The sequence below is a fragment of the Flavobacterium sp. GW823-FHT06G12 genome (assembly GCF_058794775.1).
Genome location: NZ_JBXAHE010000005.1, coordinates 230,686 through 346,028, shown reverse-complemented (window position 1 = coordinate 346,028; position 115,343 = coordinate 230,686). Strand labels below are relative to the sequence as shown.

The following is a 115,343-nucleotide window of genomic DNA, read 5'->3' as shown; positions in this document are numbered from 1 at the left end:
ATTCGTTGAATCTTCTGATGCTAAAATTACAGCGCTTGCTCCAGCTTTTTCTAAAGTAATTTCGAAAATAGGAAGACTCAAAATGGCTCTTAAATGTAATTCAAATTCGTTGAAGTTCTGTGTTCCAGCTAAAGTTACCATTCCGGTATCGTGCGGACGAGGGGAAAGTTCAGAGAAATAAACACCTTCATTCGTTAAGAAAAACTCTACACCAAAAAGTCCAGCACCGCCAAGTGCCTCGGTAATTTTTTCGGCCATATCCTGAGCTTCGTACAAATCTTTTTCTGAAACTAAAGCGGGTTGCCAGCTTTCCTGATAATCACCACGTTCTTGTCTGTGGCCAATTGGAGCGCAGAATAATGTCGGATTGTTATTTTGAGTAATCGTTAAAAGCGTAATTTCTGAATGGAAATCTACAAATGCTTCAACAATTACTTCGATAACATCGCCACGCGAACCTGCAACGGCATATTGCCATGCTTTTTCGATATCACTTTCTGTTTTGATTGTAGATTGTCCTTTTCCTGAAGATGACATTAAAGGTTTTACCACGCATGGAATTCCAACTTCCTGAACGGCTTTTTGCAGTTCTTCTGCTGAAGTTGCGTATTGGTATTTTGCTGTTCTTAGTCCGAGTTCTTTTGCTGCTAAATCACGAATGGCTTTACGATTCATGGTAAAGTTTGCCGCTTTCGCTGAAGGAACAACGGTGATTCCTTGTTTTTCGTAATCGTAAAAACGTTCGGTGCGAATGGCTTCTATTTCGGGAACGATAAAATCTGGCTGGTGTTTGGCTACGATTCGGTCAAGTGCATCGCCGTCGAGCATATTGATGACTTCAAAGCCGTGTGCGACTTGCATGGCTGGTGCGTTTTCGTAACTGTCAACTGCAATTATGGTTTGTCCGATTCGTTGTGCGGCAATGACAAATTCTTTGCCTAACTCGCCTGAACCTAGGAGTAGTATTTTCATTTTGGAGTAGTGTATTGTTTGAGTAGTAAAAGTAGGGAAAAAGCTTTTTTTAACCGCAAAGTTCGCAAAGAATTACGCAAAGAGCGCTAAGTTTTTGTTTTTAAGTTAAATGAGAAATCTCCACAAGTAGCTCTACAAAGATTGGCTTATTGGAACGGAGTTACTTGCGAAGATTTCTCCTTCGTCGAAATGACAATGTTGAGAAAATAGCAGGATAAAAAAAAGGTTCGCAAAGATTATTTTCAAATCTTTGCGAACCTTGCGTATACCTTTGCGCTCTTTGCGGTTAAATAATCCTAATGAAAATGATCTTCTTCAATTTCAAATTCAGCATCTTTTTCCCAGATTTCCATTTCGCAGGGTTTGCAGTTGAATTTTAGTTTGTATTCTAATTCTCCCTGTTTTAAAACCAATGGTTCTTTTACCTTAACACCAACAATGTCTTTTTGGTGTATCGGACATTTTTTTAATTCGTATTTGATGCAATATTTTGTTGTCATTACACGAGATTTTCCTGGATCCCATTGTAATTCGAATGCTTTTTCGATTTCGGTAACACCGTGGCGTTCGTAGAATTTACGTGCTGTTTTGTTCGAAACGTTGTACATGAAATCCAATTTAGTTTCAGGATATGGATGTGACGTTTTTACTAATTGGTGTTCTTCACGAACGTAATTTGCCAAACGAATTTCTGATAATTGTTCGAAAACATTTCTTCTCATTTCGTTGATTTTTGAAATAGGAAGGAACCAGTTTTGTGAAAACATAATGTTAATTTCGTCAGCATTGTAAGGTGTGAAACCTGTTTTTGCCAATTGAACTTTTATATTCTCTTCGATTGATTCGCCAGTTTTCGTTTGTTCTTTCGGATGCTCTAATTTTACCGTACTTACGTTTCCATCTTCGTCGGTTGCAATTAATTCAAAACCGTTTTCGTTTTCGGTAAGCAATAAAGTAGTTCCAATTTTACGGATGGCACTGTCTTCTCTCTCCACAATTTTGATGAAAGCAGCGTCGTTATTTCTATAGATGAAAGTTCCGTCTTTGATTTCTTTTAAAACGTTTGGATAAACTTTTCCGTTTTCGGCTTTGTTTACGTAGATTCCATCGGCTTCGTTATTTTCGTTGATGAAGCAAAGTCCGTCACCGTTGTTTAGTAATTCACCGTTTTCGATTTCGTAAGCATCTCCAATTGTTCGGATCAATTTACCAATATATTGTCCTTTTGATTTTGGACTTTCCCAAGAACCAATTGAGCTGTGTCTTTCGTTTACGAAATAATCGGTATAACCACGGTTGAAAGTCCTGCTTAAAGTTGAATCAAAAGTATACGTACATTTTCCAGAAGAAGCTTTGATGTATTTATCACTTCCTTCAAGATAACTGTCTAATTTTTGACGCAAATAAGATACGTTGTTTTTAACATAAGCAACGTCTTTTAATCTTCCTTCGATTTTGAAAGAAACGATTCCAGCCTCAATCAAATTCGGAATTTGATCTGAAACATCTAAATCTTTAATAGAAAGCAAGTGGCTGTTTCTGATTAAAGTATCTCCGTTTCCGTCGATTAAGTTATAAGGTAAACGGCAGTTTTGCGCGCAAGAACCACGGTTTGCACTTCTTTCTCCGTTAGCCACACTCATATAGCAGTTTCCGCTGAAAGAAACACATAATGCTCCAGTTACGAAAAACTCTAATTCAACATCAGCGTGGTCGTATATTGTTTTAATTTGATGCAGATTTAATTCACGTGCTAAAACCACGCGCTTAATTCCAGCATCTTTTAAGAATTTAATTTTATCTGCGTCACGATTATTAGCTTGTGTACTGGCGTGAAGTACTATAGGAGGCAAGTCCATTTCCATAATCGCCATGTCCTGAATGATCAATGCATCGACACCAATATCGTATAATTCCCAAATCATAGCGCGACAAGTTTCTAATTCGTTGTCGTATAAAATGGTATTCATTACTACAAAAACCTGGACATTAAATAAATGTGCATATTTTACTAAAGCAGCAACATCTTCAATAGAGTTGTTGGCATTAGAACGTGCACCAAATTGAGGTGCACCAATATATACAGCATCGGCACCGCTGTTAATAGCTGCCATTCCGCCAATTAAATCTCTAGCAGGAGCTAATATTTCGATTTTCTTCTTCATTTCTAAAACTTTAGACTTTTGTGGTATTCACGAAAAAAAGTGTGCAAAGGTCTAATAAATTATTCGAGTTTGCTAGCGATGAAGCGATTTTTTTGAAATTGTTAACTTAATATGGAATGATGATGGTTAAGTTTCTGTTTATTGGTGAAATTTATCAAATTCCTTTCTTTCTTTGTTGGAGAAATAAAATTTAGCTCTAGTCTGTTTTACTACTATATCGAAATCTCGTTGTATTGAAAAACTGGTTTCAAAAACTGTTGCCATCAAAGTTTCTAATCCAAATAATATTCCTGCAATTACATAAATAATTATTAGCAGTTTTCGTTTTAATTTTAATTCAGTTATGAATTTGCTTATCAAAAATAAAATTGCAAACACAGAAACAAAATAAAAAAGGAAATCAATTAGAAATTCCATTACGAAATATTGTTCCGCTAAGGAAGTGTAAAATGCTGGAGATTTGTAAATTAATGGAAATCCATACATAATACAATCAGATCCATCGACAACATCTACAATCCACCATTTTGTCAATAGTATGAATATAATAATTGTTAAGGGAAAAGCTAGTTTTAGAATTGCTTTCAAATTTATGTCATTCATTTCCTTAATGAGTTTCTTATTTCTGGTTAGATTAATCTAATGGAAAAGTATATCCAACAGCGAATATTCCAGTTGATTGTTTTGCTGCCGGATGAAAGTAGCCGGAAATACCTATTTCAAGACTGTTTTTTCTTCCTATCGCTAATCCAATACTAAATGGAATATGCATTAAAATAGTGCTTTTATTAAAATTAACGTTTGGTGTAAAGGTTTCGAATTTACCTATCGAGGTTCCGATTCCACCTTCGATAAATGGTGCTACCCACGGAATTGGAGCGCAAAAACGAACTTTTCCTCCCATTAAAAAAGCGTTAGTTGTTACTTTGTATTGAGGTTGATTTTGTATGTTTTGATCTTTATCAACAGATTCAAAAATGGCACCAGCGTAAGGTCTTACACTAAACCATGATTTTATTCCTAAAACATATTCTGCTTGGAGATAAAGTCCGCCTCCCATAACATCTACTTCTTCCTGACTTCCATAATTTTCGATATAATAAGAACTGCTTGATCCAAAACCTATTGAGGCTTTAATAAAATTACCCGTAGTTTGAGCTTTTAAATAAGATGAAAATAATACTGTAAAAACAATAGCATTAAAATAGCGTAGAGTTAAAGTCATAGATTTTTTTGATTTCTTAAATAGTGCTCAAATGTAAGAATTATTCCTTTGTTTTAATAAAAAAAACCGCCCAATACGAAGACTGAGCAGTTTTCAAAAAAAAAGCATGAATCGATCGACTAATTTGCTCTCATTTTAATTTGTGATAAAGTATTTTGAATACTATTTAATTGCTTAGAAACAATGTAAATTTGATCGTGTTCCAAATGATTTTCTTCGAGTGCCATTTTGTATTTTTTAATGGCAGCTTCTTCACCAGTAATACAAGCATTTATGATAGATTCTGTATCACCGCCAGTAAATGCTGATTTTATATCTATCCAAGTACGATGCAAGACTCCAAGCGGTCCTCCGCCAGAAGTATCTGTTGATTTTCCTAGTTTATTGATTTGGTTTTGCAATTCTACAATAAACAAGGCTCTTTCGCGCGCATATTCCAAGAAATCGGTTTTCATGGCTGGATTTTCTACATGTTCTGCTGCATCTGTATATCCTAGTTTTCCATCTTCAAGAATTGAAATTAATCCTTCCAAAGTTTTAACGGTTTCCTGTGTGGTTTCATCTGTATGTATCATGACATATAATTTTTGAAATTAATATGTTACAAAGTTTGTAATTATAACATGCTTTCTTTTACAGGATTACAATCGAGGTTTTATAATATTGTAGAATGGGAATTATGAAATTTCACATTTATTTCTTCAGCAGATTTTGCGGATATAAGGAGATTTTTTCTTTCGAAGCAGATTTTTTCTCGTATTACGGTTTGCGTGAGGGATAGGAGCGATATCCTTTTGTGGCGGGGTTCGCCATAAAAGATATAGCGGATAGCCCGGCCGTAGGACACGCCCATAAAAAAAAAACAGCTTAAAGTATAAAAGTGATGAAACTTTTGAACCTTAAGCCGTTTTTATAAAAACTTAGAATATTGTTATGCAGTCAAAGCTTCTTTGATTCTGCGTAATGCTTCTTTTAAGATATCGTTGCTTGTTGCGTAAGAAAAACGAATACAGTTTGGATTTCCGAAAGCGTCACCAGTTACAGTTGCAACGTTAGCTTCTGCTAAAAGATACATCGAAACGTCGTTTGCATCTTTAATTTCGTGTCCTTTTAATGTTTTTCCGAAGAAAGAAGAAACGTCTGGGAATACGTAGAATGCACCTTCTGGAACGTTGATTTTTACTCCTGGAATTTCTTTTAATAATCCAACCACTAAATCTCTACGACCGTGGAAAGCCTCAACCATATGGTTTAATACGCTTGGATCAGCATCTACTGCAGTGATTGTAGCGCGTTGAGCCACAGAATTTGCACCAGAAGTTACTTGTCCTTGAATTTTTGTACACGCTTTTGCGATGAATTCTGGCGCTCCAATATAACCAATTCTGTATCCTGTCATTGCGAATGCTTTTGCAACTCCGTTTACAGTGATTGTTTTTTCTAACATTCCTGGAATAGATCCGATGCTGCAGAAAGTTCCTGAGAAATTGATGTGCTCATAAATTTCATCTGAAACTACATAAATATTTGGGTGTTTTTCTAGAACTTTTGCTAAAGCTGTTAATTCTTCTCTGCTGTAAACAGATCCAGATGGATTGCATGGAGAAGAAAACCACATCATTTTTGTTTTTGGTGTGATTGCAGCTTCTAATTGTTCTGGTGTCATTTTGAAATCTGTTTCTACAGAAGTCGGAACTTCAACTGGAACTCCACCAGAAAGTTTTACAATTTCGAAATAAGAAACCCAGTAAGGTGCTGGTAAAATAACCTCGTCACCATCGTTTAACATTACTTGTGCAATATTGTATAAAGATTGTTTTGCTCCTGTAGAAACTACGATTTGAGTTGATTTGTACTCTAAATCATTATCTCTTTTGAATTTTCTGCAAATTGCTTCTCTTAGTTCAAGATAACCTTCTACTGGAGAATATGTGCTGTAATTTTCGTCTACTGCTTTTTTTACTGCTTCTTTAATGAAGTCTGGTGTATTGAAATCAGGCTCACCTAAACTTAAACTGATAATGTCTTTTCCTTGTGCTTTTAATTCACGTGCTAAAGCAGCCATTGCTAATGTTTGCGAAGTCGCTAAGTTGTTGATTCTGTCCGAAAGAATATGATTCATTATAAAATTTTTGAATGTCCTTAATTTGCTGCGCCTATTAAGGAAGGTTAATTATTAATAGATTTTTTTTAGTTGCTAAACCGCTAATTTTGGTTTCATTCCCAAATCGCGTAAATGCTTAAAGTGAGCAATAACAGCACTTCGCATTGTTTTGTATTCATAATATGGTAAATCACATTCTTTTGCTGTTTCTTTTACAATTTTTGCAATTTTACCGTAATGAATATGACTGATATTTGGAAAAATATGATGTTCTATTTGATGGTTTAATCCTCCAGTATACCAATTTACAATTGCATTTTTAGGCGCAAAATTAGTTGTTGTGTATAATTGGTGAACCGCCCAAGTATTATCCATCTCTCCTAATTCATTAGGAGTTGGATTTGTAGTATGATCCACAACGTGTGCCAATTGAAATACCACGCTCAGGATTAATCCTGCGGTGTAATGCATTGCGAAAAATCCAAGAAGCACTTTCCACCATGTGATCCCGATTAAGATTGGTAAAACAATCCATATCGAAACATAAATCATTTTGGTGATGATTAAAGTGGTCCAAAGAATCTTCGGGCTTTTTGGCTCGCCATAAGATAATTTTCTTTTTAAGTAGTTTCTCATTTGCTTAAAATCGGTAGTTAATGCCCAATTAAATGTCAATAAACCGTATAAGAAAACAGAGTAATAATGTTGAAAACGATGAAAGCGATGCCATTCTGCATGTTCTGTAAAACGAATAATCCTTCCTGCATCTAGATCCTCATCGTGACCAGGGATATTAGTATAAGTATGATGAAGAACATTGTGTTGTACTTGCCAGTTATAAACATTTCCGGCCAAAACATAAATTGTTCCGCCCATAAATTTATTAATCCAGCTTTTTGTAGAATAAGAACCATGATTACCATCATGCATGACATTCATTCCAACACCAGCCATTCCAATACCCATTACGATTGATAAAAGCAACATTACCCAAAAAGGCATGTTAAGCGTAAGGATTAAAAAGTACGGGGTTAAAAAAACAGCAAATAGAATAACAGCTTTTAAATGTAACTGCCAGTTTCCGGTTTTTTTTATATTATTTTCTTTAAAGTAATTGTTAACGCGAGAGTTAAGCGTTCTAAAGAACTTTAAATTGTCTTGCCGTGCAAAAGTTGGAGCAGTGTTATTCATAATTGTTTTAAATAGATTTCAAAGGTAATTATTATAAATTCTCAATTTGCAAAATTGAGTTAAATATTTCAATCGTAAAGTAGTACTTTTGTTAAAAATTTAGAGCAATGGATGAGATATTGAAATATTTTCCAAATTTGACCGATCTTCAAATCGAACAATTTCAAAAATTAGACTTTTTATACCACGATTGGAATGAAAAAATCAATGTTATTTCGCGTAAAGACATTGATTCATTATATACAAAACACATTTTGCACTCATTAGGAATTGCAAAAGTTATGAAGTTCGAGCCAGGAGCAACTGTTCTTGACGTTGGAACAGGAGGAGGTTTTCCGGGCATTCCGTTAGCGATTCTTTTTCCTGAAACGCGTTTTTATTTGATTGATGTTATCGCAAAAAAAATAAAAGTAGTTCAAGGCGTTGTAGATGCATTAGAGTTGAAGAACGTAAAAGCAGAACAAAAACGTGCTGAATTAGTAAAAGGCGATTTCGATTTTATCGTTAGTCGAGCTGTGACCAATATGCCCGATTTTGTTTCATGGATAAAAGATAAAATTAAAAAACAGCACAAGCATATTTTAAAAAATGGAATCCTGTATTTAAAAGGTGGTGACTTAACAGAAGAATTAAAAGATTTTCCAAATGCTACTTTATATGATTTGGCAACAATATTTGAGGATGAATTTTTTGAAACCAAAAAAGTGGTGCATCTTCCTTTAAAATTTAAGCCTTAAATAAAAAGAACCCGATTAGTATTTTCTAATCGGGTTCTTTTTCAATTAAAAATTAGGAAGCTTTCTTTGAAAAATTAAGAAAGGTATTTGCCTTTGGATCTAAATTGTCAATAAAATTGTGAATTGCATTTTCTGATGCTTCAACGCTATATTGAAATTCCGGGTCAAAGAAAAATTCTCTCGAAATTAAAGGTTCATGTGAAGAATCATAAATAGCTTCATCACTTTCGTCCAATTTATCATTTTTATACGGATTAGGATGAGAATGAGTCAACTTGATAATAGTTTGTTCAAACCAATTGTTGAAATTCTTTCTTTTAGGTGTAATATGATATGCTAGCAGAACCAGTCCAACAAGGTCATTTTGTAAAAAGAATGAACCTTTTCTGTATCTAGCATCAATTATTCTAACATTCATTAGAGCAATCCAAAGTGCTCCATCTACCGAACCATTTGCTGGTATTTCAAATTCGGTATCAAATAATAAAGGATTTGTCTGCTCAAGATTATTAATAGAGCACCAAAGTGCCTCAATACGTTTTTGTGTGTCGTGCGTAGCTTGACTATAACCCGTAAAGCGCCAGTAAATCCACTCTAATAGTGCTGCTGTTAGCCCCATAGAACCTTTATGATTAATCTGCATTAAAGTCTTTTCAAGTTCTTCATTTCCTTCGACGCAATCTAAAAGTTTATTTATTTTCTTTTTTGTCCATTTATAATTAATTGGGTGGCCTATACTTTTTGATTCCATAATAACTTTTGGAACATTGTTTAAATTTCTCATGCTTATATAGTTTGTTTTATAATATCTCTTAATGTTGTTTAATATTGAAACAAATTTATGAGGATAAGTTTTTTTTGAACGGAACAATAAGCTTTAAAAGTATCAAAATAAGGTATTTGTGTTTTTAAAGTGTTGATTTATAATTAAATAAGAAAAGTATTACAAATAATATTTACGGGAAAAACTTGAAAAATTATCACTTATTATAATAGACATTTTGTCGATTTTTTTGCTACAAAAGCAAAAGCGGGAATTTCATTTGAAATTCCCGCTTTTTATAATATAAACTCTAAAAACAGATTATCCTAAGAAAGGGTATCTGTAATCTTCTGGAGTTACAAAAGTTTCTTTGATAGTTCTTGGAGAAGCCCAACGCAATAAGTTCAATGCAGAACCTGCTTTATCATTAGTTCCAGAAGCTCTTGCTCCGCCAAATGGTTGCATTCCTACAACAGCTCCAGTTGGTTTGTCGTTAATGTAGAAGTTACCTGCAGCGTTTTGTAATTTAGTTGTAGCAACTTCAATAGCATAACGATCTTGGCTAAATACGGCTCCTGTTAAAGCGTACTCAGAAGTAGTGTCAACTAATTCAAGAGTTTCTTCCCATTTAGCATCTTCGTAAACGTAGATTGTGATAACTGGTCCAAATAACTCAGTTTCCATTGTAGTATATTTTGGGTTTGTGGTTACAATAACCGTTGGTTCAATAAAGTATCCAACAGATTTATCATAATTTCCTCCAACGATAATTTCAGCGTCAGCATCTTTTTTAGCTTGGTCAATATAGCTAGCTAATTTATCAAAAGAACCTTCGTGAATAACTGCTGTAATGAAGTTTCCGAAATCTTCTGGAGATCCCATTTTCATAGATTTTACATCAGCTATTAATTGCTCTTTTACAGCTGGCCATAAACTTTGTGGAATATAAGCTCTAGAAGCTGCAGAACATTTTTGTCCTTGGAATTCAAATGCTCCACGAGTAATTCCTGTAGCTACTTGTTTTACGTTTGCGCTTGGGTGAGCAATGATAAAATCTTTACCTCCAGTTTCACCAACGATTCTTGGATACGTTTTGTAATTGTTAATGTTTGCACCAATTTTAGACCAAATATCTTTAAATACGTGAGTTGATCCTGTAAAGTGAACACCAGCAAAATCACGGCTAGCCAAAACAGTATCTGTAATCATTAAAGCATCTCCGAAAACTACGTTGATAACGCCGTCTGGAACTCCAGCTTCTTTGAAAACATCAACGATAACTTTTGCTGAAAATACTTGGCTATCACTTGGTTTCCAAACTACAACGTTACCCATCATAGCTGCGCTTGCAGGAAGGTTTGCAGCGATAGCAGTAAAGTTGAATGGGGTAATAGCGTAAACAAATCCTTCTAAAGGTCTGTATTCTAAACGATTCCAAACAGTAGAGTCTGATTTTGGTTGATCGTTGTAAATTTGAGTCATGAACTCAACATTGTAACGTAAGAAGTCGATTAACTCGCAAGAAGAATCGATTTCTGCTTGGTGAATATTTTTAGACTGACCAATCATTGTAGCGGCGTTAATGCGAGCTCTGTATGGTCCAGCGATAAGTTCAGCAGCTTTTAAGAAAATAGCAGCACGTTGTTCCCATGCCATGTTTGCCCATTTTTTTCTTGCTTCAAGTGCGTTTGCAATTGCTTTTTCAATATGTTGTTTTTCAGCTAAATGGTATTTTCCAACAACATGTTTGTGGTCGTGTGGAGCTGTAATGTTTCTTGTGTTTCCAGTTCTAATTTCTTCGCTTCCAATATATAAAGGAACGTCAATTTGAGAATTCCACATTGTGGTATAAGCAGCCTGAACAGCAGCTTTTTCTGGTGAGTTTGGTGCGTAGCTTTTTACAGGCTCGTTTACCGCTTTTGGTACATGAAAAAATCCTTTAAGCATGTTATTTAAAATTTGTGAATTAGACAATTTAAAGTCAGACGATTTGTTTTGTTACGAATAATCTAACGCTGCACAAAAGTACAAAGGATAAATTAATAAATTGACAATTTTATGATTAAGATAACGATAAATGCTATAGATGTAAACTATATCTTAATTTAATGCAAAAGGAGCACACATTCTAAAAGTCGGAACAATTACTTTGAATGTTTTTGTTGTAGTAAAATTGATCATGTTAAAATGACCTTTCATTGCGCCGTAAGGAGACGATAATAAACAGCCAGAACTGTATGTATGGTTTTCGCCAGGTTTTAGAACTGGTTTTTTACCAATTACACCTTCACCGTCTACCACTTCCAAATCATTTAAAGAATCAAAAATTTCCCAGTGGCGAGAAGTTAATTGTACAGAATCTTTACTATGATTTTCGATGGTAACTACGTAGCTAAAAGCAAAATGAATCTTGTAGTTCTTGAAGTATGTACCTTCAAAACTAGTCAAAACAGATATTTTTATGCCTCGTGTAATTTGAGAAACCATACTAACGCCGTATATATGTGAGTGTTATAGTGGCAAAGCTACGAAAAAAAATCGTTTAACCTAAAACCTTAACATTGTTTTAATTGACTATATTGATAGAGTTTGCATTTCCTTTTCCAATTACACGCTGATAACGATCTGTTGCTTCTTTGTAATAAACCAAGATGGTGTACTCGTTTTCAGTCTGATAAAAGTTTCCGTCAATGGCATTTTCAAAATCAATAACCCCTTTTTTGTCTGCAACGGTATATTGAAAATTAGTAAAACCCTGCTTAATCATAATGGCTTTTTCAAAAACTGCTTTATCAGTATTGTAATCCATTTTGTATTCTGGAGAAAGGCTGTAATTATTGAACATTCCTGTAATATAAATATCTTTATTCATTCTAAAAGCAGGAGCAGAAAGCGTAAAATAAACCCAAGCATAATCAGCTTCAATATCGTTGTTAGATCCATTAATGTTCTTTACTACAAAGTTTCCGTTTACATCTTCATAATTAGTATAAATCTGATTTCCTCTTGCGGCATTGGTGTATAAAAATGAATTATAGATATCATTGTTCGAGCCTATTTTAGCAACATTATTACTGGCTGCGCGAATGTCTTTATTTTCAAAATATAAAAACTCATTTCCTCCCCAAAATTGAGTTTCTTTGTCATATTTGTAAATAAGCTGATTGCCAATGGTGTATTGAGGAACAATGTTTTTTATCTCAGTTTGAAAGTTTCCATTTTGCAATAAAAGCACTTTTACATTCTGCAATGGAGTCTGAAAAGCAATATCATTTGATAAAATTGTAAATTCTAGATTCTGCTTGTAATCAATATTACTCAGATTACGGCTTCTTTTTACTTGTACTCCAACGGTACAATGATTTTCATATAAAATAAATTTTCTTGAGAAAACGAGTTCCCGATCTTCATTTAAAATCCGAAGCATATAATTTCCCGAAAGACGTATTTGTTGTGTAAACTGATTCGGAAAAGTAAGCCTGTAATGAGTATATACTTGAAGTGTATTAAACGAATTAGAAAAGTCTGTAATTCTCTGATTATCCATACCAACAACGTAGTCTGTTTTTGGAATAGCTGTTGGAATCCAATTGTAATCGCAATGAATGATTTCAAAATAATAATTGGCTTCATTGCCAAACAAATCATCAAATTGAAATGAAAATCCAGAACCCAATTCGAAAATTGGCGTAACATTACTTCCATTTTGAATAAAAGAAACCGTTTTAATATTATAAGGAGGATCAATTTCTTTTTCTTGAGCTTTCGCTAAAGTGAAAATAAAAAGGAAAATAAAGCTTGTATATAAAAATTTTGGCATCGTATTTTGTTGTAAGATTTGTAAATATAACAATTTTATACAACGAAAAAGATGCCAATCTGTTGGGTTTAACAATTACGAGCCTAAAATGTATTCTAAGTTACCTTCAATCTCATCATTGATGTAACTTTCTTCCAAAAGAGAATCTGATAATAGCTTTTTATTTTCTTGAAGTTTGATGATTTTTTCCTCAACTGTGTTTTTCGAAATAAATCGAACAACGTTAACTTTATTCATTTGTCCAATTCTATGCGCACGTCCAACGCCTTGTTTTTCTGCGAAAGGATTCCACCAAGGATCCAAGAATAAAACGTAAGAAGCTTTCGTAATATTTAAACCAACTCCACCTGCTTTTAATGAAATAAAGAACAATAACGGATTTTCTTTTTCCTGAAACATCTTCACCTGTTGTTCTCTTTTATCTGCCGGAGTTTCACCAGTAATTTCGCAGAATTCAACTTTGTTTTGCTTACACCAATCGGTATAAAAATTCAAATTGGTAACAAACGAACTGAAAATGATTACCTTTTGTTTTGCTTTTACCAAGTTTTCTAGATAATTAGTAACAGCAATAAATTTTCCAGAATCAATTTCAGAATCTGCATCAACCATTTTTGGGTGATTACTTAACTGACGCAATTTCATCAACGTATTAATAATGCTGATTTTATCAGGAGATCCATCTGTTTTGAGTAAGAAATTACGAGCTTTAGATTTTTCTTTTTCGTATAATTTTTCCTGTTCAGGATCCATGTCGCAGTAATAAATCTGCTCTGTTAATTCTGGTAAATCTTTTAAAACCTGTTCTTTGGTTCGTCTTAAAATATAAGGTTGGATGAGGTTTTTTAATTCTGCTAAAACTTCTTCATTCTGTTTTTTCTCAATCGGATTTTTGAAATTTTCCATGAAGAAGGCATAAGTTCCCAAAATATCAGGATTGATAAACTGCATTTGTGACCATAAATCGTCGAGCGAATTTTCGATCGGTGTTCCACTTAAAGCAATTTTGTGTCCCGTACTGATTTTATTTATAGCTTTAAAAATCTTAGAATTTTTGTTTTTGATATATTGGCTTTCGTCCAAAATCAGATAACGGAAATCATACTTTTCTAAAATTGAAATATCACGATGAATAATGCTGTAACTTGTAAAAATCAAGTCGGTCGAATTGATTCTGCTTGCTAAAGATTTTCTATCGTTACCAACATATTGCATTTTCGAAAAGTGAGGCGTGAATTTTCCAGCTTCATTAAACCAGTTAAAAACCAAAGAAGAAGGAAGAACAATTAGAGCTTTTAATGGTTCTCTTTCTACAGTTGTTTCGTTCGAAAACAAATCAAAATTGGTGGTTTTGGTTGTAAAACCTAATTGCTCTTGTACTGAAACCAAAACAGATAAAGTCTGCAATGTTTTTCCTAGTCCCATATCGTCGGCTAAACAAGCTCCCATGTTAGAATTGAAGTGCCCTAACAACCATTTTACGCCCTCAATTTGATAAGGTCGTAGAGTTGCTTTTATCAAGTCTGAAGCAGTAAATTCGGCCTGATGAATTTGATCTAAATCATTGTCAATTTCTGAAATTCCGTCTAAAGCTGTAAAATTGCTTTTGCGTAACAAAAGAACTCCATTTTCTGTTTTAGCCAATTTCGCCAAAGAACCATATTTGCTAAACCATTCTAACGGAATCAAAAAGTAGTTTCCGTCAGGTAATGCAAAAAGTCTTTCTTTGCTTTTTATATTCGGAATTATTTCGCTGAAATTGATTTTATAATTTCCAACGGTAATAATTATTTTAATATCAAACCAATCTCCAGTTGTTTCTTTAGAAGCAGAAATACTGTGGTTTTCAGTGATAATTTCTTTGCTTTCCAGTTTTAAGTTTTCAATGTTAAAGCCTAGATCTTTCAGTTTTTCTTTATTGTCAATTATCAATTGAATGTTGATATAAGGATCTGAATTTTCAGCATCAGAATTTAAACCAAATAATTCATTTTTGATTTTTTCTAAACCAACTTCGAATAGTTTTTCTGCATATGAATTTTCATCAGCGCTTCGTTTAAACTGAATGATTCGAGGTTCATTGGCAACGCTGAAATCTACAAATGAATGTGTTTTTTTAGTTTTGCTTCCATCAAAAATATATCCGTTATAATCAAAATAAAGATTGAGATAATAACAGTTTTTAAAGAAATCAAAAACAGGCTGAATCGTACAAGAAGCGATTTGGTCACGAAGTTCAATTTCAAAACCATTGGCATCAATGTCAATTTTTTTAGCTATTTCGGGAATGAAATTCTTAAAATAATCATCAACCAATTTTGAAGGAATCTCGATTGATTTTTTCTTTAAAAATGGAGTCAGTTTTTTACCGTTTAGCTCTTTTAATTGTCCTAGTTTTTTATTGACAATCAACCAGCCAGGTTCATCAGAAAGAATATCTACTTTATTGTCCATTGGCAAAAATGTAGTCTCGTTTTCTTTTAAAGAAAGGGTATAAGTGATTCCTTCTGAATGTTTATCGAACTGAATTTGAGGTTCAAAATCTAATGGATCGATGCTGACTCTTGAACGATAAAAATCTTTTTCGGGTCCTAAATCAATAGACAGCGGATATTGCTCTTGAACAATTAAACTGTAAAACGGACTTAAATTAATTTTTAAATGCTGGCGAATAGCAAAATCAATTTTAGAATCTTTCTGCAAATCGGCAATTGTTTTAGCTGATTTTACTTTTGCGCTAAATTTTTTAAATACAAATTCAGGTTTTAAAGATTCGCAAATAGTAAGAATCTTTTTTGAATTGTGATCTAAAGTTTCATAATCAATACCAAAACTCTCCAGCACGCCTTTGGTAGCTTTTTTGTCAAGATATTTGATTTCGCTTGTATTTTCGACAATATACGCTGTTGGGATATAGGCGTTCAGATTTTTTTCAAAACTGATGTCAAAACAGAACTGAAAGGATTTTGTAGGTTCCAAGGTTTAGGGATTTGGTTAGGCTTGTATTTTAAGATTGGGCAAAAAAAGAAAGAGTTTTCAAAATATCAATAATTTGAAAACTCTTTTTAATGAACTTATATCACTTGTTTGATGAAAAATTAGTTTTCCTGTTTAAAGCAAAGCGGAATAATTTCGCCCTTTGCTAAACAGTATTTTTCAACCAATTCTGGTGCAATTTTATTGGTATAATCTTCTTCGATAACAATAAAACCAATGCTTCTTAATTTGTCAAAATAATCGCGTCCGTAAACACGCACGTGATCGTATTGTCCGAAGATTTTAGCACGTTCTTTTTGATCTGTAATAGAATCATCTGCAAATGTAACTTCACGAGATAAATCTTGAGGAATCTGCAAAATTGCCATTCCGCCAGGCTTTAAAACTCTGAATAATTCCTGCATTGCTTTTGTGTCATCAGGAATATGTTCTAAAACGTGATTGCATAAAATAACATCATATTCATTGTCTTTGAAAGGTAAATTGCAGATATCTGCTTTTACATCTGCCAAAGGAGAAAGTAAATCGGTTGTTGTATAATCAAGGTTTTTTTGCTTACGGAATCTTTTATAAAAAGCTTGTTCTGGGGCAAAATGCAATACTTTTTTTGGCGCTGTAAAAAAATCAGTCTGATCGTTCAAATACAACCAAAGTAAACGATGTCTTTCTAAAGAAAGTGTACTTGGCGAAAGTACATTGTTACGTTGTTTTCCGTATCCGTAAGGCAAAAACGATTTAAAGCTTTTTCCGTCAATTGGATCTGTAAATTTATCTCCTTTTAAAGAGAAAGCTAAAATTGGACGCGCCACATAACTCAAACGAATTAATATTGGACGCGGGATTGTATTTAAAACTAATTTAAAAAGTTTTTTCACAGTTAAATAAATTTGAACACGAATTTCACAAATTGACACAAATTATTGTTGTGGTGAAATTTCACGAACTTTGATTTGGGTTATAATATTATTCTTTTGTACTTAAGGCTGTCTTCTCCAAAATTGACTAATAAACCAAGTTTGTTTTTTGATGCAGCCAAATAATTTAATGTTTGTTTTATCTCACTTGTTGTTAATGATGTAATTGCTTTAAGTTCTAAAATAATTTCATCAAAAATCACAAAATCTGCAAAATAGTAACTCGGTAATATAATGTCTTTATAAGTGATATTATATCTTAATTCTCGATTATAAGGAATTTCATTTCGTTTAAATTCATATTCTAAGGCATCACCATAAACCTTTTCACTATGTCCTTTTCCTAGAATTTTATGGACTTCCATACAAATCCCAATAATTTTATAGGATTCTTCTTTTAAATACAAATCACTAATTCTTCATTCTTTCATTTCAGTGAAATTTCGACAAAATATATTTCGTGTTAATTCGTGAAATTTGTGTTATAATACCAAAGGAACTTGTCTGAATTCGTCTTCTTCGTTGCTTTCGATTCCTAAAGCTTTGTAGATGTATTGGAAAGTAGATAATAATTCAGGTTTTCCGTCAACCAAAGCTACATCGTGCTCAAAATGCGCACTAGGTTTTCCGTCAGCAGTCAAGATTGTCCAGCCGTCTTTTAGTTGTTTAATGTTTCTAGTCCCCATGTTAATCATTGGTTCGATTGCTACGACCATTCCTTCAACAAAAAGCTTTCCTCTTCCTCGTTTTCCGTAATTTGGCATTTCTGGTTCTTCGTGCATTTTTTGTCCGACACCATGTCCGACCAATTCACGAACTACTCCGTAACCGTGAGCTTCAGTATATTTTTGAATCGCATTTCCAACATCTTCTACACGATTTCCAGCTTTAAATTCTCTAATTCCAACGTAAAGAGATTCTTTAGTAACGCGTAAAAGTTTTTTAACTTCTGGCGCAACTTCTCCAATTTCGAAACTGTACGCATGATCTCCGTGGTAACCATTTTTGAAAGCGCCACAATCAACCGAAATAACATCACCACTTTTTAGAGGAATATTATTAGGAATACCGTGAACAACTTGAGCGTTTGGGCTCATGCAAAGTGAATTTGGGAAATCGTACAATCCAAGGAAACTTGGAACTGCACCGTGATCACGAATAAATTCTTCGGCTAATTTGTCAAGATATAATGTGGTTACTCCCTCTTTAATTTCAGAAGCAATCATTCCTAATGTTTTTGATACGATTAAAGCACTTTCGCGCATTAATTCGATTTCTTCTCTAGTTTTCTGGATAATCATATTTTTCCCATTTTCAGTTGGCAAAAATACAATTTTTATCTCATTTTTTGCGCAAAATTTTTAGCCACGAATTTCGCGAATTTGCACAAACGATTTAGTCAAAGATTTTACGGTAAAACCAATTGGTGAAAATTGGAGGAATTCGTGGCAAAACTAATATCTCCAAAAAAAAGCAGTAAATTAGTAGTACAAACGCTTATAATTATGGAAACTATTATAGATCGAGATATTGCCAAAGTAAAAGCTCTTAAGAAAATGAAGAGAAATGCTTTGGGACTTTTGGGTATTGCAGTGCTGTTGTTTTTAATTGCTATTTATTTTAAAATTCCGATGCTGCAGGCTTTTAGCGAAGCGGCTATGGTGGGCGGAATTGCCGATTGGTTTGCTGTTGTGGCATTATTTCGACATCCGATGGGAATTCCGATTTGGCATACTGCAATTATTCCTACCAAGAAAAATGAAATAGGGGAGAATCTTGGGAATTTCGTTTCTGAGGAATTTCTGGATCGAGAAAAAATGGAAATTAAATTGGATGAATTTAATTTTGCGGTGAAAGCTTCAGATTGGATTTCGCACGAAGAAAATGCTAATAAAATAGCAAATGTTGTTACAGTTAATGTTATTCCTGGAATCTTACGAACGATTAAAGATGAAGATGTAAAAAGATTTATTCAGGTTCAATTTAAGGAAAAAATAGAAGGAATTAATTTCGGAAATTGGGTTGCTGTTGCTTTAGAACCTTTGCAAAAAGGAGAATTGAAAAATCAGATGCTGACGAATCTTCTCGAAGTTATGAGCACTGAATTGACTAATAATAAAGATTTAATTAGACAAAAAGTAAAAGCTTCGACTCCGCTTCTAAGTTTTGGATTGGCAGATAAAAGCATTACCGAAGGTGTTTTTAATGGCTTACAAGATTTTTTAAATGAAGCCAAAAAGCCAGAAAGCGCAGTTCGTTTAAAGATTGATGAATACATTTTTAATTTCTTAGAAAAGGTAAAGAATTCAGAAGAAATGAGAATTAAAATTAATGATATCATTTTGGGTTTTGTCGGAAAGAAAGAAGTTCAAGATTACATCAACGGAATTTGGGACGAAATTAAATTATCTATCACAAATGATTTGAGCAAAGGCGACGATTCTTCTATTAAAAATAGCATCGCAGGATTAATTCAGACTTTTGGAAATGGAATTAAAGAAGATGCAATAATGATTGATAAGATCAATAATTTCATTAAAAATGATTTATTATCAATTCTTTTAAATAACAAAAAAGTGATTGGGGATTTAATTTCTTCAACTGTAAAAAGTTGGGACGGAAAAGAAGTTTCTGAAAAACTAGAATTAGAAATAGGAAAAGATCTTCAATATATCAGGATCAATGGAACTTTAGTTGGTGGTGTTATTGGGCTTATTATTTATGGTGTGGAACAATTGTATCATTTGTTTTTATAATGTGACACTCTTAAATTTTGTTATTTCGACGAAGGAAAAATCTCTACAAGTAGCCCACAACGATAAGCCAATCTTTGTAGAGTTTCTCGCAAAGATTTCTCCTTCGTCGAAATGACAAAATAGAGATCAAAAAAAAGAGGCAAATTTTAAAAATTTGCCTCTTTTGTATAAAGAAAAATATTTTCTACAATAATGAATGACAAGTCATAGCATTTGGTTGTTGAACTCCCATTAATTCTAAAATTGTAGGAGCAATATCACCTAAAACACCATCTTGAATACTTTTAAGTTGTTTGTCAACTAAAATAATCGGCACTGGGTTTGTTGTGTGAGCTGTATTTGGAGATCCGTCAGGATTGATCATTGTTTCGCAGTTTCCGTGATCTGCAATTACAATTGTAGTGTAATCATTAGCAAGAGCAGCATCGATAACTTTTTTCGCGCAAGCGTCAACCGCTTCACAAGCTTTAATTGCAGCTTCCATAATTCCAGTATGGCCAACCATGTCACCATTTGCGAAGTTTAAACAAACGAAATCAACTTCACCTTTGTTCAATTCTGGAACAAGAGCATCAGCCAGTTCGTAAGCGCTCATTTCTGGTTTTAAATCGTAAGTTGCTACTTTTGGAGAGTTTCTTAATATTCTAGATTCGCCTTCAAAAGGAGTTTCTCTTCCTCCAGAGAAGAAGAAAGTTACGTGAGGATATTTCTCTGTTTCAGCAATTCTGATTTGTTTTTTACCAGCTTTTTCTAAAACCTCACCAAGAGTTTCGGTAATATTATCTTTATTGTAAACTACTTTTACGTTTTGGTACGTTTCGTCGTAGTTTGTCAATGTTACATAATATAAGTTTAGCTTGTGCATGTTTTGCTCGTGGAAATCTTGCTGAGAAAGTGCTTCAGTAAGTTCGCGACCTCTATCTGTTCTGAAGTTAAAGAAGATTACAACATCACCTTCAACTATTGTAGCAAGAGGCTTTTCGTTTTCATCAACAATAACAACAGGCTCGATAAATTCGTCCGTTACGTCTTTTGCGTAACTATCAAGAACACTAGCAACAGGATTTTTAGAAGGAGTTCCAACTCCATTAACCACAAGATCGTAAGCTAATTTTACACGCTCCCAACGTTTGTCGCGATCCATTGCATAGTAACGTCCAATGATAGAAGCAATTTTTACAGGAGTATCTTTAATATAATCTTCTAAATCGTGAATGTATTTTCCTCCAGATTTAGGATCAACATCGCGGCCGTCTGTAAAAGCGTGAATGTAAACTTGATCCAAACCATACTCTTGAGAAGCATCGATTAATCCGCGAAGGTGTGAAGTATGTGAGTGAACACCACCATCCGAAACTAATCCTAAAAAGTGTACTTTCTTATTGTTGTCTTTAGCGTAAGTAAAAGCATCAATCAAAACTTGCTCTTTTGCTAATGTTTTATGCTCTACAGCTAAATTTATTTTGGCTAAATCTTGGTATACAATTCTTCCTGCACCCAGATTCATGTGTCCAACTTCGCTATTTCCCATTTGTCCTTCTGGCAAACCAACATTTAATCCGTCAGTTCTAAGTTGTGCACTTGGGTAGTTTTTATAAAGACTGTTTATAAAAGGAACATTTGCATTGTCTATTGCAGATACTTTAGGGTCAGGAGATTTTCCCCAACCGTCTAAAATCATAAGGATAACTTTTTTGTTCATTACTTTTTGTTTTCTACAAAGATAAGTCATTTCTAAAAATAGGTAAGAAACGATTGTTACATTTATATTTAATAAAATGAAGCTCGATAAAAAATATTAATTTAATCGCAGAAGCCTTTATTTTTTAAAATTAATTCACCCTAAGCTCTTTTTCTGACTTTATTTTTGACGGCGTTGTAGTCAATAAAATATTTTACACTAATAGAAAAAATATGTTTTAGAGCATCATTATTTAATAATCCTGCAACATTATGTCTGTAGTCTTTATCAATAACTCGTTCAAAATTAGCTGCATTATTTCGGTACAAAGCAGAAAGCTGGCTACCTGGGGCAAACCACCAAGAATAAGATAAATCGGCATTCCAAGAATAAAAACTTGAATTTTTATTGTTGGTATACTGCGGATAGGGATTAAGATCTCCATTTGAATCTAAAATTAGAATGTCTTTATTATCGGCATAAGACCAATATTGACGGACAGCTAAATTTATTGTCATGGCACTGTTTACAGCATATTTGCCTCCTAAAGTATTAGAATAAGTGATAACATTTCTATTTGCAAAAATAATATCGTTTGGAGTTGTTGCATTATTGTCGCTATCAATTTGATCGATATAACCTTTATTGTTGTTTTTTCTAATATAACTAAAGAAGTAGTTTAGCAAAAGCTTATCGCTGAAACGATATCTCGGACCAATATCAAAACCATATGTAAGACGATCAGATTGGTCAAATATATTAAAAGTGCCATTTAAATCTATTGCAAACTTATGATTGTAATTGGTAGAAATGCTTCCCCAAGTGTCTATTCTTCTCGGAATTGCTACATATCTGTTCGCGGCACGCGGTTCATAATAATCGTAAGTTTCTAACGGATAAAAAGTAATGCCGGTTCCGTAATAGTTGTTTTTTACAGTTGTAAGGTTTAAATTGGCATTGACGCTATTATCCTGTAGTTTTCCAGATTCTTTATTGAATTCGGTATACATGTTATAATTAATCCTAAAAGTATTAAAACGTTTCGTCGGATTTAGGATTCTATAATTGGCATTTCCGTAAAAATTATAATAATTAGTGTAGAAATTAATACCCAAATCATTGGGATCGTAATCTTTTGTAACAAAATCTGAGCCTATGCTATATCTGTAGTTTCCGCTCGTTTCGGCCAAACCAATTGTAGAATAAACCCCGTTTTTGTCTTGAATATCGTTTATCATACTGTATTTAACATTTCCATACAAGCTATAGGTATTTGCTTTGGTGTTTAAGTCCCAAGCTAAACCAGTGACATTTGCATCTCTAACGTGGCCATTTCGAGTTACATTGGTATTGATAAAAGTAACCGACGAGTTTTTTCTAAAACGTTGGTCCAAGACCAATACATTATAATTCGTAAGCGGTTCAACGATTACTTGTCTTGTTTCGCCACTTTCTGTATTTTTTATAGTAGCAAAAGTTTTTTCCGTCACTGCATTTAGAACTCCAATTCCGAGTCCGTCTTTTGTTCTTCCCGATAATTTTAAGGCGTTCACCAAATTTACAGCAGCTGGCAATTCTGTAATTTCTTCATTTTCATTTAGCGAAGGATCAATTGATGGTGCGCCTCCAATTCTTCGTGAATAAAATATATTCCCTTTGCTAAATAAGTCCGTTCCTTCTGTAAAAAAGGCTCTATTTTCGTTAAACTGCTGTTCAAAAGGGCCAAGATTTAAAATCTGATCGTCATATTTTGTCTGTCCAAAATCTGGAATTAAAATAGCATCAACAGTAAAAGCATCTGTTATACCGTATTTAATATCCATTCCCCCTTTAATTGTTCCGTATGTTTTTTGTCCGTCAGAAGCATTCAAATAATAAGAAGCATAAGGCATAAAAAACAAACGAGTAGGAGGTTTTATGTTTTCAATTCCTTCTAAAGTTCCAGCTTGCTGCGTAAAAGTACCAATCTTTCTATCGACAAAATTCCAAGTGTATTTATAGCGATCGCGTTTGATTTCTCTAAAGAAATTAATTCCCCAAATTTGTTTGTTTTCTCCAGAAAAGCGTAGAGCTGAATACGGAATTTTCATTTCAACAATCCAACCGTTTTCTGTCAAAGAAGCTTTACTGATCCAAACAGCATCCCAAGAATAATCTTCCCCATTTGCATCGGTCATAATGCAATCACCTTGAACATCGGCTGCAGAAACATAAAACATAAAATCCTGTTGTCCGTCATTAAAACCATTTATAAAGACGCCAAAAAGATCTGCTGTTCCAAAATTATCACGCTGCGAGATTTCTTTTAGAATCTTAGATGGTTCGTTGTCATACATCATTGCGCCAACATAAATTGCATCATTATTATAAATGACTTTAACTTCGGTACGTTTCTCGTACGGAATAGCTTTACCATTGTCTGGTTCCAGCATGATAAAATCTGTGGCAATTGGTGCATTTTCCCAAGCGGGTTCGTCTAGTTTTCCATCAATAGAAATAGTATGAGAAGTTACTTGCGCCTGAATTGATTTTTTCTGGCCATAACTCAACATAGAGCATAATAGAAAAGTGAGGAAAATAATCTTTTTCATTGAATTTTTTGATGCGAAATAAATGGCAAATGTATTTTTTATAGAAGCAATAGACTAAATTTTATTCTATTTGTTACAGTTTATATTTCAAGATTTTCATTTTTGTTCATATTTTTTTAAGAAAACGGGTTAAAATGTTATGAATTTAACTATAAGATAAAATCTTACAGAAATAGTGTTTTTTATGTTAATAATGTTAAAGTTTAAGTAAAAAAGGCCTGAAAATCAGGCTTATATTTTGCAAGGTGTGATTTTTTTATATTTTTGCGATACCCAAATTTTTGTTTAACCTAAAGAAATTCAATGATTTACAAAATTTATCCGTTATTTGTGTTTTTGCTATTGTCTTTTGGAAAAGATTCAAAAAACACAGCCGATCTTAAAAAAAATGCCACTGTAAAGACGATTGCTAAAGTCGAAAAAGTTACAGTAGATTCTAAAATCGAGAGCGTTTATAACTCGCTAAATTCAAACAATTTTAAAATGCCTGAATTTAAAACTTTCACAGAAGCTTTAAAAGGATTTTATTTATTGAAAGAAAGAGGAGTGATCAAGAAAAATATCTTAACACTAATTGATTTTAGTTTGTCATCAAACACTAAACGTTTGTGGGTGATCGATTTAACTAGTAATACAATTTTGTTTAATTCTCTTGTAGCTCACGGAAGAAATACTGGAGAAGAATTTGCTTCAGCATTTTCAAATCTTAATTCATCATTTAAAAGCAGTTTAGGCTTTTATGCGACTGGCGAAATTTATCAAGGAAAACATGGTGCTTCTTTGCGTTTAGATGGTTTAGAAAATGGCGTAAATGACAACGCTCGCGAAAGAGGTGTTGTAATGCACGGCGCAGACTATGTGTCTGAATCTTTCATCAGAGATCATAAAAGATTAGGTAGAAGCCAAGGCTGTCCTGCAGTTCCAGTTGAATTGACAAATGAAATTATTCAGTTAATAAAAGACAAATCGTGTTTATATATTTATCATCCATCAAGAAGTTTCGAGATGGAAGAGAGGCTAATTTCTTAATTTCGCATATAAATCCGAATCTAAATCATAAATATCAGCTCTGAAAATGAGCTGATTTTTTTTGCTCCATGCTGTCCAATACCATTGGTACAAAGCATACTTTTTGGTAATCTTAAAACTCATGGTTGTTTTACTTGCAATAATGGTGTCAATTCTGTCTTGAGGCCAATTTCCGTCAACATCTAATATATGTTGAGCCAATTCCAGCGGATTTTCAACGCGAACACATCCCGAACTCATAGAACGATTATTGCGTCCAAAAATACCTCGGTGATTCGTATCGTGCAGATAAACACTGTGATGGTTTGGAAACAAAATTTTCATTAATCCCAATGAATTATCATAACCAGGACTTTGTACATAACGATAATTGTTGGGTTTGTTTTCATTCCAAGCCATTGGAGAAACTACTTTTCCAGAAGTATCATAAATCGTAATATTTTTATTAGCCAAATAATTGCGATTTCTTTTCATTGCTGGAACAACATCTTCTTTTAGAATTGTTGGAGGAACGGTCCAAGTCGGGTTGAAAACAACTGTTTTTAGGTAAGAAGTAATAATTGGTGTTCTTCTTTTGCTAGTTCCAACTACAACATTTCTAACCAAAGTTGTATCATTACTTTCAACAACATTTAAGCTGTAATCAGGAATGTTTATAATAAAATAGTTTTCAGCTAATTCTGATGTATACCATCTCCAGCGCTCCAAATTAGCAATTATCTGTTTTTTTCTATCCTCCTTAGAATGGTTTAAAGCGCGAATAGTTCCAACTCCAATAACTCCATCTGAAGCTAAACCGTGCCTTTCTTGAAATCTTTTTACAGATTCGAATGTTTTTTTGTCGTAAATCTTTGTAAGACTATCTTTTCCGGACATGTCGTTCCAGTACAAAAGCCTTTTTTTAATATTAACTAAAGCGGGATTTGTATCGTTTAAAACGATTTTATCGACAGATTCAATAGTTTTTACATTGTCATCTGGAAAAGTATTTATGATTTCAAGTGCTTTTAGTAACTCTTTGTAAATTTGAGTTTTAGGTTGAATGTTCTCAACAATGCTGTCTAGTTTGTTTTTGTTGAATCCTTTAATTAATACAGAATTCACATCAAACTCCTTTTCATCTAAATCCCAGTTGGTGTATATTTTTTTTGGGTCTAACTTTCCTTTATATAAATGATTTAAATATTTTTCAAAATTATAAGTCAGCAAAACATCATAAGAAGCCAAGTCTTTATCGCTGAGTGAAGCAATTTTACTCTCGAATTTTTTAAGTTGAGATATTTTGTAGTCCTCTGGCTCTAAGCCCAATTTATCTGATTCTTCTAATTGTGATAAAACAAAAGTTCTCTTTTTAAGATTTCCCCATATCGTATGATTTTCAGACCCAATATAAAATTGTTTTAAAGTTTCGCTTTTATAAGTGCCAATTATTGCAGTATCAATTTCAACTTTTCTTTCATCAGTAAGTATAATTGCTGGTACCGTTTTTTTTATAATAGGTGTAAGTTTTGGGCTTTCTTTTTTGCAGCCCACAAAAAGACATATTACTACTAAAGAGTAAAATTTTTTCATTTTATAATTTTTTAAACATCAAATAATGTTCGCCGACATCTTTAATATCAAATGCTTCACCTTGGGGCTGGTAATTCATTTTTTGATAAAAGCCTACAGCGGCTGTTCTGGCGTTAAACCAAATCAAGTCGACTTTGTTTTCATTGCAGTAGGTTTCGCAATGCCTTACCAAAGCTTCTCCAAATCCTTTTTTCTGATGAGTGTCTAAAACAGCCATTCCACGAATCTGCGCTTGATTTTGTGCGGCAAATATAGTGTTGATTTTTTCAAATAACGAAATAATTCCTATTAAATCTTCATCATCAAATAAACCAAAATGATGAGTAGTCTCTAAATCATCTCCTTCAAACATGCAACTTTCGATAGGTTTTCCTTTTCTTAAAACAGGTTGGCGAACAGCATAAGTCTCTTTTGATGGAATTTCTTTAATTGTGATCATAATTTTTTTAAAAATATTGTATTTATAACTTTTTAATTTTAAATCAGTTATAAAAAAATGTTGTTTTTCATTAATTTTTTTTGCTCAAAAGCTTGTTTTGAACTGAACTTTCTTTCTATATTTGCACAACCAATGCGAAAGTAGCTCAGTTGGTAGAGCTCCAGCCTTCCAAGCTGGTTGTCGCGAGTTCGAGCCTCGTCTTTCGCTCTAAAAGTAAATACGTTTTACTTATGTGAAAATAAATTTTTTGATTTTTATTTTGTTTTAAAAATTAATTTTTTTAAGTTTGCACCCTATTAATGCGAAAGTAGCTCAGTTGGTAGAGCTCCAGCCTTCCAAGCTGGTTGTCGCGAGTTCGAGCCTCGTCTTTCGCTCTTCAAAAGCCTCAAACATTGTTTGAGGCTTTTTTGTTTTCTATTCTTTTTAAAACCATATAAGTGATTTAAGTTGAAGTAAGTTTTTGAATTTAGCTTCTAAATGAACTTATATGACTTATATGGTTTTAAAATTATTTCAGATTGCTTAAGTCGCTTTCTGTTTCTAACTCTGTCGGAATTTCGTTTTGTCTGAATAAACGAGCGGACAAATCTCCTTTTAAAGTGATTTTTTCGCCTTTAACTTCTAACCAGCTTCCTTCTCTTAAGCCCAAGACTGGAATAGAATTGAATGCATGAAACTCTTTAATTCTGGTTTCGCGAGTTTCCCCCATGTGTTTAGATTGTAAATCGGCATCTAAATAATGCGGATTTAAGTTGAATGGAATTAATCCTAGAGTTTGAAAGCTTGGCGGATAAATAATAGGCATGTCGTTTGTGGTTTGCATCGACAAACCGCAAATATTGCTTCCTGCACTAGATCCAAGATAAGGAGTTCCGTTTTTTACAGTTTCAGAGAGTAACTGCATAATATTGTTTTTGTAAAGTTGAGTAACTAGTAAAAAAGTGTTGCCTCCGCCTGTAAAAATTCCTTCTGCATTTTTGACCGCGTCTTGCGGATTTTCAAATTCGTGAATTCCTTTAACATCAATGTTGATTGTTGCAAAAGCTTCAGCTGCTTTTTTTGTGTATTCGTCATGCGAAATTCCACTAGGGCGCGCATACGGAATAAATAAGATTGTTTTGCAGTTTTTAAAATGTGTTTTTAGCGTAGGCAAAATATATTCTAAGTAGTTGCCTCCGTGCAAGGTAGAAGTGCTTGCAATAATAATGCTTTTCATGGTTTTTAAACTCAAATTTTGTTTGTTAAAGATATTAAAAACTCTGTTTTTGTTTAAGTTTTTAATGGTTTAATTAACATATTTTTACCAAGTTCTTAATATTAAATTTGGAAGGACATGAGATATTTTTACCGTTTTAAGAATATTTCTAATTTATTTTATTTTGTTTCAAAAAATTACTTGTTTTTTAATTGTCGTGGCGAGCCAAGCTTGTTGGTCTCAAAGTCAGGATCGTTCTGTTTTTAATGGTAAAGTAGTTTCGAATACCTCTGATTTAGAGGGTATTTATGTAATTAATGCGCAAACAGAAGAAACAGTAATGACAAATTCATCTGGATCTTTTTCTATTTCGGCAAAAGAAAATGATGTTCTGGTTTTTTCTTCGATAAGCTTTAAAGAAAAAAGAGTTTTGCTGAAACAAGAGGATTTTTCAAACCTTAATTTTACGGTTAGCCTTAGTATGGTAATGTATCAATTGCAAGAAGTTGTTGTGAGACGATATGACAATATTAATGCTGAAAGTTTAGGGATAATTCCTATGGGGCAAAAGAAATATACTGCAGCAGAGCGCAAATTGCAGACCGCAACGGCATTAAATCCGACAGCAAATAGCGATTCAACGGCTGAAGGTTCTCTTATGGCTGGAGGTTCTATTTCTGCAGATCCGTTATTAAATTTTTTCTCAGGAAGAACTGCTATGCTTAAAAAAGAAGTTGCGGTTGAGAAAAAGGAATTTTTCATGAGACTTTTGGAGAATATGTTTAGTCTGGACCATTTTATTGATCGATTAAAAATTCCAGCAGACTATGTGAAAGGTTTTGAATATTATGCTATTGAGAATGATAAGTTTACTGTGATTTTGAATTCTAAAAATAAAACTTCTACAGAGTTTCTTTTAGGAGAATTGGCTGTAAAGTATAAAGAAATGATTGCTGGTGAGGGTAAGTAGGTTTATATCGATTATTGTTTTTTTTGTTTTTGTTCAGATTGGTTTTGGGCAAAATAATGGTGCTAAACTTTTGGTAGGAAAGGTACAGGAGCAGTCGACTCCGGTTGAAGGGGTAAATATTATAAATAACGCGACACAAGCAGCTACGATTTCAGATTTTGATGGTAATTTCTCGATTGCAGTGCGCGAAGGAGATGTTTTGGTTTTTTCCGCTGTAAATTTAGAGCCTGTTAAACGTCGAATATCTGCAGAAGATTTGACTGTTAGTTCTTTAGTTGTAAAAATGACTGCTAAAGAAGTTGAATTAAAAGAAGTAGTAGTTAATGAAAATGCTAACATAACGGCTGAAAATTTAGGGATTATTCCCTACGGGCAAAAAAAATATACGCCTGCCGAGCGAAAAGTTTATACCGCCACTTCAACTTCGATCGATAAGCTTTTGAACAAGATTTCGGGACGAACTGCAATGCTAAAAAAAGAGGTCAATGTAGAGAAAAAAGAAATGCTTTTTAGAAAGTTAGAATATCTTTTTGATGAGAATTATTACACAGATCGATTGAAAATTCCGGTAGATGATATTAAAGGATTTCAATTATTTTGTGTCGATGATACTGAATTTGCTGTATCTTTGAATACTAAAAACAAAACAATGAGTATGTTTTTAATCACAGATCTAGCAAGAAAATATCTAACAATTCTCGAAAATGAAAAATAAATTAGGAGTACTCGTTGTCTGCTTATTTTGTCAATTTGTATTAGGACAAAACGGTTTTAGGAAACCATTACACGGTCAGGTTATAAATGATTTTTTAGCCATAGAAAGTGGTTATGTAATGAATATCAATGCAAATGTTAGGACATTTATTGGTGCTGGCGGTTTGTTTGATATTGCTGCACAGCCAAAAGATACTTTACTATTCTCTGGCCTCACATTTCAATCAAAAAAAATAGTTTTAACTGAAAAAGATTGTGCTGAGATTCTTTTGAAAGTAAAATTAGATTTGGTTAACAATCAGCTTAAAGAAGTTGTTGTTCATAAAGAATTAAAAGTAAAAGCGTTACAAGGTGGTTCGCAGAAGTATGTAGATATGCAGTTTGAGGACGATAATCAGTCTACAGCGAAAAATAATGCAATGATGTCGGATCAGACTATAAAATATGGAACTGATTTTGTTCGAATTTTTAAAGATGTCAAAAAACTTTTGAGTAAAAAAGACGAAGTAAAAGACGAAGAAGTTACAGATATTGCTTTTGTAGAATATGCTAAAGACAATTTTAAAAAAGACTTTTATATTAAGACGCTTAATTTGAAAGACGATGAAATTGAACTTTTCTTAATGTACTGCTCAAACGATCCTCGTTCTAAACAATTAGTAGATCCAGATCAGAAGTTTCAATTAATGGACTTTATGATTAATAAGAATAAAGATTTTAAGAAAGCTGAGGCTACTCAAAAATGAAAAAAAAGTTAATTTTCCCTTTGCTGGGGCTTTTGTTTATGTTGTCTTCTGCATTTGCTTTTCATAAATTTTATGTAGGTGTTTTTCAAGTAAATTATGCGGCAGAAAAGAAGATGCTGCAAATTACTTCCCGCATTTTTATTGATGATTTGAATAATGCAATGGAGAAAAAGTATCACAAAAAGACGTTTGTTGGTACAAGTAAAGAGACTCCAGCAGATGTTGAATTATTAAAAAAATATTTATCAGAACACTTTTTAATTAAAGTAAACGGGCAATCAAAAGTGATAACTTTTTTATCTAAAGAAGTTGAAGCTGACGATGTTTTGGTGTGTTATTCTAGAATTAAGGATATAGATAAGTTTAAAACACTTGAAATTTCAAATACGATTTTGGTAGATTGGAATTCAGAACAGCAAAACATTACACATATTTCAGCATTTGATACCAAAAGAAGTGTTCTTTTTACAGAATCTTCAAGGAAAGAATTGTTAAAATATTAATGTATTGGTAAAATTAATGTTTTAATTACTATTTTCACAGCCTAAAGAAATTACCATTAAATTTTTATGAAAAAACTTTCATTATTATTACTTTTTCCTGCAATGTTAGTGGCGCAGGAGAAAGCAACAACCACACCTGCTAAACAAGAAGGTAAGTACGATACCAACAAGTTTAGCCAAATGTACGATTTGCTGGCAACTCCAAACATGTTTCGTACCGCTTCTGGAGCTCCAGGACCAGCTTATTACCAACAGCAAGCAGATTACAAAATTGATGTTGAATTAGATGATAAAAATTCAAAATTAAGCGGGTCTGAAACAATTACCTACACTAATAATTCGCCAGATAGTCTGGAGTATTTGTGGGTGCAATTAGATCAAAATCAAGCAAGAGCAAATACGCAAAGCACATTGGCAGAAAGCGATAAAATCAGTCAGGTTTTGGCACTTGATGGCTTTTCTTCTAAATATTTGAAAAAAGATTTAGAGCGCGGTTTTAATATCGAGCAAGTTAAAGATGTTAAAGGAAATCCGATGTCTTATACGATCAATGAAACGATGATGCGTATTAATTTGACTTCGCCTTTAAAACCTGGTGAGAAAATTTCTTTCTCAATCAAATGGTGGTACAATATCAACAATTATAGAAAAGAAGGCGGTCGTTCAGGATACGAACTATTTGAGAAAGACGGTAATAAATTATATGTAATTGCACAATTCTATCCAAGAATGGCAGTTTACAATGATGTTGAAGGATGGCAAAATATGCAATTCTGGGGAAGTGGAGAGTTTGCGCTTCCTTTTGGAAACTTTGATGTAAATATTACAGTGCCTGCAGATCACGTAATCGATGCAACTGGTGAATTAATGAACAGAAGCGAAGTATTTACAGCTGAACAAGTAAAAAGATACGAGCAAGCACAAAAATCATTTGACAAACCTGTTGTTATTGTAACACAGGCAGAAGCAGAAGCGGCTGAAAAAGGTTTCTCTGACAAGAAAAAAACTTGGAAATTCAGTGCTAAAAATGTTCGTGATTTCGGAATTGCTTCTTCTAGAAAATTCATTTACGATGCAATGGCTGTAAAATTGAATAATAAAGTGGTAATGGCAGAGTCTGTTTATCCAAAAGAAGCAAATCCGCTTTGGGGAGAAACTTCAACAATGACTGTTGCGCATACTTTAAAAAGCTATTCTGCGCATACTTTTGATTATCCTTATCCAAAAGCAGTTTCTGTTTCTGCAGAAGATCAAGGAATGGAATATCCGATGATTTGCTGGAATTTTGGTCGTCCAGACGAAAATGGAGTGACTAGCAAAGAGGTGAAAAACGGAATGATTGGTGTTGTTATTCACGAAGTAGGGCATAATTTTTTCCCAATGATCGTAAATTCAGATGAGCGTCAATGGACTTGGATGGATGAAGGTTTGAACTCATTTTTAGAGTATTTAGCAGAACAAGAATTAGATCCAACTTTCCCTTCAAGAAGAGGACCAGCCAAAAATATTGTTCCTTACATGAGTGGTGATCAAAAGTTTTTGGAGCCAATTATGTCAAACTCTGAAACAATTCACCAATTTGGAAATAATGCTTACGGAAAACCAGCTACAGGTCTTAATATTTTAAGAGAAGTAGTTATGGGAAGAGAATTATTCGATCATGCATTCAAAACGTATGCAAACAGATGGAAATTTAAGCACCCAACTCCAGAAGATTTCTTTAGAACAATGGAAGATGCTTCTGCAGTAGATTTAGATTGGTTCTGGAGAGGATGGTTCTACTCAACAGATTTTGTAGATATCGGAATTAAAGATGTAAAACAATATTATGTTTCTGATACTCCGACTACAGATATTAAAGATGTAAAAGTAAGAAAAGGACGTTTTGGATTCGAAAAAGGACCATTTGTTTACTTGGTTGCCGGAGATAATGCAGAAGTAAATAGCTCTAAGAAAAAAGCTTTAAAAATAGAAGATTTCAAGCCTTTGGCAGATTACGTAGATCAGACTTTTACTGCTGAAGAAAAAGCTTCTATTAAATCTCCAAAATATTTCTACGAAGTAGAATTTAATAAACCAGGCGGAATGATTATGCCTATTTTGGTTGAGATTACTTATGAAGATGGTTCTAAAGATAATTACAAATATCCAGCGCAAATCTGGAGAAAAAGTAATGATACAGCTAAGAAGGTTTACGCTACTACAAAAGCAATTAAGAGTATTCAAATTGACCCACAATTGCTAACAGCAGATATTGATGTAACCAATAACTCTTGGCCAAAAGTAGAAACAAAGTCGAAATTTGACTAAATAAATAAAGATTAGAATGAAAAGTTCATCAGGTTTAAAAGCTTGATGAACTTTTTTCTTTTCAGGAAATGCATTTTAAAGGACTTTTTAAGTTAATTTTAAAACACTAACCTGAAAAGTTTAATATCTTTGCGACAACAAAAATAAAAGTTATGTTTGGTATAGGAGGAGGAGAACTAGTTTTCATACTGTTTATAGTGCTAATGCTTTTTGGTTCTGATAAAGTGCCAGAAATTGCACGTACAATGGGGAAAGCAATGGCTCAATTAAAAAATGCAACTAATGATATTAAAAGTGAAATTCAGAAAGGGGCAGAGGCAAATGGTCTTGATGCGAAATCTTTGAATGATCTTACAGGAAATATCAATGCAGAAATTAATAATGCAAAATCTAATTTACTTGGAGATACAGGAAACCTTTTAGGAGATACTGCAACTGAAATAGAAAAAGTAAAAGAAGATATTGATAACCTTTCTGGACCTATTAAACGCCAAATGTAATGCTTGAAAAAATACAGGAATTAGATAAAGAACTTTTAATCTTTCTTAATGGATTAGGCTCTGAAACATTCGACAAATTATGGCTTATTATAACCAATCAGTTGTATTGGACGCCATTTTTCTTATTTCTATTCTATCTTATTTATAAAAAAATAGGAGGAAAACAAACCCTGTATTTATTGCTTTTCATTGCTATTCTGATTGCTTTTACAGATCAGACTTGTAATTTATTCAAACATACTTTCCAGCGTTTGCGACCATGTAATGATCCTGAAGTAAATACGATTATTCGTGTTGTTCAAGTTAGACAATCATATAGCTTTTTCTCAGGACATGCAGCTAACACGATGGCGGTTGCGACTTTTTTATATTTAATTTTAAAACGTTACTTTAAATATTTAGGATTCTTATTTCTGTGGCCTTTAATCTTTGCTTACAGCCGAATTTATTTAGGTTTACATTATCCAGGTGATATTCTTACTGGATATTTCTTTGGGGCACTCTTCGGATTTTTACTTTATTTAGTTTATAGAAAACTGAAACCACAGTATTTTCCAGGATAGATTTTTTTTAAGGTGCTAAGGTTCTGAGATACTAAGATACTAAGGTTTATATATTAATTGCCTCCAGCTTTAGCTGGAGGTTTTTTTATCTAGAGCCTTTTTTTAGCATTAAAAGAAAAAAACTTAGAGTCTCAGAATCTTAGAACCTTAGCACCTTTAAAAAAAACTAATTCAGAATTGTTTTTTCACTCCATTCCAAACCATTTGGAAGTTGTTGTTTGCTGAATTCAATATGAATGACTCTTCTGCGTTCGTTGTTAGTGGTTTTGTTCGATGCATGAAATAATAAGGGTTTCATGATCATAATACCACCTTTTTCGACCTCGCAAATTGTTTCTTTTTCTTTTTCGAAATCAAGCTTTTTAATTCTTAAAATTCCTTTTGAATGAGAGTTATTAATAACCTTTAAAGCGCCATTGTCTTTAGTGGTTTTGTCAATATGAATTCTTATGGTAAAATTATTTTCTAATATTTCTGTAGGTGGTTGCACTGCAAATTGATTTTGTTTTACAGTCCAATTTTCAAAATTTTCCGCTTCAATTTTTTGATCAACAGAAATGGTTAAATCCTGATGATAAGCAACAAACCAATTCGATTTTTCTGGTTTGTCAAAATAGATTGATTTTGTTATAAAAAAGTCTTTACCAAAATTAGATTCGATAATTTCTTTTAGATTTTTATTAAAAATAAAATCTAAAGTTTCAGGTATTTCCTTGTGAAATTGTCTTATTGCAAATAAATCTTGAGACTTTCTAAAAGTAGCATTTTCTTGATTATTTGTAGTTTTGCTTTCAATCAATGAAATTAGATTTTCAATTTCATTTTCTGTAAAAACATTATTTATGATTGAAAAACCTTCAGAGTTTATTTCTGCGTTACAATTCATCTTTAATAAATATATTATCGAGTTTAAAACCTTAGTGTCTTAGCACCTCAGAACCTTAGAGGCTCAAAAAATTACAATATTCTCGAAACCGTCAATCCATCGCGAATTGGTAATAAAACCGTCTCTACTCTCGGATCATCTTTCAAAAGTTGATTGTATTCTAAAAGTACTTTTGTGCTAACATCATTTGGATGAACTGGTTCCAGAATTTTTCCGCTCCACAAAACATTATCCGATAAAATAATACCGCCTTTATTCATTTTTGGAACAATCATTTCCCAATAGTTCAAGTAGTTTTCTTTGTCAGCATCTATAAAAACCAAATCAAATTTTAGGTCTAAATCTGGAATAATGTTTACGGCTTCACCTAAATGTTGAAAAATTTGTTTTCCCCAAGGAGACATATCAAAATATTTTCGCTGAAAATCAATCAATTCTTCTTTGATATCAATTGTATGTAATTGACCATTTTCTTGCATTCCTTCGCATAAGCATAAAGCGGCATAACCGGTATAAGTACCAATTTCGAGAATATTTACAGGACGAATCAATTTAGAAAGCATGCTTAAAACACGGCCTTGAAAATGACCGCTCAGCATTCTTGGCAAAAGTATTTTTTGATAGGTTTCTTTATTTAGTTTCGCCAGTAATTCTGGTTCTTTTTCAGAATGCTGTTCGATGTAATCTTCTAGTTCTTGAGATATAAAATGCATGTTGTAGTATCTTGTAATTTGAAGACAAAAATACAAAAATATCTGCTTGCGATTGGGCATAAAAAAACCATTCGTTTTGCGAATGGTTTCTGTTAGGATTTAGATGAAGTTTATTTTTTCAAAGCCGCATCTACATCTTTAGCTGTTTTTACAGTTCCGTCTTTTGCAGCTTTTGCAGCATTTTCTACTTTTTCAGCTCCTTTTTTAGTAGCGTCTTTTACATCGGTTGCTGTTTTCTTAGCGGCATTTTCAACATCATTTGCTGCTTTTTTAGTCGCATCTTTTACGTCTTGAGCTGCAGTTTCTGTCGCATCTTTTGCTTTAGTAGCGGCATTTTCGGCTTTGCTTACTGCACTATCTTTTACTTCTTTGATATCTGTTGTTAGAGAATCAACTTTGTTGCCAAGAGTTAATTCGTCTTCTGCAGGTTTGTTTTCTTTTTTCTCGCATGATTGAACAGCGAATGCTAATAAAGCAATTACAGCTAAAGTCAAAATTTGTTTTTTCATAATTTCAATTTTTTTAGGTTGATAAAACTTAAAGGTTAAATGGCTGAAAAATAAAATTACAAATTTTAAAATGATTGAGCTCTTTGTAAGATTATTTTTTCTTTTGAGAGCAAAACAATTCTTGTGCCAAATTTTGATTTTTGTGCGCTTGCTGTTTAATTTTTTTTTGCGAAAAATTAGTTTTTGTATAGACTGAAATTAATAATAATATCATCTTTAACTTTAATTAATCCCGCCATTTTTACGGGAGCTTCTAATTCAATATCAGAGAATTTTAAACTCAAAGTTCCTTGAATTTTGTCGTCGTTATTGTATAATATGAAATCTTTGTATTTTAATGTTTTGTCGGTAATATAAAAGTTTAGTTTGCATTTGTAATTTTTTCCACAAGGTTTTATATCACTAATGGAAACAGTACTATTCGGGAATTTCTTAACCTTTACAGTTCCTTGTAAATCTTTAGTCATTACTTTATTGCCGCAATCAAAATTCGACATTTTAATGTCAGTATTAAAAGTGTTTTTTTTGATTGAATTTACAAAGACTGTATCTTTTATAGCAAAGGTATTAGAGCAATTGTATTTGCCGACAGTTGATAAACCTGTGATTTCTATCTTTATTTTATTTATTACCACAGCCGTATCTTCTGGAAAAAAAGTGGGTTTAGCACTTCCTAATAAAAAGAACATTGCTAAACCCATAATTAATATTGAAAATCTTGTTTTCATTTTTTTTATATTAGAACGCAATGGTTGCTTCGAATACTAAACCTTCAAATTTACCACCATAAAAGTTGTTTAGATTTCCAGTAGCAGGATCTCCTGTAAATTGTGAGTAATCTTTATATTTTTGATTAACGTAGTTTAATTTAGCTAAAATGTTTTTAGTCATAAACCAACCAGCGCTTGCTTCAAATTTATCTACGGTAACCTTTTTAGCGTCAGCATTAGATAATTTTCCAGATACGGTATTGTATTTTCCTCCGATATAGAATTGTTCAGTTCCTCCAAATCTGTAAATAAGCTCTGAAGCATATTGATTAGCTGTACGTTTGTCGTCAGTACCCGCTTTATCACCTCCTGAAGCCAATTCGATTGTTCCGAAGAATTCAAGTCCTTTATATTTTACAAAAGGGTTAATCATGTATGTCGTAGCCCAATTTTTGAAATTAGGATTGAATGTTGCCTCTGGAGTAGATGTCTTACTAAAACTAGTAGCAACATCAGTTGTAGTTGTAGTAACAACACCGTTAGCATCGGTTTTAGTAATGGTATTTTTATAAGGATTATTATTCAATATGCCCCAATAACCAAATCCTGATCTGTTAGCAGAATATATGTTTGCGTTACCAAGATTGGCATTATGATAAAGAGAACCAGTTAATCTTACTCTTAAATCTTCATTAAGTTGTTTGTCATAACCTAATTTAGCTAAGATTGAAGGACTATGCGTTGTATTAGTGTTTGGTCCGCTAGTATAAAAAACTTCTTCATTACTTTGATTTAAATTACCATTTGTAACACCTAACATGCTTACCAATCCGTCTCTGTTGTAGTAAACCTCCATACCCATTTCTGTAGTGAAAGAATACATGATGTTGTTTCCAACAAATGCATTTCGGATTGTATTACCATTATCAGAACCTCTGAAGTGAGCATCACCAAAATTGTTCTCCATTTGTCCAATTTTAATTGTAGCATATTTCATGAAATCAGCTAGGAAATCTTTTTTGATGAAGTCTAATTTGTCAATTTGTAAGTATCCACCTTTTACATAAGAATCATTATGGTGTCTTGAAGCTAAATAAATATCTAAATTTACTCTTACCCCGTCAAACAATTGAGCACCAATATACATGTCAGCAGCAGGAAGCGTAAAATTGTTTTCAGTATTCATTAAGCGATATCCTGAAATTGTTCTAGTGGTAGTTCCGTTAGGAGTAGTAGTCGTAGTGGTAATGTTAGCAGGTTGATCGTTGAATGAATTTGTTGCTTGAAAATCCATGTTGAAAGCACCACCAAGATCAATACTAAGACCTTTAAATTCTCTAGTATCTTTTTGTACGTCAAAAACATTGATACCATCTTTTCCTCTAGAGATTTGGTTTTGCATGTTTCCAAAACTAACTTGTGCCTGAACAGCAAATGTGCTGATCAATGTAACGAATAGAATATAAATTTTCTTCATGGCGTTTATAAATTAAAGTTTAAATTAAATTTTATAGTCAGGTCTTGACCTGTTTTTATTGTCCCAAGCATTGCTGTCGGTGATTTCATTCCGAAATCTGTAAAGGTGATTTTGTTGCTTCCTTGAAGATTTAATCCATTTGCGGTAACAGTAGTTTTTACAGTAGTTTTGTAAGCTTTGCTAACTCCAGCAATGGTATAAGTTCCGGTTAATTCCCAAGTTGTTTCATTTACTTTTTCAGCAGATTTAAGAACATATTTAATGTTTTTGTTTTTGTCTGTTTTTAAAGTCTCATAAGCCACTTTATCCATACTTTTTTTCTCACTTTTTACGCTTTCGGCTAAAAGAGTTACAGTCAAAGCTTCAATGTCGGTTAGTTTTCCGTTGGCAATGTTTAATGATGTCGTTCCAGTTCCAGAAGTTGATTTCATTTCCCAGTCGTGAAGCGTAGAAGTACCCGCAACAGAAAAAGTTGACTTGCTGTCTAAAGCATATGATTTTTGTGCTGTTGCAAAAGAGCTGATTCCTAAAAATGCTGTTACAACGGCGAAAAGTTTTAATGTACTTGTTTTCATTTTTGTCATGTTTATATTATAAAAAATAAGTTAATAGTCGGCCAGTTTCTATTTAGTACTAAGAATGTTGTTTTTAACTTGTATCAAAGATCCTTCTATAAATCAGCTTTATACATGATAAAAATCATTGTTAAAATTTTATTAAATAGGTATTTAATAACTACAACGTTTTCATTTTCTATAGAATTGATCAGTTAAGCAAAAAGAGAAGCTTGATTTTATTGAATTGCTATTTTTTAACATTTAATTCGAAGAGATAAAATGTTAAAAAAGAACGTTTTTTAACATCAAGATTTAGCTTAAAATGATATTGAAGATTACAGTTAGATCTTTTCCTGCTTTTACAACTCCCAAGGCAGCTTTTGGAGGTGTCATTTCAAAATCGCCAAAAGTAATTTGATTAGAACCTTGCAAAATGATGCTCCCTTTATTAGTAGTTACTTTTACCTGAGTTTTATATTCTTTACTCACTCCAGCAATAGTGTAAATTCCTGTTAGATTCCAAGTGTTGTCATCTATTTTTTCTGCAGATTTTAATACGTATTCAATATATTTATGTGTTTCAGTATCCATGGCCTCATAAGCTACTTTGTCCATGCTGGCTTTATAGCTTTTTAGGCTTTCAGCCAATAAGGAAACACTTAAACTATTTATGCTGGCAAGTTTAGAATCTTTAATAATTAAGTTAGCGCTTCCTGTTCCTTCTGTAGATTTCATTACCCAGTCGTGTACTGTAGAGGTTCCCGCTACTTCAAAAGTTGAGTTTGCAGCTATGCTATAATTTTTTTGAGCATTTGCCTCTAATGCCATTGTTGTAAAAATAATTGTCAGTAAAAATGATTGAATTGTTTTCATGTTGATAAAGTATAGGTTAATCATTCAAATCAGGAAGTTTTAAGATTCAATTAGTGGTTAAAGAATCAAAAGCTATCCTTATTTCTTAGACCAAAATTATCGCGCGCGCGAAGAACATGAAATGATAAAAATCATGGCTAAACTTTTATTAAATTATTATAGTAAAGAGTGCAAAGGCTTATTAATGTTATGGTTATGCCCATTCTAAGGAAATGAAGTTTTGTGTAAATATTTGTTTTTTAGTTTGTTGCGTGTTTTGGTTGAGAATGGCGATATTGGTTTTCTTGTTTTATTTTTTGAAAAGAAATCAAGAAAAAAAGGAGGTAAAATGCTTTAAGTTTTAGAAAACACTGGAAATAAATTAACTTTGCAGCATGCAAATGGAGAAAAAAGACATAAGAGCCTTATCAAAAGAACAGCTTCGCGATTTTTTTGTTGAAAATGGAGATAAAGCTTTCAGAGGAAATCAGGTTTACGAGTGGTTATGGAGTAAAGGCGCTCACAGTTTTGAAGACATGACAAACGTAGCAAAAGCTACAAGGTCTATGCTTGAAAATAATTTTGTAATCAATCATATTAAGGTTGACACAATGCAAAAAAGTAGCGACGGAACAGTAAAAAATGCCGTTAGACTTCATGATGGACTTGTAGTAGAGTCTGTTTTAATTCCGACTGAAACCAGAACTACTGCTTGTGTTTCTAGTCAGGTTGGCTGTAGTTTAGATTGCAATTTCTGTGCAACTGCAAGATTAAAGAGAATGCGAAATCTAGAGCCAGGCGAAATTTACGATCAAGTGCTAGCAATCGACAAAGAAAGCCGTTTGTATTACAATCATCCACTTTCGAATATTGTTTTTATGGGAATGGGAGAGCCTTTAATGAATTACAACAATGTCATTAAAGCAATCGACATGATTACTTCTGAAGAAGGTTTAGGAATGTCTCCAAAACGAATCATGGTTTCGACTTCAGGAATTCCTAAAATGATTAAAAAAATGGCAGATGATGACGTGAAGTTTAAACTAGCAGTTTCTCTACACTCAGCGATAGACGAAACTCGTGCACGCATTATGCCTTTTAGTAAAAACTTTCCTTTAAAAGATCTACGAGAAGCATTAGAATATTGGTACAGAAAAACTAAAAGCAAAATTTCTTACGAATATGTGGTTTGGAAAGGAATCAACGACGATAAAGCTTCAGTTGAAGCTTTGGTTAAGTTTTGTAAATATGTACCGTGTAAAGTCAATTTAATTGAATATAATCCAATTGATGATGGTGAATTCCAACAAGCTTCAGAAGAATCGATTATGGCTTATATAAAAGCATTGGAAAATATTGGAGTAGTTGTAAAAGTGAGAAGAAGCCGAGGAAAAGACATCGACGCCGCTTGTGGACAATTAGCAAATAAAGAAGCAGAATAATATTTGCTGAAAAATATTCCGTTAGGAATATCTCGTTGGTAGAAAAAAAATATTCATAATGATAATTAGTCCCATAAGGATATTTGATCGGTTTTAAACGATAAAAAAAAAGCATTAAAAACGAGAAAACAATTCTTGTTCTTAATGCTTTTCTACTGGACAAAAAGGATGTTTATTTTTTCAAATCTACTTCTTCAGTAACTCCGTCTTTTGTTACTTTTGCAAGCGTATCACACTCTCCGCTACCATAATCTATAGTTGCCGTAGCACCATTTTTAGTTATAGAAACAATTCCTTTTACTGCAAAAGATTTTCTGCAAGACGCATCAAACTCTAATGGAGTTGTAATTTCTGCCGAGAAAGTATCTCCGTTAGGGAAAGTTGTAGTGCCACTTCCGGTAATCATAAAGACATTATCATCCCAATCAAACCATGTGTCATAACCAGAAGTCATTTCTTTTGTTAAAGTTCCTTTTCTAGAATAAACTTTTCCATCATCAAAAGTAATAGTTAAATCTATAGAAGCAGTAGAAACTGGGTGAGGTGTTACCAACAAATTAGTCTCTTTAATGGTTCTGACAATACTTTTGTTTCCCTGAATTTTTTTACCATTATGATAAAATCCTTCAAAAGTATAGCTGATTGTTTGTGTAGAAGAAGTAAAATCGTTTGCAAAAGAAACAACCATTTTACCTTTTACTGTATTTCCGTTATTTAAAGTACAGCCTTCAACACCAAAATCTACTGTTTTTGTCCAAGTATTATTGGTCAAAACGGTAGTAATTGTAGCACAGCTAGGAAGATAATTTTTTATAGGTCCGCTTGGTTTTGAATTTACATTGAGCTGAGAACTAAATTGATCTTCGGCAATATTAGTAACATCCTCTACAGAGGCATCGATTTTAGAGTTGGTTATAATCTCATCGTTGGTAATCGCCGCTGTCGATCCCGATCCGTCATTTGTTTTTTCATCAGAATTACAGCTGACGAAAAAAGACATAGTAATACAAGTACTAATTAATAAAAGCTTTGTTTTCATAAAATAATAATTTTGGGTTCTTTTAAGTTAATGAATTCAAATCAGTATTAGTTAGAGCTATTTTTGGAGTTTTTTTTCAGGTTAAGGCATAAATTATTTAAATCCTAACCTAAAATACACAACGTATTTTTATTTAAAATAGTATATTTGGAGTCTAAATGAATATTACATCTCAAATAAAGCAGCCCATTTTTAACGAGATGGAACTTTTCGAAAAAAAGTTCCATGAGTCGATGACTTCTAAGGTTGCCTTACTAAACAGAATCACTTATTATATCGTAAACCGTAAAGGAAAACAAATGCGTCCAATGTTTGTTTTTCTGACTGCAAAAATGGTTTCAGGCGGTACTGTAAACGAAAGAACCTATCGAGGAGCGTCAGTAATTGAGCTTATTCACACCGCTACTTTAGTACACGATGATGTTGTTGACGATAGTAATCGCCGTCGCGGATTTTTCTCAATCAATGCACTTTGGAAAAACAAAATTGCCGTTTTGGTTGGAGATTATTTATTGTCTAAGGGTTTATTGCTTTCTATTGATAATGGCGATTTCGATTTGTTAAGAATCATTTCTGTAGCCGTTCGCGAAATGAGCGAAGGAGAATTGCTTCAAATCGAAAAAGCACGTCGACTTGATATTACCGAAGATGTTTACTACGAAATCATCAGAAAGAAAACCGCAACGCTTATTGCCGCTTGTTGTGCGCTTGGCGCTAAAGCCGTAATTGAAGATGATGTACAGGTAGAAAATATGCGTAAATTCGGTGAACTGATCGGAATGGCATTTCAAATCAAAGACGATTTATTTGATTACAGCGAAGAAGCTATCGGAAAACCAACTGGAATAGATATTAAAGAGCAAAAAATGACTTTGCCTTTAATTCACGTTTTAAATACTTGTACTCCACAAGAAAAAAAGTGGCTGATAAACTCCATCAAAAACCACAACAAAGACAAAAAACGCGTAAAAGAAGTGATTGCTTTTGTAAAAGATAATAATGGTTTGGCTTACGCCGAAAACAAAATGGTCGAATTCCAGCAAGAAGCACTTGCATTACTTCAAAACTTTGACGATTCTGAGTATAAAGATGCGCTGACTTTGATGGTGAATTATGTTATTGAGAGAAAGAAATAACTTTTTAATTGAAAAATTGTCAATTAAAAATTGACTTTAAATATAAGATAAACAAAAACCTCTTTTAAAAATTTTAAAAGAGGTTTTTGTTTATAATGAAGCAAATTTTACTCTGCTGTTTCAATTTCTGTTTCGGATTCTGGTTTTTTCTTAAATTCATTGATAACGCCAAATAATGCCATCAAGCTAAATATTCCCCAGCCAATAGCCCAATATAAACTACTATTGGAGGAGTTTTTTTCTTTTTCCTTTGCTAATTCTGATTTTGGATTTGCAAGGTTAAAATCTGGGTCACCTTTAAGATAGTAAACAGTCAATTTGTTTGATTTTGGAAGGTCAACATCAAAAGTATGTTCTCCTTCATAAGTGTTCCCATTCAAATCAAAATGATACCTAAATTTGTAAGTCTTCATTGGTATGCCAGCAATTTTAATCGTAGTCTCTTTATATTCATCATATAATTCCGCTTGGATTGTTGAATTGTCGAAAAGCATTTTTTCATAATTAGAGATTGCTTTGTTGTCTCCGCCTTTAATGTATTCAGTAGAGCAGTTTTTACAGCAAAAAACGGCAATAAAAAGAACTAGAATTGAGTAAAATTTGTCTTTCATTTAATTGGTTTTAGGTTTGTTTTTGGTAAATTTTTCGAAAGTAAATATAATAGATTTAATACGTAAATGAGTATTAATTAGAAAAACTTGCTTTAATAACGTTAAGGAAATTCTCAATGCATTTAAGAATGCTTAGAGATTAGTATGTCTTATATGAGAAGTTTACTTAAGTTTACATTAATAAGAGCCAATAAGCCAATCTCGTTTTTGGAATTTATTTTTTTGAAAATTTTTCATACTTCATGCAACCATTTCAAATCGACAATCGTCTATGCTAATAGAAGTCTATTTCTAAAACCAAAACCAAAAGCTTATTAATGAAAATTATACCATTGCATCAAGAAGAAACCAAAATCATAAAGCTGGCTGTCGAGAACAATCGTCAGGCACAGCAGCAGATTTATGGTAAATATTCTTCTAAAATGTTAAGTGTGTGCCGTCAATATATAAAAGACATTCAATTGGCAGAAGATGTAATGATAACGGCTTTCATGAAAGTGTTTGCAAATTTGAAAAACTTTGAACACAAAGGAAGTTTTGAAGGTTGGATCCGCCGAATTATGGTTAACGAATGCATTTCCTACTTAAGAGTTCAGAAAAAAGTAAAATTTGCCGAAGATGAGTTTTTTGTAGAAGAAAGCTTTAATGAAATTGACAGTCATTTTACTGTAGAACAGATTCAGTATTTAATTGATGCTTTGCCAGACGGGTATAAAATGGTTTTCAATTTATATGCAATTGAAGGTTACAAACACAATGAAATTGCCAAGATGTTAGGAATTAATGAAGGAACATCAAAATCGCAATTATCGCACGCTAGAAAAATGCTGCAAACACAAATTACTATTTTAAAAAAACAAGATAATGGAACCGAATAATTTTGAAAAGGATTTCCGTGAAAAGCTAAATCAACGCGAAATAGAACCAAGCAATAAAGCTTGGGATCGATTGGATGCGATGTTGAGTGTGACAGAAGAAAAGAAACCTAAGAAAAGCAAAAAATGGCTTTATATCGCGGCAAGTTTTGTAGGGTTTTTATTGGTCGGCACAATCTATTTTAATCGTTCCGAAACTGTAGAAATTAAAAAGACTACACCAATAGTTTTAGAACAAAAAATAAATAAAGACACTTTAAATGTAGTAGGAGTAAATAAAGATGAGGTTATAAATATTAACAACCATAATCCGAAACGAATAATGAAACATGTTCAAGCTGTTGTTGAAATTCATAATCAAAACAAGAATTCAGAACAACTTGCAAGTAAAGTAGAGTCTTCAATTAAGGATGATTTAAAAGGAGATAGTGCAACAGTTAATTCTTTTGAAAATAAGAATCACCAATCTGAAAATAAAAGCAAATACATTTCGGCAGAACAATTATTGGCAGAAGTTAATGGTAAGGTCGAAACAAAAACTACTGACGAAATAATTAGAAAAAACAGAAAAGCGGTTACAGTAAATCCTAACGATTTGCTTTTAAATGCCGAAACAGAATTAAATCAATCTTATAGAGAGTCTGCGCTAGATAAATTTAATAAAAATTTGAAAGCTGTAAAAAGTGCTATAGCAAATAGAAATTACGAAGAATAAATAAAGAATCATCAATCATCAATCAAAAAACGAAAATCATGCAAAAAATTATATTAATTACAATGATGATAGTTGCTTTGGCAACTAAATTATCAGCACAAGAGAGTGGCAGTTATAAAAAGGTTTTAGACTGGACTTATTGGCAACATGACCCTGTAAAATATGAAATGAATTTTGAGAAAAATCCGGAATCTACCGATCAAAATATCTTTACAATAAAATCAGTTCAAAGTAAAATTAAAGGTTTTGGGAGTCTTACGAAGACAATAAAATCTAATTTATATCAGGATAAAACGCTTAAAATGACTGCTTATGTAAAGACAGAAAATGTAAATTCATGGGCTGGACTTTGGATGCGTGTCGATTATTATTCAGCTCGCGTACTTGCTTTTGATAATATGCAGAACAGACCTATAAAAGGTTCAACTAATTGGACAAAATATGAAGTTGTTTTATTTGTGCCAAAGGATGCAACATCAATTTCTTATGGAGTTTTATTAGACGGAACTGGCCAAATTTGGTTTAAAGATGTAAAACTTGAAGTGGTAGAAAATACTGTTCCAGAAACTGGAGAAAATAAAGGACGAGATCCTAAAGAAATTTCATTTGAAGTAAGGGCAAAAGCAATTGCTGATCAAATTACAAAAATAACAGATGATGAAAAGAAAGCTTTAAAAATAGAAGTAGATTCATTAGATAATCAAGTCTCAAAAGGAATAATTTCTAAAGAAAAAGGAGAAGAACTTAAATTAAATAGAGCAAAAGTTCGTGCCGCTGCTATTGAAACAAATGTTGCTATCGAAGAAAATAAATTAAGCCAATTAGTTCAAGATAGAGTTGATGGTAAAATTGAGACAGAAAATACAAATAAAAACAAAGGGGCAAAAATTGTAATTGGAGATTGTAATGATTGTGATAAAGAGGATCAAACAATCATTAATCTTACTTCTATGAAAGTGTACCATGGTCAAAAAGATGTTGATAAACGCCAATCAAAAAGAACTACTACTCAATTCGTTTTTGCTTTTGGAGTAAATAATTTAGTGACAGATGGTCAAGTTGCGCATTCAGATTTTAAATATTTGCCGTCTCACTTTTATGAATGGGGGATAACTGGGAACACAAGAATTTTAAAAGACGATAATTTGTTGCATTTTAAATACGGAATGTCTCTGATGTATAATAATCTGCGAGCGACAGATGATCGTTATTTTGAAAAAAATGGAGCACAAACCGATTTAGTGACAAGCCCTGTACATTTAGACGAATCCCGATTTAGAAATGTATATGTAATGGTACCATTGCATTTGGAGTTTGATTTTACTAAGAAAGAAGTTCGAGATGGAGTTAATTATTTTAAATCTCATAAAAGTGCTAGAATTGGTATAGGAGGTTATGCAGGATTTAGAGTGAAATCAAAACAAATTTTATGTTTTGATGATGAGGTTGGAAATGATGTAAAGCAAAAAACAAAGGGTAATTTCAACGTAAATGATTTTAATTATGGGTTAAGTACATACGTTGGTTACAAATCAGCAAGTTTGTATTTGAAATACGATTTACAGCCTTTATTTGAAAAAAATAATGTTGATCAAAATAATATTTCGTTAGGATTACGCTTCGATTTCAATTAAGAATAAAATTAAGTTTAGTTAGTGAAAAAGCATCTCGATAGAGATGCTTTTTTTGGTTTAAAATGATTAAAATTCTAACAAGATTTGCGTATTTTTGCAAGCTCTCAACTTTTAAAATTTAATACACTTTGATTTCACAAAGCACCATTGACTCTGTTTTTGAAACTGCTCGAGTAGAGGAGGTTATCGGCGATTTTGTCAATTTAAAACGCGCAGGAAGTAATTTCAAAGGTTTGAGTCCGTTCTCCGATGAGCGTTCGCCTTCGTTCATGGTTTCGCCAGCAAAAGGAATCTGGAAAGATTTTAGTACAGGAAAAGGCGGGAACTCTGTTAAATTTTTAATGGAACACTCGCAGTTTACTTATCCAGAAGCCATTCGATATTTAGCTAAAAAATACAATATCGAAATTGAAGAAACAGAACAGACAGAAGCAGAAAAAGCAAATACAGATCTTCGTGAAAGTATGTACTTGGTTTCTGAATTTGCAGCTAAATATTTTCAGGATGTTTTGATTAATTCTGAAGAAGGAAAAGCAATTGGTTTATCTTATTTTAAAGAAAGAGGATTTACCAATGAAACTATTAAAAAATTCAATTTAGGATATTCTCCAGAAACTTGGGATGCTTTGACGAAAGAAGCCCTTGGGAAAGGTTATAAATTAGAATTTTTAGAAAGTACAGGTTTAACAATTCCAAGAGAAGACCGTCCGTTTGATCGATTTAAAGGACGCGTAATGTTTCCGATTCAAAGTATGTCGGGACGTGTTTTAGGTTTTGGAGGACGTATTTTAACCAATGATAAAAAAGCTGCAAAATACCTGAATTCACCAGAAAGCGACATTTACCATAAAAGTAAAGTACTTTACGGAATTTATCATGCCAAACAATCTATAGCCAAACAGAACAATTGTTATTTGGTTGAAGGTTATACCGATGTGATTCAGTTTAGTCAAGCAGGAATAGAGAATGTTGTAGCTTCATCTGGAACGGCATTAACACCAGATCAAATTCGTTTGATAAATCGTCTGACGCGAAATATCACCGTTCTTTTTGATGGAGATGCTGCCGGTTTGCGCGCTTCTATTCGAGGAATCGATTTAATTCTAGAAGAAGGAATGAACGTAAGAGTTTGTTCTTTTCCTGATGGAGAAGATCCAGATAGTTTCGCTCGTAAAAATTCTCATGATGATTTAGTCGCCTATTTAGAAAATAATAGTAAAGACTTTATACAGTTTAAGGCTTCGATCTTAATGGGTGAAGCTAAAAACGATCCAATTAAAAAAGCAGATCTAATTCGTGATATGGTTGCAAGTATTTCTAAAATACCAGACCGTATTCAGCGAGAAGTATATATTCAGGAATGTGCTCGAATTATGGATATTTCTGAGCAGGTTCTGACGAGTACTTTGGCGCAGCTAATTCAGAAAGATATTGCTGAAGCGAATAAAAAGCAGAAACAGGAACAAAAACCTTTTGCGGTAGTGAGAAATCAGCCTGCACAAACAGGAACGTTTTCAGGAGGAGATCCAGAAGATCCAAGAACTGGACCGCCAGAAGGTTACGATTATCCTGGAGATCCAGGGTTTTATCCTTCACAACAAACTCAAAAAGTAGATATCTTATATGAATTTGAAAGAAAAGTCATTGAGGTTCTGCTTTTATACGGAAGTATAGTAGAAGATTTTGAAGATGTTTTCTTGAAAGCAGATGAAGAAGGAAATGTAAAAGAGGTTTCTGAAAAAAGGCAGTATAAAGTATACCAAAAAATATATTTAAGCCTTCAGGAAGATGAGATAGAATTGTCGAATGTTTTATTTAAAAATATTTACACTAATATTATTGATTTTTATAATCAGAATGAGAAATTTAGTTTAGATAAATATTTGATGCATTTGGAACCTGAATTTGCTCAGGAAGTAACCAATATTTTAATGGAAGACGAAAGGTTGACCATTCATAATTGGGAAGGACAGAATATTTTTCCGAAACAAAAAAGTGAAACGATTGAACAAAATGTTTCTGAGACCATATTTGCTATGCGATGGTATTTGGTGTCTGCAATTATAGCAGAATTAAAGAATTCTCTTTTAACCAATCCGCAAGAAGACAATTCAGAAACTTTGAGTATGGTTATTGACTATTCTAAATTGTTGAATAGCTTTTCGAAGAAACTAGGACGAGTAGTAGTGCCTTATCACTAAAAAAAGAAAAAACTCTATCTAATATGATAAATCAAAATAGATAGAGTTTTATAAAGTTTTTCGATTCTCTTAAAAGGCTAAGATTTTCGATTTTTGATTAAATAATTTCTAAAGTCTTAGCTTTATTAACTAAGTCAACCAAATTTGTAACGTTTAATTTAGTCAATAATCTTAGTTTGTAAGTACTGATCGTTTTTTCGTTCAGATTTAAGATTTTAGAGATTTCATTATTTTTCTTACCATCACTTAAATAACGTAAAACCTCGATTTCACGGTTAGAAAGTTTTCTGTACAGACGCTCACTTTTGCTTTGTTTAGCGATAAGTGCCATGTTTTTGCGTACTGTTTCGTTGATGATAATTTTTCCTTCGTGTACTTTAATAATAGAATGACCTAATGTTTCAAGTTTTTCTGTTTTGTGTACATACCCAGAAACTCCTGCTTTGATTGCGTTTGGAGCGTACATTTGCTCAGCAAGATCACTGAAAATAACAATTTTTGTTTTTGGGAAATTTTTCAAGATTGATTTAATTTCAAAGATACTTGAAAGACCTTCTAACTCTAAATCTAGAATTAAAATGTCAATTTCCTTCGTTTGAAGGATATCTCTAACCATTGAAAAATTGCCGACATTGGCAACAATTGAAATTTGATCGTGGTCTTTAAAATAAGACTTAACGCCAAAGTGCGTCACAGGATGATTGTCTGCTAGACATACTTTAATCATAATTTTTACCTTTTTTAGAATTGTTCATGTTTTTGGAATGGTAAAATTAATAAATAAATTCTGTAATAACTCGCAGAGAATGTTAAAATGTATTATTTTAACGTTTTTGGTATCAAACAAACTGGAATTGGATCCATTTTATGCTTGTTGTTGGTGTTTAGTCGTTTATAAATTTCAAAGACAGATTTTTCTCTCCCTTCGAAGTCAGATGCCGATTTTCCTGACTCCGCGGCTAACATTGCCCATTCCAATTCATCATAACTTGCTCCTAATTGGTCTTCATCTGTACGATTGTCTCCAAATAACCCATCGGTAGGCGCTGCTGTTAAAATTGATTGCGGAATTTCTAAAAATTCTCCTAATGCGTACACATCAGATTTCATTAAATCAGCAATCGGGCTTAAATCTACGCCGCCATCTCCGTATTTTGTGTAAAAACCTACACCAAAATCTTCTACTTTGTTTCCTGTTCCAGCAACTAGTAAACCATGAATTCCTGCCAAATAATATAAAGAAGTCATTCTGATACGTGCGCGCGTGTTGGCCAAAGCTAAACTTACTTTTGCAGCATCATCTGTTGTAGGTACAGCATTTTTAAATGATTCGAAAGTTTCTGTCAAATCGGTCTTAACATCAGAAACATTTGGGAAACGTTTTTTTAACTGTTCAATATGCTCTCTTCCTCTTGAAACTTGGCTTTCTGCCTGATGAATTGGCATTTCTACACATAAAACATTCAGTCCTGTCTGTGCGCATAAAGTTGAAGTTACTGCAGAATCTACACCACCAGAGATTCCAATTACAAAACCATTTACTTTTGCATTAGCAGCGTAATTTTTTAACCACTCTACAATGTGCGTATTTACTTTTTCTGTCTGAATTGTGCTTTTTTTAGCCATAATAGTTTAAGTTTTAAGATGCAGGGATGTATATTTGCAGAATTATTTTGAGTATGCAACTGCTTAAAATTCTGATAACACAAATCTAATTAAAATAAAATGAAAATTTATCGCTTTGCAGTGGTTCTATGCTTGTTTTTTTTGTCTTGCAACCAAAAAAGTAAGGTTGAAAAAGAAGTAGAAGAAATTCCTGTTGATGTTAAAGTAGAACGATTTGATAAGGTGTTTTTTGAAACCAAACCGGAAGATCTGGCGAAAATAAAAAAACAGTATCCGTTTTTCTTTCCTGGCAACGATGATAATATCTGGATTCAGAAAATGAATGATCCTATTTGGAGAGAAGTTTATGATGAAGTTCAGAAAAAATATAGCAATTTTGAGCCTGTTCGCAAAGAGTTTAATGAGCTTTTTCAACATGTAAAATATTATTTTCCTAAAACCAAAATTCCTAAGGTAATCACCGTTATTGGAGAAATGGACTATAATGCAAAATCGATTTATGCAGACAGTCTTGTAGTTGTGGCTTTGGAATTGTATTTAGGAAAAAATCATAAGTTTTATGAGTTTCCAAATTACCTGAAAGAGAATTTTGAAGAAAGACAAATTATGCCAGACGTGGTTTCTAGTTTTTCTTATCGAAATATTCCAAATTCTGTAGACAAGAGTTTGGTTGCTCAAATGGTTTTTGAAGGGAAGCGTCTTTATGCAAAAGATTTGCTTATTCCTGAATATACAGATGCAGAAAAAATGGGGTATACTCCTGAGCAAATAAAATGGTGCGAGGAAAACGAAGCGTATATGTGGCGCTATTTTATAGAAAATGAAATGTTGTACAGCGATGATCCAAAATTGAAAGCAAGATTTATCGCTCCAGCGCCTTTTTCTAAATTCTTTTTAGAAATAGATAACGATTCTCCAGGTCGAGTGGGAGCTTGGATTGGCTGGCAGATGGTACGTTCTTACATGAAAAATAATAGTAATGTTTCTTTGGCAGAATTGTTTAAGATTGAGCCAAAAGAAATCTTCGAAAAATCAAAATATAAACCTAAAAAATAATGGCAAATATAAACTCAGAGATTAGATTTAATATAGAATTGGATGAAAACCGCGTTCCTGAAAAATTAACATGGAGTGCGCAAGATGGTGGAGTTCAAGCCGAAGAGGCAAAAGCGATAATGTTGTCAATTTGGGACAGTAAAGCAAAAGAAACAATGCGTATTGACTTATGGACAAAAGATATGCCAGTAGACGAAATGAAAATTTTCTTTCACCAGACTTTAGTGGCAATGTCTGATACTTTTAAACGTGCAACAGATGACGAAAAAATGTCTGACACAATGAAGGACTTTTGTGACTACTTTGCAGAAAAACTAGAACTTACGAAATAGTTAAATCTCATGATAAATTAAATTCCAAATTCTGATCTTAAAGATTGGGTTTGGGATTTTTTATTTTGTAAATTGTCTAAGCAAAACAAATTATATGCTGTTTCCTTTTCTTGTGAGCCTTGTCGGATTGTTTTTTTTACTTGCTAATGCGATACGTTTTTACATGACCTGCAAAAACAGAGATGTTTTATATCGTATTATTACAGTTTATTTGGTTCTTCTGTTTTGTGTAGAATTACTTTGTAATATTATCGGAATTCTTTATCCTAATTCTAATTTTTTCCTTTCGCATTACTATTTTATTTTTCAGTTCATCACGCTAAACTTGTTTTTTTATAAAAGTTTTACAAACAAACGATTAAAGAAGATTATAGTAATAGTGTTTATTTCGGTGCTGCTTTTTTTAGGATGTCAATATTATAATAGGCCCTCGCTTTATTGGGAATTTAATTTGGCAGAAGTCACAATAACATCTATTCCGCTGCTGTTATATGCTTTCTATTTTATTGTGTCAAATTTAAAAGCAGATAAGCATAATTATTTCTATTTCTGTAACGGACTAATTATTTATTTAATGAGTAGTGCTGGTATTTTTTTATCAGGAAACACTGACTCGGTAATACTTACAGAGCCGTTTTTACTTGATTTTTGGTTTTTCAATTCACTCTTTTATATTCTTTATCAATTTTTGATTTATAAAGAATGGAAAGCTTTAAATTTTAGAAGAAAAACAAAGAAGAAACTGTAGCGAGTAAATCCCAATAAAAAAATCCCAAATTCCAATTGTAAGCTTGGAGTTTGGGATTTTTAATATGTATAAGTTTTTTTTAACTTTAGAATTTGAGTTTAAAATTCTGAGTTGTTTTTAAAAACTTCCTGATTCACTTGATCAATGTAAGACAAAAGTTCTTCTTTTCCAGTAGCTTCTGTAGATGAGGTTACAAAGTACTGAGGCATTTCGGCCCAGTTGTTTGCAAACATCTGCTTTTTATATGCTGCAATATGCGAATCTATTTTTGTTCTACTGATTTTATCTGCTTTAGTAAAAATAATACAGAACGGGATTTCGCTTTCGCCCATATAAGACATAAATTCGATGTCAATATTTTGCGCTTCATGGCGAATATCAATTAAAACAAAAGCGCAAACTAATTGTTCTCTGTTTTCAAAATAATCAGTGATAAATTGCTGAAAAACTGATTTTGTTTTCTTTGAAACTTTAGCGTAGCCATAACCAGGCAAATCGACCAAAAACCAATTATTATTGATTTTAAAATGATTAATTAATTGTGTTTTTCCTGGTCTTCCAGATGTTTTGGCTAAATTTTTATTGTTGGTAAGCATATTGATCAAAGATGACTTACCTACGTTTGATCTTCCTATAAAAGCATATTCTGGCAAAAAATCCTTCGGACATTTTGATGCATCAGAATTGCTGATAATAAATTCGGCGGTATTAATTTTCATATTCCTTCTCGTTTTAAAACCTCCTAAAAAAATAAATTTTGATGGCTATAAATTCTTTTCAGTAAGCCATTTTTCAAGAATTTCATTAAATTCCTGAGGGTGTTCCATCATTGCTGCGTGTCCGCATTTGTCAATCCAGTATAAAGTTGAATTGGGTAATAATTTATCAAATTCTTCTGCTACATTTGGAGGAGTTACAGAGTCATTTCTACCCCAAATAATGCAAGTTTCAACATCCATTTTAGGCAAATCTTTCGCCATGTTATGACGAATTGCACTCTTTGCAATGGTTAAAGTTTTGATTAATTTGATGCGGTCGTTAGCTGTTGCGTACACTTCATCAATCAAATCTGGAGTTGCAATTTTTGGGTCATAAAATACAGCTTCGGCTTTTGTTTTGATGTATTCGTAATCGCCTCTTCTTGGGTAACTATCTCCCATTGCGCTTTCGTAAAGCCCAGAACTTCCGGTAATTACAAGTCCAGCAACTTTTTCAGGATAAAGTTTTGTGTGGTACAAAGCAATATGTCCTCCAAGAGAATTTCCTAAAAGAATAACTTTGTCAAACCCTTTAAAAGTGATAAAATCTTTTACGTATTTCGCGAAACTTTTTACGTTCGTTTTTAAAATACTTTGCGTGTATATTGGCAAATCTGGGATAACAACTTTATATCCTTTTGTTGGGAAATATTGTGCTACACCATCAAAGTTACTTAGACCTCCCATTAAACCATGCAGAATAACGATCGGAGTTCCTTCTCCAGCTTCAAAATAGCTGTATTTGCCTTCTTTTTTATAGTGTTTGTCCATCTAATCTAATGCCAATTTCAATTTCGACAAATATAGGGTTAATTACACAAAAATGAATTTTTGATGCCATTTTTTAACTAGATAATTTGAGTAGAATTTGTAAATGGTTAAAAATCAGCAATTAAACGCGTATTTGTTAAAATATTCAAATGTTAAGAAATATGCATTATAATCAATTTTTTAAGAAAATTAGCGCATTATTTTTTCGAATGAATAATGGATTTAAGAATCTGTTAATTAATAGTTAAGGTATTGATTGATTGCTGATTATGGAAAGTGGTAGAGAAGTGGTTAAACTTATTAACAAAGTGGTATAAAGTGGTAAAATGTGGTAATATTTTTTATATTTTTGCTGTATAACATGTTAACTAGTTTTTTTGAACACAATTGTTGGAACATATGAATGTAAAGTCGATGCTAAAGGAAGGCTAATGATGCCTGCTCCTTTAAAAAAGCAGTTGACGGCTTCTCTTCAAGACGGATTTGTCTTGAAGCGTTCTGTTTTTCAGCCGTGTTTAGAGCTGTATCCTATGGTAGAATGGGATGCGATGATGAAAAAAATTAACAAGCTTAATCGCTTTGTAAAAAAGAACAACGATTTCATTAGAAGGTTTACTGCTGGTGTTAAAGTAGTTGAGGTTGATGCATTAGGAAGATTGCTTGTGCCAAAAGATTTGGTGACGTTTGCAAGTATTTCTAAAGATGTGGTTTTTTCATCTGTGGTTAATATTGTTGAGATTTGGGATAAAGATTTATACGAGAAATCAATTAGCGGCGAAGATATGGATTTTGCAGATTTAGCCGAAGAAGTAATGGGAAATATTAATGACGACGACAATGGAATATCATAATCCGGTTTTGCTTCATCCAACAGTAGATGGTTTAAATATTAAACCTGATGGTGTGTATGTAGATGTTACGTTTGGAGGCGGTGGTCATTCAAAAGAGATTTTAAAAAGATTAGGGCCAAACGGAAGGCTGTTTGCATTTGATCAAGACGAAGATGCGCTTGCCAATGCATTGCCAGACGAAAGGTTTACTTTGATAAATGAGAATTTTAGGTTCATAAAAAGGTTTTTGCGCTTTCATGGAGTAAAAGCAGTAGATGGAATTTTGGCAGATTTAGGAGTTTCATCGCATCAATTCGATGTTCCCGAAAGAGGTTTTTCTACAAGATTTGATGCCGAACTAGATATGCGGATGAGTCAAAAAAATGATTTAAATGCTTATCGGGTGGTTAACGAATATGAAGAACAGGATTTGCGTCGTGTTTTTTTTGATTATGGGGAGTTGAAGAACGCGCCAGTTTTGGCAAGAACAATCGTAGAGGCGAGAAAAGATTATCCAATCAAAACGACTGAAGAATTAAAAGAAGTTCTGAAAAAGTTTTTGCCAGAGAAAGTTCGAAACAAAGTTTTGGCTCAAATTTATCAGGCAATCCGAATAGAGGTAAATCAGGAAATGGATGTCCTAAAAGAATTTATCGAGCAATCATTGGAGATTTTAAAACCAGGAGGAAGATTCTCGGTAATCTCATATCATTCTTTAGAAGATCGTTTGGTAAAGAGATTTATAAAGAACGGAATGTTTGAAGGAGAACCAGAGAGAGATTTTTACGGAAACTTTTCAGTTCCATTCAAAACAATAGGAAAATTGATTGTTCCGGATAATGAAGAAATCAAGATTAATAATAGGGCAAGAAGTGCCAAATTAAGAGTTGCAGAAAAGCTATAATATATATTAAGGTAGGAAATAATGAAAAGTGGTGTATTTAGCATATTAAAAGCAAGATTCCTGATTCATGAAGATGCAGTAAAAAATTGGCGTTTTATCGTTTTTATAATTCTGCTAGCCATTTTGATGATTGCCAATACACAGCGATATGAACAGAAAGTTTTTGAAATCGCAAAATTAAATAATGAAGTAAAAGAGCTGAGATCTGAATTCGTCGATCGACGTTCAGAATTGATGAAGTTAAAAATGGAGTCAACTATTTCGGATAAAATGTTAGAAAAACAAATTTTTCCGTCGACAGTTCCTCCAGTTAAAATAGAAGTTAAAAAAGAAGAAGAAAAAAGTTTCTTTAAAAGAATATGGCAGTAGACGATAAACATATATCCTACAGAATTTACCTCGTAGCAGTTTTCATCTTTGTGATGGCAATTGCTATTGTTGTTAAATTAACCAATATTCAATGGGTTGACGGAGATTATTACAGAAAACTGGCAAAACAGCGTACGGTAAGAAACTTTGTAATTCCTGCAAATAAAGGAAATATTTATTCTGCTGACGGAAGTTTATTGGCAACATCAATCCCGAATTATGAGATTCGTTTTGATGCCAAAGCGCCAAAAACAGAAACTTTTGAGAAATATGTAAAACAATTGTCAGATTCTCTAGCAACTGTTTTAGATAAACCAAGTGGTTATTTTCAGAAAGAATTGCGAAAAGCACGCGAAAATAAAAACCGTTATTATTTGATTGCCCGCAATTTGAGTTATACAGAATATGTGAAAATTAAAGGTTTTCCATTATTCAATTTGGGAGCCTTTAAAGGAGGAATTATTGTTGAGCAAGAAACAGTTAGAAAGCATCCAATCGGTAAAATTGCAGAGAGAACAATTGGTTACGACCGAATTGATCCAGCAACGGGAGTAGAAGTAGGAAAAGGAATTGAATGGGCTTTTAAAAATTATTTGAACGGAAAAGACGGTAAGATTTTAAAGCAAAAAATTGCAAAAGGACAATGGAAACCAATTCGTGACGTAAATGAAGTAGATCCAATTGATGGCTACGATGTGATTTCGACTATAGATGTTTTTATTCAGGATATTGCACATCACGCTTTGCTGAAACAATTGCAAGATTACGAAGCAGATCACGGTTGCGTTGTGGTAATGGAAACAGAAACGGGATATGTTAAGGCAATTTCGAATTTAGGAAGAGCAGAAGACGGATCGTATTACGAGACAACAAATTACGCAATTGCAGAATCTCACGAACCAGGATCGACTTTTAAATTAGTTGATTTAATAGCGATTTTAGAAGATAAAGTAGCTGACACAAGCACAGTTTATGATAGTCATAATGGTGTTGTTAAGTATTATGGAAGGTCTGTGCGCGATTCGCATCATGGTGGTTACGGAAAAGTTTCTTTAGCACGCGGATTCGAACTTTCGTCAAATACTGTAATGGTTCAAGCGGTTTATGATAATTATAAAAGCAACCCTTCAAAGTTTGTAAATCATATTAAAAGTTTTGGTTTAGATAAGCCATTAGGATTGCATTTTAAAGGAGAAGGTAGACCAATTGTTCCACATCCTGGAGATAAAAGCTGGTCAGGAATTTCACTTCCGTGGATGGCTTTCGGATACTCGGTTTCGGTAACACCAATGCAAACATTGGCTCTTTATAATTCGATTGCGAATAACGGGGTAATGGTAAGACCGCAATTTGTGTCTGAAATTAAGGAATGGAACAAAACGGTTAAAAAGTTTGATACAGAAGTAATCAATCCAAAGGTTTGCTCGCCTGAAACGCTAAAAAAAGTAAAAGCAGTTTTAGAAAATGTTGTAAAAAAAGGAACGGCTTCTAAGTTGTATTCGAAAGATTTCTCGATGGCAGGAAAAACTGGAACCGCGATGGTTAATTATGGTAAAGCAGGAAGAGAAGGAATGTACTACGCCTCTTCTTTTGCAGGGTATTTCCCAGCAGATCATCCAAAATATTCTTGCATTGTAGTGGTTCATAAGCCAAATACAGCTAAGAATAATTATTACGGAGCAGACGTTGCAGGACCAGTTTTTAAAAGAATAGCGCAAAAGATTTTTACAGACGCGCCTTCAACAAATAAGATTAAAAAATTAGATTCTAGAATCCCAAAACAGGATGCTAGTTATGATAAATATACTGCTGAGTCAAATAAAAAAATGAATCAGATTCCAGATCTAAAAGGAATGCCTGGAATGGACGCAATTGCTTTACTGGAGAATTTAGGTTTGAAAGTAAAAGTAAATGGAATGGGAAAAGTGAAGAATCAATCGATTCAAGCGGGAACCAGTATTAGCAAGAACGCAACAATTGTATTAGAATTATCGTGAAAGTATTAAAAGACATATTATATAAAGTAGCTATTGAATCTGTAAAAGGTTCGACAGATGCGGCTATTCAGAAAATTGAATTTGATTCACGTAAAGTAGAAGCAAATGATGTTTTTGTAGCAATTCGTGGTTCACTTTCAGATGGACATGATTATATCGAAAAAGCAATTCAGCTAGGGGCAAAAGCGATTATTTGCGATACATTTCCAGCAACTATTGCAAATGATGTGACTTATATTCAAGTAAAAGATACCAATACCGCACTGGCTTTTATGGCTGCTAATTATTTTGAAGATCCATCTTCAAAACTAAAATTGGTTGGTGTAACAGGAACAAATGGCAAAACGACAATTGCATCATTGTTGTTTCAATTGTTTCAAAAAGCAGGTTTTAAAGTTGGATTATTATCAACTGTAAAAATCGTAGTAGATAAAATAGAGTATCCAGCAACGCACACAACACCAGATTCTTTGACTATCAATCATTATTTAAATGAAATGGTCGAAGCGGGAGTGACGCATTGTTTTATGGAAGTAAGTTCTCATGGTATTCATCAAAAACGTACTGAAGCTTTGCATTTTGTGGGAGGAATTTTTACAAATCTTTCTCATGATCACTTAGATTATCATCCAACATTTGCAGAATACAGAGACGTTAAAAAGTCTTTTTTTGATTCACTTCCAAAATCAGCTTTTGTTTTGTCAAATATTGATGATAAAAACGGTTCTGTAATGCTACAGAATACTGTCGCTATAAAAAGGACTTATGCTTTAAAATCTTATGCAGATTATAGAGCACAGATTTTAGAAAGCCAATTATCTGGTTTGCTTCTAAAAATCAACGATAATGAAGTTTGGGTAAAACTGATTGGTACTTTCAATGCATACAATGTTTTAGCAATTTATGGAACAGCTGTAGAACTAGGAATTGATAGTTTAGAAGCATTGAGGTTGCTGTCTGATTTAGAAAGTGTTTCGGGACGTTTCCAATACATTGTTTCAAATGAGAAGATTACTGCTGTTGTAGATTATGCTCATACGCCAGATGCGCTTGAAAATGTTTTGAAAACCATTAATGACATTCGAACAAAAAATGAACAGCTAATTACTGTTGTTGGATGTGGAGGTAATCGCGATAAAACAAAACGTCCTATCATGGCAAAAATTGCTTCGGATATGAGTGATAAAGCAGTTTTGACCTCAGATAACCCTAGAAATGAAGATCCAGAAGTTATTTTGGATGAAATGGAGCAAGGAGTTGAGCCACACAATTATAAAAAAATGTTGCGAATTACAGATAGAAAACAGGCAATTAAAACAGCTTGTCAATTGGCTCAGCCAAATGATATTATCCTAATTGCAGGCAAAGGACATGAAACTTATCAAGAAATAAATGGTGTTCGCCATCATTTTGATGATATGGAAACAGTAAAAGAGATTTTAGAGCAACTAAACAAATAATAATAAAATTTTAAGTTCAAATACCACCATTGGATTTGGAGTTTCAAATTGGAATTTAAAAAAATAGAAAAATATGCTGTACTATTTATTTGAATATTTTGATAAGACATTGGATATTCCTGGAACAGGAGTTTTCCAGTACATCACATTTAGATCAGCTTTGGCATTTATGCTTTCGTTGCTTTTATCGACTATTTATGGTAAAAGAGTAATTAACTTTTTACGCCGTCAACAAGTTGGAGAAACTGTACGTGAGCTTGGTCTTGCTGGTCAGAATGAAAAAGCAGGTACGCCAACAATGGGTGGTTTAATTATCATTTTTGCTACTCTTATTCCTGTGTTGTTATTTGCAAGATTGCACAACATTTATATCGTTTTGCTGATTGTAACTACTCTATGGATGGGAACAATTGGCTTTGTTGACGATTATATCAAGATATTCAAAAAAGATAAACAAGGATTAAAAGGTATTTTTAAAGTTATTGGTCAAGTTGGTCTAGGAATCATTGTTGGAGCAGTTCTTTATTTTAATCCAGCAGTTACAGTAAGAACAGATACAGGTCGAGCAGATATTTTTAAAACAGCTTCAAATTCAACAGTTATAGTACCTGCAGGTATTGAAGAAAAATCTACGGCAACTACAATTCCTTTCGTAAAAAACAATGAATTTGATTATGCTGAAGTCCTATCTTTTATGGGAGATGGATATGAAAAATGGGCTTGGTTAGTGTTTATTCCGGTAGTTATTTTCATTATTACAGCAGTTTCAAATGGAGCAAATTTAACAGACGGAATTGATGGACTCGCCGCAGGAACCTCTGCTATATCTGTCCTCGCACTCGGGATATTCACATTCGTTTCTGGTAATATCATTTTTTCCAATTATCTGAATATAATGTATATACCCAATTCGGGAGAAATGACGGTCTTTATTTCGGCTTTTGTTGGAGCTCTTATCGGATTTCTTTGGTACAATTCGTTTCCAGCATCTGTATTTATGGGAGATACAGGAAGTTTGACTATTGGAGGAATCATTGCGGTATTGGCAATTGCAGTTCGTAAAGAAATATTGATTGTTTTATTCTGTGGAATTTTCTTAGCAGAAAGTGCCTCAGTAATCATTCAAGTAAGTTATTTTAAATATACGAAGAAGCGTTTCGGAGAAGGACGAAGAATTTTCCTGATGTCGCCGCTTCATCATCATTATCAGAAAAAGGGATATCACGAAAGTAAAATTGTAACCCGTTTCTGGATTGTTGCCGTAATGTTAGCCATATTGTCAATCATTACCCTAAAATTAAGATAAATGAGATTAGTGGTTTTAGGTGGGGGAGAAAGCGGAGTAGGAACCGCGATCCTCGGAAAGAAACAAGGTTACGATGTTTTTGTGTCGGATTTTGGAAAAATAAAAGAGAGTTATAAAGAAGTTCTTATCATTAATAAAATTGCTTGGGAGGAAGAGCAACATACAGAAGATTTGATTCTAAATGCTGATGTGGTGATGAAAAGCCCTGGAATTCCCGATAAATCTCCGATAGTAAAAAAGCTCGTCGCGGCAGGAATTAAAGTGATTTCAGAAATAGAATTTGCAATTCCTTACACAGAAGCAATGACCATCGGGATTACAGGAAGTAATGGTAAAACCACCACGACAATGCTAACACACCATTTGCTGAAATATGCAGGACTGAATGTAGGATTGGGAGGAAATATCGGAAAAAGCTTTGCCTGGCAGGTGGCAGAAAACAAATATGATGCATACGTTCTTGAATTAAGCAGTTTTCAGTTAGACGGAATAATAAATTACAGGCCAGATATTGCCATTATAACCAATATTAGTCCAGATCATTTGGATCGATACGAATATAAATATGAAAATTATATCAATTCGAAGTTCCGAATAACGATGAACCAGACTGAAAGCGATTATCTGATTTACGATGCTGATGATGAAGCAACTGCAGAATGGTTAAAAAAGAACAAAACAAAAGCAAAACTAATTCCTTTTTCATTGACGAAAAAATTTGATGAAGGGGCTTCTATAAAAAACAACAAAATGGAAATAAAGATCAACCAAGAAGAGTTTACAATGGATACAGAACACATTGCGTTAGAAGGAAAACATAATATGAAAAACGCCATGGCAGCAAGCTCTGTAGCTAAATTGATGCAAATTAGAAATGCAACGATTCGTGAAAGTCTATCTAATTTCCAAGGTGTTGAGCACCGTTTAGAAAAAGTATTAAAAATACAAAACGTTCAATATATCAACGATTCAAAAGCAACAAATGTAAATGCTACTTTCTTTGCTTTAGATAGTATGAATGCACCAACGGTATGGATTGTTGGAGGTGTTGATAAAGGAAACGATTACAACGAATTAATGTCGTTAGTACGTGAAAAAGTAAAAGCTATTATCTGCCTTGGAATCGATAACCGTAAAATTATCGATGCATTTGGAAATGTTGTTGATATTATGGTTGAAGTAAATAATATGAATGATGCTGTAAAAACGGCTCAAAGATTAACAGAAAAAGGCGATGTAGTTTTATTGTCTCCAGCCTGCGCAAGTTTCGATTTATTCGAAAACTACGAAGACCGTGGAAAACAATTTAAACAAGCAGTACATAACTTGTAGAAAAAAGAGTTTCAAGTTTCATGTTTCGAGTTAGAAGGAACTTGAAACCTGAAACAAGAATAACCTGAAACGAAAGAATTATGAAAGAGCTGGTAAACAAACTAAAAGGAGATAGGGTAATATGGTCATTTGTGGCTTTATTGGCTTTGTTTTCGTTTATGCCTGTTTTTAGTGCGAGTAGTAATTTAGCTTATATAGGGCATGGAACGGGGAATACACTAGGTTATTTGGTAAAACACTTGGCACATATTTGTATTGGTTTTTTAATCATTTACTGGGTGCATCGAGTGCCATATCATTATTTTAGAGCAATTTCAAAAATTGCGCTTCCGGTGGTTTGGATTTTATTGATTTATACACTTTTAAAAGGAACTGTGATTGCGGGAGCAAATGCAAGCCGTTGGATTCAGGTGCCTTTTATTGGAATAACGTTCCAGACATCAACATTGGCATCTATTGTTTTGTTTATTTATGTTGCAAGATATTTATCGAAAACAAAAGAAGAAAATGAACCTTTTCAAACCTCGTTAATTCAGCTTTGGGTTCCGGTGTTTATTACGTTAATATTGATTTTACCAGCGAACTTTTCAACAACAGCCTTAATCTTTTCAATGGTTTTAATGCTGACATTTATTGGAAAGTATCCATTAAAATATATTGCTTTTATCATTGGTTCGGGAATTGCAATGTTGGCATTTTTCCTTTTAGTGGCAAAAGCTTTTCCAGATTCAAGATTCTTTAGTAGGGTTTCAACTTGGGAAAGTCGTATTACGAACTTTACAACTGATAAGCCAGATGAAGACGATTATCAGATTGAAAAAGCAAAAATTGCAATTGCTTCGGGAAGATTAGGAGGATTAGGTCCTGGAAAAAGTGTTCAGAAAAACTTTTTGCCACAATCTTCTTCCGATTTTATTTATGCCATTATTGTAGAAGAATATGGTTTGGTAGGAGGAGTTTCGATAGTGGTTTTGTATTTGTTGCTTTTGTTCAGATTTGTGATTGCATCGCATAAAGCACCTACTTTGTTTGGGAAATTAGTTGTTGTCGGTGTCGGTTTTCCGATGATATTTCAGGCCATGATTAATATGGCAGTTGCAGTAGAATTATTGCCGGTTACAGGACAAACACTTCCATTAATAAGTAGTGGAGGTAGTTCGATTTGGATGACTTGTCTTGGACTTGGAATTATCATTAGTGTAACGAAAAAAGAAGATGAAATCGCTGAAGAGAAATTAGAAAAAGAAAAAAGAAAAGAAGCTTTACAGCGATTAATTGATAAAGAGTTGGCAGAAGATGATGTGATTCCTCAAGAGATTTATGAGCAAGAGCCTGCCTATTCGATAGAAGACAATTCAAGAAACCCAATGAATGCGGTTTTGAATAAATAAAATTAAAAAAGAATAAATTTTAAAAAGTTGTAATTTTTAGAAAGATGACAAAGTATAAATTCATACTTAGCGGAGGAGGAACAGGAGGACATATCTATCCTGCGATTGCAATTGCAAATGAATTAAAATTACAATTTCCTGATGCAGAATTTCTTTTTGTAGGTGCCAAAGATAAAATGGAAATGCAGAAAGTGCCTCAGGCAGGTTACGAAATAAAAGGTCTTTGGATTGCTGGTTTACAGCGAAAATTGACATTACAAAATTTAATGTTTCCGCTAAAGTTGGCAAGCAGTTTATTAGAGTCAAAAAGAATAATAAAAAAGTTTAAACCTAATGTTGTAATTGGAACGGGTGGTTTTGCGAGCGGTCCATTATTACAGGCGGCAGGTTCGGCAGGAATTCCAACAGTGGTTCAAGAACAGAATTCTTATCCAGGAATAACAAACAAATTGTTAAGCAAAAAAGCAAATGCAATTTGTGTGGCCTATCAAAACTTGGAACGCTTTTTTCCAAAAGAGAAAATCGTTTTAACGGGTAACCCAGTTCGTCAAGATTTAATTGACATTGAAAGCAAACGTGATGAAGCAATTGCTTTTTATAATTTAGATCCGAATAAAAAAACGTTATTGGTTTTAGGAGGAAGTTTAGGAGCTAGAAGAATCAATCAGTTAATTGAAAAAGAATTGCAAAATTTTCTTTCGCAAGATGTACAGGTAATCTGGCAATGCGGGAAATTGTATTTTGAAGAATATAAAAAGTACAATCAGCCAAATGTAAAAGTGGTTGATTTTATTGAAAGAATGGATTTTGTTTACGCAGCATCAGATGTCATAATTTCACGAGCAGGTGCTTCATCAGTGTCAGAATTATGCATTGTTGGAAAACCAGTGATTTTTATTCCGTCGCCTAATGTAGCTGAGGATCACCAAACTAAAAATGCGCAAGCAATTGTAGATGAAAAAGGTGCGATTTTGTTGAAAGAATCTGAGCTTGACAGTCAGTTTAGCATTGTTTTTGAAGCGCTGCTGAAAGATTCAGGAAAACAGAAACAACTAAGTGATAATATTAAAAAACTGGCAAAACCAAGAGCGACACAAGATATTGTAGCAGAGATTGTGAAGTTAATTAAATAGAAAAATTAAAAAGCTGAAGACATATAGTTAAGAGACTTTAAAAACTTTAGACTTTAAGACATTAAGACTCAATTATGAATTTAAATCAAATACAAAACGTTTATTTTATTGGTATTGGAGGCATCGGAATGAGTGCTCTGGCTCGTTATTTCAAGTTTATTGGAAAACAAGTTTCAGGTTACGACAAAACACCTTCTATGCTAACTAATGAATTGATTGAAAGTGGTATAGATATTCATTTTGAAGATAATATAAATTTGATTCCAACAGATTATTATGTTGAAAATACACTGGTAATCTATACACCGGCAGTTCCAAAAACACATTCTGAGTGGAATTATTTTGTTGAGAGACATTTTGAGGTTAAGAAACGTGCCGAAGTTCTCGGAATTATAAGTAGAGATACTTTCTGTTTTGCAGTTGCAGGAACACACGGAAAAACTACTACATCTAGTATTTTGGGGCATATTTTGTTTCAAAGTGGTGCTGATGTAACGGCTTTTATTGGAGGAATTGTTGAGAATTATAATTCTAATTTAATCGGAAGCGGAAAAACAGTAACAGTTGTAGAAGCAGACGAATTTGACAGATCGTTTTTGCATTTGCGTCCAGATATTGCTTGTGTGACTTCTATGGATTCAGATCATTTGGATATCTATGGAACTAGCGACGCCATTCAGGCTTCATTTAGAGAATTTGCTTCAAAAGTTGAAGATAAAAATAATCTTTTTATAACCAAAGAATTGCCTTTAGATGGTGTTCAATGTGCTATAAATGAAGATGCTGTATATAAGGCTTATAACGTTCGAATCGAAGACGGGGCTTATGTTTTTGATGTGCAAACGCCGTCAGAAATCATGAAGGATTTACGTTTCGGATTGCCAGGAAAACACAATTTAATGAATGGATTGATGGCTATTGCGATGGCTAAAACTTTCGGCACCCCGACCGATTCTATTGCAAAAGCCATTGCTTCATTCAACGGAATTAGAAGACGTTTTTCGTATCAGATTAAGAGCGAAAATTTAGTATATATTGATGATTATGCACATCATCCAACAGAAATAAATGCTGTTCATCAAGCAGTTAGAGAATTGTATCCGGGCCGTAAAGTTTTGGCAATTTTTCAGCCGCATTTGTTTAGTAGAACAAGAGATTTTGTTGATGGATTTGCGGCAAGCTTATCGCAGTTTGATGAAGTGTTTTTGATGGATATTTACCCTGCTAGAGAGCTTCCAATGGAAGGAGTGACTTCTGAGTGGCTTTTGGGTAAAATGACAAATTCGAACAAAAAAATTGTTGCAAAAGAAGATTTATTAGGTGAAATCAAAGCCAGTGATGCACCTATTATTGTAACAATTGGAGCTGGTGATTTGGGAGAAATGGTTCCGTCAATTAAAAAGGTTTTAAATGAAAATATTTAATTGGACAAATATTAGATTAGTACTTATTTTCGGACTGGTTTTGTTTCTATATTCTTTCGCGAAACATCGAAATGGCGATCGAAAATTGAAAAAATCGATGGTTGTTTTTGTAGGAGAAAATACGCTTTTTGTAAAGCCGGAAACGGTTAATAAATTGTTGATAGAAAATAAAAGAGACGCTTCCAGTATTAGAAAAGATGAAGTAGATTTGAATAAGATAGAAAAAACCCTCGATACACAAGACATGATTGAGAAGTCAAATGTTTTTGTAAGTATTGATGGAGTTCTAAAAGCAGTAGTAAAACAGAAGACGCCCATAGCAAGAGTTTATGATGGCGCCACTTCTTTTTATATTGACTATGAGGGTAATAAAATGCCCTTGTCAGACAATTTCACTGCGAGAGTTCCTCTTGTTTCAGGGGCAATTAATGCAAAAAATAACGAAGATTTAGCAGCTTTATTTCGCACAATTTATGACGATGCGTTTTTGAGAAAAAACATCATTGCTATAGAGATTATGCCGAATGGAAGCTTAAAAATGTTTAATCGTAACTATGATTACTTCATAGATTTCGGAAGAACGATGAATGTTGATAAGAAATTTAGAAACTATAAAGCCTTCTTTCAAAAAGCAGTTTTAGATAGTTCGTTATACAAATACAAAAAAATTGACCTTAGGTTTACGGAACAAGTAGTTTGCACTAAATAATAGAAAATGGAAAAAGATAACATTGCAGTAGGTCTAGATATTGGAACAACCAAAATCGTTGCCATGATTGGCAAAAAAAATGAATATGGTAAGTTGGAGATTTTGGGCATTGGTAAATCCAAAAGTTTGGGTGTTGCCAGAGGAGTAGTAAACAACATTACGCAGACGATACAATCGATACAGCAAGCGATACTCGAAGCAGAAAATAATTCGGGTTATAAAATTAAAGATGTGGTTGTGGGTATTGCCGGACAGCACATCAGAAGTATTCAGCATACTGACTATATCAGCAGAAATAATCCAGAAGAAGTAATTGGTGAAAATGATATTCAGCTTCTAATCGATCAGGTAAACAAACTGGCGATGTTACCAGGAGAAGAAATTATTCACGTTTTACCGCAAGAATTTAAAATTGACGGGCAATCTGAGATTAAAGAACCGATTGGTATGTACGGCGGAAGATTAGAATCTAGTTTTCACGTTGTAGTTGGGCAGGCATCTTCAATCAGAAACGTTGGAAGATGTATTCAGAGTTCAGGAATTGAATTGTCTGGTTTGACATTAGAGCCATTAGCTTCTGCTGATGCAGTTTTAAGTCAGGAAGAAAAAGAAGCTGGTGTTGCACTTATCGATATTGGTGGTGGAACAACAGATTTGGCTATTTTCAAAGACGGTATTATTCGCCATACAGCTGTAATTCCTTTTGGAGGAAATGTAATTACAGATGATATCAAAGAAGGCTGTTCAATTATCGAAAAACAAGCTGAACTTTTAAAAATCAAATTTGGCTCTGCTTGGCCAGGTGAAAACAAAGACAACGAGATCGTTTCGATTCCAGGTTTAAGAGGAAGAGAGCCAAAAGAAATTTCGCTTAAAAACTTATCTAAAATTATCCATGCAAGAGTTGTGGAAATTGTAGAACAAGTTTTCGCAGAAATTAAAGCTTACGGACATGAAGATCCTCGTAAAAAGCTAATCGCCGGAATTGTATTAACAGGTGGTGGTGCACAATTAAAGCACATCAAACAGTTGGTAGAATATATTACAGGAATGGATACTAGAATAGGATATCCGAACGAGCATTTGGCAGGAAACTCAGGAGAAGAAATCTCTAGCCCATTGTATGCAACTGCAGTAGGATTGGTAATGAATAGTATCGAAAACAGTTCGCAAAGTGCTGTTAGAATGGAAATGGTGCAAGATCAACCAAAAATTGTTTATAGAACCGCTCCACCAGTGCAACGATACGAAGTTGAAGAAAACTACGTTGAAAGAGTAGAAACTATTGACGAGCCTGAAGAAGTTGTAAGACAGAAGGCTCCTAAAAATGAATCTACAGAAACAAAAATAAGAAGATCATTTTTTGATCGATATGTCGACAAAATCAAAGAATTTTTAGACAACGCAGAATAATAAAAAGAGAAGGATTATTTCTTGCCCCAAGTCAAGAAGTAAAAAATGTACTTAATAAGAATTAAAAAACCAAAAAGATGATGAGCAACTCAGAATTTGGAAGTATTTCATTTGATTTACCAAAAAATCAATCAAATGTAATAAAAGTAATAGGTGTAGGTGGAGGCGGTAGTAACGCAATTAACCACATGTTTAAACAAGGTATTAAAGGCGTAGATTTTATCGTTTGTAATACCGATTCGCAAGCGCTTCAAAATAGTTCGGTACCGAATAAGATTCAGTTAGGAGTTAATCTAACAGAAGGACTAGGAGCAGGAGCAAATCCAGACGTTGGACAGCAGTCAGCAATCGAAAGTATTTCAGACATTGAAAAAATGTTGGACCGTGGTACTAAGATGGTATTTATTACTGCTGGTATGGGTGGAGGAACTGGAACTGGTGCAGCTCCGGTAATTGCGCAATTAGCAAAAGAAAGAGAAATATTGACAGTTGGTATCGTGACGATTCCGTTTCAATTTGAAGGGAAAGTACGTCAGGAGCAAGCTATTATTGGAATTGAGAAGTTGCGTAAGCAAGTCGATTCTTTAATTGTAATCAACAACAATAAATTAAGAGAGGTATACGGAAATCTTGGTTTTAAAGCAGGATTCTCTAAAGCGGATGAAGTTTTGGCAACTGCCTCTAGAGGTATTGCTGAAGTAATTACGCACCACTATACTCAAAATATCGATTTACGTGACGCGAAAACTGTTTTGGCTAACAGTGGGACTGCTATTATGGGGTCTTCTGTAGCTGAAGGCGAAAACAGAGCTAAAGATGCTATCGTTTCAGCTTTGGATTCTCCATTGTTGAATGATAATAAAATTACGGGTGCCAAAAACGTATTGTTGCTTATCGTTTCTGGAACTAACGAGATTACTCTAGACGAAATCGGAGAAATCAACGATCACATTCAAGACGAAGCTGGTTACAATGCAAATATTATTATGGGAGTTGGTGAAGACGAAAGTCTTGGCGAAGCCATTGCTGTAACTATTATTGCTACAGGTTTTGATGTAGAACAACAAAATGAAATTGTAAATACAGAACCAAAGAAAATAATTCATACATTAGAAGATGAGCAAAGAAGTGTTCATAATCTAACGAATAAACCGCTTGCATCTTTCGATTTAACTGTTGATACTCCAACAACAAAAGTTGAAGATAAAGTAGTTTTTGATTTAATTGATGATGACGAAACATTTGCTCCGACTCCAGTTCAGGCTGTTGCTCCAGCTATCAATCAGGAAGAGTTAGTGGTTATGTCTGAGTTTATCAAAAATCTGGATGTGACTTTCGAAATTGTTTCGCCAATTACAGATATTGATTTTACAATTTCTGCTCCTGAAACACCAGCAGCAAGAGAATTGCAACAACCAACGATGCAGCAGCCAGTGCAACAACAACCTGTGCAGCAGCAAAGAGTATTTGAAAGAGAAGAACAAACAACTTTTTCTTTTGATCTTCCTTTGTTCAAACAAGAGCCTATAAAAAGAGAGCCAGTTATTGAAGATAACAGAGTGTTGTTTGAATTGACAAATGAAACTCGTGATATTAAAGTAAACGATCCAGTTCAATTTGTTCCTGTAACTGAAGTTTCAGATAACGGAATTATTAAATATTCTCTAGAAGAATATATGGAAGTTGAAAATGATTTGTTGGCATCTAAACCAGTTGAAAAAGTAGTTGAAGATACAATTCCAGAGGAATTGAATATCACATTGAAACCAAGACCAGATTTTACTAGTCAGCCTGATATTTCTACAACTTCTGAAGTTTCTCCTTTAGAATTGACTATTGAAGAAACATTACGTTTAAGAGCTGAAGAAAGAAGAAAGAAACTAAAAGAGTTTAACTATAAATTCCATAACAATGTTTCTAGAATTGATGAGTTGGAAAAAGAACCAGCTTACAAAAGATTAGGAATAGATTTATCTAATTCTCAATCTAACAATACAAATTCTAGAATTTCTGTTGGAACAGACAGTAATAACGATTTGCAATTACGTTCAAACAATTCATTTTTGCACGATAACGTAGATTAATTTTAGAATCATAATATTTGGTAACCCGAAAATTGGATTTAATTTTCGGGTTATTTTTTTTATCTTCGCACAGAATTTCAAAATTTGACTTCCGAAATAGGTTTTTAAAGTGAATCTTATTGTCACCCTGAGCGAAGTCGAAGGGCCAAATTAATATATCAATTAATAGGCTTTGGCTTATTTTAAATAAAATATAAACATGAGTTTACAAACACAAATCATGGACGAAATCAAAACGGCCATGAAAGCAAAAGATACAGTAGCTTTAGAAGCTTTAAGAGCTGTAAAATCAGAATTATTATTGGCTTCAACAGCTTCAGGATCAAAAGAAGATTTATCTGAAGATGAAGAGATTAAATTACTTCAAAGATTGGTTAAAACTCGTAAAGAAAGCGCAAGAATCTTTACAGAACAAAATCGTCCAGATTTGGCAGAACCAGAATTGGCTCAAGTTGCTGTAATCGAGAAGTTTTTACCTGCTCAATTAAGTGAAGAAGAAGTAGAAGCTGTAATTGCAAAAATCATTGCTGAAACAGGAGCTTCTGGAATTGCTTCAATGGGTAAAGTAATGGGATTAGCATCTGCTCAATTAGGAGGAACTGCTGAAGGAAAAACCATTTCTACAATTGTGAAAAAATTACTTTCGTAATTTTTAAATTCCAATAAAGAAATTCCAAATTCCAAATTGGAAAACTCAACATATAAATTCCAAATTTCAAGTTTAAGATTGGAATTTGGAATTTCAAAAATTGATTTTTTTTTTTTTAACTGACCTCGTAGTTCAACTGGATAGAATATCAGATTTCGGCTCTGAGGGTTGGGGGTTCGAACCCCTCCGGGGTCACTATAAAATTTAAAAAGCCTGAGAATATACATTCTCAGGCTTTTTTTATGGTTCAAATATAAATGTTGTATAAAGCTTTGTTATCTATTAGTCGTCGCAATCATAGAAACCTTGTTTGTATTTTCGCATTGCTTTGCGTCTTATTTTTTTAACCATCCTAGCAGCTTTTTTAGTATAGTAGTACAATCCCGTGTCTCTGAATAAGTGAGCTGTGTAGCAATTTTTTTCGGTTACTGTAATTTCAATCGGTCTTTCTCCGAAAGGCGAAATAACTAAAACGTCATCTAATTTTGCCTCTATACTAAATTTGCCATCTACATCTGTAAACGTTTTCAAATCTGTTCCTTTCACACTAACTTCAACTTGTGCAGGCAGTAAATGATCTTCAAAAACAAATCCCCAGATTATTTTATTCTTTTTATCTGTTTCCTGCGCGAAAGAAAAAGCAGTAAAAAGTAATAGTAAAAAAAGTATTTTATTCATAATATACGGCATTATCTTTTCAAGCTTACAATTTACTTTGGTTGCTTTTTAGAGTTTTTAAAAATATAGTAAACCGAAAATAAAAAGACAATACCATAAATAACTGCCATTGCCGGATTCTCAAATTTCAGATTCTTAAAATCAAATTGCTTGTATAAGGTTACACCTAAAATGATGGCTACGACCCAAAAAACAAATGTAATAGGTTGGTTTTTATTTTCTGTATTCATATTGGTTATTGCTAAATATTTGTAATTCAGATTTACAATTTATCTTGTTCAGTCCTTATCAGATCAAAGATTTTTTCATTTTTGAAGTTTTCTTTAAATAAACTTATTAAAGGTGCAGTTGGACTTTTTGGATATTTTTTTACAAAACGGTCAAACTCTTGAATATTTTCTGGATAAATATATTTTTCATCTGTCGCTCTTTCGGCAGTTGGTGTGTTATCTTGACCAACTAAATAATCCATTTGATAATTTTTGTATTCTTCTTTTACAGATGGAATCAATTTTGAATCAGGATATTTTGTCATAAAATTTTCCCATGAAATTATTCTGTCTCCCAACTCTTTAAAAGAGATTACAAGCCCAGCATCTGCAGAATAAAGTGTTTTGTTTTCTTCACTTTTCAGATACAAATAATCTTTGTAATCGTTTGTTACATAATCTTTGAAGATCTTATAATAAAAATCTGGAAGCGTTTCAATTTCAACATATCCTTCTCCAATTTCAAAATACTCTAACTGATGTTTTGAAAGTTCGTCGCCTAAAAGTTTCACTTCTTTTTTAGCATTTTTCTCTTCATTGTAAAATTTATCTAATACCCCTGATTCTTTTTCTTCGATCTGTCCCAGCAAAACATTATTTTCTTCACAATATTTCTCATACAATGCATTAGCGGCTTCTTTATTAGCAATCGATTTTAATTTGAGAATAACTTCATTTTTGTTTTTAGAAAATTGCTCCAATAATCCCAAATCTGATTTTACTGTTTCTGATGAGCCTTCAACTTTGGTACTATCTTTCTTTATTTCTTGTTTGTCAGAAATGTTTTTGTTGTCTGTTTGTTTGCAAGCTGAAAGTAAAATTCCAGAAACAATCATTACGAAGATTTTTCTCATTTTATAATTGGGTTTATTCTGCTAATATAAAAATATTTAAAGTATATTTTAATCATAAAAAAAGGACAAAAGATATCTTTTGTCCTTTTTCTTATTTAAAGTTTCATTTTATTTTAACTGTTCATCAATGATTACTCCTAGATCAGTATTAGAATTATCATAAGCAAGAATATTACCCGTTTTGTCAATTACAATTCGTGTTGGAATAGCCTGTATTTTGTAATTGGTAACAACTTCTGTTTTTGAATCGAAAAGAACATTAAAATCGAATTTTTTATCTGTTATATACGAAGTAACTTTCTTTAGTACGTCTTCCTCTTTGCCATTTTCCCAAGTATTTACAAACAGGAAAGCGACATCTTTATCTTTATATTTAGTCACTAAATGCTGCATTTTTGGAAAAGAAGCTTTGCATGGTCCGCACCAAGTTGCCCAGAAATCAAGAACAACCACTTTTCCTTTATAATCTGAAAGTTTTGTTTCTTTTCCTTCTAGATTTTTCAAAGTAAAATCAATGGCGTTTTTACTTCCAAATTTTTCAAGAAGATCTTTGTTTTTATTTTCTTTTGCTAATAATTCTGTTTTTTGCTGAATAGCATCATATTCAGCCATAGGTAATTTCTTTTCAATGTAAATTTCTTTTAGTTTAGCAAGAAATGCAGGCGATGTATTGCCTTTACCAATTTCGTCTTCAATATAAGCTTTTACTTCGTCTTTACTCTTTACTTTGTCAAGCATTGCTAGATAGCGTTCTTTGCCTCCAGCGTCCAATCCGTTAAGAGCTTTAACTTCGCTTTGGTATTTAAAAGCTTCGTCATATTTACCTTGTTTGTATAGCAGAAGCGCGTAAGTATCTGCATACATGTTAAAATCATCATTGTAATTGGCATTATAACATTCTTTTCGTTTAGCTTCAAGAATGTCTAATGATCGTTTAGAAACTTTCGTGGCAAAATCAATATTTTTTACAGGCATTGTTAAATCTCCTCCAGATTTACCCCAAGCAAAATTATTGTATGTGTCTGCTGGAAGAACTAAATAAGGCTCACAAGCTATGGCCTTTTCCCAATTTTCTTTGTCTAGATATAAAGATGCCAAAACAGAATAAAAAGAATTTAAAGATCTTTTTGAAGTGTCATTAAATTTTGTTTTAAATGTATTAAGGCTTTCTAAGACAGAAGCTTCAGTTTTATCAGGCTGATCATAGAAATTTCTCATAAAATCCATAGCATCAATTCTATTTTTAGGATATCTTTCTGAAATTTCCTTTTTCAATTTTATTGCTTGATCTTGGGTTTCGTTATTAGAATTATAAATATAATAAGCGGTAGTTAGATAATCTTCGGTATTTCTTTTTACACATTTATCGGCAAAAGCAATGAGGTCTTTTGTTCCTTGTTCTTTATCGATAGATTTTTTAGTATACAAATACTCCAAAGAAACTTTATCGTCTCTTAGCTTCGGATATTTTGCAAATATTGCGTCATATTCGGCAATTAGTTCTTCTGGCTTTGAATTCGATTTTAGTTTAAAAAAGTAACCTCCATTACTTCTAACGAAAACTTCGTCTACTAGACTTTTTCCTAATTCAGTGTCATTTTCTGTTTTTAGTAGAACAGAATAGCCTTTTTCGTTATTGCTATCGGCAATCTTTTTTGAATCGTTTATTGTTACTAGAATCACTCTGACAGAATCAGAAACTTTTGTGGTAAACTCAAAACGTTTTCCACTTTTTTTTAACGGACTTATTTCAGAAGAAAAATCAGTAGAGGTAATAGATAAAATATTTGCTTTGGCGTTGTCTTCTATAAGAATACCTTGCGGAGGTTCGTAAATATAGGTATTGGGTTTGCCTACATTAAATTTATTATCTTTTAAATAGATTTTTCCGCTTTGAGAAAAAGCAGTGTTAAAGATTGTGAGAAGTAATAAAAGAATAGTTTTTTTCATTTGTTTTTGGTTTTTTGATTGATGATTTCTTAAATTTTAACGAATGCTAAATTATACAATGTTGTCTTTGTACGATTTTTATTAAGAAAATATTAGCATAAAAACGCAAATAATTTTAGACAATCAAAATTTTAGATTGCAAAAGAGTGGCCTAAATCTTTTACTCCAATTGCGGTTCTATAAAATTCATAACCTTTTTCAGAGCGATCAGGAAGAAACCTTTCGCGATATTCATCGGCGCCTAAATCTTCTAAAAGTTTAATGTCAAACTGATTTAAAAAGTTCGGCACATCTTCTGGAAGCAATCCAAAAGTCCAGTGTTCTTCTATGTTTTCGAGATCTTCTAGCAATTTTTTTCCGCCTAGAAAAGAATCAGGATTTTGAAGAATATCTTTATGTACATAAGTAAAAATAATATGACTGTTGTTGGCAAATTTTGAGATAAAAGAAAAAGTACTTTTCACGGCTTCTTCAGTCAAGTAATTCGTAACGCCTTCCCAAATTACCGCTGTAGGTTTTGAAAAATCTAGATTGTGTTTTGTAGCCAATTGATCGAGATCTTCTTTATTAAAATCAATTTGAAGAAAAGTCACGTTTTCTGGAATTTTGCCAATACGTTTTTTATAGATTTCAGCTTTAAAATTTGAAGTATTCGGATGATCAATTTCTATTACGGGAATTGATTTTAGAAAACCAAGACGAACCGCTCTGGTATCAAATCCGGCACCTAAAATTATAACTTGTTCAACTCCTTTAGAAATGGCATTTTCTAGTAAATTATCAATGTATTTTGTTCTTGCAATTCCAGAAGAAAGAGCTCCAGGAATCTTTTTGTTTATAATGTCGCCAATATATTTTCTAAAAAACGGATATGGAGACAAGTTTACAGCAAGCCTCAATTTTGAATCTATAAAATGTATGGCATAAGGATCTGAAAATAATCTTTCGTTTTCATAACGTTTTGTTTCCAACGCTCTAAAGAAGGCCATATATTGCGCCGTTCTACTTGTTTTTGATGCTTTCATTCTGTTTTTATTTTTTCGAAAACAAATTCTCTACAACCCAAGCTGGGCCAATTAATAAAAACTGAAGATCTTTTAGAAACGAAGGTTTTTTGCCTTCAATATTATGTCCGTAAAATTGTCCGACCCACGCTAAAGCGAAAACAATAAGCGAGAAAATCCATAACGGAAAAAGTTGCGAAATGTAGTAATTTACAATTAGGCAAAGAATAGAAAAAATGGCAATCTTAATAGCCATTGCAATTGATAATCTGATATAGAAAACGAGAACAAAAAGCAAAACGAGAAATGCCCAATTTTCGATAATAGGAGCGTTTAATTGTAATGTATTGGAGATTATCGTACTCGGAATACTCATAAGTAAACCAACGATTGAAAAGAAAATAGCAGGTACACAAATATAATGTATCGCCTTGTTTTTTGGGTTCTGATGACTTACGGCATATTCTGCAAACCATTGATCTAATGTTCTCATTTTTTGTGGTTTTAAGGTTAGATGCGTAAATCTAATGAAATTTCTTTTAGGTTTTACCGTGCTGTATTTTCATTATTTGATCGACAATAGAAATGGCTTTTTCTAATGTAATTCCGTTTTCCTGATCTAAAGTTAAAGGATGATTTTCTTCGATCATTTTTATTTCGGGAATTAAACCTAAATCTTGTTCGATTGCAATTGTTTTAAGCGAAATAGTTTTGCCGTAAGTTGGCACATCTGTCTGCATCCAGCCAAAGTAAGGCTCTTGATTTACTCGGTTTGGATCTTCCCACAAATCCATTCTCAAACAGAAATTATCTTCGCTTATCGTAGTCCATACATTAAAAACCAAATCTTCATGATAATCTACAATAGGAATAGTTAATCTGCCACGATGAAAAAAATGTTCTTCGTCGATATAACACCAGCTTCCTCCGTATTCAATTCTTTGTTCTCTTTCTTCGGGCGGAATGGCAAAATAATAAGCAGGAAATTCATTTCCGAAACACAAAGGCATTTCATCAAAAACTTCTCCGCAGCAAGAACATTTGTAAATATACATTTTTAATTTTTTAAAGAATCGACATTCTGATTGTACTGAAAAACATTGTCCCATAATTCGTCAATTGCAACAAGCGCTTCATTGAGCGGAATCACGTTCCATTTTTCATTAGTTTCTATTCCTAAACCAATGCTTTTTAATTTTAATAAAGCATCGTTTACATCAAAATCTAAGTCGGTATTTAGTTGGGTTTTAAACCAAGATTCTATTTGATTGTCTAGTTCTTCTGCTGTTAAAGATTTTTCGCTTTCGTGCAAAAAAGTATAGGCAAGAATCGTTTCTTTTAAAGCTTCTTCTTCAGAAGAATTTAGTAAAGAATAAAATGCTCCGCTGTTGTTTCCGACATTTTTAAAATACAAACTGTCTGAAAGCGTTTTAGAATAACGGATTTTTTTGTTGATGAAATTGTTGTATTGACGAAAACAATATGCTCCTAAAATTCCTAGTGCAATTAAACCTTGATTTAAAGAAGTTTTACTGTTTAATAAATCTATTGTTTCGCCCGTTTGATAGGCTTCGTACATATTAATTAGAGCAGGAATCACTTTTGCACTTAATAGAGAAAGTCCACCAAAAACACCCGGAACCCAAAGCAATAATTTATCCTTTAGAGACATTTTCGGAATGGCATTTGGAAAAACCGTTTCGAGATCGTTTTTAGGAACGCGTTTAAAGATTTTTAAAGCAATAGAACCTGGATCAATAGGCATTTTGCCCAATTTGACTTTCTTTTCTTTAAGATAATCTGCATCGCTATAATTCAGATAAATGAGAACACGATCATAATATTCAATCTCGACTTCTTTGGTCCAGAAAAAGTATTTTTTGATCTTTTCTTTAGCTTTATGATGTCCGCGTGCGTAAAGTTCGAAATCTTTAAAAGCATTAAAATCGATAGAAAGATTGAGTCCAATCAAATCAGATTCGTCAAAAGCTTCGTTTAATGCTTTCTGATCGATTCTATAGTAATTGCCGCGTTCTAAAACTTTGAGAAGTGTTTCTTTAAAAACAGGAAAATTGCTTTTATTGATAAACTGTTCACGTTCTTTTTCGCTTAAATCTGGATCGTAGAGCGCGTAATGCTGTTTTAGATTTCTATTTAGGTTAAAAGATTCGTAATGATAATAATGTTCGATAATTTCGAACAACTTCTTAAAATCGCTAACCTTATCTGGATTTTCAGCAAAAGCTAAAATTTGCTGTTCCAGTAAAAATTCTTTATTAAACGGAATATAATGTTCTCTAGTCATTTGGACTTTAATTTCTTGGCATTTACAGAACGCAAAAATACAGCCTGAAATTTGATTTTAGGCTTTATGTATGATGTTTTTTTTAACGCAAAGAGCGCTAAGAATTTTTAATTAAAGACTTAATGAAACCGCAAAGTTCGCAAAGCTTTATGGCAACATAGTTTTCCCGCAGATTTTGCAGATTAAGCAGATAAAACAAAATCTCTTAGATCTGCTAAATCTGCGAGAGAAAAACTTTGCGAACTTTGCGTTTTAAAAAAGATTCTAATTACTATCTAATATTCAAATATAACCCGCAGTTTCAACCGCGGGATGCTCAGAGATGAATTGTGATATACTTTGTGTCCCCGTGGTTGAAACCACGGGCTATGTTGAAATAAAATTCGTAAAGCTTTGTGTAGATAAAGCTTTGCGTCTTCAAAAACTTCTCAAAAAAACTTAGCGAACTTTGCGTAATTCTTTGCGTTCTTTGCGGTAAAATAGGCAGTTAGATAAACAAAAAAAAGTGAAATTTCCAATCGGTACCAGCGATTTGAAATCCCACTTTCTGTTCCAAAAAAAAAGTGACAAAAAATTAAGAAGCTCTCTAGAAGCTTTTTTTAGAAACTAAAAATTATTCAATGCAATATTACCACTAAATAAAATTGTGGCTATAGGTGTTTTTACCTGTTTTTGTAAACAGTTTAAGATTTTGAGTAGTTGTGTCGAAAATGTTATTGTAATACCGTTTTTTTGAGTTCGATTACGCCTTGAATGTATTTTATTAATTCTTCTTTGGTTACAGCAAAAGGCGCTTTTTCTGCTTCAAATTTCAAATATAAATTGGCAATACTTTCGGCATCTAGATTTTCAGTAAGGTAGTGGTGTTCTGAATATTTTATAAGATGATCTACAAAAAGTTCGCGTCTCTTTCCTTTTTCGATTGTTTCAGGATCGCCTTCTCTAATTTTTTCGATTACAGATTCTGGCAAATCGATGGTTAGATACATACAATCTACAGAAACTTTTGAAAGCATTTCTTTGGGGACCCTTCCCGTTGCATCGCAATAAGCGCATGGTGCAGGAACCCATTTTAATTGTCGGTTTAAACGGCGGATATCATCCCAATCAACAAATCTTTTTCCAAGGCATCTTGGACATTTTATAGTAGATCTTTTAAAAAGATTAAAAATGGACATTGGTTTTTAAATAGCTTAGGGGTTGGTTTGTCGCGAATTTAAAGAATTAAGTAGGAAAAGTTACTAGAATCGTTATTTTTTTTAAGAAAAAAATTAACAAAATCGCAAACCTGAATACGTGAGCACTTGTCTAATAATTCGGAAATGTATTTTTAAGATTCAGAAACCGCTTATTATTATTGAGATTCGCGATTATGATATTGTATTAGATTTAGTACAAACGAAATTTTTAATCTATTTTCTGATTGTACGAAAAGTTATAGTTTTGTTTGCGGAGAAAGGTTTTAATGAAATAAAAAACTTTAAAGAATTTTAAATATCTTTGAATTATGAGCACAGCAACAAAACCAAAACATATAGGCAGAAACATTAGCCGAATTAGAGAGTTTAGAGGTATGAAACAAGAAGCCCTAGCGATTGCACTTGGCATGAGCCAGCAATATGTTTCTACTCTTGAAGGAAGTGAAACCATCGACGACGAAAGACTAAATAAAATTGCCGAAGCTTTAGGCGTTTCTGTAGAAACCATTAAGAATTTTAGTGATGAAGGGGTATTCAATTACTTTAATACTTTTAACGAACCTAATTTTGCAAATAGTAATGGTGCATTTGGTCAAAATAATACTTGTTCATTTAATCCTCTAGATAAAGTTGTAGAACTTTATGAGCGTTTGGTTCAGGCGGAGAAGGAGAAAGTAGAGTATTTGGAGAAGTTGTTGAAGGAGAAATAATATTTATAGAATAATATAAAATGGAAAAAAGAGACTTTTGTGAGAAAGTCTCTTTTTTTATTCTTAGTTTTTGCTGGCGCGATCATCTCGCTCGTGCAAATCTTGTAGAGATACTTTGCGCTCACGAGCAAGACGCTCGCGCTAGCTGGGGAAATTTAATTAGAACTAAGTAATTAAAAGACAGTAAATTCTCAAAAAATAACTAATATTGTATTTAGAAACTAATTAATAAATGAGTGAGAATAAACCTAAAAGAAAAAGAATAACTGTTTCAACTGGTAATGTAGTAGTTGGATCATTAACAAAGTATATTCCTAATTCCTGCACACAAACAGGCAGACAATTTCATAAAGCTGTAATTCATACAGATGTAGAATTATGGTTTGAAAAACATTGCGATGCCAGACAAATAGAACGTGGATTAGAGTCGAACACACTTCAAGATTTAACTGTTAGATGTATTAATCATATATTCTATTACCAATTAAGATATCCTACTCATGTATTAATACAATACCCGGAAAAAAGAGGTATAAAATATAGATTTATATTACAAGAAAGAAATCAGGATGGTAACCTTCTAAATATAGCAACAGAAATACATTATGTTGATATTGGAATATACGAAATCACATTAGTAACAGCAATGATAGAAGAAAACTTTAATATATTTGATACACAATTGGTACTTAGAGTTGATGGAGAAAGTTCATACTTATTTAAACAAGTAAACAAAAGATTAGTGGAAGTAGCAAGATACATAGGATAATTTATATTGATAGTATTGATGTGTAATTATAGAAAAAAAGAATAAAAAAGCTTTTAATATAAAACAATTCTAATAGTATCTTTGTATAAGAATCATAAGACAGGGTAGAAATAAATCTGAACGGTCTAACAGACAGGGTTTAAAGTTATCTGAACGGTCTTAAAAAATTAAAGCCTCCTAAATTTGGAGGCTTTTTTATTTATAATTGCTCGCAAAAAACTAGAAACATACAAATTCTAGTGTATAAAGGGTATACTTACCATTTTTTAAATATCTCTAGTTAATGGGGAAAATGTGTTTTTTGTTTCATATTTCATCTTGATAGCTGATAGGTAGGATATTGCCAAAGACTAGGTTGTCAATATCAATAGATTTATCATTATTCAGAAAATCCTGTATTTCGAGTTGGTTTTTTGTAGTTTTGAAAGTTGGATTAGAGAATATTGGATTGTAGACACGAGATAAGCTAAAACCAATTTGGCATTTAGGTGTTAATGATTCATATGAAACCTTTGAAGAATTTTTAATTCCAAATTCAATATCTACATTAGTTAAATCAATTTCGGCAATTTGGTCCGATTTTGCTTCAATTAGTATATTACTTTGAGTCGAACCACTAATAAATATAATAGAATTTCCAGCATCAATAATAGATGAAACTAGGACATATTTTTTTAGCCATCTATCTTGTTTGTACAATTCTATGATCTGATCACCGATAATTTTTAAATTATCTATTTGTAAATATTTGACTTCAGCAGCAGAGAAAAAAAGTGATTTTTCTGATGAAAAAGAAAAATCAATTTGAGCTTTTAATAATGGAATTCCATTTGTTCCGATGTCTCCTTTTGCGTTAAAACGTATTCCTACGCTACCTTCAGACTTAAATGTCTCATATGATGGATCATTATCAGGGGTTATATTAAAATCAATTTCGAAATCTTTTTTTATGTTTCCATATCTTATGAAGTATCCATTTTCCATAACACCATATGCACCAAGTTCAATTGGTCTAGAAGGTGGAAAATTTGCTTCGTGATTAGTAAAATGTTTACTAAAGTGTGTCTTGAAAATTCTATCTACTTGTCCCATAATTAAAAAATTAAAATTAATTTCTGTATTTGATTTTTATGATTTACTTTATTTTTACTTGCTATTGATATTCAATCTTAAGTTTTTAAACGTAGTAATTTTATATGACAAGATTACTAAAATTCTGAAGAAGTCTATTGCGTATTTATACGGTTTTTTACTGTTAAATAATTTGTATTTAATTGTAAATAAGTAATTTGTGTGTTTTTTTTATTGTTGTAGGTTATTTCGAGAAACCATTTAATAAAATCTGATATTTCCTTCCAACAGGAATAACATCGCCATTTGAAATAGTAATGTTTTTAGAGGTAACAGCAGAAATTTTAGTCGTATTTACAATATAAGATCTGTGAACTTGAAGGAAATGCGCACAATCAATTTCGGCACTTATACTTGCAAGCGAACCGTAAATGACAATTGGAGATTTTAATTTGCAATTGTACAATTTCATGTAATTGCCCAGACTTTCGATGTATAGAATATCAGAAAGAGGCGTTTCAATTACTTGTCCGTTAGAGCGGTAAGAAAGGACTTTTTCGTCGTCGCTGTTTTCTTTTTTTAGATTATTTCCAGAATGATATGTTTTGGCTTTTTCTATTGCTTTTGAGAATTTATCAAACGAAATAGGTTTTAGTAAATAATCAATCGCATCGTTTTGGTACGCCGAAAGCGCAAAATCTGAATAAGCCGTTGTTACAATCGTAATCGGGCGATTGGGTTGCAGTTCCATTAATTCTACACCCGAAATTACAGGCATATTAATGTCTAGAAAAATAATATCGTATTGGTTTTCGTTGAGCAATTTTATGGCTTCCATACCATTAAAAGCGCTTCCAGAATGTTCCAGTTCGTCAAATTTAGAAATGTGCGAAATCAAGGCTTTGTGCGCAGGCGATTCGTCATCGATTATTAGACAGCGGTAGGTAAGTGCCATATGGTTAGTTTTACGGTAAACATATTTTTCTCTTTTTTACAGCTCAAATTGTGTTTTAGGCCGTAAACTTCCAAACGTCTTTTTAGATTTTCAATTCCGATTCCGGTGCTCGAAAGTCGCGAACCCGAATCGAGATAATTGTTTTTCAATGTAAAAATTACGCCTTGGCATCGCACTTTCAAATCCAGATTAATAAACGGTTCTGGAGTTTCGGCAGAAAACTTCACTGCGTTTTCTACCAAAGGCAGAAAGAACAAAGGCGGAATCTCGATTTGATCGTGCACCCCTTCAATGTTTTGCTTTACAGCGAGCCTTTCGTTTCTAAAGGTATAATATTCGATATATTTTTTTATGAAAGCGATTTCTTCTTCCATTAAAACAAAATCTTTTTTAGAAGCTTCAATTTGATAGCGCAGCATGTCTGAAAGATTCAGGATTCTATCTGGAACTTTGTCGGGTTCTGCGAGGGCTTCTCCGTAAAGATTATTCATTGCATTCAATAAAAAATGCGGATTCAATTGCTGTTTTAAAAACGAAAGTTCAGACTTAAAATTCATGATGTCTTTATCGGCCTGACTCATTTTTTTGGTAATCACAATATGAAGAAAATAAAAGAAAGAACCGTTTATAATAAGCGATAAAATTTGAAGTGTTTTAAAATTTCCTAATCCGACAAGTGGGAAAAACCAGTTCATAAAAAAGTAAAAACCAGTCCAATAAACGGCAAGAAGCGTAAAGAAGATTTTAAACTTTTTATGAAACAGAAAAGGTTTGATAATGCAAATATTGAAAATCGTAATCCAAACAATACACGGAAAATAACCTACAGCTATTTTGCTCAGAATATACGACCAGCTATGTCCGTCTAGTTTTATTTCGTCGTAAACACAGGCCAGAATGACTAAGTAGACAAGTGTATTTACGAGAAGATTTCGCAAAAAGAAGTTTTGATAGATTTTTGTAATTGTCATAACGGCAAAAATACTATAATCGTATAGTTTATAATCATTTGAAAGCAATAATTTATACCAACGCCATTCGTATAAATCATACGCCACTGGTATAAAATTGCTATAAAAAGAGAGACATGTCAATTACTTTTGGATTCAAATTTTATCTATACTCCGTAATCCTTTATTCTAATTTATGAAATCTAAAATCATGTCTTTTGTGTTTGTTTTTTCCACTTTACAAGTAATAGCTCAAGAAAAGGAGCCAGGCGTAAAAACCTTTGCTAAAGCCGTGGTTGATAAATTTCCAAATACACGAACTTTTGATGTTCAATATGAAGCTTTAGGGCCATCAAATTACGATTCAAGATTGTTTGGAAACAAATATGAAAAAGGAAGAATTGAAGATCACAATCGTTTCAAAGCGGCTTTCAATCTTCCGTTTTATGCTTCAAAATCTAAAAAACTGGTTTTAACGACTTCGCTTCGCTATAAATATGAAAATTTTGGTTTTGGAGATATTTATAATTATCAAACCAATCAAACGTATACAAAAGAAAATCAGGAATTTCATTTTTGGGCAGGAGCATTGACAGCAACTTACATGTCGACACTTTTTAAGAAACCAGTCATTTACAACGCAACAGCAACAATTGACGGAGACGAAAAAAAATTACAAAGGTTAAAAGGTTTTGCATCGGCAGTTTTAGTGCTAAAAAGAACACCTTCAACCACTATTACCGCTGGGGCTCTAGTATTGCTCGATCCATCATCGATTGTACCTGTTACGCCGCTTTTTTCTATAAACCATAAATTCAAACAATCGAAATGGGATATGGACTTTATTTTGCCTCAGCGTATATTATTTAGAAGAGAATTGTTAGAAAACGGAAGAATTTCGTTAGGAACCGAGTTAAACACAGAAAATTTTTACTTGAATTTAGATAACCAAAATTTGAGAGGTGTTTACGAGCTGAATCAGTTAGAATTAAAATCTGGAATTACTTATGAATACAGTTTTACTCCTAAACTGATTGCATTTGTAAAAGGAGGCGTAAACAATGTTGTAAGTGCGAGACTAACAGAAAAAGGAGAGCGAACCAACCGTTATGTTTACGATCAGAAAGAAGATGCGCAAGGGTATTTTAGATTTGGAGTTTCATATAACCTTTTTAATCGAAAGTAAAATGTACAAGTTAAAAGAATTAAAAGAAGCAGAGATGATAGTAGAGATTTTTAAAACCAATGTTCAGAAAAAATCTGATGGAGATTACATAATTGCAGTGATGCAAAATCAATTTCCAAATTACAAAATCAATTTTGATTTGGAAGATTGCGATAAGATATTGAGAGTTGAAGGTTTTGATTTGCAGTGTAATAGTGTAATGAATCACGTAAGTGGTTTGGGTTATACTTGTGTGCGATTGGAATAATTTTGCATTTTAAATCAGGTGTAAATACGCTACCGTATTTGTTTTTTTTGTAAGTATTTTGTGTAATATTTTAATTCCAAAAATAATACTGAAATGATAAGTTTTATACTTTCTCTTTTTCTTTTTCTTCTCACACAGTTATTCTAATTTAGCTGTTTATTCCTTAAATAGGGCTTTCTGTTGCTTTTTATTGAGCAAAAGGTTTGTTCTTTTTTTGCGTATTATTTTTTTAATTTTGCGCCATGAAAAAAACATTCCAACTCTTCGATTTTAGCCAGAAAGTCAATTATAAAAACGAAATTTTAGCTGGTTTAACTGTAGCAATGACGATGATTCCAGAATCGCTGTCGTTTGCTATTTTAGCAGGATTTCCGCCTTTAGTTGGGTTGTACGCCGCTTTTATTGCAGGTTTAGTTACGGCAATTTTTGGAGGAAGACCAGGAATGATTTCTGGCGGAGCAGGAGCTACCGTGATTGTTTTAATCGCCTTGATGAAATCGCACGGAATAGAATATGTTTTTGCGGCTGTAGCTCTCGGCGGTGTTGTCCAGATTTGTATCGGACTTTTTAAACTCGGAAAATTTATTAGATTGGTTCCGCAACCCGTAATGTTTGGTTTTGTAAACGGTTTGGCAGTTGTGATTTTTATGTCGCAATTGGAGCAGTTTAAAACGGTTGTTAACGGTCAGGTTTCTTGGCTTCAGGGAACTCCTTTATATATTATGCTTGGTTTGGTCGCTTTAACCATTGCGATTGTTTTAATTTTTCCGAAGATTACAAAAGCGGTTCCAGCATCTTTAGTAGCTATTATGGTTGTTTTTGCAATCGTAATTATTTTTAATATCGAAACCAAAACGGTTGAAGATATCGCTTCGGTTCAAGGCGGATTTCCTCCATTTCATATTCCGAATATTCCGTTTTCTTTTGAAACTTTAAAAGTAATTTTTCCTTATTCTGTAATTGTCGCTGCTGTTGGTTTAACAGAAGGTTTATTGACGCTAAATTTAGTAGACGAAATCACAGGCACAAGAGGAAATAGTAATAGAGAATGTATTGCGCAAGGAAGCTCAAACATTTTAAATGGTTTTTTCTACGGAATGGGCGGCTGCCCAATGATAGCGCAAACATTAGTAAATCTTGGAGCTGGTTCTAGAGCAAGGCTTTCTGGAATTATTGGTGCTTTGACCATTTTAATGATTATCCTTTTTGGTGCTCCCGTAATTGGAAAATTGCCAATGGCGGCTCTAGTAGGAGTGATGATGATGGTTGCTATTACCACTTTTGAATGGGCAAGTTTTAGGATTATAAATAAAATGCCAAAACATGATATTTTTGTTGGAATTCTAGTTGCTGTAATTACAATTGTATTACATAATTTGGCGTTGGCTGTTTTAATTGGAGTGATTATTTCTGCTTTGGTTTTTGCTTGGGAAAGTGCCAAAAGAATTCGCGCTAGACATTATATCGATGAAAATGGAGTAAAACATTACGAAATTTATGGACCATTATTTTTTGGTTCAACCAGTGCTTTTTTAGAGAAGTTTGATATACAAAACGACCCTAATCATATTATAATAGATTTTAAAGAAAGTCGTGTTTCAGACATGTCGGCGATTGAAGCTTTGAACAATTTGACCAAAAAATACAATCAGTTAAATAAAACCGTAGAGTTGCAGCATTTAAGTGCCGATTGCAGACAATTACTGAAAAATGCGGATGCAGTTATAAATGTTAATGTTATTGAAGATCCGACTTATAAGGTGGTGTCTTAATAATTGTTAATTGTGAATTAATTCAAATCGATTTTCTTCTGTAGAGACGCACTGCTTTGTGTCTACGTAAAGTATCTCAAAAAGTTAAACCCGACAGGTTTTTAAAACCTGACGGGTTTGCTATTTTTATCCGAATCGCTCAGGGTGACATTCGATTTTGCAACAGATAAATTTATGCTTTATTGGCTTGCCTCCAGCTTTAGCTGGAGGAATAAAAAGGGCATTAGAAAAGGCTTTAGCCAAACTAGCGAGTTTGGCTAAAGCCTTTCAAGATGTTTAAATATGCAGACCTCCAGCTAAAGCTGGAGGCAACTGAATATATTGAGCTATTCCAATTCAAAAAATTATCTAATTATCAAATTGCCACATTATTTAATTTAGCGCAGCGTATCCTCAATATCACTCAGCTTTCCGTCAATTTCGCCTACTTGCAAGCCTAAAATATGAGCAATTAAAGGATAAACCGAAACATTCTGAAATGTTTTTACTTTCTTGTTTACTTTAAAAGCAGGACCTTTTGCGTAAAAAATAGCATGCATATCTTTTTCGTTATTGTCATAACCATGCGTTCCGCCATTTATATGCGTGCTTTCTTTGCCAACAAGACTCCATCCTTTGTCGGCTTCAATAACAAAATCGTGTACACGCGGATTCGTTCCGTAATGTAATCTTTTAGGAACTTCGGTTGATTTCCAGAATTTAATGTGAGGCACTTTTTTTAAAGCATTAGCAATCGAATCTTGATAGCCCGGTTTTGCCTGTAAACTCATAATCGGATTAATAACGTCTTTATAACCTAACCATTCTGGCTTTATATAATCTAAAACGGCTACTTTTTTATCATTGCTAATATCAGCCATTCCGTGATCTGAAACGATGATTAAATTGATTTGTTTTCCAATAGGCAATTGATCTAATCTTCTAGATATTTCTCCCATAATGGAATCCATTTTGATCACTGTTTTTTCAGTTTTTGGCGAATGCGGACCAAAATTATGACCCGTATGATCTGGTTCGTCAAAATATAAAGTAACCAAATGCGGACGTTGTTTTTCTGGAAGCTGCAGCCATTTCATAACCGTATCGATTCTAGCTCCGTACGGAACTTTACCATCATAATTTTTGAAATAACTTGGGTTTCTCTTGTCAATATCAGAACCTGGCCAAAAGAAAGAGGCTGTTTTTACACCTTGCTGTTCCGCTAAATTCCAAATCGGATTTCCGCCATAAAAACGAGAATCATTTTTTGCGTTGCTTGATAAGGAAAAAGATTGGTTTAAAGAAGCATCATAAAAAACATTATTGATGATTCCGTGATGATCTGGATAAAGCCCCGTTACGATTGAATAATGGTTTGGGAAGGTTTTACTCGGATAAGAAGGTTTCATTGATTTGGCATGAACGCCCTCTTTCTCAATTTGCTTCAGATTTGGGAGATTATACATTTTGCCATAATCCCATCGAAAGCCATCCATCGAAACTAAAACTACGTAATTGTCTTTGCTATTTTGAGCTTGTAAAAAAGCAGTAAGAAGTAAAAATGTAAAAGATAAAAAGTGAGTTGTGAATTTTCTCATTGTGCAATTTTAAATAGAATTGCAAAGGTAGAGATAACAGATTTTTTAAAGAAAAAGAGAATGTTAAATAAAAAATGGTTGCCACTAATTGCACTAATTTCCACGAATTATTTTTCTTTTCAGCCACAGATTACACAGATTAAAAGGATTTTTATTTTATGCAGATCATAGATTATAAAAATTAAATTAATCTGCTTGAATCTGTAGAATCTGCGTGAAAATTTTTTAGTGTATCCAATAAAGAAATCCTTTTAATCTGTGTAATCTGTGGCAACTTTTTACAAGCAAAATCATTCGTGGAAATTAGTGCAATTAGTGGCAAACAAAAAAAAAGCGCCAGATAAAAATCCAGCGCTTTTAATTTTTAAGAAGAGAATGAATTACATCATTCCTGGCATTCCGCCTCCCATTGGCATTCCGCCTCCGGCATTTTCTTCTTTAATATCAATTAATGCACATTCTGTAGTCAAGATCATTCCAGAAACAGATGCAGCGTTTTCAAGAGCTACACGAGTTACTTTTTTAGGATCGATAATTCCAGCAGTAAGCATATCTACATATTCGTCAGTTTTTGCATTGTATCCAAAATCACCTGAACCTTCAGAAACTTTAGCCACAACAACAGAACCCTCAAGACCAGCGTTTTCAACGATAGTTCTTAATGGAGCTTCAACAGCACGAGAAACAATTTGGATTCCAGTTGCTTCATCAGCGTTATCAGCTTTTAAATCAGCTAAAGCAAGTTTAGCTCTCAATAAAGCTACACCACCTCCAGCAACGATTCCTTCTTCTACAGCTGCACGAGTTGCGTGTAAAGCATCATCAACTCTGTCTTTTTTCTCTTTCATTTCAACTTCAGAAGCAGCACCAACATAAAGAACAGCAACACCTCCAGCTAATTTAGCCAAACGCTCTTGTAATTTTTCTTTATCGTAATCAGATGTAGTAGTTTCCATCTGACCTTTAATTTGGTTTACTCTGTTTTTGATGATATCAGCTTCACCAGCACCGCTTACGATAGTTGTATTGTCTTTATCGATAGAAACTCTTTTTGCGTTTCCTAACATTTCGATAGTTGTATTTTCAAGAGTATAACCTCTTTCTTCAGAAATTACAGTTCCACCAGTTAAGATTGCGATATCTTCTAACATTGCTTTTCTTCTGTCTCCAAAACCTGGAGCTTTTACAGCAGCAATTTTAAGAGCACCTCTTAATTTGTTTACTACTAATGTAGAAAGAGCCTCTCCGTCAACATCTTCAGCAATAATCAATAATGGTTTTCCTGATTGAGCAACTGGCTCTAATACTGGAAGTAATTCTTTTAAAGAAGATACTTTTTTGTCGTATAATAAAATGTAAGGAGAATCTAATTCAACTTCCATTTTCTCTGGGTTTGTTACAAAGTAAGGAGAAAGGTATCCTCTGTCAAACTGCATTCCTTCAACAACGTCAACGAAAGTATCAGTTCCTTTAGCTTCTTCTACAGTGATAACACCTTCTTTTCCAACTTTAGCGAAAGCTGTAGCGATTAATTCACCAATAACTTCGTCATTGTTTGCAGAGATAGAAGCAATTTGTTTGATTTTGTCAGAATCACTTCCAACTACTTTAGCTTGTTTTGCTAAATCAGCTACGATAGTTTCAACCGCTTTGTCGATACCACGTTTCAAATCCATTGGATTTGCACCAGCGGCAACGTTTTTCAAGCCTTCTTTTACGATAGCTTGAGCTAAAACTGTAGCAGTTGTAGTTCCGTCACCCGCTAAATCATTAGTTTTAGAAGCTACTTCTTTTACCATTTGCGCACCCATATTTTCTAGTGCGTCTTTTAATTCGATTTCTTTTGCAACAGAAACACCATCTTTAGTAACAGTTGGTCCACCAAATGATTTTCCGATAATTACGTTACGACCTTTTGGTCCAAGAGTTACTTTTACAGCATTTGCTAATGCATCAACACCACGTTTTAATCCGTCACGTGCTTCAATATCAAATTTTATATCTTTTGCCATTTTAATTTTTGTTTAAAGTTTGATTTGTTTCAAGTTAAATGAAGTTCTTAATTCTTCGTACTTAATACAATGTTTTTTAGATAATCGCTAAAATATCATCCTCGCGCATGATTAGGTAATCAGTGCCTTCTAGTTTTAACTCTGTTCCTGCATATTTACCGTAAAGAACAGTATCACCAACTTTTACAGTCATTGTGTGATCTTTAGTTCCGTTTCCTACTGCAACTACAGTTCCTTTTTGAGGTTTCTCTTTGGCAGTATCAGGAATAAAAATACCTGATGCAGTTTTAGTTTCAGCTGCAACAGGCTCAATAAGTACGCGGTCTGAAAGCGGTTTTATGTTTAAAGCCATGATTTTATATTATTATAAGTTATACGATTTTTTCTGTTCTATAAACTTTCAGAAACTATGCCATGCTAGAAAAACTGACATTATTTCTTAAAAAAAATGCCAGCTTTGACAGGCTGGCATTAGATTTTTATATTGAGCTAAAATTATTTAGTAGCTGGTGCTGCAGGAGCAGGAGTGTTTCCTTGTGCTGGAGCTGCTGGCGTGTTAGCAGGAGCTTCAGTTTTGTCAATGATTTTAGAATCTGTATCGCTTAAAGATCCAGAGAAGCTTAAGCTTGAAAGTAAAATTAGCACAATTAAAACAGTAGCTAAAGTCCAAGTACTTTTATCTAAAAAGTCAGTTGTTTTTTGTACTCCACCTAACATCTGTGTTCCGCTGATGGTAGAAGACAATCCGCCTCCTTTAGGGTTTTGTACCATGATAACTACGATCAATAGAAAACAAACTATTGTAATTAAAACTAAAAAAATTGAAAATGTGCTCATTACTTAATTATTGTTATTGTTATTTTGTTGTAAAATCTTTATATCCGATATGCGGTCTGCAAAGAAAGTAATTTTTTCTGGATATTTCAAAATTAATATTTCATATGCTTGAATTGCTTTTGTATATTTCTTTTGTTCCAGATATACTCTGGCCAGAGTCTCGGTCATTAAATACGAATTATCCTCTATAGTGGCCTCAATTTGAACTGCTGGAGCGCTTGTTCCAGGTTTAATTGGAGATATTTTCGGATTGGTTTCGATAAATTTATCGATAATTTCAGCCTTCTTTTGTCTCTCTTCTTCTTTAGCTGCTTCAATTTTAGCTTGTTCTTCTGGAGAAATTTCGTTTGATCTGTCAATTGGTTCTGTTCGAGATAATTGAAGCCATTCTTGGAACGAATGTTTTTCACTTAAAGAAAAATCCAATGGTTTTCCGATTTCTAAATGTTCTGCAGCTGTTTTTGCAGGTTCATTCGGTTCTTCTTCTTCAATTATTTCTTGAGGCTGTTCCTCATTTTCCTCACGAATCTCTTCTTCTTTATCTTCAGCTTTGACACTTTCTTGAATTATTTCTTTTGGTTCTTCGGGTGCTTTTGTTTCAGCTTCTTTAATAGAAGAAAGAATAGAACGCTCAACAGTATTCATTTTGAATTCTGGAATGATCATCTCTTCGATAACGCTGTCATCGTCTTCTTCTTCAGTCGAATTTGTAGCAGGTTCTTCTACGATGGTTTCTTCTATAATAGGATTAACCTCTGTAAGTTGTTCAGCGTTTGCAGCTTCTGCTTCTTTTATAGAACTTAAAATAGAGTTTTCAATGCGCTCATTTTTAGGTTCTTCTTTAAGTTCTTCGATTTCTATTGGTTCTGGTGCAGAAAGCGTTTCAGAAACTTTTATAGAACTTAAAATAGAGTTTTCAATACGATCAATTTTAGGTTCTTCAGTTTGAATTGGTTCAGGAAGCGAAGCTGCCTCAACTTCTTCTACAGCATTTGAAGTGTTAGATTCAACAATTTCGATTTTCTGTTCTACTTCTTCTACAATTGTTGGTTTTTCATAAGTAACCGATTGCGCTTCTTTTATTGTAGCAAAAATGGAAAGATCTATTTCGGGAAGAGGTTTTGGCTCTTCTTGTTTTATTGCAGGTTTTTCAAAAGTTATAGTTTGAGCTTCTCTTATTGCAAGAAAAATAGAAGGATCTATTTCTGGTAATTTTTTAGTCTCTTCTATAATTACTGGTTCATGAGCTTTTATTTCTTCGGCTTGTATAACTTCTTCCGTTTTTGCAGCTTCTTCAACTTTTATAGGTTGTACAACTGATGGTATTTCAATTGAAGGAGTTGGAACTTCTTTAATTGTATCCGACATAGGTTGCTCTTCAAGATCTATTTTTACTTCAATTGCCTTTTGAATTTGCTCTGGCGAAATTATTTCACTGTCAAAAACAGTAATTTCAAGAAGATCTCTCAGTTTTTGTTCGTAAAAATCATTTTGAATCGAGGTAAAAGCCTCAGAAGTGATAAAATCAAATAGAACAGAACGATCAGACGTGTATGCAGCCGTAACTTTTAAAGCATAATTATACTTAAAACTGTTTTGATTGTAAAGTCCTTTTAATCGCAATGCACGCGCACTTTGAAAATACGGAAATTCATTCAAAACACTTCCTAATGCGTCTGCCTGCTTTTCTGTAATAGCATCGGGTTTGTTCATTAAGTAGGTATAATCGCTAACGTTCATTATTTGTTTTTTGTTTAATCGGTTAATTGTTTATTTGTTTTTGGCTGTTTTATCGATTAAACGGTTTTACGATTTAACGATTAAACAAACAGGCAAAACTACCATTTTGCCAATGACTCATTAAAGATGTCTTGAGTGATTCTCTCAAAAATAACTCTGATTGCTTCATTTAAAACAGATCCTGTTGGTAAGTCTCGTCCAGGGAAGTCGTAATAGAATTCAAAAGACTTTTCAAAATCATCTGTTTCTTTTCTTTTATTCATAAATCGCACATTAACACGAATCGATAAACGGTTTTGTGCCGCTTGTTGATCTGCAGTTGCAGTCATTGGAGTTATTCGGTAATCTGTAATTTCACCTTCGTAAACCAAATCTCCGCCATTACTAACTAAGTTTAGGTTGGTTTGATTCATGATCAAATCCTGCAAAGTCAAGGTAAAAGTTCTGTCGATTCCTGGTTCAATTAAATCTGCATTATTCTGAAAGAAGTTAACTTGAAAAGTTTTAGCATCGATTTTTCCAGTTCCTGTAAAATTATAAACAGAACAGCCACTCAACATAAAAAGGCTTAAAAGAGCAAAAAGAGAATATATTTTTTTCATAATGTTTATTGGGAAAATTCCAATTGAGTTCAAATATAAGTAATTGGAATTTGGAATTTGTTTTTTGAAATTTAATTATTTTTATAAATCGAATTGCTTGATTTTACGATATAAAGTTCTTTCAGAAATACCTAATTCATCAGCTGCTGCTTTACGTTTTCCTTTGTTTTTTTCTAATGATTTTTTGATCATTTCGATTTCTTTTTGTTCTAAACGTAAGATTTCTTCTTCTTCGATAGTTTCGGCAAATAAGTAATTGTCGTCTTGCATTTGATAATTATCTTCGCGAACAGCAGGAGTTGTCATAACAGCAGTTCTTGGTTCTTCTTCAAAATCAATTTCGCTATCGTTTTGTTGATTTCCGTAAATCTTCTGAATCAAATTTGGATTAATATCCTGCACTTTAGAAGTTCCGTTTTTCATTAACTCCAAAGTTAGTTTTTTCAAATCGTTCAAATCGCTTCTCATATCAAAAAGCACTTTGTACAAAATGTCTCTTTCTGTGCTAAAGTCACTTTCTTTTTTACTGTCGCTAATAACAGAAGGAAGGTTGCTTCCTTCGGCTGGCAAATAAGATTGTAAAGTAGCAAGGCTGATATCGCGATTAGTTTCTAAAACAGAAATTTGTTCAGCTACATTTCGAAGCTGACGAATGTTTCCGCTCCATCTGAATTTCTGTAAAAGCTGTACTGCATCATCATCCAATTTTAAAGGAGGCATTTTGTATTTATGGGCAAAATCGGCCACAAATTTTCTGAACAATAAATGAATATCGTCCTTTCTTTCTCTTAAAGGAGGTAAAGTAATTTCTACAGTACTTAAACGGTAATACAAATCTTCACGGAATTTACCTTTTTCAATAGCATTAAATAAATTCACGTTTGTTGCAGCAACGATACGAACATTTGTTTTTTGAACCTGAGACGAACCTACTTTTATAAATTCACCATTTTCCAAAACACGAAGCAATCTTACTTGAGTTGTTAGTGGTAATTCACCAACTTCGTCTAAGAAGATTGTTCCGCCGTCAGCCACTTCAAAATAACCTTCACGAGTACTTGTCGCACCTGTAAACGCACCTTTTTCGTGACCAAAAAGTTCACTGTCAATTGTTCCTTCTGGAATTGCACCGCAGTTTACGGCAATATATTTACCATGCTTTCTATGCGAAAGCGAATGTATAATTCTAGGAATATTTTCTTTACCAACACCACTTTCCCCAGTTACCATAACCGAAATATCAGTTGGAGCAACCTGAATGGCTTTTTCAATGGCACGATTTAATTTCGGATCATTACCAATAATCTCAAATCGCTGTTTTATTGCTTGAACTGTTTCCATATTGATTTTGTTTCAAGTTTTTTTGTTTCAGGTTTCAAGTTTTAAGCTTTGACCTTAAACGCTAGGCTTATATTTTTTTTCTTTTTGCCACAGATTAAAGTGATTAACACAGATTACCTAAATTATAAAATATATCTTTTGTATTGTAGAGATTTTGTTTGAAAATTTACAAGCAATCCTACTTCTGAATCTGATAGTTTTATGTAATTTAAAATCTGAGCAATATGCTCACTTGAAAATTCTTTTATTGCTTTTACCTCTAAAACAATATCTTCATTAATTATAAAATCTGCATAAAATTTATGAGGTAAAATAGTTCCCTTATATTCAATTGAGTATTCTTTTTCTCTTTCAAAAAGGATATTATTTTCTTTAAATTCTAATTCTAAAGCGTCTTTGTAAACTACTTCTAATAGACCTGGTCCAAGATTTCGGTGTACTTCCATACAAATTCCTATAATCTTGTAAGTATGTTTTTCTCTATAATGTTGCATCAATATTTATTTTACCACAAATCTAAAAGAAATAAAGAAAGAAAAATAATACAAAATCATTTTAATCCTTTTAATCTGTGGCAAAAAAATTAATTCATGCTGCTAAGTCCAACCGCTTCACCTTTCAAAGTTCCGCTAGTGCAGCTTGTGATTTTTACGTTTACGAAATCGCCAATTTTATAATTCTCTTTAGGGAAAACAACCGTTATGCTTTGAGAATTTCTTCCTGAGAATTCGTCTTTAGATTTCTTAGAAACTTTCTCGACTAAAACTTCAACCGTTTTTCCGACAAATTCTTCGCTTCTAAACCAAGCATGTTTTTGCTGTAAATCGACAATTTCTTGTAATCTTCTAGCTTTAGTTTCTTCCTCCACATCATCTTTCATTTTTCTTCCAGCCAAAGTTCCTGGACGCTCAGAATACGAATACATATAACCGAAATTATATTTTACATATTCCATTAAACTCATGGTATCTTGATGATCTTCTTCGGTTTCTGTTGGGAAACCAGCAATCATATCTTGCGAAATTGAAGCATCTGGAACAATAGCTCTAATTTTATCAATCAAAGCCATATATTCTTCGCGAGAATGCAGACGATTCATTTCTTTTAAAATTCGGTTACTTCCAGATTGAACCGGTAAGTGAATATGTTTACAGATATTTGGATATTTCGCAATAACATGCAAAATGCTTTCGTGCATATCCTGCGGATTTGAGGTCGAAAATCGAATACGCATTTTAGGAAAACCAACAGCAACCATTTCTAACAATTGATCAAAATCGACCGCAGTTGCTTTTTGCATTTCAGAAGCGTTTACAAAATCTTTTTTCAATCCGCCACCGTACCAAAGATAACTGTCAACGTTTTGTCCTAAAAGTGTAATTTCTTTAAAACCTTTTTCCCAAAGATCTTTAATTTCATTCATAATACTTTGAGGCTCACGGCTACGCTCACGTCCGCGTGTAAAAGGCACAACGCAAAACGTACACATATTATCGCATCCACGAGTGATCGAAACCAAAGCAGTGATTCCGTTGCTCATTAAACGAACAGGCGAAATATCTCCGTATGTTTCTTCTTTTGATAAAATTACATTAATGGCGTCACGTCCTTCTTCAACTTCAGCCAATAAATTCGGAAGGTCTTTATAAGCATCAGGACCAACCACAAGATCAACTATTTTCTCTTCTTCCAAAAACTGACTTTTCAAACGCTCCGCCATACAGCCCAAAACGCCCACTTTCATTTTCGGATTCGTACGCTTTACTGCATTATATTTCTCTAAACGCTTACGAATAGTTTGTTCTGCTTTATCGCGAATAGAACAAGTGTTTACCAAAACCAAATCGGCTTCTTCTAAAACAGAAGTGGTGTTATAACCTCCGTCAGACAAAATGGAAGCTACGACTTCACTGTCCGAAAAATTCATCGCACAGCCATAACTCTCTATAAATAGTTTTTTAGTATTCTCAGGTTTATTTTCCAAAACAAGACTTTCGCCTTGTTTGCTTTCTTCAATAATCTTTTCCATTGTAAAAATTCAAAGTGCAAAGATAGGGTAATTGAAACGAATATGACAAGATGTCAGATAAAGAATTAACAATGTTTTAAAAAATTTAAATTGCATATTTTAGATTGTAGATTATGCGTTGTTTTATCAATTGATATGTACTGGACGAAAGTTTAAATTCAACTGCAAAAAATCTAAAATCTAAAATCTGCAATCTAAAATAAAGGGATTTCTTGGTTAAAAATCACTAAAAGTTATACCTATATATATTATCGAGATTATTACAGATAAATCTGCAATTTTAAGTTTCATAATATCAAAATACCTCAAAAATGCATTCGTAAGGTTAATATTTAAAAAAAATAAATACTTTTGTTGCAGAAAAATAGAGCAATGGCAAAGAATTTAGTAATAGTGGAGTCACCTGCAAAGGCGAAAACGATCGAGAAATTTCTTGGGAGTGATTTTCAGGTGGAGTCAAGTTATGGACACATAGCAGACTTACCATCAAAGGAAATAGGAGTAGATGTAGAAAATGGTTTTAAACCTAAATATGAAGTTTCTCCGGATAAAAAAGCCTTGGTAACGAAGCTGAAGTCACTTTCTAAAAATGCCGAAACGGTTTGGTTAGCATCCGATGAGGACCGCGAGGGAGAGGCTATTTCATGGCACTTGGCGGAAGAATTAAAACTGGATACTAAAAAAACCAAACGTATTGTTTTTCATGAGATTACAAAATCTGCGATTCTCAAGGCAATCGATAATCCAAGAGAAATTGACTATAATTTAGTAAACGCACAACAAGCACGTCGTGTTTTAGACCGTTTAGTGGGTTACGAATTATCTCCGGTTTTATGGAGAAAAATTAAAGGCGGACTTTCAGCTGGTCGTGTACAGTCAGTTTCTGTACGTTTGATTGTAGAAAGAGAACGCGAAATACAAAGTTTCAATGCAGTTGCAACTTATTCTATTGTTGCAGAATTTGTAAACGAAGCAGGAAAAGCTTTCAAAGCAAAACTTCCAAAAAACTTCAATACTAAAAAAGAGGCCGAAGATTTCTTAAATCAAAACATCGGTTCTAAATATAAGGTAGCAGATTTAGAAACTAAACCTACCAAAAAATCTCCAACAGCACCTTTTACAACTTCTACGTTACAACAGGAAGCAGCAAGAAAATTATACTTGCCAGTTGGAATCACCATGCAATTAGCGCAGCGTTTATACGAAGCCGGACTTATTACTTATATGAGAACCGACTCGGTAAACCTTTCTAAAGAAGCAATGGATGCTGCACAAGCAGAAATCATAAAATCGTACGGAAAAGAATTTTCTAAACCGAGAACTTTTGCAAATAAAAGCAAAGGAGCTCAAGAAGCGCACGAAGCAATTCGTCCGACAGATATGTCTCGTCATACCGTAAATATCGATCGCGACCAAGCTCGTTTATACGATTTGATCTGGAAAAGAACTTTGGCTTCGCAAATGAGCGATGCACAGTTGGAAAGAACAAACGTAAAAATTGAAGCAGATAACCACAGCGAGATTTTTACAGCTTCTGGAGAAGTATTGCTTTTTGAAGGTTTCTTAAAAGTGTACTTAGAAGGTCATGATGATGATGAGGAAGAGCAAGAAGGAATGCTTCCAGCTTTAAAAGTAAATGAGAAACTAGCAAATAACTATATTACAGCTACAGAACGATATTCAAGACCACCTGCACGTTACACTGAGGCATCTCTGGTTAAAAAATTAGAGGAACTTGGAATTGGTCGTCCTTCAACTTATGCACCGACAATTTCTACAATTATTAATAGAAATTATGTTGAAAAAGGAACTCTTGAAGGTGTAGAGCGTAATTATACACAGCTTACTTTGCAAAACAGTAAAGTAGGAGAAAAAGTGTTGAAAGAAAACACAGGTTCTGATAAAGGAAAACTGGTTCCAACAGATATAGGAACTATTGTTACTGATTTCTTAGTAAAGAATTTCGGAAACATCTTAGATTATAATTTTACTGCTAAAGTTGAGCAAGACTTTGACGAAATTGCCGAAGGAAATATTGACTGGGCAAAAATGATGCAGGATTTCTACAATCAATTTCACCCGAATGTTAAAGAAGTTGAGGCAAATGCTGAACGCGAAAGTGGTGAAAGAATCTTAGGAAAAGATGCAGACGGAAGACAAGTTTCTGTTCGTTTAGGAAAATTTGGGCCAATGGCACAAATTGGAGAAGCAGATGATGAAGATAAAAAGTTTGCTAGTTTAATGGCGGACCAAAATATAGGAAACATTACACTTGAAGAAGCTTTGAACTTGTTCTTGCTTCCAAAAAGTTTAGGTGAATATAAAGGAGAAGAAGTTGAAGTGAATAATGGTCGTTATGGTCCTTATGTTCGTCACGGAAGCGTTTTTATTTCATTGCCAAGAGGAGAAGATCCGCTTAATGTTTCTAAAGAAAGAGCTCAAGAGCTAATTGACGAGAAAGCACTTGCAGATGCACCGATTGCTGTTTATAAGGGCGAAGGTGTTCAAAAAGGTGTGGGACGTTTTGGACCATTCATTAAATGGAACGGACTTTTTGTAAATGTGAGCAAGAAGTATAATTTTGATAATCTTTCTCAAGCTGATGTTGAAGAGTTGATTGAAGACAAACTTCAGAAAAACATTGATAAAGTTATTCATAACTGGGAAGAGGAGGGAATTGTAGTAGAGAAAGCCCGTTGGGGACGTTCTGTGATTCTGAAAGGAAAAATCAAAATTGAATTAAGTAAAGATGTTGACGCAACAAAATTAACATTGGCTCAAGTTCAAGAAATGATTGCTGCTAAAACACCAGCGAAAAAAACACCTGCAAAGAAAACTGCAGCTAAAACAACAACGGCTAAAAAAGCTCCAGCTAAAAAAACAGCTGCTAAAAAGAAATAAGTATATAAATGGAATTTGATTTTCTAGAACCAGTTAATGACGGAATTATAAAATTCGTCGGAGCGCTGTCTTCACAAGAGCTTGGAAGCAAAGTTGTCTTTCATACCCAAGATCAGTTCCCTGATATTGAGCAGATTAATATTGCTATAATTGGTGTTTTAGAAGACCGTACAAATATCAATATGATTAACGAGGTTAATCTTTCGGCTGTACGTAAAAAGCTATATGGTATGTTTCCTGGTAATTGGGATGCTTCAATTGCGGATCTAGGCGATATACTTGCAGGCGATTCTGTAGAGGATACTTACTATGCATTAAAGAAGGTTACAGCTACATTAATTAAGAATAAAGTCATTCCTATAGTCCTGGGAGGTTCTCAAGATTTGACCTATGCTTTGTATCGTGCTTACGACGATTTAGAGCAAATGGTAAATTTGGTTGCAGTTGATAATAAGTTTGATTTCGGTAAGGAGAATGAGTCAGTTTCAGCCAATTCTTATTTGACAAAAATTATTATTGATGAGCCAAATAACCTTTTTAACTACTGTAATATAGGGTATCAGACTTATTATAATTCACAAGAAGAAATCGATTTGATTGAAAAGTTATTTTTTGATGCTTATCGATTGGGTGAAATCTCAAATAAAATCACTCTAGCTGAGCCAGTTTTCAGAGATGCAGATTTGGTTAGTATAGATTTGAATTCTGTAAAATCTTCTGCGTCAGCAAATATGGTTACTTTTGAGCCAAACGGATTTAATGGAAAAGAAATTTGTGCTTTGGCTAGATATGCTGGTATAAGTGATAAAGTTTCTTCTTTTGGAATATTTAATCATAATAGCACACTAGCCGAGTCGGTTATTATTTCTCAGATTGTATGGTATTTTATTGAAGGGTATCACTATCGCTCAAAAGAGTATCCGTTTGGAAGCCGAGCAAATTATTTAAAGTATATAGTTCCGTTAGATGATGAAGAATTGATATTCTATAAAAGTGATAAAACAGAACGTTGGTGGATAGAAATTCCATTTGAATCAAATGGGAGCAATAAATTGAAAAGAAATACGTTATTACCCTGTTCTTATGATGAATATTTGTCGGCTTGCAATCAAGAATTGCCAGAAAGATGGTGGAAAGCGCAACGAAAAAATGCTTTATAGGCCGAAAATTTAAGTGAAATCTTAAATTTTTAAAACCTCTTTAAAAAGGTTAAAATAAATTAGTAAGAAAATATTTATAATACATAAAAATTAACGTTTTACATCGATTTTTTGGTACAGTTTGTCGATAAAATATTTTTTTTTTATTTTATTTAACATTATTTTTGAACGGTAAAATAAATTCGCAAGTAGTATTGTTTTTTAGATAAATAATAAATACGTTTACGGACTTTTAATAATGAATAGATAATCCCAAATTTATATGAAGAAGTTTATTGCATTTGCAGCAATGTTAACACTAGTAATCGGCTGTGGTAAGTCAGGTGACAAAGGTGAATTAGTTGGTGTTACAGGAGGGAAATGGCATCCCGAGAAGCCTTATGGAATGACATTAGTTCCGGGTGGATCTTTTATTATGGGTAAATCAGATGCTGATTTAGCTAACGTAGAAGATGCTCCAACTAAAACAGTAACTGTTCGTTCATTTTACATGGATGAAACAGAGATTACAAATAGTGAGTACCGTCAATTTGTGGAGTGGGTAAAAGACTCAACAATGAGAGTTCGTTTGGCAATCTTAGCAGACGAAACAGGTCAGAAAGCTACTGATGGAAAAGGTAAAAAAGGCGGAAGTATTGCTGATTATGCTTTTAATGATTCTGATCCAGAAAAAATGACAGCTTATGATAAATATATGTATGACAACTATTATAGTGTTGGTACAAAAGACGATCCGTATGCTGGAAGAAAATTAAACAGAAAAGTTAAGTTAATTAAAGATACAAAAGCATATCCAGATGAATATTATGCTGAAGTAATGGACTCTATGTATTTACCAATTGAAGAATCATATAATGGTTTAAGAACAATTGACGTAAATAAATTGAAATTCCGTTATTCTTGGATGGATATTCAGGCTGCTGCAAAAGCTAAAGTTGGAAAAAGAAGCGACTTCGTAAAAACTGAACAGGTAAATGTTTATCCTGATACTGCAGTTTGGATTAAAGATTTTGCTTATTCATATAATGAGCCAATGCATAATGACTATTTCTGGCACAAGGCTTACGGAGATTATCCTGTAGTTGGTGTGACTTGGAAACAAGCTAAAGCATTCTGTGCTTGGAGAACTTTAAATAAAAATAGCTACATTAAATCTAAGAAAAAAGGACGTGACTTAGTAAATGCTTTCAGATTGCCAACTGAGGCAGAATGGGAATATGCTGCTAGAGGAGGTCTGGAGTCTGCAACTTACCCTTGGGGAGGTCCTTATACTAAGAGTGATAGAGGTTGTTTCTTAGCAAACTTTAAGCCAAGTAGAGGAGATTATGCTGCTGACGAAGCTCTTTACACTGTTGAAGCTAAATCTTACGATGTAAATGGTTATGGCTTGTACAACATGGCAGGAAACGTTTCTGAGTGGACGGATTCAGCTTACAATCCAAACGCTTACGAATATGTTTCTACAATGAATCCAAACGTAATCGATGGTAAAAACCAAAGAAAAGTTGTTCGTGGAGGCTCTTGGAAAGACGTTGCTTATTTCCTACAAGTAAGTACTCGTGATCACGAATATGCAGATTCTGCTAGAAGTTATATCGGATTTAGAACTGTACAAGATTATATGGGAACGCAAGTTACCGGAAACAGAAAAAAGTAATTTTATAATTTTATCAATATCCAACAAATCTATTTTAAACCTAAAAAAAAAGTATTATGGCATTATTAAGTAAAAAAGCAATGAATTTCGCTTATGGTATGGGAGCGGCAGTGGTAATCGTTGGAGCGTTATTCAAAATTACTCACTTCGAGATTGGACCATTAACAGGTACAGTTATGCTTTCAGTAGGATTACTTACTGAGGCGTTAATTTTCGCGCTTTCTGCTTTCGAACCAGTTGAAGAAGAACTAGATTGGACTCTAGTTTACCCTGAATTAGCTAATGGACAAGCTAGAGAAAAAAAGGCTAAAGCTGAAACTCCAACTGATGCTCAAGGATTATTATCTCAAAAATTAGATTCATTATTAAAAGAGGCTAAAATTGACGGTGAATTAATGTCAAGTTTAGGAAACAGCATCAAAAATTTCGAATCTGCTGCTAAAGGAATTGCTCCAACAGTTGATTCTATCGCTTCTACTAAAAAATACGGTGAAGAGTTATCTTTAGCTGCTGCTCAAATGGAATCATTAAACAGTTTATATAAAGTACAATTAGAAAGCGCTTCTAGAAATGCTGAGGCTAACAAAGAAATCGCTGAAAACGCTTCTAAATTAAAAGAACAAATGGCTTCTATGACTGCAAACATTGCTTCTTTAAACAGTGTTTACGGTGGTATGCTTTCTGCAATGAGTAACAAAGGATAATTAGTTTTTAACTAGATATTATATTTATTAATTAAGGACTAATTAGAAAAAAATGGCAGGAGGAAAATTAACCCCTAGACAGAAGATGATCAACCTGATGTATCTGGTTTTCATCGCAATGTTAGCAATGAACGTATCAAAAGAAGTTATTTCAGGTTTTGGTTTATTTAACGAAAAATTTGAAGCTTCTAATGTTACATCAATCACAAACAATACTGCTTTATTGCAAGCTTTAGATCAAAAAGCAGCAGAAGCTAAAGGAGAATTTGCAGTAGCAGCTGCAACTGCTCATAAAGTTGAAACTATCTCAAAAGATTTTTATGCATATCTAGGAACTTTAAAAGCTCAATCTATAAAAGGATATGAAATTGATAAAGAAACTGGAAAACTACCATACGAAGCTATGGATAGAGGTGATAACATCGATGACTGGTTTACAGGAGATGGTTATACTAAAAAAGGAGATGCAATTATTGCTGCAATCCAAAAGTATAAAGCAGATTTAAAAGCTGCTTTAGGTTCAGATAAAAAATATGCTAACATTATAGCAGAAGTTGAGAAGAAATTTGATGTTTCTGATGTAAAAAATAAAGAAGGTATAAAAGAAAAATACTTAGCTTATCACTTTAAAGGATTCCCTGCAATTGCTTCAGCTGCAAAACTTTCTGCATGGCAGAATGATGTTCAAAAAGCTGAAACTGATGTTTACAACAGTGCTTTAGGAAAAGCTGCTGTTCAGGCTGCTTCTTACAGCAACTATCAAGCAATTGTGGTTTTAGATAAAAATGCTTATTTCCAAGGTGAAAAAGTTACTGGTAAAGTTGTTTTAGGTCGTTATGATGAAAATACTAAACCAGAAAGCGTTTCAGGAGCAGTATTAGATCCAGCTACTGGACAAGCAAAAATTAACTTAACAGCAGGAAGTGTTGGAGAACAAAACATTGGTGGTCAATTCAATTTTATTGAAGATGGTAAAAAAATCAATCTACCATTTAAAGGCACTTACGTTGTAGTTCCAAGACCAAACTCTGCTACAATTTCTGCAGACAAAATGAACGTAGTGTATAGAGGTGTTGTTAACCCTATCTCTGTGTCTTTTGCTGGTGTTGCTGATAATAAAGTTGTTGCTAGTGCTCCAGGTTTATCTTCTGCTGGAAAACCAGGAAAATATAACATGAGCCCAGGCCAAGGTACTGAAGCTACAATTTCTGTAACAGGTACTTTACCAAACGGTGATAAAGTAACTGATAAGAAAACATTCAGAATTAAAGGTATTCCTGGTCCAACAGGAACAATTAGAGGTGAAATGGGTGTTGTAAAAGGACCTAGATCTAACCTTGAAGTTGCTACTATTGGAGCTAAACTTCTTGATTTTGATTTTGAAGTTGAGTTAGATGTTGTTGGATTCAATATGAAAATTGCTGGACAACCTACAGTTGTTGTTACAGGAAACAAAATGAATGCACAATGTAAACAAGTACTTTCAAGAGCAGGTAAAGGAGACCAAGTTACTATTTCTGAAATTAAAACTAAACTTGTTGGAGCTGGTAGTTATTTATTGCCAAGAACTGCTCCTGTAATTTACGAAATACAATAATAAAGGTAGTGTAAACTACATTCAATATCTTATAACGATACCACGATGAAAGTAAGAAATTTTTTAATAGCTATTTTTTGTATCGCTGGAGGTTTTGCTTCTAATGCGCAATCTAATTTGCTAAACGCTAAAACTCCTGCTCAAATTGGACTTAAAACTCCTGCTCAATTAATATCTGATAATGATAAGCCTTTGGCTTATGGCTATGTAGATGATAGAGATGTTTTGATGGGAAAAACAACATGGGAAATCATTGACTTAAATGAGAAGATTAATTTTCCAATGTATTTTCCGGTAGATACAGCTAATATTGGTCCTAATAGACGTTCTCTTTATGACGTTTTAACTAAAGCTATTAAAAGTGGAAAAGTTACTGAAGTATATACTGACAGTTATTTCAACACTAAAAAATCTATGAAAGACATCGAAGGATCATTATCTCGTATTGATACAACGGATGCAGGTAGAGAGTTAATTAACCAATACCCAGATGACTATAAATCACGAGTTGTGAAGAAAAAAGTTGTTTCTGGTAAAGGTAAAAATAAATCAGTTTCTTATGTTGAAGAGACAGTTGGACCAACAAGAACAGTTCCTGCTGAATATATCTTAAAACAAGATCTTACTGCTGCAGATGTTACTCAGTATAAAATTAAAGGATATTGGTATTTTGATAAACGTCAAAGTGAGTTAAAATATCGTTTACTAGGAATTTGCCCAGTAACTCCAGATGTTTATACAATGAATAGTGACGAAAAGGATTATATTGAATTGTTTTGGGTATTCTTCCCAAATGCAAGAGAAGCTCTGCATGAAGCAAAAGCTTTTAATGACAACAATTCAGCTCTTCCGATCTCATTTGATCAGATTTTAAATTCTAGACGTTTTAATGCTGTTATTTACAAAGAAGAAAACCTTTATGGAGATAGAGCTATTAGCGATTACATGAAGGATAACGCACAAAATCAGTTATTAGAATCTGAAAGAGTGAAAGAGAAAATTCGCAACTTCGAACAAGATATGTGGAACTACTAAGTTGATACATAGCATGATAATTAAAAAACTCTTACTACCTTTGTAGTAAGAGTTTTTTTTATGTCTATAATCAATTAATGCTCCGAAGTGATATTGGAATGCATTATTTTTTATTTATGTAGGAAAAATAACAATATTTATAATAAAATTTCGTTTAATGTCTTGTAAAAATTATCATGATGAAAGTAAGAAATTTATTAGTTGCTATTGTTGCTGTTCTTGGAAGCCTATCTTCTAACGCTCAGTCTAATTTACTTAATGCCAAAACTGCCGATCAGATAGGAATTAAGACACCAGCTCAAATGATATCTGATAACGACAAACCTCTAGCATACGGTTATGTTGACGATAGAGATGTTTTAATGGGAAAAATGGTTTGGGAAATTATTGATTTGAATGAAAAAATCAATTTCCCGTTATATTTTCCCGTGGATACGGCTAATATTGGTCCTGAACGACGTTCACTGTATGATATTTTGACGAGAGGAATCAGAAGCGGAAAGATAACAGAAGTTTATGCCGACAGCTATTTTAATACAAAAAAGTCTTTAAAAGATATTCAAGGCGCACTATCGCGTGTTGATACTACCGATGCTGGGCGAGAGCTTATTAATCAGTATCCTGATGACTTTAGAACGCGTGTGGTCAAGAAAAAGGTTGTTACTGGAACAGGAAAAAATAAAAAAGTCACTTATGTTGATCAAACTGTTGGACCAACAAGAACTGTTCCTGCTGAATATATTTTGAAACAAGACTTGACAGCTGCAGACGTTAGTATGTATAAGATTAAAGGATTTTGGTATTTTGATAAAAGGCAAAGTGATTTAAAATATCGTCTGCTCGGAATTTGTCCTGTGACTCCTGATGTTTACACAATGAATAGTGATGAGAAAGATTATATCGAGCTGTTTTGGGTTTTCTTCCCCAATGCGCGGGAAGTATTGCATGAAGGAAAAGCTTTTAATGATAAAAATTCGGCAATGCCAATTTCGTTTGATCAGATCTTAAATTCTAGATATTTTAATTCTGTTATCTATAAAGAGGAAAATGTATATGGTGATCGTGAGATTAAAGATTACATTAAAGATAATGCACAAAGCCAATTGCTAGAATCTGAAAGAGTAAAAGAGAAGATTCGTAATTTTGAAGAAGATATGTGGAATTACTAAGGTCCTAATCTAAATAATAAGAAAAACTCTTGCTACCTTTGTAGTAAGAGTTTTTTTATTTTATCTATATACTGCACAATGCTTGATTATTTAATTGTCGGATCTGGTTTGGCTGGAATTTCTTTCGCTGAAGTTGCGCTTAAAAACAATAAATCTATTTTAGTTATTGATGACAAGTCTCAGAATTCTTCTAGGATTGCTGGAGGTTTATATAATCCAGTAATTTTAAAACGTTTCAGTGAGGTTTGGAATGCGAAGGATCATTTGGTCCTGATGAATGAGTTTTATGATGTCGTGGAAGATAAATTACAAGAGAAATTTAACTTTAAGATGCCAATTCTAAGAAAGTTTTTTTCTATTGAAGAGCAAAATAATTGGTTTGCGGCTTCTGATAAAATAAACTTAGCTCCTTTTTTGTCAACCAAAATAATTACTAAGAAATATCAAGGTATTGATTCTCCTTTCGATTATGGAGAAGTTCTGCATACAGGTTATGTCAAAACAGGACAGTTATTAGAAAGTTACAGAGCATATTTAAAAGAGAATAATTTACTTCTGGAAGAATCTTTTCATAGTTCTTTTTTAGAGATTCTTGATTTAGGAATTCAATATAAAAATATTAAAGCACGCAATATCATATTTGCAGAAGGTTTTGGGTTGCATAAAAACCCTTATTTTAATTATCTTCCTTTGGATGGAACAAAAGGGGAGTTGTTTTTAATAAAAGCACCTGATTTGAAATTAGATTTAATTGTTAATACCAGTGTTTTTATTTTACCAGTAGGTGGCAATTTGTTTAAAGTTGGAGCTACTTACAATTGGCACGATAAAACAGATCTTCCTACCGAAGAAGGAAAACAAGAACTTCTAGATCGTATTAAGGAAATTATAACGTGCGATTTTGAAATTGTAAAACACTTTGCAGGAGTACGTCCTACAGTTGCAGATAGGAGACCATTAGTAGGAACTCACGAAGCGTACAGTTCTATTCACATTCTTAACGGACTAGGAACCCGTGGTGTCATGCTTGGGCCTGCCTTAGCAAAAATGTTATATGATAATATTGAATCGGGAACTCCAATAGATAAAGAAGCCGATATAAAACGTTTCCATAAAAGATATTTGAAATCTCTTATTCCTGACCGGCCTTAGGATCATAAGAAACAAACATATTAATGTATAAGTTTCTCGAAAGGCGTAATACAAAAGGGAATAAAACCACTAATGTTAGGATAATTGCAATAAACGACTGTTCTATTGTTGCTTCAAAAAAAACAAATGAAACAATAAAAGCAGCGATTCCGACAGCAACATTTAGTGCATAGCTAACGTACATTGCACCATAAAAAAACGAAGGTTCAATTTGATATTTGAATCCACAATGGCTACAATTTTCATTCATTTTGAGAACCTTACTTAAATGAAGTGGGTTTTTGTCTTCATACATACTTTCTTTTTGGCATTTTGGACAACTTCCTGTAATGATACTATTTAGCTTGGAACCTCTTTTGAACATTTTAAGTAAATTTTATGGTCTTTAATTCATCTCAATTGTATTTGGATACAGTTTGATTGGGAGAATTTATTTAAAGCAAATATAAGGTATTTTCTGGCTTTAAGCTATTTAATTAGGATGAAAACTTATAGCCTGTCTTGGTTTGATGTTGAAATATAATATTCATCTGCGCTATTTTCTTTTTCTTAAAATCTCAAATTTATACGAGGTTTTTAGTTTTTGAATTTTCCAAAAGCTATTGTTTTTCAGTATAAAAACTTCAATTAAAAGTTATACTTTTGCACTTTCAAAATTGTAGCAGGATAATTCGCTTGTTTACAGTTTATTTATTTAATGAATATAAAAGGTTTTTTAGCCTTTACTTACAGCAATACATTATGCTTAATATACACAATCTTTCTGTTTCTTTTGGAGGAACCTATTTATTTGAAGAAGTTACTTTTCGTTTAGGCGCTGGCGACCGTGTAGGTCTTGTTGGTAAAAACGGAGCAGGTAAATCTACAATGCTAAAAATGTTGGCAGGAGATTTTAAACCAGACTCAGGAGTTATTTCTCAAGAGAAAGATATTAAAATGGGATTTCTTCGTCAGGATATTGATTTTGAACAAGGAAGAACCGTTTTAGAAGAAGCATATGAAGCTTTTACAGAAATTAAAATTGTAGAGAAAAAGCTTGAAGAAATCAATCATCAATTGGTTACAAGAACCGATTATGAAAGTGAAGAATATGGTCAGATTATAGAAGATTTGTCTGATTACACACATCGTTTCGATCTTCTTGGAGGATACAATTATGTTGGTGATACAGAGAAAATTCTTTTAGGTCTTGGTTTTAAAAGAGAGGTTTTTAATAACCAAACTGAAACATTTTCTGGAGGATGGAGAATGCGTATAGAATTAGCTAAATTATTGTTACAGTCGAACGATGTATTGCTTCTGGATGAGCCAACCAACCACTTGGATATCGAAAGTATCATCTGGTTAGAGAATTTCCTTCGCAATTATCCTGGAGTTGTGGTAATCGTATCGCACGATAAAATGTTCTTGGACAATGTTACCAATAGAACAATCGAAATCTCTTTAGGAAAAGCATACGATTTTAATAAGCCATATTCTCAATATTTAGAGTTACGTCACGAAATTCGTGAGAAGCAATTGGCAACTCAAAAAAATCAGCAGAAAAAAATTGAAGAGACAGAAAAATTAATCGAGAAATTCCGTGCAAAAGCTTCAAAAGCTTCAATGGCGCAATCGCTGATTAAAAAATTAGATAAAGTAGAAAGAATCGAAGTTGACGAAGATGATAATTCAGTTATGAATATTTCTTTTCCTGTTTCTAAAGAACCTGGAAAAGTAGTTATTGAAGCTGAACATGTGACAAAAGCATACGGAGACAAAACGATTTTAAAAGATATCAGTTTATTAGTTGAAAGAGGAAGTAAAATCGCTTTTGTTGGACAAAACGGACAAGGAAAATCGACTTTCATCAAAGCGCTTGTAAACGAGTTTGAGTACCAAGGAAACATTAAATTAGGACATAATGTACAATTAGGATATTTTGCTCAAAATCAAGCTGAATATTTAGATGGAGAAATTACTTTGCTTCAAACAATGGAAGATGCGGCAACAGATACAAACCGTATGAAAGTGCGTGATATGTTAGGTTCTTTCCTTTTCCGTGGAGATGATGTTGAGAAAAAAGTAAAAGTGCTTTCTGGAGGCGAACGTAACCGTTTGGCACTTTGCAAGTTGTTGTTGCAACCAATCAATGTGTTGCTAATGGATGAGCCTACAAACCACTTAGATATTAAATCTAAAAACGTTTTGAAAGCGGCGCTTCAAAAATTCGGTGGAACTTTATTGTTGGTTTCTCACGATAGGGATTTTCTTCAAGGAATGTCTAACATCGTTTACGAATTTAAAGATCAAAAAATTAAAGAATATCTTGGTGACATCAACTTCTTCTTAGAGCAGCGCAATCTTGAAAATATGCGTGAGGTGGAGAAAAAAGATGTTATAAAAAAAGAAGCTCCAAAAGAAAAAGAAGTTGCAAAAGTATCTTATGAAGATCAGAAAAAAGGGAAAGCACTTCAGAACAGGTTAAGTAAAATTGAAAGCCAGATTCAGCAATTAGAAAAACAAATTCAGCATGACGATAAAATGCTAGAAACTAATTATGATAAACATATCGAAGATGCTTCGTTTTTTACAGCTTACAATAAAAAGAAACAAGATTTAGAACAATTGTTAATTGACTGGGAAGTTGTTTCGGAAGAGATTGATAGTTTTAATGCATAGTTTTTTTTGTTTTAAATTGCAGGTTTCAAGTTTTTTTTGACGAGTAATTTTTAACGCAAAGCACGCTAAGTTTTTATAGTTTGCATTTACAATGTACAAAGTTCGCAAAGCTTTATCGATAGACAGCTTTGCGAACTTTACGTTTTTATAAAAGCTTACAGATCAAAAAAACTTGGCGTTAAAACAGTCATTCTGTTCAAAACTTGAAACTTGAAACTTGAAACTTGAAACAAACTACTTAATAATTCCAATAGATCTAGAGTGTTCAATTGCTTTGCTGCTTTCTTTAAAATAACAAACAGAAACATTCAGACTCTCTAAATTTTTAAGGATTTTTTTTACTTCATTTTTCTGAGTTTTACCAGTCTGTCTAATATAAACGGCAATAACTGTAACGGGAAATATTTTACAGATTCTTTCATAAAGCATTGGATCGTGCTGAGAATCATCGCCCATTAAAACATATTTTAGAGTAGGATAGAATTCTACTACATGTTTGATTTTTTCGAATTTATGATCATGATTTCCTCTTCCGCTCATAAAGAAATCGGTGATTCCTCTTTTAATATCTTTTAAAAGAAAAACTGCTTTTGGCAAATGATTTATTTTAGTGAATTTGGCAATAAATCGATATAAATTCCATTCGCTGCTAGAGATGAAGAAAAAGGCATTTACTTCTTCTAGATTGTCTCTTCCAGCAGAACTTAAAGCTTGATAATGAGCTACGACATCTTTAAAAACTTTGCGGTCATTTACATTTCTAAATAATAAATTATAAAGTTTTCGAAAAAAGTTATTTGTGTGCGAAATCAGAAAAGTATCATCAATATCAGATATAATTCCGAGTTTTCCTTTGTGAGGTCTTATGAAAGTGCCTTTGCATGCAACGGTCTCGTCTTTATATTTCAAGCTTACCTCATAAGGCATCCATCCAAAATGAGTTTCTTTTTCTAGCGGAATGCAAAAATTAAAAAAACCATCATCTAATGTTTTGGTATGAATTATTTCATTATTATAGTGAAGATAAACATCAAAATTTTTAATGGTTTTTATTCTGAATAATTTAAGGACAGAGGTAGCATTTTTTAATTTTCTTTTTTCAAAATTGTATTTATGCTCTCTCTTTAAAACGTGTCCCATTACAATTAACTCTTGCTCATTTGCATAACCACGATATAATTGTAGAATTGGTTTCATTAATTACGTATATTTATGTAACTGTAAATTACTCAATTTAATTGGTTTTAAAAATAAAATTTTGAAAAAGAATATACTGTTTGTTGTAAATCCTATTTCTGGAGACTTGGATAAATCGGATTTGATTGATGCTGTAGAAACCTTTGCCGTAATAAATCATTTTGATCTGAAAGTGTATGAAACAACTGGAAATAACGATTTAAAAACAATACAATCTTTATACGATGAATCTCGGCCAGAGCGAATTATTGTTGCTGGAGGCGATGGAACTATAAAAATGGTTGCCGAAGCAATGGAAGAGCAAGATGTTATAATCGGGATTTTGCCTGCAGGTTCGGCAAATGGACTTTCTGTTGACTTAAATCTTCCTAATGGAATAGAAGAGAACCTTAAAATAGCGTTTTTGCATCATTATATCGAAATGGATATGATTTGCATCAACGGTAAAAAAAGTATCCATTTGAGCGATCTTGGGTTAAATGCAAATCTGGTTAAAAATTATGAACAGAGTGATGTTCGAGGATTTTGGGGTTATGCATTGCAAGCTTTTACAACGCTGAAAGAATCAGAAGAACCATTTGTCGCAACAATTTCAGCAAACAATAAAACAGTTCAGCATGTTGCAAGAATGATTGTAATTGCTAATTCGCAGAAATATGGAACCGGAGTCATTATTAATCCAAATGGAGCTATGAATGATGGGAAGTTTGAATTGGTGATTTTGAAAAGTCTTGATTTGCTTTTAATTGGAAAAATTATAACTGGAAATATGCCAATTGATTCTGATGACATTGTGATTATTTCGACCGATAAAGCAGAAATAAAAACAGATTATCCTGTTAATTTTCAAATCGATGGAGAATATTGCGGAGCGCAGACTTCTTTAAAAATTGATATTCTGCACAAGCAAATGAAAATTGCAGTTCCTTAATTTTGATTGAATTTTATTTAAAAGGATTACGTTCCTGCCATTCGGTTTTAGGTTCTAGATAATTAAAAAATCTAGAAATGTTATGATTAATCAAAGCATTGCTATGTGTAATTAAGCCATACATCTTTACAGGTTTGGCGCCAACAGAGCTTTTGATTTCGAGTGCGGTTCTAGCAAAAACAATTTCTTTGAATCCTTTCTTGATAGAATAAGCAATCATGTCATAAAGCATGTTTAAGTACAGCATTTTTTCACGCTGAACACTTTCATCATAACCTAAAAAATACGTATCCATTACATCGCCGTTTTTGATTAAAGTGTTGAAACCGATTAGCTTTTTGTCTATGAAATAACCATAAAGAAGAAAGTTTTCTCCCATAATTTCTTTAAAAAAACTAAAATGATTTCGAGCCAGAAAAAAAGTATTGAAAGGAGCATTTTTTGCAACATGAAAATACAAATCGTAAATTACATCTTCGTATTGTTTAATGTCAGAAAGAGACATTTGCTGTTTTACAATTCCTTCCGATTTTTTTCGAGCGCGTTTGTACTGATCACGATATTTTTTAGATAAAGCATCAATATAATCTTGTTCTGTTTTCCAGTTTTTGTTGATTTCGAAAATCATATTCGGCTGTGTAGAAAACGTATAATTATTTTTGAATTCAGCTTGAAGCGGTTCGATTTCTTTTGCTGTAAAATCTTTTATGCTTGTAATATGAACTTTTTTTCCGCTTTCTTTTAACTCCTTTTTAAGCTGATTAATCGCTTTATGAAGTGTTTTAATTGCTTTCGATTCTTTGATTGTTTTATCAAAAATAAAAGCATTCTGGCCAGTAAGCATGTTGTTTCCGACAAATAAAACGTGCGAAGCAAAATTCTTTAAAGCAAAATTACGAACAGAGGTTTTTAAGCATTTGTCGCGTTCGCCAAAAGACTCGAGTTTTTCTGCAAATAAAAACTGCGTTAAAACAATTCCGATTAATTTTTCTTCTTCAAAAAGTCCAATAAAATGA

General features: G+C 33.1%; 104 protein-coding genes and 3 tRNA genes (2 of these 107 only partly in view). 50 read left to right on the top strand and 57 right to left on the bottom strand.

The features are described 5' to 3' along the window. The 7 genes from purT to AC1Q5Z_RS19900 all read right to left on the bottom strand — a co-directional run. A protein-coding gene (gene purT, locus AC1Q5Z_RS19930; protein WP_492446542.1) for a formate-dependent phosphoribosylglycinamide formyltransferase crosses the window boundary here: on the bottom strand, positions 1 to 972 show its 5' portion. Its footprint begins 189 nt before the window's first position; 972 of the gene's 1,161 nt are visible here — the first part of the coding sequence; the start codon lies at positions 970 to 972; the stop codon falls past the left edge of the window. 296 nt (positions 973 to 1,268) lie between these two features. Then, on the bottom strand, positions 1,269 to 3,137 hold the full coding sequence (locus AC1Q5Z_RS19925) for a peptidase U32 family protein (RefSeq protein ID WP_492446540.1): 1,869 nt from the start codon (positions 3,135 to 3,137) through the stop codon (positions 1,269 to 1,271). A gap of 138 nt (positions 3,138 to 3,275) precedes the next feature. Then, positions 3,276 to 3,740, bottom strand: coding sequence for a hypothetical protein (locus AC1Q5Z_RS19920; protein ID WP_343587599.1), 465 nt, complete (start codon positions 3,738 to 3,740; stop codon positions 3,276 to 3,278). A gap of 31 nt (positions 3,741 to 3,771) precedes the next feature. Next, positions 3,772 to 4,362: a hypothetical protein gene (locus tag AC1Q5Z_RS19915; RefSeq protein ID WP_492446538.1), complete on the bottom strand. Its 591-nt coding sequence runs from the start codon at positions 4,360 to 4,362 to the stop codon at positions 3,772 to 3,774. Positions 4,363 to 4,481: 119 nt separating this feature from the next. Beyond that, a complete protein-coding gene (locus AC1Q5Z_RS19910) occupies positions 4,482 to 4,937 on the bottom strand; it encodes a ferritin-like domain-containing protein (RefSeq protein WP_343587595.1) in 456 nt (151 codons plus the stop codon). 356 nt (positions 4,938 to 5,293) lie between these two features. After that, the gene (locus AC1Q5Z_RS19905) at positions 5,294 to 6,484 is read right to left on the bottom strand and encodes a pyridoxal phosphate-dependent aminotransferase (protein ID WP_343587593.1); all 1,191 of its coding nucleotides are present in this window, start codon (positions 6,482 to 6,484) and stop codon (positions 5,294 to 5,296) included. A 75-nt stretch (positions 6,485 to 6,559) separates the two neighbouring features. Continuing rightward, a complete protein-coding gene (locus tag AC1Q5Z_RS19900; protein WP_198854390.1) occupies positions 6,560 to 7,657 on the bottom strand; it encodes a fatty acid desaturase family protein in 1,098 nt (365 codons plus the stop codon). 107 nt (positions 7,658 to 7,764) lie between these two features. Here AC1Q5Z_RS19900 and rsmG point away from each other — a divergent pair, with 107 nt between their 5' ends. After that, a complete protein-coding gene (rsmG, locus tag AC1Q5Z_RS19895; protein WP_343587591.1) occupies positions 7,765 to 8,394 on the top strand; it encodes a 16S rRNA (guanine(527)-N(7))-methyltransferase RsmG in 630 nt (209 codons plus the stop codon). A gap of 52 nt (positions 8,395 to 8,446) precedes the next feature. Here rsmG and AC1Q5Z_RS19890 read toward each other — a convergent pair whose 3' ends face one another. From AC1Q5Z_RS19890 to map, 8 genes are all read right to left on the bottom strand, one after another. Next, positions 8,447 to 9,178: a hypothetical protein gene (locus tag AC1Q5Z_RS19890; RefSeq protein ID WP_198854388.1), complete on the bottom strand. Its 732-nt coding sequence runs from the start codon at positions 9,176 to 9,178 to the stop codon at positions 8,447 to 8,449. Between the two features lie 300 nt (positions 9,179 to 9,478). Next, entirely contained in the window at positions 9,479 to 11,104 is a 1,626-nt protein-coding gene (pruA, locus tag AC1Q5Z_RS19885; RefSeq protein WP_343587588.1) for an L-glutamate gamma-semialdehyde dehydrogenase, read from the bottom strand. A 153-nt stretch (positions 11,105 to 11,257) separates the two neighbouring features. After that, the gene (gene apaG / locus AC1Q5Z_RS19880; RefSeq protein WP_008467225.1) at positions 11,258 to 11,644 is read right to left on the bottom strand and encodes a Co2+/Mg2+ efflux protein ApaG; all 387 of its coding nucleotides are present in this window, start codon (positions 11,642 to 11,644) and stop codon (positions 11,258 to 11,260) included. A 79-nt stretch (positions 11,645 to 11,723) separates the two neighbouring features. Then, complete coding sequence (locus AC1Q5Z_RS19875) at positions 11,724 to 12,977, bottom strand: type IX secretion system plug protein (RefSeq protein ID WP_343587585.1); 1,254 nt, start codon at positions 12,975 to 12,977, stop codon at positions 11,724 to 11,726. A gap of 75 nt (positions 12,978 to 13,052) precedes the next feature. Then, entirely contained in the window at positions 13,053 to 15,956 is a 2,904-nt protein-coding gene (locus AC1Q5Z_RS19870; protein ID WP_343587583.1) for a DEAD/DEAH box helicase, read from the bottom strand. Between the two features lie 119 nt (positions 15,957 to 16,075). Next, the gene (locus tag AC1Q5Z_RS19865) at positions 16,076 to 16,849 is read right to left on the bottom strand and encodes a class I SAM-dependent methyltransferase (RefSeq protein WP_111376726.1); all 774 of its coding nucleotides are present in this window, start codon (positions 16,847 to 16,849) and stop codon (positions 16,076 to 16,078) included. An 80-nt stretch (positions 16,850 to 16,929) separates the two neighbouring features. Further along, positions 16,930 to 17,304, bottom strand: a complete 375-nt coding sequence (locus AC1Q5Z_RS19860; RefSeq protein WP_308067187.1) for a GxxExxY protein — start codon at positions 17,302 to 17,304, stop codon at positions 16,930 to 16,932. 66 nt (positions 17,305 to 17,370) lie between these two features. Then, the gene (gene map, locus AC1Q5Z_RS19855) at positions 17,371 to 18,189 is read right to left on the bottom strand and encodes a type I methionyl aminopeptidase (RefSeq protein WP_198854383.1); all 819 of its coding nucleotides are present in this window, start codon (positions 18,187 to 18,189) and stop codon (positions 17,371 to 17,373) included. Positions 18,190 to 18,393: 204 nt separating this feature from the next. Here map and AC1Q5Z_RS19850 point away from each other — a divergent pair, with 204 nt between their 5' ends. After that, on the top strand, positions 18,394 to 19,644 hold the full coding sequence (locus tag AC1Q5Z_RS19850) for a DUF445 domain-containing protein (protein ID WP_198854382.1): 1,251 nt from the start codon (positions 18,394 to 18,396) through the stop codon (positions 19,642 to 19,644). 184 nt (positions 19,645 to 19,828) lie between these two features. Here the strand turns inward: AC1Q5Z_RS19850 and gpmI are convergent, their stop codons facing one another. Further along, positions 19,829 to 21,346 (bottom strand): 2,3-bisphosphoglycerate-independent phosphoglycerate mutase, encoded by a 1,518-nt coding sequence (gene gpmI, locus AC1Q5Z_RS19845; RefSeq protein WP_492446533.1) that lies wholly within the window; start codon positions 21,344 to 21,346, stop codon positions 19,829 to 19,831. Between the two features lie 140 nt (positions 21,347 to 21,486). Continuing rightward, on the bottom strand, positions 21,487 to 23,916 hold the full coding sequence (locus tag AC1Q5Z_RS19840; protein WP_492446531.1) for a DUF5916 domain-containing protein: 2,430 nt from the start codon (positions 23,914 to 23,916) through the stop codon (positions 21,487 to 21,489). 303 nt (positions 23,917 to 24,219) lie between these two features. On the opposite strand from AC1Q5Z_RS19840, the gene AC1Q5Z_RS19835 reads away from it, so the two are divergent. Then, positions 24,220 to 24,945: a murein L,D-transpeptidase catalytic domain family protein gene (locus AC1Q5Z_RS19835; RefSeq protein ID WP_198854379.1), complete on the top strand. Its 726-nt coding sequence runs from the start codon at positions 24,220 to 24,222 to the stop codon at positions 24,943 to 24,945. Here AC1Q5Z_RS19835 and AC1Q5Z_RS19830 read toward each other — a convergent pair. Next, a complete protein-coding gene (locus AC1Q5Z_RS19830) occupies positions 24,934 to 26,517 on the bottom strand; it encodes a L,D-transpeptidase family protein (RefSeq protein WP_343587575.1) in 1,584 nt (527 codons plus the stop codon). The genes AC1Q5Z_RS19835 and AC1Q5Z_RS19830 overlap by 12 nt on opposite strands. A gap of 1 nt (position 26,518) precedes the next feature. Then, positions 26,519 to 26,956, bottom strand: a complete 438-nt coding sequence (locus AC1Q5Z_RS19825; protein ID WP_343587572.1) for a GNAT family N-acetyltransferase — start codon at positions 26,954 to 26,956, stop codon at positions 26,519 to 26,521. Between the two features lie 134 nt (positions 26,957 to 27,090). Between AC1Q5Z_RS19825 and AC1Q5Z_RS19820 the strand changes: the two genes are divergently transcribed. Next, a tRNA-Gly gene (locus AC1Q5Z_RS19820) sits at positions 27,091 to 27,163 on the top strand. Positions 27,164 to 27,257: 94 nt separating this feature from the next. Beyond that, positions 27,258 to 27,330 (top strand) — tRNA-Gly (locus tag AC1Q5Z_RS19815). A gap of 134 nt (positions 27,331 to 27,464) precedes the next feature. Here the strand turns inward: AC1Q5Z_RS19815 and pepE are convergent. After that, complete coding sequence (pepE, locus tag AC1Q5Z_RS19810) at positions 27,465 to 28,172, bottom strand: dipeptidase PepE (protein ID WP_492446528.1); 708 nt, start codon at positions 28,170 to 28,172, stop codon at positions 27,465 to 27,467. 163 nt (positions 28,173 to 28,335) lie between these two features. Here pepE and AC1Q5Z_RS19805 point away from each other — a divergent pair, with 163 nt between their 5' ends. From AC1Q5Z_RS19805 to AC1Q5Z_RS19775, 7 genes are all read left to right on the top strand, one after another. After that, entirely contained in the window at positions 28,336 to 29,121 is a 786-nt protein-coding gene (locus tag AC1Q5Z_RS19805) for a carboxypeptidase-like regulatory domain-containing protein (protein WP_343587567.1), read from the top strand. Positions 29,122 to 29,191: 70 nt separating this feature from the next. Beyond that, positions 29,192 to 29,836, top strand: coding sequence for a carboxypeptidase-like regulatory domain-containing protein (locus tag AC1Q5Z_RS19800; RefSeq protein WP_340696680.1), 645 nt, complete (start codon positions 29,192 to 29,194; stop codon positions 29,834 to 29,836). Then, positions 29,826 to 30,581, top strand: coding sequence for a BamP family beta-barrel-assembly machinery protein (bamP, locus tag AC1Q5Z_RS19795; protein ID WP_198854373.1), 756 nt, complete (start codon positions 29,826 to 29,828; stop codon positions 30,579 to 30,581). The genes AC1Q5Z_RS19800 and bamP overlap by 11 nt, the downstream gene beginning before the upstream one ends. Continuing rightward, complete coding sequence (locus AC1Q5Z_RS19790; protein WP_198854372.1) at positions 30,578 to 31,084, top strand: DUF6702 family protein; 507 nt, start codon at positions 30,578 to 30,580, stop codon at positions 31,082 to 31,084. The genes bamP and AC1Q5Z_RS19790 overlap by 4 nt, the downstream gene beginning before the upstream one ends. Before the next feature lie 66 nt (positions 31,085 to 31,150). Next, positions 31,151 to 33,394: a M1 family metallopeptidase gene (locus AC1Q5Z_RS19785; RefSeq protein ID WP_198854371.1), complete on the top strand. Its 2,244-nt coding sequence runs from the start codon at positions 31,151 to 31,153 to the stop codon at positions 33,392 to 33,394. Positions 33,395 to 33,546: 152 nt separating this feature from the next. After that, complete coding sequence (locus tag AC1Q5Z_RS19780) at positions 33,547 to 33,894, top strand: Sec-independent protein translocase subunit TatA/TatB (protein WP_198854370.1); 348 nt, start codon at positions 33,547 to 33,549, stop codon at positions 33,892 to 33,894. After that, positions 33,894 to 34,457 (top strand): phosphatase PAP2 family protein, encoded by a 564-nt coding sequence (locus tag AC1Q5Z_RS19775; RefSeq protein WP_286969704.1) that lies wholly within the window; start codon positions 33,894 to 33,896, stop codon positions 34,455 to 34,457. Before AC1Q5Z_RS19780 ends, AC1Q5Z_RS19775 begins: the two co-directional genes overlap by 1 nt. 166 nt (positions 34,458 to 34,623) lie before the next feature. On the opposite strand, the gene AC1Q5Z_RS19770 is transcribed toward AC1Q5Z_RS19775, so the two are convergent. From AC1Q5Z_RS19770 to AC1Q5Z_RS19740, 7 genes are all read right to left on the bottom strand, one after another. Then, entirely contained in the window at positions 34,624 to 35,343 is a 720-nt protein-coding gene (locus AC1Q5Z_RS19770; RefSeq protein ID WP_343587555.1) for a phytanoyl-CoA dioxygenase family protein, read from the bottom strand. A gap of 71 nt (positions 35,344 to 35,414) precedes the next feature. Then, complete coding sequence (locus tag AC1Q5Z_RS19765) at positions 35,415 to 36,056, bottom strand: O-methyltransferase (RefSeq protein WP_343587552.1); 642 nt, start codon at positions 36,054 to 36,056, stop codon at positions 35,415 to 35,417. 110 nt (positions 36,057 to 36,166) lie between these two features. Beyond that, positions 36,167 to 36,565, bottom strand: a complete 399-nt coding sequence (locus AC1Q5Z_RS19760; RefSeq protein ID WP_198854367.1) for a hypothetical protein — start codon at positions 36,563 to 36,565, stop codon at positions 36,167 to 36,169. Between the two features lie 176 nt (positions 36,566 to 36,741). Continuing rightward, positions 36,742 to 37,293 (bottom strand): hypothetical protein, encoded by a 552-nt coding sequence (locus AC1Q5Z_RS19755; protein ID WP_343587550.1) that lies wholly within the window; start codon positions 37,291 to 37,293, stop codon positions 36,742 to 36,744. A gap of 10 nt (positions 37,294 to 37,303) precedes the next feature. Then, positions 37,304 to 38,752, bottom strand: coding sequence for a hypothetical protein (locus tag AC1Q5Z_RS19750; protein ID WP_198854365.1), 1,449 nt, complete (start codon positions 38,750 to 38,752; stop codon positions 37,304 to 37,306). 5 nt (positions 38,753 to 38,757) lie between these two features. Beyond that, positions 38,758 to 39,327 carry a YceI family protein gene (locus AC1Q5Z_RS19745; RefSeq protein WP_343587548.1) on the bottom strand — a complete coding sequence of 190 codons (570 nt, stop codon included), beginning with the start codon at positions 39,325 to 39,327 and terminating at the stop codon, positions 38,758 to 38,760. Between the two features lie 294 nt (positions 39,328 to 39,621). Continuing rightward, positions 39,622 to 40,182, bottom strand: coding sequence for a YceI family protein (locus AC1Q5Z_RS19740; RefSeq protein ID WP_198854363.1), 561 nt, complete (start codon positions 40,180 to 40,182; stop codon positions 39,622 to 39,624). A gap of 374 nt (positions 40,183 to 40,556) precedes the next feature. Between AC1Q5Z_RS19740 and rlmN the strand changes: the two genes are divergently transcribed. Then, positions 40,557 to 41,603, top strand: a complete 1,047-nt coding sequence (gene rlmN, locus AC1Q5Z_RS19735; RefSeq protein WP_492446522.1) for a dual-specificity RNA methyltransferase RlmN — start codon at positions 40,557 to 40,559, stop codon at positions 41,601 to 41,603. 172 nt (positions 41,604 to 41,775) lie between these two features. On the opposite strand, the gene AC1Q5Z_RS19730 is transcribed toward rlmN, so the two are convergent. Next, positions 41,776 to 42,642: a hypothetical protein gene (locus AC1Q5Z_RS19730; protein WP_492446521.1), complete on the bottom strand. Its 867-nt coding sequence runs from the start codon at positions 42,640 to 42,642 to the stop codon at positions 41,776 to 41,778. Positions 42,643 to 42,800: 158 nt separating this feature from the next. Here AC1Q5Z_RS19730 and AC1Q5Z_RS19725 point away from each other — a divergent pair, with 158 nt between their 5' ends. Then, entirely contained in the window at positions 42,801 to 43,778 is a 978-nt protein-coding gene (locus AC1Q5Z_RS19725; RefSeq protein WP_198854361.1) for a polyprenyl synthetase family protein, read from the top strand. A gap of 107 nt (positions 43,779 to 43,885) precedes the next feature. On the opposite strand, the gene AC1Q5Z_RS19720 is transcribed toward AC1Q5Z_RS19725, so the two are convergent. Continuing rightward, on the bottom strand, positions 43,886 to 44,389 hold the full coding sequence (locus AC1Q5Z_RS19720) for a hypothetical protein (protein WP_286969690.1): 504 nt from the start codon (positions 44,387 to 44,389) through the stop codon (positions 43,886 to 43,888). Positions 44,390 to 44,706: 317 nt separating this feature from the next. On the opposite strand from AC1Q5Z_RS19720, the gene AC1Q5Z_RS19715 reads away from it, so the two are divergent. The 4 genes from AC1Q5Z_RS19715 to dnaG all read left to right on the top strand — a co-directional run bounded on the left by AC1Q5Z_RS19715 (position 44,707) and on the right by dnaG (position 49,814). After that, positions 44,707 to 45,267: an RNA polymerase sigma factor gene (locus tag AC1Q5Z_RS19715; protein ID WP_492446519.1), complete on the top strand. Its 561-nt coding sequence runs from the start codon at positions 44,707 to 44,709 to the stop codon at positions 45,265 to 45,267. Further along, positions 45,254 to 45,979 (top strand): hypothetical protein, encoded by a 726-nt coding sequence (locus tag AC1Q5Z_RS19710; protein ID WP_492446517.1) that lies wholly within the window; start codon positions 45,254 to 45,256, stop codon positions 45,977 to 45,979. Before AC1Q5Z_RS19715 ends, AC1Q5Z_RS19710 begins: the two co-directional genes overlap by 14 nt. A 38-nt stretch (positions 45,980 to 46,017) precedes the next feature. Continuing rightward, positions 46,018 to 47,613, top strand: a complete 1,596-nt coding sequence (locus AC1Q5Z_RS19705) for a hypothetical protein (RefSeq protein ID WP_492446515.1) — start codon at positions 46,018 to 46,020, stop codon at positions 47,611 to 47,613. 128 nt (positions 47,614 to 47,741) lie between these two features. Then, entirely contained in the window at positions 47,742 to 49,814 is a 2,073-nt protein-coding gene (gene dnaG / locus AC1Q5Z_RS19700; protein ID WP_492446513.1) for a DNA primase, read from the top strand. A gap of 97 nt (positions 49,815 to 49,911) precedes the next feature. Here dnaG and AC1Q5Z_RS19695 read toward each other — a convergent pair whose 3' ends face one another. Then, positions 49,912 to 50,541, bottom strand: coding sequence for a response regulator transcription factor (locus AC1Q5Z_RS19695; RefSeq protein ID WP_008467169.1), 630 nt, complete (start codon positions 50,539 to 50,541; stop codon positions 49,912 to 49,914). 92 nt (positions 50,542 to 50,633) lie between these two features. Then, positions 50,634 to 51,440, bottom strand: coding sequence for an NAD(+) synthase (gene nadE / locus AC1Q5Z_RS19690; RefSeq protein ID WP_343587529.1), 807 nt, complete (start codon positions 51,438 to 51,440; stop codon positions 50,634 to 50,636). A gap of 99 nt (positions 51,441 to 51,539) precedes the next feature. On the opposite strand from nadE, the gene gldB reads away from it, so the two are divergent. Together gldB and gldC are read left to right on the top strand one after the other, a co-directional pair. Beyond that, positions 51,540 to 52,496: a gliding motility lipoprotein GldB gene (gene gldB, locus AC1Q5Z_RS19685; RefSeq protein WP_492446510.1), complete on the top strand. Its 957-nt coding sequence runs from the start codon at positions 51,540 to 51,542 to the stop codon at positions 52,494 to 52,496. Beyond that, positions 52,496 to 52,828, top strand: coding sequence for a gliding motility protein GldC (gldC, locus tag AC1Q5Z_RS19680; RefSeq protein WP_164515351.1), 333 nt, complete (start codon positions 52,496 to 52,498; stop codon positions 52,826 to 52,828). Before gldB ends, gldC begins: the two co-directional genes overlap by 1 nt. 846 nt (positions 52,829 to 53,674) lie before the next feature. Here gldC and yihA read toward each other — a convergent pair. Together yihA and AC1Q5Z_RS19670 are read right to left on the bottom strand one after the other, a co-directional pair. Then, the gene (gene yihA, locus AC1Q5Z_RS19675) at positions 53,675 to 54,295 is read right to left on the bottom strand and encodes a ribosome biogenesis GTP-binding protein YihA/YsxC (RefSeq protein ID WP_198854353.1); all 621 of its coding nucleotides are present in this window, start codon (positions 54,293 to 54,295) and stop codon (positions 53,675 to 53,677) included. Between the two features lie 45 nt (positions 54,296 to 54,340). Continuing rightward, on the bottom strand, positions 54,341 to 55,105 hold the full coding sequence (locus tag AC1Q5Z_RS19670; protein WP_198854352.1) for an alpha/beta fold hydrolase: 765 nt from the start codon (positions 55,103 to 55,105) through the stop codon (positions 54,341 to 54,343). Positions 55,106 to 55,482: 377 nt separating this feature from the next. Between AC1Q5Z_RS19670 and mraZ the strand changes: the two genes are divergently transcribed. The 15 genes from mraZ to AC1Q5Z_RS19595 all read left to right on the top strand — a co-directional run bounded on the left by mraZ (position 55,483) and on the right by AC1Q5Z_RS19595 (position 72,301). Then, the gene (gene mraZ, locus AC1Q5Z_RS19665; RefSeq protein WP_492446507.1) at positions 55,483 to 55,956 is read left to right on the top strand and encodes a division/cell wall cluster transcriptional repressor MraZ; all 474 of its coding nucleotides are present in this window, start codon (positions 55,483 to 55,485) and stop codon (positions 55,954 to 55,956) included. Further along, the gene (rsmH, locus tag AC1Q5Z_RS19660) at positions 55,931 to 56,839 is read left to right on the top strand and encodes a 16S rRNA (cytosine(1402)-N(4))-methyltransferase RsmH (RefSeq protein ID WP_198854351.1); all 909 of its coding nucleotides are present in this window, start codon (positions 55,931 to 55,933) and stop codon (positions 56,837 to 56,839) included. Before mraZ ends, rsmH begins: the two co-directional genes overlap by 26 nt. A gap of 21 nt (positions 56,840 to 56,860) precedes the next feature. Beyond that, the gene (locus AC1Q5Z_RS19655) at positions 56,861 to 57,208 is read left to right on the top strand and encodes an FtsL-like putative cell division protein (protein WP_008467159.1); all 348 of its coding nucleotides are present in this window, start codon (positions 56,861 to 56,863) and stop codon (positions 57,206 to 57,208) included. Next, positions 57,199 to 59,205: a penicillin-binding protein gene (locus AC1Q5Z_RS19650; protein ID WP_343587521.1), complete on the top strand. Its 2,007-nt coding sequence runs from the start codon at positions 57,199 to 57,201 to the stop codon at positions 59,203 to 59,205. Before AC1Q5Z_RS19655 ends, AC1Q5Z_RS19650 begins: the two co-directional genes overlap by 10 nt. Further along, positions 59,202 to 60,665 (top strand): UDP-N-acetylmuramoyl-L-alanyl-D-glutamate--2,6-diaminopimelate ligase, encoded by a 1,464-nt coding sequence (locus tag AC1Q5Z_RS19645; protein WP_492446505.1) that lies wholly within the window; start codon positions 59,202 to 59,204, stop codon positions 60,663 to 60,665. The genes AC1Q5Z_RS19650 and AC1Q5Z_RS19645 overlap by 4 nt, the downstream gene beginning before the upstream one ends. 73 nt (positions 60,666 to 60,738) lie before the next feature. Then, positions 60,739 to 61,971, top strand: a complete 1,233-nt coding sequence (gene mraY / locus AC1Q5Z_RS19640; RefSeq protein ID WP_278022703.1) for a phospho-N-acetylmuramoyl-pentapeptide-transferase — start codon at positions 60,739 to 60,741, stop codon at positions 61,969 to 61,971. Beyond that, entirely contained in the window at positions 61,972 to 63,303 is a 1,332-nt protein-coding gene (gene murD / locus AC1Q5Z_RS19635) for a UDP-N-acetylmuramoyl-L-alanine--D-glutamate ligase (RefSeq protein ID WP_198854346.1), read from the top strand. Between the two features lie 80 nt (positions 63,304 to 63,383). Next, positions 63,384 to 64,694, top strand: a complete 1,311-nt coding sequence (locus AC1Q5Z_RS19630) for an FtsW/RodA/SpoVE family cell cycle protein (RefSeq protein ID WP_198854345.1) — start codon at positions 63,384 to 63,386, stop codon at positions 64,692 to 64,694. 44 nt (positions 64,695 to 64,738) lie between these two features. After that, the gene (murG, locus tag AC1Q5Z_RS19625; RefSeq protein WP_343587511.1) at positions 64,739 to 65,827 is read left to right on the top strand and encodes an undecaprenyldiphospho-muramoylpentapeptide beta-N-acetylglucosaminyltransferase; all 1,089 of its coding nucleotides are present in this window, start codon (positions 64,739 to 64,741) and stop codon (positions 65,825 to 65,827) included. Positions 65,828 to 65,901: 74 nt separating this feature from the next. Next, entirely contained in the window at positions 65,902 to 67,251 is a 1,350-nt protein-coding gene (gene murC / locus AC1Q5Z_RS19620) for a UDP-N-acetylmuramate--L-alanine ligase (protein WP_492446503.1), read from the top strand. After that, complete coding sequence (locus AC1Q5Z_RS19615) at positions 67,238 to 67,960, top strand: cell division protein FtsQ/DivIB (protein WP_286968895.1); 723 nt, start codon at positions 67,238 to 67,240, stop codon at positions 67,958 to 67,960. Before murC ends, AC1Q5Z_RS19615 begins: the two co-directional genes overlap by 14 nt. Before the next feature lie 6 nt (positions 67,961 to 67,966). Continuing rightward, positions 67,967 to 69,373 carry a cell division protein FtsA gene (ftsA, locus tag AC1Q5Z_RS19610; protein ID WP_198854341.1) on the top strand — a complete coding sequence of 469 codons (1,407 nt, stop codon included), beginning with the start codon at positions 67,967 to 67,969 and terminating at the stop codon, positions 69,371 to 69,373. A 77-nt stretch (positions 69,374 to 69,450) separates the two neighbouring features. Further along, positions 69,451 to 71,457 carry a cell division protein FtsZ gene (ftsZ, locus tag AC1Q5Z_RS19605; protein WP_343587504.1) on the top strand — a complete coding sequence of 669 codons (2,007 nt, stop codon included), beginning with the start codon at positions 69,451 to 69,453 and terminating at the stop codon, positions 71,455 to 71,457. Between the two features lie 199 nt (positions 71,458 to 71,656). Beyond that, positions 71,657 to 72,106: a GatB/YqeY domain-containing protein gene (locus AC1Q5Z_RS19600; RefSeq protein ID WP_198854339.1), complete on the top strand. Its 450-nt coding sequence runs from the start codon at positions 71,657 to 71,659 to the stop codon at positions 72,104 to 72,106. 121 nt (positions 72,107 to 72,227) lie between these two features. Next, positions 72,228 to 72,301 (top strand) — tRNA-Arg (locus AC1Q5Z_RS19595). Positions 72,302 to 72,388: 87 nt separating this feature from the next. On the opposite strand, the gene AC1Q5Z_RS19590 is transcribed toward AC1Q5Z_RS19595, so the two are convergent. The 9 genes from AC1Q5Z_RS19590 to AC1Q5Z_RS19550 form a co-directional block, all read right to left on the bottom strand. Continuing rightward, positions 72,389 to 72,784 carry a hypothetical protein gene (locus AC1Q5Z_RS19590; protein ID WP_492446500.1) on the bottom strand — a complete coding sequence of 132 codons (396 nt, stop codon included), beginning with the start codon at positions 72,782 to 72,784 and terminating at the stop codon, positions 72,389 to 72,391. Between the two features lie 32 nt (positions 72,785 to 72,816). Further along, complete coding sequence (locus AC1Q5Z_RS19585; RefSeq protein ID WP_343587463.1) at positions 72,817 to 73,014, bottom strand: hypothetical protein; 198 nt, start codon at positions 73,012 to 73,014, stop codon at positions 72,817 to 72,819. A 32-nt stretch (positions 73,015 to 73,046) separates the two neighbouring features. Further along, the gene (locus tag AC1Q5Z_RS19580; RefSeq protein ID WP_492446498.1) at positions 73,047 to 73,907 is read right to left on the bottom strand and encodes a hypothetical protein; all 861 of its coding nucleotides are present in this window, start codon (positions 73,905 to 73,907) and stop codon (positions 73,047 to 73,049) included. Positions 73,908 to 74,015: 108 nt separating this feature from the next. Further along, a complete protein-coding gene (locus AC1Q5Z_RS19575; RefSeq protein WP_492446496.1) occupies positions 74,016 to 75,857 on the bottom strand; it encodes a TlpA disulfide reductase family protein in 1,842 nt (613 codons plus the stop codon). 131 nt (positions 75,858 to 75,988) lie between these two features. Then, a complete protein-coding gene (locus tag AC1Q5Z_RS19570) occupies positions 75,989 to 76,882 on the bottom strand; it encodes a class I SAM-dependent methyltransferase (RefSeq protein WP_492446495.1) in 894 nt (297 codons plus the stop codon). Positions 76,883 to 76,889: 7 nt separating this feature from the next. Continuing rightward, the gene (locus AC1Q5Z_RS19565) at positions 76,890 to 77,354 is read right to left on the bottom strand and encodes an Mpo1 family 2-hydroxy fatty acid dioxygenase (protein WP_198854331.1); all 465 of its coding nucleotides are present in this window, start codon (positions 77,352 to 77,354) and stop codon (positions 76,890 to 76,892) included. Positions 77,355 to 77,400: 46 nt separating this feature from the next. Then, positions 77,401 to 77,916 carry a DUF2199 domain-containing protein gene (locus AC1Q5Z_RS19560; protein WP_492446492.1) on the bottom strand — a complete coding sequence of 172 codons (516 nt, stop codon included), beginning with the start codon at positions 77,914 to 77,916 and terminating at the stop codon, positions 77,401 to 77,403. A gap of 2 nt (positions 77,917 to 77,918) precedes the next feature. Then, positions 77,919 to 79,166 carry a TMEM143 family protein gene (locus AC1Q5Z_RS19555; protein ID WP_198854329.1) on the bottom strand — a complete coding sequence of 416 codons (1,248 nt, stop codon included), beginning with the start codon at positions 79,164 to 79,166 and terminating at the stop codon, positions 77,919 to 77,921. 713 nt (positions 79,167 to 79,879) lie between these two features. Then, positions 79,880 to 80,344 carry a hypothetical protein gene (locus AC1Q5Z_RS19550; protein WP_198854328.1) on the bottom strand — a complete coding sequence of 155 codons (465 nt, stop codon included), beginning with the start codon at positions 80,342 to 80,344 and terminating at the stop codon, positions 79,880 to 79,882. A gap of 329 nt (positions 80,345 to 80,673) precedes the next feature. Between AC1Q5Z_RS19550 and AC1Q5Z_RS19545 the strand changes: the two genes are divergently transcribed. Next, entirely contained in the window at positions 80,674 to 81,075 is a 402-nt protein-coding gene (locus AC1Q5Z_RS19545) for a helix-turn-helix domain-containing protein (protein ID WP_008467125.1), read from the top strand. 232 nt (positions 81,076 to 81,307) lie between these two features. Then, complete coding sequence (locus tag AC1Q5Z_RS19540) at positions 81,308 to 81,844, top strand: hypothetical protein (RefSeq protein ID WP_492446490.1); 537 nt, start codon at positions 81,308 to 81,310, stop codon at positions 81,842 to 81,844. 306 nt (positions 81,845 to 82,150) lie between these two features. On the opposite strand, the gene AC1Q5Z_RS19535 is transcribed toward AC1Q5Z_RS19540, so the two are convergent. The 3 genes from AC1Q5Z_RS19535 to AC1Q5Z_RS19525 form a co-directional block, all read right to left on the bottom strand. Then, the gene (locus tag AC1Q5Z_RS19535) at positions 82,151 to 82,936 is read right to left on the bottom strand and encodes a hypothetical protein (protein WP_492446488.1); all 786 of its coding nucleotides are present in this window, start codon (positions 82,934 to 82,936) and stop codon (positions 82,151 to 82,153) included. 223 nt (positions 82,937 to 83,159) lie between these two features. After that, on the bottom strand, positions 83,160 to 83,870 hold the full coding sequence (locus tag AC1Q5Z_RS19530; protein ID WP_492446486.1) for a LytR/AlgR family response regulator transcription factor: 711 nt from the start codon (positions 83,868 to 83,870) through the stop codon (positions 83,160 to 83,162). Then, positions 83,846 to 84,964, bottom strand: coding sequence for a sensor histidine kinase (locus tag AC1Q5Z_RS19525; RefSeq protein ID WP_492446484.1), 1,119 nt, complete (start codon positions 84,962 to 84,964; stop codon positions 83,846 to 83,848). Before AC1Q5Z_RS19525 ends, AC1Q5Z_RS19530 begins: the two co-directional genes overlap by 25 nt. 52 nt (positions 84,965 to 85,016) lie before the next feature. Between AC1Q5Z_RS19525 and AC1Q5Z_RS19520 the strand changes: the two genes are divergently transcribed. The 3 genes from AC1Q5Z_RS19520 to AC1Q5Z_RS19510 all read left to right on the top strand — a co-directional run bounded on the left by AC1Q5Z_RS19520 (position 85,017) and on the right by AC1Q5Z_RS19510 (position 88,025). Next, positions 85,017 to 86,006: a DUF6268 family outer membrane beta-barrel protein gene (locus tag AC1Q5Z_RS19520; RefSeq protein WP_343587435.1), complete on the top strand. Its 990-nt coding sequence runs from the start codon at positions 85,017 to 85,019 to the stop codon at positions 86,004 to 86,006. Position 86,007: 1 nt separating this feature from the next. Then, positions 86,008 to 86,253 (top strand): hypothetical protein, encoded by a 246-nt coding sequence (locus AC1Q5Z_RS19515; protein WP_233073993.1) that lies wholly within the window; start codon positions 86,008 to 86,010, stop codon positions 86,251 to 86,253. Between the two features lie 242 nt (positions 86,254 to 86,495). After that, a complete protein-coding gene (locus AC1Q5Z_RS19510; RefSeq protein ID WP_198854322.1) occupies positions 86,496 to 88,025 on the top strand; it encodes a SulP family inorganic anion transporter in 1,530 nt (509 codons plus the stop codon). A gap of 377 nt (positions 88,026 to 88,402) precedes the next feature. Here AC1Q5Z_RS19510 and AC1Q5Z_RS19505 read toward each other — a convergent pair whose 3' ends face one another. The 9 genes from AC1Q5Z_RS19505 to miaB all read right to left on the bottom strand — a co-directional run bounded on the left by AC1Q5Z_RS19505 (position 88,403) and on the right by miaB (position 98,163). Next, entirely contained in the window at positions 88,403 to 89,602 is a 1,200-nt protein-coding gene (locus AC1Q5Z_RS19505) for an alkaline phosphatase family protein (protein WP_492446482.1), read from the bottom strand. A 380-nt stretch (positions 89,603 to 89,982) separates the two neighbouring features. Continuing rightward, the gene (gene groL, locus AC1Q5Z_RS19500; protein WP_095928620.1) at positions 89,983 to 91,614 is read right to left on the bottom strand and encodes a chaperonin GroEL; all 1,632 of its coding nucleotides are present in this window, start codon (positions 91,612 to 91,614) and stop codon (positions 89,983 to 89,985) included. 76 nt (positions 91,615 to 91,690) lie between these two features. Continuing rightward, the gene (locus AC1Q5Z_RS19495; RefSeq protein ID WP_008467105.1) at positions 91,691 to 91,966 is read right to left on the bottom strand and encodes a co-chaperone GroES; all 276 of its coding nucleotides are present in this window, start codon (positions 91,964 to 91,966) and stop codon (positions 91,691 to 91,693) included. 143 nt (positions 91,967 to 92,109) lie between these two features. After that, entirely contained in the window at positions 92,110 to 92,451 is a 342-nt protein-coding gene (gene secG / locus AC1Q5Z_RS19490; protein WP_343587426.1) for a preprotein translocase subunit SecG, read from the bottom strand. A 3-nt stretch (positions 92,452 to 92,454) separates the two neighbouring features. Next, positions 92,455 to 94,191, bottom strand: a complete 1,737-nt coding sequence (locus tag AC1Q5Z_RS19485) for a tetratricopeptide repeat protein (protein ID WP_492446480.1) — start codon at positions 94,189 to 94,191, stop codon at positions 92,455 to 92,457. A gap of 98 nt (positions 94,192 to 94,289) precedes the next feature. Then, entirely contained in the window at positions 94,290 to 94,793 is a 504-nt protein-coding gene (locus AC1Q5Z_RS19480) for an LptE family protein (protein WP_198854318.1), read from the bottom strand. An 81-nt stretch (positions 94,794 to 94,874) separates the two neighbouring features. After that, positions 94,875 to 96,134: a sigma-54 interaction domain-containing protein gene (locus AC1Q5Z_RS19475; RefSeq protein ID WP_198854317.1), complete on the bottom strand. Its 1,260-nt coding sequence runs from the start codon at positions 96,132 to 96,134 to the stop codon at positions 94,875 to 94,877. A gap of 122 nt (positions 96,135 to 96,256) precedes the next feature. After that, on the bottom strand, positions 96,257 to 96,628 hold the full coding sequence (locus AC1Q5Z_RS19470; RefSeq protein ID WP_343587420.1) for a GxxExxY protein: 372 nt from the start codon (positions 96,626 to 96,628) through the stop codon (positions 96,257 to 96,259). An 89-nt stretch (positions 96,629 to 96,717) separates the two neighbouring features. Further along, the gene (miaB, locus tag AC1Q5Z_RS19465) at positions 96,718 to 98,163 is read right to left on the bottom strand and encodes a tRNA (N6-isopentenyl adenosine(37)-C2)-methylthiotransferase MiaB (RefSeq protein ID WP_198854315.1); all 1,446 of its coding nucleotides are present in this window, start codon (positions 98,161 to 98,163) and stop codon (positions 96,718 to 96,720) included. A 372-nt stretch (positions 98,164 to 98,535) separates the two neighbouring features. Between miaB and topA the strand changes: the two genes are divergently transcribed. The 8 genes from topA (at position 98,536) to AC1Q5Z_RS19425 (ending at position 109,538) form a co-directional block, all read left to right on the top strand. After that, complete coding sequence (gene topA / locus AC1Q5Z_RS19460) at positions 98,536 to 101,064, top strand: type I DNA topoisomerase (protein ID WP_286971805.1); 2,529 nt, start codon at positions 98,536 to 98,538, stop codon at positions 101,062 to 101,064. A gap of 8 nt (positions 101,065 to 101,072) precedes the next feature. Beyond that, positions 101,073 to 102,224, top strand: a complete 1,152-nt coding sequence (locus AC1Q5Z_RS19455) for a formimidoylglutamase (protein ID WP_198854313.1) — start codon at positions 101,073 to 101,075, stop codon at positions 102,222 to 102,224. A 262-nt stretch (positions 102,225 to 102,486) separates the two neighbouring features. Next, complete coding sequence (gene porK / locus AC1Q5Z_RS19450) at positions 102,487 to 103,881, top strand: T9SS ring complex lipoprotein PorK/GldK (RefSeq protein ID WP_008467094.1); 1,395 nt, start codon at positions 102,487 to 102,489, stop codon at positions 103,879 to 103,881. Between the two features lie 56 nt (positions 103,882 to 103,937). Further along, positions 103,938 to 104,585, top strand: coding sequence for a type IX secretion system motor protein PorL/GldL (porL, locus tag AC1Q5Z_RS19445; protein ID WP_198854312.1), 648 nt, complete (start codon positions 103,938 to 103,940; stop codon positions 104,583 to 104,585). Positions 104,586 to 104,637: 52 nt separating this feature from the next. Beyond that, positions 104,638 to 106,182 carry a type IX secretion system motor protein PorM/GldM gene (gene porM / locus AC1Q5Z_RS19440; protein ID WP_198854311.1) on the top strand — a complete coding sequence of 515 codons (1,545 nt, stop codon included), beginning with the start codon at positions 104,638 to 104,640 and terminating at the stop codon, positions 106,180 to 106,182. 45 nt (positions 106,183 to 106,227) lie between these two features. Next, positions 106,228 to 107,217 (top strand): type IX secretion system ring subunit PorN/GldN, encoded by a 990-nt coding sequence (gene porN / locus AC1Q5Z_RS19435; RefSeq protein WP_198854310.1) that lies wholly within the window; start codon positions 106,228 to 106,230, stop codon positions 107,215 to 107,217. 179 nt (positions 107,218 to 107,396) lie between these two features. Next, positions 107,397 to 108,386, top strand: a complete 990-nt coding sequence (porN, locus tag AC1Q5Z_RS19430) for a type IX secretion system ring subunit PorN/GldN (RefSeq protein WP_198855505.1) — start codon at positions 107,397 to 107,399, stop codon at positions 108,384 to 108,386. Positions 108,387 to 108,464: 78 nt separating this feature from the next. After that, a complete protein-coding gene (locus AC1Q5Z_RS19425; RefSeq protein ID WP_278022681.1) occupies positions 108,465 to 109,538 on the top strand; it encodes an NAD(P)/FAD-dependent oxidoreductase in 1,074 nt (357 codons plus the stop codon). Here the strand turns inward: AC1Q5Z_RS19425 and AC1Q5Z_RS19420 are convergent. Further along, entirely contained in the window at positions 109,519 to 109,902 is a 384-nt protein-coding gene (locus AC1Q5Z_RS19420; RefSeq protein ID WP_198854308.1) for a DUF983 domain-containing protein, read from the bottom strand. The two genes, AC1Q5Z_RS19425 and AC1Q5Z_RS19420, sit on opposite strands and share 20 nt — an antisense overlap. 377 nt (positions 109,903 to 110,279) lie before the next feature. Here AC1Q5Z_RS19420 and AC1Q5Z_RS19415 point away from each other — a divergent pair, with 377 nt between their 5' ends. Further along, positions 110,280 to 112,199, top strand: a complete 1,920-nt coding sequence (locus AC1Q5Z_RS19415) for an ABC-F family ATP-binding cassette domain-containing protein (protein WP_198854307.1) — start codon at positions 110,280 to 110,282, stop codon at positions 112,197 to 112,199. A 234-nt stretch (positions 112,200 to 112,433) separates the two neighbouring features. Here AC1Q5Z_RS19415 and AC1Q5Z_RS19410 read toward each other — a convergent pair whose 3' ends face one another. Next, the gene (locus tag AC1Q5Z_RS19410) at positions 112,434 to 113,396 is read right to left on the bottom strand and encodes an App1 family protein phosphatidate phosphatase (RefSeq protein WP_492446476.1); all 963 of its coding nucleotides are present in this window, start codon (positions 113,394 to 113,396) and stop codon (positions 112,434 to 112,436) included. 61 nt (positions 113,397 to 113,457) lie between these two features. On the opposite strand from AC1Q5Z_RS19410, the gene AC1Q5Z_RS19405 reads away from it, so the two are divergent. Beyond that, entirely contained in the window at positions 113,458 to 114,327 is an 870-nt protein-coding gene (locus AC1Q5Z_RS19405) for a diacylglycerol/lipid kinase family protein (RefSeq protein WP_492446474.1), read from the top strand. Between the two features lie 13 nt (positions 114,328 to 114,340). Here the strand turns inward: AC1Q5Z_RS19405 and AC1Q5Z_RS19400 are convergent, their stop codons facing one another. After that, positions 114,341 to 115,343: the 3' portion of a peptidogalycan biosysnthesis protein gene (locus AC1Q5Z_RS19400; protein ID WP_492446472.1), read on the bottom strand. The gene runs 143 nt beyond the window's last position; the window shows 1,003 of its 1,146 coding nt (coding positions 144–1,146); the start codon falls outside the window, past its right edge; the stop codon is at positions 114,341 to 114,343.

Excerpts from the sequence above, each read along its gene's own strand:
- ftsA (WP_198854341.1), top strand. The coding sequence starts at position 67,967 with ATGGAAAAAGATAACATTGCAGTAGGTCTAGATATTGGAACAACCAAA.
- AC1Q5Z_RS19630 (WP_198854345.1), top strand. The coding sequence starts at position 63,384 with ATGAAAGAGCTGGTAAACAAACTAAAAGGAGATAGGGTAATATGGTCA.
- pruA (WP_343587588.1), bottom strand. The coding sequence starts at position 11,104 with ATGCTTAAAGGATTTTTTCATGTACCAAAAGCGGTAAACGAGCCTGTA.
- topA (WP_286971805.1), top strand. The coding sequence starts at position 98,536 with ATGGCAAAGAATTTAGTAATAGTGGAGTCACCTGCAAAGGCGAAAACG.
- AC1Q5Z_RS19565 (WP_198854331.1), bottom strand. The coding sequence starts at position 77,354 with ATGAGAACATTAGATCAATGGTTTGCAGAATATGCCGTAAGTCATCAG.
- porN (WP_198855505.1), top strand. The coding sequence starts at position 107,397 with ATGAAAGTAAGAAATTTATTAGTTGCTATTGTTGCTGTTCTTGGAAGC.
- AC1Q5Z_RS19505 (WP_492446482.1), bottom strand. The coding sequence starts at position 89,602 with ATGAGAAAATTCACAACTCACTTTTTATCTTTTACATTTTTACTTCTT.
- AC1Q5Z_RS19785 (WP_198854371.1), top strand. The coding sequence starts at position 31,151 with ATGAAAAAACTTTCATTATTATTACTTTTTCCTGCAATGTTAGTGGCG.
- nadE (WP_343587529.1), bottom strand. The coding sequence starts at position 51,440 with ATGGCTAAAAAAAGCACAATTCAGACAGAAAAAGTAAATACGCACATT.
- AC1Q5Z_RS19825 (WP_343587572.1), bottom strand. The coding sequence starts at position 26,956 with ATGATCACAATTAAAGAAATTCCATCAAAAGAGACTTATGCTGTTCGC.
- AC1Q5Z_RS19580 (WP_492446498.1), bottom strand. The coding sequence starts at position 73,907 with ATGAGAAAAATCTTCGTAATGATTGTTTCTGGAATTTTACTTTCAGCT.
- bamP (WP_198854373.1), top strand. The coding sequence starts at position 29,826 with ATGAAAAATAAATTAGGAGTACTCGTTGTCTGCTTATTTTGTCAATTT.
- AC1Q5Z_RS19705 (WP_492446515.1), top strand. The coding sequence starts at position 46,018 with ATGCAAAAAATTATATTAATTACAATGATGATAGTTGCTTTGGCAACT.
- AC1Q5Z_RS19910 (WP_343587595.1), bottom strand. The coding sequence starts at position 4,937 with ATGATACATACAGATGAAACCACACAGGAAACCGTTAAAACTTTGGAA.
- apaG (WP_008467225.1), bottom strand. The coding sequence starts at position 11,644 with ATGGTTTCTCAAATTACACGAGGCATAAAAATATCTGTTTTGACTAGT.
- AC1Q5Z_RS19560 (WP_492446492.1), bottom strand. The coding sequence starts at position 77,916 with ATGTATATTTACAAATGTTCTTGCTGCGGAGAAGTTTTTGATGAAATG.
- AC1Q5Z_RS19540 (WP_492446490.1), top strand. The coding sequence starts at position 81,308 with ATGAGTGAGAATAAACCTAAAAGAAAAAGAATAACTGTTTCAACTGGT.
- AC1Q5Z_RS19575 (WP_492446496.1), bottom strand. The coding sequence starts at position 75,857 with ATGAAAAAAACTATTCTTTTATTACTTCTCACAATCTTTAACACTGCT.
- AC1Q5Z_RS19520 (WP_343587435.1), top strand. The coding sequence starts at position 85,017 with ATGAAATCTAAAATCATGTCTTTTGTGTTTGTTTTTTCCACTTTACAA.
- AC1Q5Z_RS19850 (WP_198854382.1), top strand. The coding sequence starts at position 18,394 with ATGGAAACTATTATAGATCGAGATATTGCCAAAGTAAAAGCTCTTAAG.
- AC1Q5Z_RS19790 (WP_198854372.1), top strand. The coding sequence starts at position 30,578 with ATGAAAAAAAAGTTAATTTTCCCTTTGCTGGGGCTTTTGTTTATGTTG.
- rlmN (WP_492446522.1), top strand. The coding sequence starts at position 40,557 with ATGCAAATGGAGAAAAAAGACATAAGAGCCTTATCAAAAGAACAGCTT.
- AC1Q5Z_RS19925 (WP_492446540.1), bottom strand. The coding sequence starts at position 3,137 with ATGAAGAAGAAAATCGAAATATTAGCTCCTGCTAGAGATTTAATTGGC.
- AC1Q5Z_RS19905 (WP_343587593.1), bottom strand. The coding sequence starts at position 6,484 with ATGAATCATATTCTTTCGGACAGAATCAACAACTTAGCGACTTCGCAA.
- mraY (WP_278022703.1), top strand. The coding sequence starts at position 60,739 with ATGCTGTACTATTTATTTGAATATTTTGATAAGACATTGGATATTCCT.
- AC1Q5Z_RS19585 (WP_343587463.1), bottom strand. The coding sequence starts at position 73,014 with ATGAATACAGAAAATAAAAACCAACCTATTACATTTGTTTTTTGGGTC.
- AC1Q5Z_RS19670 (WP_198854352.1), bottom strand. The coding sequence starts at position 55,105 with ATGGACAAACACTATAAAAAAGAAGGCAAATACAGCTATTTTGAAGCT.
- AC1Q5Z_RS19615 (WP_286968895.1), top strand. The coding sequence starts at position 67,238 with ATGAAAATATTTAATTGGACAAATATTAGATTAGTACTTATTTTCGGA.
- AC1Q5Z_RS19470 (WP_343587420.1), bottom strand. The coding sequence starts at position 96,628 with ATGCAACATTATAGAGAAAAACATACTTACAAGATTATAGGAATTTGT.
- AC1Q5Z_RS19590 (WP_492446500.1), bottom strand. The coding sequence starts at position 72,784 with ATGAATAAAATACTTTTTTTACTATTACTTTTTACTGCTTTTTCTTTC.
- ftsZ (WP_343587504.1), top strand. The coding sequence starts at position 69,451 with ATGATGAGCAACTCAGAATTTGGAAGTATTTCATTTGATTTACCAAAA.
- AC1Q5Z_RS19835 (WP_198854379.1), top strand. The coding sequence starts at position 24,220 with ATGATTTACAAAATTTATCCGTTATTTGTGTTTTTGCTATTGTCTTTT.
- AC1Q5Z_RS19550 (WP_198854328.1), bottom strand. The coding sequence starts at position 80,344 with ATGTCCATTTTTAATCTTTTTAAAAGATCTACTATAAAATGTCCAAGA.
- AC1Q5Z_RS19750 (WP_198854365.1), bottom strand. The coding sequence starts at position 38,752 with ATGAAGAAAATTTATATTCTATTCGTTACATTGATCAGCACATTTGCT.
- rsmH (WP_198854351.1), top strand. The coding sequence starts at position 55,931 with ATGACGACGACAATGGAATATCATAATCCGGTTTTGCTTCATCCAACA.
- porN (WP_198854310.1), top strand. The coding sequence starts at position 106,228 with ATGAAAGTAAGAAATTTTTTAATAGCTATTTTTTGTATCGCTGGAGGT.
- AC1Q5Z_RS19555 (WP_198854329.1), bottom strand. The coding sequence starts at position 79,166 with ATGACTAGAGAACATTATATTCCGTTTAATAAAGAATTTTTACTGGAA.
- AC1Q5Z_RS19695 (WP_008467169.1), bottom strand. The coding sequence starts at position 50,541 with ATGATTAAAGTATGTCTAGCAGACAATCATCCTGTGACGCACTTTGGC.
- gldC (WP_164515351.1), top strand. The coding sequence starts at position 52,496 with ATGGCAAATATAAACTCAGAGATTAGATTTAATATAGAATTGGATGAA.
- yihA (WP_198854353.1), bottom strand. The coding sequence starts at position 54,295 with ATGAAAATTAATACCGCCGAATTTATTATCAGCAATTCTGATGCATCA.
- AC1Q5Z_RS19745 (WP_343587548.1), bottom strand. The coding sequence starts at position 39,327 with ATGAAAACAAGTACATTAAAACTTTTCGCCGTTGTAACAGCATTTTTA.
- AC1Q5Z_RS19830 (WP_343587575.1), bottom strand. The coding sequence starts at position 26,517 with ATGAAAAAATTTTACTCTTTAGTAGTAATATGTCTTTTTGTGGGCTGC.
- AC1Q5Z_RS19455 (WP_198854313.1), top strand. The coding sequence starts at position 101,073 with ATGGAATTTGATTTTCTAGAACCAGTTAATGACGGAATTATAAAATTC.
- secG (WP_343587426.1), bottom strand. The coding sequence starts at position 92,451 with ATGAGCACATTTTCAATTTTTTTAGTTTTAATTACAATAGTTTGTTTT.
- AC1Q5Z_RS19650 (WP_343587521.1), top strand. The coding sequence starts at position 57,199 with ATGGCAGTAGACGATAAACATATATCCTACAGAATTTACCTCGTAGCA.
- gpmI (WP_492446533.1), bottom strand. The coding sequence starts at position 21,346 with ATGAACAAAAAAGTTATCCTTATGATTTTAGACGGTTGGGGAAAATCT.
- AC1Q5Z_RS19715 (WP_492446519.1), top strand. The coding sequence starts at position 44,707 with ATGAAAATTATACCATTGCATCAAGAAGAAACCAAAATCATAAAGCTG.
- AC1Q5Z_RS19875 (WP_343587585.1), bottom strand. The coding sequence starts at position 12,977 with ATGCCAAAATTTTTATATACAAGCTTTATTTTCCTTTTTATTTTCACT.
- AC1Q5Z_RS19780 (WP_198854370.1), top strand. The coding sequence starts at position 33,547 with ATGTTTGGTATAGGAGGAGGAGAACTAGTTTTCATACTGTTTATAGTG.
- AC1Q5Z_RS19415 (WP_198854307.1), top strand. The coding sequence starts at position 110,280 with ATGCTTAATATACACAATCTTTCTGTTTCTTTTGGAGGAACCTATTTA.
- miaB (WP_198854315.1), bottom strand. The coding sequence starts at position 98,163 with ATGGAAAAGATTATTGAAGAAAGCAAACAAGGCGAAAGTCTTGTTTTG.
- AC1Q5Z_RS19775 (WP_286969704.1), top strand. The coding sequence starts at position 33,894 with ATGCTTGAAAAAATACAGGAATTAGATAAAGAACTTTTAATCTTTCTT.
- AC1Q5Z_RS19475 (WP_198854317.1), bottom strand. The coding sequence starts at position 96,134 with ATGGAAACAGTTCAAGCAATAAAACAGCGATTTGAGATTATTGGTAAT.
- AC1Q5Z_RS19730 (WP_492446521.1), bottom strand. The coding sequence starts at position 42,642 with ATGAAAACAAAGCTTTTATTAATTAGTACTTGTATTACTATGTCTTTT.
- groL (WP_095928620.1), bottom strand. The coding sequence starts at position 91,614 with ATGGCAAAAGATATAAAATTTGATATTGAAGCACGTGACGGATTAAAA.
- AC1Q5Z_RS19570 (WP_492446495.1), bottom strand. The coding sequence starts at position 76,882 with ATGAAAGCATCAAAAACAAGTAGAACGGCGCAATATATGGCCTTCTTT.
- AC1Q5Z_RS19420 (WP_198854308.1), bottom strand. The coding sequence starts at position 109,902 with ATGTTCAAAAGAGGTTCCAAGCTAAATAGTATCATTACAGGAAGTTGT.
- AC1Q5Z_RS19515 (WP_233073993.1), top strand. The coding sequence starts at position 86,008 with ATGTACAAGTTAAAAGAATTAAAAGAAGCAGAGATGATAGTAGAGATT.
- porK (WP_008467094.1), top strand. The coding sequence starts at position 102,487 with ATGAAGAAGTTTATTGCATTTGCAGCAATGTTAACACTAGTAATCGGC.
- gldB (WP_492446510.1), top strand. The coding sequence starts at position 51,540 with ATGAAAATTTATCGCTTTGCAGTGGTTCTATGCTTGTTTTTTTTGTCT.
- porM (WP_198854311.1), top strand. The coding sequence starts at position 104,638 with ATGGCAGGAGGAAAATTAACCCCTAGACAGAAGATGATCAACCTGATG.
- murG (WP_343587511.1), top strand. The coding sequence starts at position 64,739 with ATGACAAAGTATAAATTCATACTTAGCGGAGGAGGAACAGGAGGACAT.
- AC1Q5Z_RS19410 (WP_492446476.1), bottom strand. The coding sequence starts at position 113,396 with ATGAAACCAATTCTACAATTATATCGTGGTTATGCAAATGAGCAAGAG.
- AC1Q5Z_RS19900 (WP_198854390.1), bottom strand. The coding sequence starts at position 7,657 with ATGAATAACACTGCTCCAACTTTTGCACGGCAAGACAATTTAAAGTTC.
- AC1Q5Z_RS19425 (WP_278022681.1), top strand. The coding sequence starts at position 108,465 with ATGCTTGATTATTTAATTGTCGGATCTGGTTTGGCTGGAATTTCTTTC.
- AC1Q5Z_RS19755 (WP_343587550.1), bottom strand. The coding sequence starts at position 37,293 with ATGAAAACAAGATTTTCAATATTAATTATGGGTTTAGCAATGTTCTTT.
- AC1Q5Z_RS19725 (WP_198854361.1), top strand. The coding sequence starts at position 42,801 with ATGAATATTACATCTCAAATAAAGCAGCCCATTTTTAACGAGATGGAA.
- AC1Q5Z_RS19655 (WP_008467159.1), top strand. The coding sequence starts at position 56,861 with ATGAAAAGTGGTGTATTTAGCATATTAAAAGCAAGATTCCTGATTCAT.
- AC1Q5Z_RS19770 (WP_343587555.1), bottom strand. The coding sequence starts at position 35,343 with ATGAATTGTAACGCAGAAATAAACTCTGAAGGTTTTTCAATCATAAAT.
- AC1Q5Z_RS19760 (WP_198854367.1), bottom strand. The coding sequence starts at position 36,565 with ATGAAAAAACAAATTTTGACTTTAGCTGTAATTGCTTTATTAGCATTC.
- rsmG (WP_343587591.1), top strand. The coding sequence starts at position 7,765 with ATGGATGAGATATTGAAATATTTTCCAAATTTGACCGATCTTCAAATC.
- AC1Q5Z_RS19485 (WP_492446480.1), bottom strand. The coding sequence starts at position 94,191 with ATGAACGTTAGCGATTATACCTACTTAATGAACAAACCCGATGCTATT.
- AC1Q5Z_RS19740 (WP_198854363.1), bottom strand. The coding sequence starts at position 40,182 with ATGAAAACAATTCAATCATTTTTACTGACAATTATTTTTACAACAATG.
- AC1Q5Z_RS19535 (WP_492446488.1), bottom strand. The coding sequence starts at position 82,936 with ATGGGACAAGTAGATAGAATTTTCAAGACACACTTTAGTAAACATTTT.
- AC1Q5Z_RS19545 (WP_008467125.1), top strand. The coding sequence starts at position 80,674 with ATGAGCACAGCAACAAAACCAAAACATATAGGCAGAAACATTAGCCGA.
- murD (WP_198854346.1), top strand. The coding sequence starts at position 61,972 with ATGAGATTAGTGGTTTTAGGTGGGGGAGAAAGCGGAGTAGGAACCGCG.
- AC1Q5Z_RS19915 (WP_492446538.1), bottom strand. The coding sequence starts at position 4,362 with ATGACTTTAACTCTACGCTATTTTAATGCTATTGTTTTTACAGTATTA.
- AC1Q5Z_RS19495 (WP_008467105.1), bottom strand. The coding sequence starts at position 91,966 with ATGGCTTTAAACATAAAACCGCTTTCAGACCGCGTACTTATTGAGCCT.
- murC (WP_492446503.1), top strand. The coding sequence starts at position 65,902 with ATGAATTTAAATCAAATACAAAACGTTTATTTTATTGGTATTGGAGGC.
- AC1Q5Z_RS19765 (WP_343587552.1), bottom strand. The coding sequence starts at position 36,056 with ATGCATTTTATATCTCAAGAACTAGAAGATTACATCGAACAGCATTCT.
- map (WP_198854383.1), bottom strand. The coding sequence starts at position 18,189 with ATGATTATCCAGAAAACTAGAGAAGAAATCGAATTAATGCGCGAAAGT.
- AC1Q5Z_RS19710 (WP_492446517.1), top strand. The coding sequence starts at position 45,254 with ATGGAACCGAATAATTTTGAAAAGGATTTCCGTGAAAAGCTAAATCAA.
- AC1Q5Z_RS19510 (WP_198854322.1), top strand. The coding sequence starts at position 86,496 with ATGAAAAAAACATTCCAACTCTTCGATTTTAGCCAGAAAGTCAATTAT.
- porL (WP_198854312.1), top strand. The coding sequence starts at position 103,938 with ATGGCATTATTAAGTAAAAAAGCAATGAATTTCGCTTATGGTATGGGA.
- AC1Q5Z_RS19530 (WP_492446486.1), bottom strand. The coding sequence starts at position 83,870 with ATGGCACTTACCTACCGCTGTCTAATAATCGATGACGAATCGCCTGCG.
- AC1Q5Z_RS19920 (WP_343587599.1), bottom strand. The coding sequence starts at position 3,740 with ATGAATGACATAAATTTGAAAGCAATTCTAAAACTAGCTTTTCCCTTA.
- AC1Q5Z_RS19600 (WP_198854339.1), top strand. The coding sequence starts at position 71,657 with ATGAGTTTACAAACACAAATCATGGACGAAATCAAAACGGCCATGAAA.
- AC1Q5Z_RS19840 (WP_492446531.1), bottom strand. The coding sequence starts at position 23,916 with ATGAAAAAGATTATTTTCCTCACTTTTCTATTATGCTCTATGTTGAGT.
- pepE (WP_492446528.1), bottom strand. The coding sequence starts at position 28,172 with ATGAAAAGCATTATTATTGCAAGCACTTCTACCTTGCACGGAGGCAAC.
- AC1Q5Z_RS19890 (WP_198854388.1), bottom strand. The coding sequence starts at position 9,178 with ATGAGAAATTTAAACAATGTTCCAAAAGTTATTATGGAATCAAAAAGT.
- AC1Q5Z_RS19720 (WP_286969690.1), bottom strand. The coding sequence starts at position 44,389 with ATGAAAGACAAATTTTACTCAATTCTAGTTCTTTTTATTGCCGTTTTT.
- AC1Q5Z_RS19480 (WP_198854318.1), bottom strand. The coding sequence starts at position 94,793 with ATGAAAAAAATATATTCTCTTTTTGCTCTTTTAAGCCTTTTTATGTTG.